Genomic DNA, 115,343 nt, shown 5'->3' on the forward strand with positions numbered 1-115,343 from the left:
GCGGCACGGAGCGGCATGGGATGCGCGGTATGGAAGCGGCATGGGGGCGCGGTACGGAAGCGCATGGGAAGCGGGACACGGGAGCGGCATAGGATCGGTCGGCCCCCGCCCGCAAGGAGTGCCCGCCCGGTGACCGCCGTCCTTCCTCCGCCCCGACCGCCCGTCGCCGGGCTCCTGCGCGTCCAGCACCTCACCCGCGTCGAGAACGGCGAGCGGCTGCACGCCCTGCTGTGGCGGGCTGGCCCCGACTGGCGGATGATCAGCAGCGCCGTCCTCGGCGGGGGGATCGGGACACGCGCGTGGGTGCTCAACGCCCAGGTGTCCCACGGGTACCGGCGCACCGACCCCGAGCGGCACCTCGCCGGACTGGCGCGGGACGCCGGTGCCCAGGGGGCGGGGGTCGGGCTGATGACGGCCGCCGACGTCCGGGCATACGGGCACGCGTGCGACGACGGCGTGGAAGCCGTCGTCACGGCCGGCCTCGGGGTGCGGGGCTGGGCCGCCGCTCCCGCCGAGAGCACGGTCGCGCCCGTACGGCCGGACACCGTCAACATGATCGTCGCACTGCCCGTGGCACTGACCGACGCGGCCCTGGTCAACGCGGTCGCCACCGCCACCGAAGCCAAGGTCCAGGCGCTGCTGGAGGAGGGCTACGACTGCTCCGGCACTCCCACCGACGCCGTGTGCGTCGCCGCGCGCACCGGGCCCGGCCGGGAGGCCCACGCCTTCTCCGGGCCCCGCTCCCTGTGGGGCTCCCGCCTGGCCCGCGCCGTGCACGGAGCCGTACGCGGCGCCGCCTCCTGCGCCCCGTGACGTTGCCGCCGGTGTGGCAGGAGGCCGCCCGGCACGGGTGCCGTCCGCTCGGTCAGCGGCGCCGCCCGCTCGCTCAGTCCGCTCCGGCGCAGGCCTCCGCCTCCGCCAGGTAACGCGCGACCGGGCCCAGGGTCAGCATGCCGCCGGCGGCGCCGGCGTGTTCCGTGCGGGCCGGGCGCAGCGCGGCGGCGGCGCGGGCCGCGATACCGCGTTCGCCGAGGCGCGCGGCGGCGCGGGCGGTCAGGCACCACAGGGCCTCCTGCATGTGGTCGCGCGGCGGCTCGGGCGCCGCGGCGAGCGCGGCACGGGCCTGTTCGTCCCGGCCCTGGGCGAGCAGGACGAGGGGGCGCGCCCAGGGCCCGTACGGACCCCAGTCGAGGCGCGGGTCGGTGGGCGCGGGCCGGTCGTGCAGCAGGCGCAGACCCAGCAGGGCGAGCGGGAACAGGCCGCGGTGCAGCCCCGGCATGCCGGCCGTGGCGAGGGCGTCCTCGGCGGCGCGGTAGCGCGCCGCGGCCGCGGCGGCGGACGGCCCGCCCGGTGCGGTGCTGCGGGCGGCCGTCTCCCTGGCCCTGAACCAGCCGGTGAGGACGGGGACCAGCGGTGCCTCCGTGGTGGCGGCGAGCTGTTCGGCGGCCTCGGCGTGCGCGGCCGCTGCGCCGAGGTCGCCGAGGGCCGAGGCGGACTGCAGGCGGACGAGCCGGCCGAGTACGGCGAAGTGCGGCAGCCCGTGCCGGGTGGCCAGGTCGAGGATCTCGGCGCCGATCCGGTCCCGTTCCGGCGCCAGCCCGGGACGGGTGAAGGTCTGCAGGAACACCCCGTTGAGGGCGAACGCCAGCAGGGCGGGGTCGGCCAGCTCCCGCGCCAGCTCCTCCGCCCGCCGTGCCGCCCGGCCGGCGTGCTCCAGCCGGGCCTCCGGCAGATCGCCGCTGCGGCTCTCGACGGCGACCGTGGCCAGGAGGCGGGCGGTCAGGTCGGCGGGGCAGTCGGGGCCGAGCGCGGCGAGGGTGCGCTCGGCGGCCGCGACGACGGCGCGGGACTGCGCCGGGTCGTCGGCCCGGCTCCACAGCGCCGGCACGTCGTAGGCGGCGATGACCCGGGCCGTGAGGCGGAGGTCTCCCGTGCGTTCCGCCGCCTCGACGGCGGTGAGACGGTCCCGCCGCGAGTGGACCAGGGCGTCACCACCCGCCAGGGCGAGCGTGCGGGCCAGGTCCACGGTGGTGCGCGGGCCCAGCCGGACCCCGGGGCCGGTCCACGACGTCCGGACGCCGGCGCCGGGCTCGGTGCCGTTGAGGAGGTCGGTCTCCAGGCGCCGCAGCTCGGGGCCGGGATCGAGCCCGAGCCGGTCGATGAGCATCGCGCGGGCCCGGCGCAGGGTGGCCAGGGCGTCGGCCCGGCGGCCCGCGCGGTGCAGCGCCCGGGCGAGCAGTCCCCAGGCCGGCTCCCGCCACGGGTGCTCGGCGACGTGGTCGCCGAGTCCGGCGACGAGATCCGCCCCGTGACCGGAGTCGAGAAGGATCCGGGCGTGCAGTTCCACCCCCTCCAGCCGCAACTCCTCCAGCCGTGTGCGCTCGCGCCGCGCCCACCCGGAGCCGGTCACATCGGCGTAGGCCGGCCCGCGCCAGGCCGCGAGGGCCGCGCCGAGGGCCGACACCGCGCCGGGGTCGCGGCGGGCCCGGGCCAGGGTGTCCTCGAAGCGGTGGACGTCCACGTCCTCGCGCGGCAGCCGCAGCGCGTAGCCGGGGCCTTCGGTGACCAGGACGCGCGGGGGGACCCGGGGCGGCCGGCCGGGTTCCAGGGCGCGGCGCAGCGCGGCGACGAACGTGCGCAGCGCGCCCACGGCCCGGGCCGGCGGGTCGGTCCACAGGTCGTCGACGAGGGTGTCGGTGGTGACCATGCGCCCCTCGGCGGCGACGAGCCGGGCGAGCACCTCACGGTGACGGGGTCCGCCCAGGGCGACCGGACCGCCGTCGTCGTGGAAGGCCCGCACGGCCCCCAGCACATCGATTCGCATGCCCCCATCCTCCGTGCCGGACCGGGGCCGCGCCGCACCGTACTGATCGGCTGCTGATCGCCGTCACCGAGGCTGATCCGGTCGCGGTCCCTCACCACTGTCACCAGAAAGACGGCCTTCCCATGACTCTCACCATTCCCGGTTTCGAACAGGTCCGGCTGCCCGGCGCGGACGGCGTGGAGATCGCCGCAGCCGTCGGCGGCAGCGGCAGCCCGGTCGTGCTGCTGCACGGTTTCCCGCAGACCCACCTGATGTGGCGGCACGTCGCCGGGCGGCTCGCCGGCGCGCACACGGTTATCTGCCCCGACCTGCGCGGCTACGGCGCCAGCGACAAGCCGGCGGCCACCGGCCCCGAGGTGTACGCCAAGCGCGCCATGGCCGCCGACGTCGTGGCCCTGGCCGCGGCACTCGGCCACGAGCGGTTCGCCCTCGTCGGCCACGACCGGGGCGCCCTGGTCGCCTTCCGGGCGGGCCTCGACCACCCGGAGACCGTCACGCACCTGGGCATCCTCGACATCGTGCCGACGCTCGACATGTGGGACGTCCTGCACGGCGTCCCGGCGGCCGTCGGCTACCACCTTTTCCTCATGGCGCAGCCGCCGGGCCTGCCGGAGGAGATGATCGCCAACAGCGCGGACGCGTTCTTCGGCTCCTTCCTCGACGCCTGGGCCGGCGACCCGGCGGCGCTGCCGCGAGAGGTGCGCGCCGAGTACCTGCGGGCGAGCGCCGCGGCCGTGCCGTCGATCGTCGCCGACTACCGGGCCTCGGCGGGCATCGACGTCACGCACGACCAGGCGGACCTGGACGCCGGCTCGCAACTGGCCATGCCCGTGACGGTCGTCCAGCAGGACTGGGGCGCGCGGCTGGGCTACGACGCCGCCGGGGTGTGGCGGGCATGGGCCCCCGACCTGGACCACCGCCTGACCCGGGCGGGGCACTTCATGGCCGAGGAGGCACCCGAGGAGATCACCTCGGCGATCCGGGACCTGCTGGCCCGCTGAACGGCCCGGTGGCCGCCCCGCCCGGGAGGGACGGCCGGGTCACCGCTGGTGCATGGTCTCCACGGCGGCGGCCAGGACGCGCGGATCACGGTGGGCCTTGTGGACCGCCGGGGGCCGCGCGTCGAGCCCGAGAAGCCCGGCCACCGCAGTCCGGGCGGTGCGCACCGAGTACTCCACGGTGAACGTCACGTCGTCGGGCACCTCGGCGAACTGTCCGATGAAGGCGAGGTTCACCGACCCCTCGGGCACGACCGCGGGCCGGTCGTCGCGGCGGCGGGCCAGCAACGGGCTGGTGACGTAGGGCATCAGGCACGGCACGACGGTGGACGTCTCCCGCACGCGGGCCGCGAGCGACGCGTCGAGGGCCAGGTGGTGCAGGACCTCCTCGAGGATCTCCCGGCCCGAGCACATCGTCATGGGCTTCGGTGTGTGATCGCCCGCGCGGCCGGGACGCAGGGCGTAGCCCCACCAGGTGACGCCCTCGGGCCGCCCGGGGCCGGCGGTGATGGTGAGGAGCCAGTTCGAGGCGGTGAAGGTCACTCGGCCGTCCTCACCGCCGGCGCACCGCTCCAGCGCCGTGCGGAAGGCCGGGTCCCCGGTCGTCACGGTGAACGACGCGAAGCGCGACTCCTTGATGTGCTTGTCGAAGACGGCCGGATCCCCGAAGTCGTCCCGGCCGCGCGCCAGACGGTGCCACAGCAGCCAGGCGTCGGAGCGGTGCGGCCGGGGCGGCGGCGCGGCGGTGTGCGAGCCGTGGCCGGCGGCGTCGGTCAGGGAGCCGAGGGTGACCAGCACCAGGTCCCCGCGGGCCACCTCGATCCGCTCGTCCCGGCCGTCGCGCGACAGGTGGATCCGCTCGACCCGCGTCCGTGCGCGGCCCGGGGCGAGCCCGAGGTCGGTGACATGGCATCCGGTGTGGAGGGTGACGCCGTGGGCGAGCAGCCAGTCGGTCAGGGGGCGCACCAGGAAGCCGTACGCGTCGCGGCGGGCCCGGTGGACGCCGGACAGCGACGGGAGTTCGGGGAACAGGTGCAGGAAACGCCGGAGGGAGCGGCGGAACTCGATGGCGCTGTGCCAGGGCTGGAACGCGAACGTCGAGGACCACAGGAACCAGAAGGTGGTGGTGAAGAAGTGCTCCCCGAAGCAGTCGCCGATCCGCCTGCCGTCCAGGTGCCGTTCCGGGGTCGCCAGGCAACGGACCAGCTCCAGGCGATCGCGTTCGGTGAATCCCATCGAACGGGTGCCGACGATCTCGCCGTCGCCGCCGACGAGCCGCACCACGTCGCCCGGGGCTGAGTCCCCGCGCCCGGCGGACATCCGCTGCGCCACCGACACGCCGGGGTCGTCGGGCGAGGGGATGGCGGAGAACAGGTCGTGGGTGCAGGGGTACTCGGCCGCGGGCATCACCCGGGCGGGCGGGCCGCCGCCGGCGTCCGCCGTGCCGTCCGTGTCCAGGCTGCCGCCGATCCGCCGCCGCTCCTCGAAGAGGTGGATGTCCTCCCCGTCGAAGCCGCCGTCGCGGATCAGGAACGCGGCCGCCGCGAGCGCCGCGACACCACCGCCCACGAGATACGCCTTCGCCATCGCCCCACTCCTCTTCTCGGCCCGCCGGACGGGGACCGCTCGGCATCAGCCTCCGCCGCGCCCGGGAGCGCCGTCAGGGGGCCATTGGTCACTCGTCCGGTCCGAACGGCCCACCGTGCGGCCGGGATCGGACCCTGCGGCCGGGATCGGACCCTGCGGCCGGGATCGGACCCTGCGGCCGGGCTCAGTCCGCGGTGCCCGGCAGCCACAGGTCGGGTCCGAACACCTCGTAGCGGATCCGCCGTGCCGGAATCCCGGCGCGCAGCAACCTGGCGCGGACGTCCCGCATGAAGGGCAGGGGGCCACACAGGAACACCGTCGCGTCCTCGGGCAGTTCGATGCCGTCCAGGCGCATCAGGCCCTCGCGCGCGTCGGGTTCCTCCGGGCCGGGCCGTTCGTACCAGAAGACCGCGCGGGCGCCCGGCAGCCGGCCGGTCAGTTCGCGTGTCTCGGCGCGCAGGGCGTGCGCGGCGGGGGAGCGGTCGGCGTGCAGGACCAGGACCGGCCGGGCCGAGCCGAGGGCGGCGAGGTGGGCCAGGATGCCCGTCATGGGAGTGCCGCCGATGCCCGCGGAGACCAGGACGACCGGCGCGGTGGCGTCCGCCGGGTCGTCGAGGAAGACGTCCCCGAACGGGGCGGACAGCGTCAGTTCGTCCCCCTCGCGGACCTTTTCGTGCAGGAGGGCGGAGACCTCGCCGTCCGGGGCGCCGGCCAGGCCGGTCACGCGCTTGACGGTGATGCGCCGCAGCTCCCCGCCGGGGCCGGAGGACAGGCTGTACTGCCGCACTTGACGGATCCCGTCGGCCATGGTGACCCGTACGCTCACGTACTGTCCGGCCCGGGCCCGCGGCGCCGGCCGGCCGTCGGCCGGGCGCAGGACGAAGGACACCACGTCCGGGGTCTCGGTGCGCCGCCCGACGACCGTCCACTGCCGCCAGATCCGGCCGGGTTCGACGCCCGCGTCCTGGTACAGGCGGGCCTCACGGCCGATCAGCGCACCGGCCATCAGCCAGTACACCTCGTCCCAGGCCGCCGCCACCTCCGGCGTGACCGCGTCGCCCAGCACCTCGGCTATCGCGCCGAACAGGTACTTGTGCACGATCGTGTACTGGTCCTCGGTGACCCCGACCGCGGCGTGCTTGTGCGCGATCCGGTCCAGCAGCGTGTCCGGGCGGATCTCCGGGTCGGCGAGCAGCGCGGTGGCGAACCCGGCGACCGAGCCGGCCAGGGCCCGGCGCTGCGCCCCGCTGGCCTGGTTGCCGCGGTTGAACATCCCGTCGAGCAGTTCCGGCCGGTCGCGGAACATCGCGCCGTAGAAGCGGGTGGTGATCTCGTCGAGCGCGCCCGCCACGGCGGGCAGCGTGGCACGGACCACGGCGGCGGATTCCTCGGACAGCATGGAGCCTCCCGGGCGGGGACGGGGTGGGAAGGGGCGCCGCACCGGCATGGGGCGGCGTCCCTTGTGTAGCAGGCGCAGGCCCGTGTTCCGGCGCTGTTCGGCCCCGCCGGGCGAACGAGGGCCGAACGGCCCGTGGATCAGGGCACATCGGCCCCTGCGGGCCGCTCCGCACCGGGGCCGGCCGGCCCGGGCACGGACTCCTGCCGGCCCTGTCCGCCGAGCCGTACGCCGCGCCGCATCCCCACAGGACCCGTCCGGGCGGGCGAGCGCGCCGCCCGCTTCCGGGGCGGTGGCGCGGGCCTCCGCCGGCCACGGCGAGCAGTCGGACGGCCGCCGTCCCCGCGGGAGCCGGCCGCCGACCCCGAATGGGGCCGGTCAGTCCCCGCAGCGGGGACCTGCGGCCTCTCCACCGTGCGGGCCCCCGCCGCCAGTCTGTGATCAGAACCCCGAACCAGGAGGTGGACATCATGTCCCGCACCATCACCGTGGGCCTCGACGGCTCGTCCGAGAGCCGCGCCGCCGCCGAGTGGGCGGCCCGCGAGGCGTCGCTGCGCGGCCTTGCGCTGCGGCTGGTGCACGTCTGGGAGCCGGTCCCCGAGCCCCTGGCCCAGGCGCCGCTCCTGGGTGCCGAGACGCAGCAGCACTGGAGCGAGCGCATCCCGCGCGAGACGGCCGAAGGGCTGCGCCTGCGCCACCCGGGCGTGGCCGTGGACATGGAGCAGATCCACGGCCGGCCGATGGACGCGCTGGCCCGAGCGGCCGGGGACGCCGAGCTGATGGTGCTGGGCTCGCGCGGCCTGAGCGGCGTCGGCGGCTTCCTCGTCGGGTCCGTGGGCATGTCCGTCATCGCCCACACCGAGACCCCCGTCGTCCTGGTGCGGGCGGGGGAGCAGGCCGCCGACGAGCACGAGCAGGACCCGGCGGGCATCCCGTCCGCCGCCACCCCGTACCGGCCCGTGGTGCTCGGCCTCGACACCGGCCACCCCCATGAGGCGGTGATCGCCTTCGCCTTCGAGGAGGCAGCCCGCCGCGGCACCTCCCTGAAGGCCGTGCACGGCTGGAGCCTGCCGCCGTACTACGCCTACGGCCTGCCCGCTGACCTGCAGTTCCACGCCGAGCTCGGCCGGCAGGAGGCCGCCGCGCTGGCCGAGGTCCTGCGCCCGTGGCGGGAGAAGTACCCGGACGTGGAGGTCGTCGAGCAGTCCCGCTCCGGCAGTCCCTCCCGTCAGGTCATCGACGCCTCCCGTGAAGCCTCCCTGGTCGTGGTCGGCCGCCGGATCCGGCGCGGCCCGTTCGGCGTCCACATCGGACCCGTCACGCACGCGGTGCTCCACCACGCCGCCGCCCCCGTCGCCGTCGTCGCGCACGACTGAAGGCATCCCCGGGAGCGGTGAAGAGGATGAACACACCGATCGAACGATCCCGCCTCGCACCCCTGGTGGTGGGCGTGGACGGTTCCGAGCCGAGCCTGCGCGCCGTCGACTGGGCGGCCGACGAGGCTGAGCTGCGCGGAGTGCCGCTGCGAGTGGTGTACGCCTGCCTGTGGCAGCGCTACGAGGGCGCCGCACTCGCCCGGGACCTCGGAGAACCGGCCGGGCGGCCGCTGCCGCAGGACATCGCCGGCGCCGCCGCCCAGCGGGCCCGCGCCCGTCACCCGCGGCTGCGGGTGACCACCGACGTGGTGTTCGAGGAGCCGGAGTACGCCCTGGTCCGGGAGGGGCGCGGCGCCGCCGCACTGGTCCTGGGCAGCCGCGGCCGCAGCGGGATCACCGAGCTGCTGCTCGGTTCCGTCAGCCTCACCGTCGCCGGCCACGCCGACTGCCCGGTGATCGTGCTGCGCGGCAGCCACGACAACCAGGCGACGCCGCCGGTGCGCGGCCGCGTGGTCGTCGGCGTGGGCGACGACGCGAAGGACTCGGCGGCCGTGCGCTTCGCCGTCGAGGAGGCGCGCCGCCGCGGGGTGGCCCTGGAGGCCGTGCGCGCCTGGCGCTGCCCGGCGCACGAGACCACCGACCATCCGCTGCTGGCCGGCGAGCCCGCCCGTCTGCACGAGGAGAAGGCGGCCGAGGAACTGGCGACGGCCGTCCAGGACGTCCCGGCGGACGTCGAGGTCCGCCGGCGCACCGTCGAGGGCCATGCCCGCGAGGTGCTGGTCGACGCCTCGCACGAAGCCGACCTGCTGGTGGTCGGCGCCCGGCGCCGCCCCGGGCACCGCGGTCCGCAGCTCGGGCGGATCGCCCACGGGGCGCTGCACCGCTCCGCCTGCCCGGTCGCCGTCGTACCGCACCGGGACCCCGGTGACTGACCGGCGTCTCAGAGGCTCGCCGCGTGATCGGGGACGTAGGTCCGCAGATCGCGCGGCGGACGCTCGTAGCCGGTGGACTCGGGGCGCTCCGGCAGTTCCAGCACCGGCGGCGGCACCTCGTGGTAAGGCACCGAGCCGAGCAGATGGGCGATCATGTTCAGCCGCGCCCGACGCTTGTCGTCGCTCTCCACGACGTTCCACGGCGCCTCGGAGATGTCGGTGTGCACCATCATCTCGTCCTTCGCCCGGGAGTACGCCTCCCAGCGCGTGAGCGACTCCAGGTCCATCGGGGACAGCTTCCAGCGCCTGAGGGGGTCCTCCAGACGGCGGCGGAAGCGTTCCTGCTGCTCCCCGTCGCTCACCGAGAACCAGTACTTGCGCAGCAGGATCCCGTCCTCGACCAGCATCCGCTCGAAGATGGGGCACTGCCGCAGGAACAGCTGGTGCTCCTCCTTGGTGCAGAAGCCCATGACGTGCTCGACACCGGCCCGGTTGTACCAGGACCGGTCGAACAGCACGATCTCCCCGGCGGCCGGCAGATGCTCCACGTACCGCTGGAAGTACCACTGGGTGCGCTGGCGCTCGGTCGGCGTGGGCAGCGCCGCGATGCGCGCCACCCGCGGGTTGAGGTGCTCGGTGACCCGCTTGATGGTGCCGCCCTTGCCGGCCGCGTCCCGGCCCTCGAACACCACGACCAGCCGGGCGCCCTCCGCACGCACCCACTCCTGCAGCTTCACCAGCTCCGTCTGCAGCCGCAGCAGTTCCGTCTCGTACACCGCGCGCGGCACCTTCGCCGCCTTCTTGCCCGACATGCGTCCCTCCGAGCCCGACCGTCCACACCGACGACCTCAACGTAATCGCTCGTGCCGCAGCCGGGGGCGGTCGTGCCCGACGCGTCCGGGCTACGGACCATCGGCGCCCTTCTGGGCCGACCGGCCCCCATGTCGCCCCCAACAGCCCCTGGGACGGCTCCGCGGTCCGCCGGATGCTCGACATGAAGAGAGTGTGGGAGGAGCCCGCCATGACGCACGACGTGACCGACCGGCCCCGCGTCCACGCCCTGCTCGCGGACGGCACCACCGTGTGCATCCGGCCCGCCGTGCCGGGCGACCACGAGCAGGTGGAGGGACTGTACGAGGAGATGTCCCCGGAGAACCTGCGCAGAAGGTTCTTCGCCGTGAGCCCCCGGTCGGCCCGCCAGGCCGCCGACCGCGCCTGCGCGCCGGCCCGCACCGGCTACCGGGCGCTGCTGGCCGAGACACGGGGCCGGCTCGTCGGCATCGCCGAGTACGGCACCGGCGACCGGAAGGACACCGCGGAGGTCTCGGTCGCCGTCGCCGACGGGCTGCACCACCGCGGCGTGGGCACCCTGCTCGTCGAGCACCTCGTCTCCGCGGCCCGCGAGGACGGCATCACCACCTTCACGGCCGACGCGCTCAGCGAGAACCACGAGGTGCTGAGGCTCTTCGCCGACCTCGGCCTGCCCACCCACCGCCGGTTCGAGGGCCCGGAGGTGCGCTGCACCATCGCCCTCGAACCCGGCGACACCTACCTCACGGCCGTCGAGGAACGCGGCCGGACCGCCGACGTCGCCAGCCTGACGCCCCTGCTGCGCCCGAAGGCCGTCGCCGTCGTCGGAGCCGGACGCTCACCGGGCTCGGTGGGACGGGCGATCCTGCACCAGCTCCACTCGGGCGGCTACACCGGACGCCTGTTCGCGGTGAACCCAGCCGCACACGCGATCCTCGGTGTGCCGTCCTACCCCACGGTCGGCGCCCTGCCCCGCACCCCGGACCTCGCCGTGCTGGCCGTGCCCGCCGCCGCGGTTCCCGGCACCGCCGAGGAGTGCGGCAGGGCGGGCGTCCGCGCCCTCATCGTCGTCACCTCGGACCTCGACGCCGGGCAGGCAGGCGCCCTGCGGGCCGCCTGCCGCGCTTTCGGCATGCGGCTCGTCGGCCCCAACTGCCTCGGCATCTCCCACACCGACCCGGAGATCAGCCTCGACGCCACCTTCGCCGCCGGCCACCCCCGACCCGGCACCGCGGGCGTGGCCGTGCAGTCCGGCGGCGTCGGCATCGCCCTGCTCGACGGGCTGTCCCGGCTCGGCATCGGCGTGTCCTCCTTCGTCTCCCTCGGTGACAAGTACGACGTCAGCGGCAACGACATGCTGCAGTGGTGGGAGAGCGACGGCCGCACCGGCCTCGCCCTGCTGCACCTGGAGTCCTTCGGCAACCCGCGGGCCTTCTCCCGCACCGCCCGCCGGGTCACCCGCCGCATGCCGGTGCTGACGGTCGACGCCGGCCGTACCGACGCGGGCCGGCGCGCCGCCCATTCGCACACCGCGGCCGCCGCCACCCCGACGATGACCCGCGCCGCGCTGTTCACCCAGGCCGGGATCACCGCGACCCGCTCCGTCGGGGAACTGCTGGAGACCGCCGCCCTGCTGCACGCGCAGCCGCTGCCCACGGGCAGCCGCGTCGCCGTCGTCACCAACGCGGGCGGCGCGGGAGTCCTGGCCGCCGACGCCTGCGCCGAGGCGGGACTCGCCCTGCCGCCGCTGCCGCCGGAGCTGGCCGCCGGCCTGCTCGCCGTCCTGCCCCACGGCGCGACGGCCGCCAACCCGGTCGACGCCACCGCCGCCGTGTCCGAGCGGCAACTCGCGGACTGCCTCGACCGGATCGTGCGGGACGGCACCGTCGACGCCGTCCTCGTGGCCCTGGTCCCCACGGCGGTCGCCGCCGCGACCGGGGACGACCTCGTGCGGGCCCTCACCGGCACCTCAGGCCGCGGGGCGGCGAAGCCGATGGCCGCGGTGCGGCTCGAACAGGGCCTGTCCGTCCGGTTGCTGCCCACCGCGGACGGCGGCACCGTACCGTCCTACGCCGAACCCCAGGCGGCGGCACGGGCGCTGGCCCACGCCGCCCGCCGCGCCGCCTGGCTGGCACGGCCCGCCGGAACCGTCCCGGGCCTCGACGGGGTCGAGACGGCACGGGCCCGCGCCGTCGTCGCGGACCACCTCGCCGCCCACCCCGACGGCGGCTGGCTCGACCCGCGCACCTGCGCCGACCTGCTGGCCTGCTACGGCATCCCGCAGCTGCCCTGGGCCTGGGCCGGGACCGAGGACGACGCCGTACTGGCCGCCGACCGGCTGCGCGGGTTGGACGGCCGGGTGGTCATGAAGGCCCACTGGCCGGGGCAGGTGCACAAGAGCCGGCAGGGTGCCGTCCTCCTCGACCTGCGCGGCGACGCCGAGATCCGGTCCGCCTTCCGTGACCTGCGGGCCCGCTTCGACGGGCTGATGACCGGCGTCGTGCTGCAACCCCTCGCCGCCCGGGGCACCGAACTCTTCGCCGGCGTCGTCCAGGACCGGGTCTTCGGCCCGCTCGTCCTGTTCGGGCTCGGCGGAACGGCCACCGAGGTGCTGGCCGACCACGCGGCCCGGCTGGCCCCGCTCACCGACCACGACGTGCACGACCTCATCACCGCACCGCGCTGCGCCCCGCTGCTGTTCGGCGCGCACGGCGACGGACCCGTCGACCTGGAAGGGCTGGAACAGGTGCTGCTGCGCCTGTCGCGGATGGCGTCCGACCTGCCGCAGCTCGCCGAGGCCGACTTCAACCCCGTACTCGCGACGCCGACCGGCGTCAGCGTTCTGGACGCGCGGATCCGGCTGGTGCCGTCCCGGCCCCACGACCCCTGTCTGCGCCGGCTCCGCTGAGAAGGAGAAGGACATGAAGCACCATGAGGTCAGCTCCGTGATGACCACGGACGTCGTCACCGTCACGTACGGCACGCCGTTCAAGGAGGTGGCCCGGCTGCTGGCCCGGCACCGGATCAGCGGACTGCCGGTGGTCGACGACGACCAGAAGGTCATCGGCGTCATCTCCGAGACGGACCTGATGCTGCGCCAGGCGGACACCCCCGACCCTCTCCGCCCCGCACGCCGCTTCCGGTGGGCCGCGCTGACCCGCGGCGCACGGCGGCAGGCGGCGAAGGCGCGCGCCCGCACGGCCGGCCTGCTCATCCCGCCCGTGCCCGGCGTGCGGAAGGTGGTGGAGCGGCTCGACGCCAGGGAGCACGTCACCTTCGGCGGCTGCCTGGAGGAGGGCGCGAAGGGCCGGGTCGCCGGGATGATCCTCCGCTCCGGCAAGGGCGGGGACTTCCGCGACTTCGCGGTGATCGAGGAATGGGCGGCCGGGATCGGCTCCGCGCTCACGGGCGCCGCCCGGGGAAGGAGCTGAGCGGGTGTCCCCGGGCATGCCGAGGGACAGGGGCCGGGTCGCCGGGGTACCGGTCCGCAGGAGGCCGTCGGCCAGGACGAGGTCACCTGCCCGGCCCTCCTGGAAGGCGTTCGCGCTGCTCCTGCCGGTCTCCGCAGCGGTCGCCTTCGCGTTCGGCGCCGTGCTCGACGCGCTGGCCCTGCGCCGGCTGCGGCGCCGCGCCGGTCCGCGCCCCGACGTGGTGACAGGCGCCGCCCCGGCACCGGGGGGGAGTCCGGCGCCCGCCCCCGGACGCCGGCGGGCACCGCCCCGCGAAGACCCGAGCGGTCCTCCTCGACCACTGAGCGTGGCGGAGGCCTCCGCAGCCGGCGCGGCCGGCCGGGCCCCGCCGGGACGGGACACCTGATCCGGCCCGCCCGCGGCTGAGGACCGTACGGAGCCGGTGGCGGGACCAACGGCCCCTCACCGCGGCCGCGGTGAGACAGCACGCTGTGGGGGGACGGCACCGCCCGTGCCGCGCCGACTCCCGAGGAGGGCATCATGCCGAGCGCAACCCTGGACGCCGTGATCCCGGAGACCTGCCTGTCGGCCGCGACCGCCGCGCCCTCGATCCACAACACCCAGCCGTGGTCCTTCCGCCTGGACCCCGGCGACGGCGCGATCCAGGTGTACGCGGTCCCGCGGCGCGGCCTGCGGCACACGGACCCCACCGGCCGGGCCCTGCACCTCTCGGTGGGCGCCTGCCTGTTCAACCTCCGGGTCGCGATCGCCCACGCGGGATGGTCACCGGTCCGGCGTCTGCTGCCCTGCCCGCAGGACCCCGGGCTGCTCGCCACCGTCCGCCCGGCCGGCGCCGCCACCCGGCGGACGGCGGGGGACCGCCCCGACCTGTACGAGGCGATCCGGCGCCGGCACAGCAGCCGCGTGCCCTTCTCGGGACGGCCACTGTCCCCGCGTCTGCGGAGCGAGCTGGCCGAAGCCGCCCGCGCGGAAGGCGCGCGACTGTGGTTCCCCGACGCCGCCGCGACGACGAGGCTGCTGCGCCTGACCGCCGAGGCCGAGCACCGCAACCGCGCCGACGCCGACCGCGCCGCCGAGAGCAACCGGTGGGTGCACCGGGATCCGCTCTCCGCCCTGGACGTGGGCCTGCCGCGGGCGGTGCTCGGCCCGCAGGACGCCCACGAGCTACTCCCCATGCGGGACTTCACCGCCCAGCGGCACACCGAGCGGCTGCCCGCCCGGCCGTTCGAGACCGGTCCGCACCTCGCCGTGCTGCTCACCGAGCACGACCGCCGCGCCGACTGGCTCCGGGCCGGGCAGGCGCTCCAGCACACCTGGCTCCTCGCCACGGCGTCCGGTCTGCGCGCCTCCCTCCTGCACCAGGCACTGGAGTGGCCGGACCTCCGGGCGTCCCTGAGCCCGGCGCCCGGGCGCACCGGACACGCGCAGGTGATCGTCCGCCTGGGCTACGGCCCCGACGGCACCGCGAGCCCGCGGCGCGCCCCGGGCCGGATCGTCGCGGAGGTCCCGGCGAGCGGCTGACCACGGCCCGGATGGGGCCCAACGGCCCGGCGGGCCAGGGACCGATGGCGGATCCCGGGTACGCCGTCAGGCCCTCACCACCGACCCCGCGGGCGACGAGCATCGAAGGTGCAGAGACGCTGCGCGTGGAGTGAGGGAGAGACCGGCGATGACGGCAACGGTGACAGCGGGAACCCGGACGACGACCGACGCCTGGCGGGGCTTCGCCGGCACACACTGGCGCGACCACGTCGACGTGCGCGACTTCATCCAGGCCACCTACACGCCCTACACGGGCGACGCCTCGTTCCTCACCGGCCCGACCGAGCGGACGCTCGCGGTCTGGGACAAGGTCGCCGCCCTGTTCCCCGAGGAGCGGCGCCGGGGCGTCCTCGACGTCGACACCGGCCTGCCCTCCACCATCACCTCGCACCGGCCCGGCTACATCGACCGCGACCGCGAGCTGATCGTCGGCCTGCAGACCGACGCGCCGCTGCGGCGGGCCATCATGCCCAACGGTGGTCTGCGCATGGTGGAGAACGGGCTCAAGGCGTACGGCTACCAGGCCGACCCCTTCGTCACCCGGGTCTTCAGCACCTACCGCAAGACCCACAACGAGGGCGTCTTCGACGCCTACACCCCGCAGATGCGCGCCGCCCGCAAGGCGGGGATCATCACCGGACTGCCGGACGCCTACGGCCGCGGCCGGATCATCGGCGACTACCGGCGCGTCGCGCTCTACGGCACCGACCGGCTGATCGAGGCCAAGCGCGCCGAACGGGCGGAGCTGGACGCGCGTCCCTCCACCCCGGACGTCATCCGGGACCGCGAGGAACTGGCCGAGCAGATCAGGGCGCTGGGCGAGCTGACCCGCATGGCCGCCTCCTACGGCTGCGACGTCGCACGCCCCGCCGCCACCGGGCACGAGGCGGTGCAGTGGCTCTACCTCGGGTTCCTGGCCGCGGTGAAGGAGCAGAACGGCGCCGCCATGTCGCTGGGCCGCACCTCCACCTTCCTGGACGTCTACCTCCAGCGGGACCTGGACGAAGGCCGTATCGACGAGACACGCGCCCAGGAGCTGATCGACGACTTCGTCATCAAGCTGCGGATCGTGCGCTTCCTGCGCACCCCCGAGTACGACGCCCTGTTCTCCGGTGACCCCACGTGGGTGACGGAGTCCATCGGCGGCATCGGCACCGACGGCCGCCCGCTGGTCACCCGCACCTCCTTCCGCTTCCTGCGGACCCTCTACAACCTCGGACCCGCCCCCGAGCCCAACCTCACCGTGCTGTGGTCGCCGAGCCTGCCCCAGGGCTTCAAGCGCTACTGCGCGCAGGTCTCCGTCGACACCAGCGCGATCCAGTACGAGTCCGACGACCTGATGCGCCCGCGCACCGGTGACGACACGGCGATCGCCTGCTGCGTCTCGGCGATGGCGGTGGGCCGGCAGATGCAGTTCTTCGGGGCCCGGGTGAACCTCGCCAAGGCGCTGCTCTACGCGATCAACGGGGGCCGGGACGAGGTGACCGGCGAGCAGATCGCCCCCGCCGTGCCCGCTCTCACCGGCGAGTACCTGGAGTACGAGGAGCTGTCGGCGGCGTACGACCGGATGCTGGACTGGCTGGCGGCCACGTACGTGGACGCGCTGAACGTCATCCACTACATGCACGACAAGTACGCCTACGAGCGCATCGAGATGGCGCTGCACGACCACCCCGTGCACCGCTTCATGGCATGCGGCATCGCCGGCCTGTCGGTGGCGGCGGACAGCCTCTCGGCCGTCAGGCACGCCCGGGTGAAGGTCCTGCGGGACGAGACCGGGCTGGCCGTCGACTACGAGATCGAGGGCGACTACCCGGCCTACGGCAACAACGACGACCGCGCCGACGCGCTCGCCGTCGACCTGGTCCGGTCGTTCATGGCGAAGGTGCGGCGCCACCCCACCTACCGCCACGCCGAGCACACCCAGTCCGTGCTGACCATCACCTCGAACGTGGTGTACGGCAAGCACACCGGCAACACGCCCGACGGCCGCCGCGCGGGAGCCCCCTTCGCGCCGGGTGCCAACCCGATGAACGGCCGCGACCGGCACGGCGTGGCCGCCTCGGCGCTGTCCGTGGCCAAGCTGCCCTACGAGCAGGCCCGGGACGGCATCTCGCTGACGACGACCATCACGCCCGAAGGGCTGGGCCACGACCCCGCCGAGCGCGCGGACCACCTGGTCGGCATCCTCGACGGCTACATGGCCGCCGGCGGGTTCCACATGAACGTCAACGTCCTGGACCGCGCGACCCTCGAGGACGCCATGGAACACCCCGAGAAGTACCCGGAACTGACCGTCCGCGTCTCCGGATACGCCGTCAACTTCGTCCGTCTGACCCGCGAGCAGCAGCTCGACGTGATCGGCCGCACCTTCCACGGAGCACTGTGAACACCGTCGTCGAGCCGGTGACGGGCCGGGTCCACTCCTGGGACCTGTCCACGGGAGTGGACGGGCCCGGGACCCGGTTCGTGCTGTTCCTCAGCGGCTGCCCTCTGCGCTGCCTGTACTGCGCCAACCCGGACACCTGGCACATGCGCGACGGGAAGCGGGCCACGGTCGACGAGGTGATGGCCGAGATCGAGAAGTACCGGCCCTTCGTCACCACCGCCGGCGGGGGAGTGACGCTCACCGGCGGCGAGGCGCTGCTGCAGCCCGCCTTCACCGCCGCGGTCCTCCGCCGCTGCAAGGAACTCGGCCTGCACACGGCCCTGGACACGTCCGGCTTCCTCGGCGCCCGTGCGAGCGACGCGCTGCTCGCCGACACCGACCTGGTCCTGCTGGACATCAAGTCCTTCGACGTCCGCACCTACCGCCGGCTGACCGGCGGGGACCTCGCCCCGACCCTGAACTTCGCCACCCGCCTGGACCGCCTCGGCGTCCCGGTGTGGATCCGCTACGTCCTCGTGCCCGGCTGGACCGACGACCCCGCGGCCGTCGACGGGCTCGGCGCGTTCCTCGCCGGGCTCGGCAACGTCGACCGGGTGGACGTCCTGCCGTTCCACAAGCTCGGCGCCCACAAGTACGACGCCCTCCGCCTGCCCTTCCCGCTGCGCGACACCCCCACCCCCGACCCGGAGCTGACCGAGCGGGTACGCGAACAGTTCAGGGAGCACGGCCTGCGGGCTCTGTGACCCACGCCACGACAGAGCGGCACCCGGTCCTGCCGGATGCCGCTCCCGTCCGACGGCGTCGCCCGAAGGGCCTACGCGCCGGCCGCCCCGGCCCGTTCGTAGTAGGCCGTGCGCATCAGCTCCTGCATGTCGTCGAGCATCGGCATCCGCGGATTGGCGGGCGCGCACTGGTCCTCGTAGGCGTTCAGGGCCTGCTGGGGCAGCGCGTCGAGGAAGGCGCGCTCGTCGACGCCGAGGGCCTGGAACGACGGCTCGATGCCGACGGCCGCGCGCAGGCGCTCCACGGCCTCGGCCAGCGAGGCCACGCCCTCCCGCGGGGTCGCGGCGGGCAGGCCGAGGGTGCGGGCGATGTCCTGGAAGCGCTCGGGGGCGCGGTAGTTCTCGTACTTGGGCCAGCCGGTCAGCTTCGTCGGGACGGTGCCGTTGTAGCGGATCACGTGCGGAAGCAGGACCGCGTTGGTGCGGCCGTGGGCGATGTGGAAGGTCGCGCCGAGGGTGTGGGACATGGCGTGCACGATGCCGAGGAAGGCGTTGCCGAACGCCATGCCCGCGATCGTGCCGGCGTTGTGCATCCGCTCTCGGGCCTCGGCCGAGCCCTCGCGGTGGTTCACGGCCGCCTCGATGTTGCCGAAGACCAGGCGGATCGCCTGCAGGGCGAGGCCGTCGGTGAAGTCGTTGGCGTAGACGGACACGTACGCCTCGATGGCGTGGGTGAGCGCGTCGAAGCCGCTGTCGGCGGCCAGGGACGGCGGCAGTTCGGTGGTCAGCAGGGGGTCGACGATGGCCACGCTGGGTGTGAGCGCGTAGTCGGCCAGGGGGTACTTCTTGCCCGTGGCCGGGTCGGAGATGACGGCGAACGGGGTGACCTCCGCGCCGGTGCCGGACGTGGTGGGGACGCAGACCAGCCGGGCGAGGGACCCGAGGACGGGGAAGCGGAAGGCGCGCTTGCGTATGTCGGAGAACTTCTGCCGCATGTCGGTGAAGTCGATGTCCGGCTGCTCGTACAGCAGCCACATGACCTTCGCCGCGTCCATGGGCGAGCCACCGCCCAGGGCGATGATCGTGTCCGGGCGGAAGTCCCGCATGAGGCCGGCGCCGTGGCGCACGGAGTCGATGCTCGGCTCGGGCTCCACGTTGTCGATGATCTGCAGGGTCACCGGCTCCGGCCGGCGCTGCAGGACGCGGCTGATGCGGTCGGTGAAGCCCAGGCGCGTCATGGTCGCGTCGGTGACGATCGTGACGCGGTGGACGTCCGGCATGGACTGCAGGTAGCGGATGGCCTGCGGCTCGAAGTAGATCTTCGGCGGGACCTTGAACCACTGGAGGTTGTTGCGGCGGGTGGAGACCCGCTTGACGTTCAGCAGCTGCGCCGCGGAGACGTTGTCGGACACCGACGTGCTGCCCCAGGACCCGCAGCCCAGCGTGAGCGAGGGCAGCAGACCGTTGTAGATGCCGCCGATCGCGCCCTGCGAGGACGGCGAGTTGACGATGACCCGCACGGTCTTCATGCGCCTGCCGTACGCCTCGGCGAGCGCCCGGTCCTCGGTGTGGATGACGGCGCTGTGCCCCTGGCCGTGGAAGGCGACCATGTCGGCCGCGAGGCCGAAGCCCTGCTCCGGAGTACCGGCGTGCAGTACCGCGAGGACGGGGCAGAGCTTCTCGCGGGTCAGCGGCTCGTCGGGGCCGACCCGCTCGGCCTCCACCAGGATGAGCGAGGTGCCGGCGGGCACGGTGAACCCGGCCTGCTCGGCGATCCAGGCCGGGCTCCGTCCCACGGCCGCGGAGTTGACCTTGGGTTCGCAGCCGCCGCCCGGCGCCCGGGCCGCGGGGAAGAGGAAGGCTTCGAGCTTCGCCTTCTCCTCGGCGCTCGCCAGGTGGGCGTGCAGCGTGCGGAACTCGGCGAGGGCGGCGTCGTAGATCCCGTCGTGCAGGATGACGGCCTGCTCGGAGGCGCAGATCATGCCGTTGTCGAAGGACTTCGACAGCACCAGGTCGTTGACCGCGCGGCGCAGCTTCGCGTCCTCGTGCACATAGGCGGGCACGTTGCCGGCGCCCACGCCCAGCGCGGGCTTGCCGGCCGAGTAGGCGGCCTTGACCATGGCGTTGCCGCCCGTGGCGAGGATGAGCGAGACACCGGGGTGGTGCATGAGCGTCCGGGTCGCCTCGACCGACGGGGTGTCGATCCACTGGACGCAGTGCTCCGGGGCGCCGGCCGCCACGGCGGCGTCGCGCACGACGCGGGCCGCCTCGGCGCTGCACCGCTGGGCGGAGGGGTGGAACGCGAAGACCACCGGGTTGCGGGTCTTCAGCGCCAACAGCGCCTTGAAGATGGTGGTGGAGGTCGGGTTGGTGACCGGGGTGATCGCGGCCACCACACCGACCGGCTCCGCGATCTCGACCATGTCCTCGATGTCGTCACGGGCGATCACCCCGACGGTCCGCACGCGGCCCATGCTGTGCGTGACGTGCTCGCAGGCGAACATGTTCTTGGCCGCCTTGTCCTCGAAGACGCCGCGCCCGGTCTCCTCCACCGCCAGGCGGGCCAGCGCGGTGTGCCGGTCCAGCGCGGCCACCGACGCCTTCTTCACGATGTGGTCGACCCGTTCCTGGTCGAGGTCCTCGTAGTCGGCGAGGGCCTTGAGCGCGTCGGTGACCAGCCGGTCGACGGCGACGGTGGTGTCGGACGGCGTCTCGGCCGGTGCGGTGGTCGCGGTGCGGTCGTCGTGCCGGGTCATGGAGTGCCTCCGTCGTCGAAAGATGCCGCCGTGCGGCCGGCGGCCCCGGAAGGCGGTGCCACGGGATCGGCGCCGCCCCACCCTCAGCCTCCCTCCGGAGCCCCGGTACGGCGCAGGACCGCGCGGTCCCCGGCCGGTGTCCGACCGGCCCCTGCCGCCGGGGCCGGACGGCCCCCGGGCCCGCCCCGGCCGGTGCGCGGCCCTGCGGCGAGCGGAACTCCCGCACGTGTGTCGTCGACACGGAACGCCAGGTCGCTGACGACACCCACCACGCCGTCCACCCGCCAGGCCAGCCGGCCGGCGAGGGGAACGTCGCTGCGCCGCTCCAGCCGCCCCCGCAGCGTGACCATGCCGTCCCGGACCGAGACGGTCACGGCGCCCGGCGGCAGGCCCAGCGCCCGGGTGAGGACGTCGTCGGCGACGTCCCGGCGGATCTCCTCGTCCGTGCGCAGGAAGACCCGCAGCAGGTCCCGCCGGGTGGCGATACCGATCAGCCGGTCCTCCTCGTCCACCACCGGCAGCCGGTCCACACGGTGGCGCTCCATGACCCGTGCCGCGTCCGCCACACGCTGTTCCGGATGGACGGTGACGGCCGGTGTCGACATCAGCTCCGCCGCGGTCGCCGCCCCGCCCGCCGCGCTGCCGCGCGGGCCCCGCCCGGCCGCTTTCGCCTGGTGGCGTACCAGGTCCGTGCCGGAGACCACGCCCACGACCTTGTCGTCGTCGTCCACCACGGGCAGGCCGCTGATGCCGTGACGGTCCAGCAGCCGCGCCAGGTCCTTGAACGACGTCTCCCGGCGGGCCCCGACGACCTCGCTTGTCATCACCTCGCCGACGATGCGGGGCATCGCACCCACTCCTTTCCGTGCCCGCCCGGGGCCGCCGGGCCGTCCGTCACCTGCTGTCGCTGGTCTCCGTCCCGGTCAGGGCGGCCCGTCCCGCCTCCAGACGGGCGACGGGTACGCGGAACGGGGAGCAGGAGACGTAGTCGAGCCCGGCGGCGTGGAAGAAGTGCACCGACGCCGGGTCACCGCCGTGCTCGCCGCAGACGCCGATCTTCAGGCCGGGCCGGACCGCGCGGCCCTCGGCCACGGCGATCCCGACCAGGCGGCCGACACCGTCACGGTCGATCGTCTCGAACGGGGACACCGTGAAGATGCCCTTGTCGAGATAGGCCGAGAAGAAGGCCGCCTCGACGTCGTCGCGGGAGAAGCCCCACGTGGTCTGGGTCAGGTCGTTGGTGCCGAAGGAGAAGAACTCCGCCTCCTCGGCGATACGGCCGGCCGTGAGGGCGGCCCGGGGCAGCTCGATCATCGTGCCGACCGGGCAGGCGACCGGCACGCCGGTTTCCGCGGACACGTCGGCGAGGACCTGCCGCACCTCCTCGCGCACCAGGCGCAGCTCCTCGACGGTGTCGACGAGCGGCACCATGATCTCCGCCCGCGGGTCCCCGCCGGCCCGCTTGCGCGCGACGACCGCCTCGGCGACCGCCCGTACCTGCATGGCGACCAGTCCCGGCGCCACCAGGCCCAGACGCACGCCGCGCAGGCCGAGCATCGGGTTCTCCTCGTGCATGCGGTTCACCGCGTCCAGCAGCTCCCGGTCGTGCGCGCCGGGCGGGGTGCCGTGCGCCTCGGCCGCGGCGAGCCGCACGGCGAGTTCGGTCCGGTCCGGCAGGAACTCGTGCAGCGGCGGATCCAGCAGGCGGATGGTGACCGGCAGGCCGTCCATCGCCTCCAGGATGCCGGTGAAGTCCTGCCGCTGCAGAGGCAGCAGCGCCTCCAGCGCACGGGCGCGCTCGGCGTCGGTACGGGCCAGGATCATCGCCTCAACCAGCTGCCGGCGGTCTCCGAGGAACATGTGCTCGGTGCGGCACAGACCGATGCCCTCGGCGCCGAACCGGCGGGCCCGGGCGGCGTCCTCGGGGGTGTCGGCGTTCGCCCGCACACCCAGCCGCCGCGTGCTGTCGGCGCGCCGCATGGCACCGGCCACCGCCTCGACCGACCCGTCCGTGACGGCGCCGGTCTCGAAGTACCGCATGACCGCGGAGTCCACGAGCGGGACCGCGCCCAGGTGGACCGCGCCCTCGGAGCCGTCCACGGAGACGACCGTGCCCTCCTCGACGGTGACCTCCCCGACGGTGAAGCGGCGCGCCCGCGGGTCCACGGAGATCTCCTCGGCCCCGCACACGCACACCTTGCCCATGCCGCGGGCGACCACGGCGGCGTGGCTGGTCTTGCCGCCGCGGCTGGTGAGGACGGCCTCGGCCGCGACCGTGCCGGGCAGGTCGTCGGGGGTGGTCTCCTGCCGCACGAGGACGACCTTCTCCCCGGCGGCGGCCCGGCGGACCGCCTCGGCCGAGTCGAACACGACGGCACCCACGGCGGCGCCCGGGGACGCCGGGAGCCCGTGGGCGAGCGCCGCGCCCGCCGTGGAGGTGTCGAACCGGGGGAACATCAGCCGGGCAAGACCGTCCCCGCTCACGCGGGCCAGGGCCTCGTCCGGGTCGATGAGTCCCTCCTCGGCCAGCTGGGCGGCGAGGACGAACGCCGCCTCGGCCGTCCGCTTGCCCACCCGGGTCTGCAGCATCCACAGCCGGCCCCGCTCGACGGTGAACTCGATGTCGCACAGATCCCGGTAGTGGGACTCCAGCGCCCGCGCGTGGTCACGGAGCTGCGCGTACGACGCCGGGTCCAGGTGCTCCAGCTCGGTCAGCGGCACGGTGTTGCGGACGCCCGCGACGACGTCCTCGCCCTGAGCGTCGGGCAGGTAGTCGCCGTACAGACCGGCCCGTCCGGTGGCCGGGTCGCGGGTGAAGGCGACGCCGCTGCCGGAGTCGGGGCCGAGATTGCCGAAGACCATGGTCTGCACGTTCACCGCGGTGCCGAGGTCGTCGGGGATGTGCTCGCGGCGCCGGTACAGGCGGGCGCGCTCGCCGTTCCAGGACTCGAAGACGGCGAGGACGGCCCGGCGCAGCTGCTCGGCCGGGGACTGCGGGAAGTGCCGGCCCGTCCGCTCGTGGATCAGCTCCTTGTACACCTCGACGAGCCCGGCCAGGTCGGCGGCCTCCAGGCCGAGGTCGTCCCGGACTCCCCGGGACGCCTTGAGCCTGGTCATCGCGTCCTCGAACAAGGCGCTGTCCACGCCCATGACGGTGCTGCCGAACATCTGCACCAGACGGCGGTAGGAGTCCCAGGCGAAGCGGTCGCTGCCGGAGGACTTCGCGAGGCCCAGGACGGAGTCGTCGTTGAGGCCGATGTCGAGGATCGTCTCCATCATGCCGGGCATGGAGAAGCGGGCCCCGGAGCGCACGGACAGCAGCAGCGGGTCGTCGGGCTGCCCCAGACGGCGCCCGGCCGCCCGCTCCAGGACGGTCAGGTGCCCGGAGATCTCGTGGGCCAGCCCCTCCGGCTCGGCGCCGGTGGCGAGGAAGGCGCGGCAGGCTTCGGTGGTGACCGTGAAGCCGGGCGGCACCGGCAGGCCCATCCGGGTCATCTCGGCCAGGTTGGCGCCCTTGCCACCGAGCAGGTCGGCCAGGTCGCGGCCACCCTCGGTGAACGCGTACACGTATCGGACCATGGCGGTGCTCTTCCTTCCGGTGCTCCAGGGGGAGGGCGGTCACATCTCGAAGACGATGCGTGCCTTGATCCGCCCGTTCAGCACGTCGGCGATCGAGTCGTTGACGGTGTCCAGGGGACGGGTCTCGTAGATGACCCTGGTGCGTCCCGCGGCGTGCAGCTGGAACACCTCGGCCAGGTCCTGCCGGGTGCCGACGATGGAGCCGATGACGGAGGTGCCGTTCAGGACGGTGTCGAAGATCGGCACCTGGATGGTGCCGCCGGCGGGCAGGGCGACCATGACCAGCTTGCCCCCGCGCCGCAGACCGCCGTGGACCGCGGCGAACGCCCGCTCGTCGACGGCCAGCGCGATCGCCGCGTGAGCGCCCCCGTGCCGCTTGAGCACCTCGGCGGGGTCCTCTTTGCGGGCGTCGATGAGGAGGTCGGCGCCGAGCTCGCGGGCGAGTTCGAGCTTGTCGTCGGTGACGTCGATCGCGGCGACGGTGGCACCGGCGATCTTCGCGTACTGCACGGCCAGGTGCCCGAGCCCGCCGATGCCGGAGACCGCCACCAGCTGGGTGGGACGCACGTCGGCGACCTTCAGCGCCTTGTACGTGGTCACGCCGGCGCAGGTCAGGGGGGCGGCGTCACGCGGGTCGATGCCGTCGGGGACGGGTGCGGCGAAGTCGGCGGGGGCGAGCATCTTCTCGGCGTAGCCGCCGTCGATGCTGTAACCGGTGTTCTGCTGCTGCTCGCACAGCGTCTCCCAGCCGGACAGGCAGTGCTCGCAGCGTCCGCAGGCCCAGCCGAGCCACGGCACGGCGACCCGCTGCCCGGTCTTCAGATGGGTCACGCCGTCGCCGAGCGCCTCGACGATGCCGACGCCCTCGTGACCGGGGACGAACGGCGGGCTGGGCTTGACGGGCCAGTCGCCGTGCGCGGCGTGGATGTCGGTGTGGCACAGCCCGGACGCCTCCAGGCGGATACGGACCTGTCCGGGCCCGGGCTCCGGGTCCGGACGGTCCTCGATCACCAGCGGCTCGCCGAAGGACCGGACGACTGCTGCCTTCATGGGGTGCTCCTCACACGCTGCCTGTGCTCTTCGGTTCCACGATCGGCGGGCGGCCGGCGCGGTGGCAGGTACCGGACGTCCTCATGGAGGGGGCTGACCGGCCCGGACTCCCGCGCAGCCCGGCCCTCCTTCCGGGAGCCCGGTGGCGGCCCGCACCCCGCGTGGTCCGTCCGCGGCCCGCTGGTGGCACGCGCCGTGACCGGGTACCCGTGCGGAGCGGGGCTCCGCCGCCGGTAGGGCCGATCGGCCCTGGCCGTTCGGCCCGGGATCGCGCAGGATCTGGGGTGGACAGGCAACGCCGGCGCCGCCCGGCGCAGGATGTGGACCGAGTCAGGACGAGGAGCATGCGATGGCGGACGGCGAGAAGCCCGGACCCGACAACCCGATCCGGGTGTTTCTGCTGGACGACCACGAGGTGGTACGGCGCGGGGTGCACGACCTGCTGAACGACGAACCGGACATCACCGTCGTCGGCGAGGCCGCCAACGCCGAGCAGGCCCTGGTGCGGGTGCCCGCGCTGCGCCCCGATGTCGCGGTGCTCGACGTCCGGCTGCCCGACGGCGACGGCGTGTCCGTGTGCCGGGAACTGCGTTCCCGGATGCCGGAGCTGTCCTGTCTGATGCTGACCTCGTTCGACGACGAGGAGGCCCTGCTGGACTCGATCATGGCCGGAGCGTCCGGTTACGTGCTCAAGCAGATCCAGGGCTCGGACCTGGTCTCGGCCGTGCGGACGGTGGCCGCCGGCCAGTCCCTGCTCGACCCAAGCGCCACGGCCAGGCTCATGGCCCGGCTGCGCCAGCCCGAGCCCGAGCCCGAGCCGGACGCGCTGCCGGGCCTGACCGACCGGGAGCGGGAGATCCTGGCCCTCATCGGGGAGGGCCTGACCAACCGCCAGATCGGCCAGCGGCTCTACCTCGCCGAGAAGACGGTCAAGAACCACATCTCACGGCTGCTGGCCAAGCTCGGCGTCGAGCGCCGCATCCAGGCCGCGGTCATCGCCACCCAGGCCCGGGACCGGCTGGAGCAGCAGGGCCGCTGACGCACCCGGCGGACCGTGGGGCCGAAGGTCCCCCCGCCCGCCCCCGTAGGGCCCAAGACCGCATCCCTCCCCGGCCGGAAGGCTGGCAGCGACGTGAGAGAGACCGACCGGGAGGGCGGCGGACATGACCGTACGCGTGGGCATCAACGGCTTCGGCCGCATCGGACGCAACTACCTGCGCCTGGTGCTGGAGCGCGCCGGGAGCGGCACCGGCACACCGGTGGAGGTGGTCGCGGTCAACGACATCACCTCGCCGGCCGCGCTGGCCCATCTGCTGGCGTTCGACTCGACGTACGGCCGCCTCGGCCGCGCGGTCGAGCACGACGACGACTCGATCACGGTGGACGGTCACCGCATCGCGGTGACCGCCGAGCGCGACCCGGCCGCCCTGGCGTGGGGTGACCTTGGCGTGGACGTGGTGATCGAGTCGACCGGCCGCTTCCGCACCCGCGAGCAGGCGGGCGCGCACCTGGCGGCGGGCGCCCGGAAGGTGCTGCTGTCCGTGCCGGGCAAGGGCGTCGACGCCACGATCGTGATGGGCGTCAACGAGGGCACCTACGACCCCGTCAGCGACCACGTCGTCTCCAACGCCTCGTGCACCACCAACTGCGTGGCCCCCATGGTGAAGGTGCTGGACGAGCACTTCGGCCTGGTCAAGGGCCTGATGACGACGATCCACGGCTACACCAACGACCAGGTGGTCCTGGACGGCCCGCACAAGGACCCGCGCCGCGGCCGCAGCGCCGCCGTCAACATCATCCCCACGTCCACCGGCGCCGCCCGCGCGGTCGGCCTCGTCCTGCCGGAGCTGGCCGGCACCCTGGACGGCATCGCCGTACGCGTGCCGGTCGAGGACGGGTCGCTGACCGACCTGAGCGTGGTGCTGGAGCGGCCCGTGACCGCGGACGAGGTCAACGCCGCGTTCCGGGAGGCCGCGGACGGGCCGCTCAAGGGCGTGCTGCGGGTGTCGGACGCGCCGATCGTCTCCCGCGACGTCGTCGGCGACCCGGCCTCCTGCGTCCTGGACGCCCCGCTGACCCAGGCGCACGGCGAGCTGGTCAAGGTCTTCGGCTGGTACGACAACGAGTGGGGCTACACCAACCGCCTCCTCGACCTCACCGAGTACGTCGCCGCCCGCCTCCCGCTCGCCTGACGGGCTTGGGCGCACCCGGCCGCCGCTACCTGTAGCGGATGTGCAGGTGGTTGTCGTGGTTGGGGTAGCTCGTGGTGAGGCCCTCCGCGATCAGCTGCGGATCGTTGAAGTAGATCAGCTCGACATGGCCCGGGGCCTTCGCGCGGATCTCCCGCACGAGCCGGCGGGTGGCCGCGCGGTCGTACGCCGGTGACTGCCAGGTGACGCGTCCGGCGGTGCACTGCGCCGCGTCGGTCCGGACCGGCCACACGTCGATGTCCAGGCCCGTCTCGTGGCTGGCGTGGCCGGGGATGTCCCCGCCGTGCTCGAAGCCGGCGTCGCCGACCGGAAGCCGTCCGGCGCCGGTCCCGGCGAAGGCGGCGGCGGCCGCTTCGAGCTGGGCGACGGCACCCGCCGTCGCCCAGTGCGCGTTCGCGTTGCCGTCGGGGCTCTGCGCGCACATCGTGCCCGGGCCGAAGTCGATGTGCTCGTAGTGCCACAGCAGGTTTCTCCACGTGGCCGGTCCGACGACGCCGTCCACGCCGATCCCGGCGTGCGCCTGGAAGGCGCGCACCGCCGTCTGCGTGGCGGGCCCGAAGACGCCGTCCGCGGTGAGACCGGCCGCTCGCTTCGCGGTGAGCAGCGCCTGGACGGCCCGCACCGCGGGCCCGTCGTCGCCCTGGCGCACGGTGACGGCGAGCGCGTCCCACGTGGCCGGTCCGACGACGCCGTCGGCGGTCAGTCCCCGGGACTGCTGGAAGGCCGTGACGGCGCTGTGGGTGCCGGAGCCGAAGACGCCGTCGACGGTCACCGGACGGCCGTGTGCGGCGAGCAGGTGCTGCAGGGCGATGACGTCGGTGCCCCGGTTGCCGTTGCTCGTGAGGGGGAACGCGGCCTGCGGAAAGGCCTGCGCGGGCAGGCCCGCTCCGAGGAGGAGGGCGGCCACCGCCGCGAACACCGCGATGACACGGCGGAGTTGTCTCATGATGCCTTTCTCACCTTCCTGATTGGAGGGCGCCCCAGGTGGCGGTGCCGACGACGCCGTCGTTCGCCAGCCCGCGGGTGGACTGGTAGTCGCGGACGGCCTGCGTGGTGCCGGGTCCGAAGACGCCGTCGATGCTCACCGTCCGGCCGAGCGCGGCGGTCAGGGCGTGCTGCAGACGGCTGACGGCCTCGCCCGTCGCACCTTCCCGCAGGGTCGGCGCGGTGCCGCGGGACAGCAGCGCGGTCCAGGTCCTGGAGCCGATCACACCGTCCGCCGTGAGTCCCACGGCGGACTGGAAGTCCCGGGCGGCGTCCGTGGTGGCGGGGCCGAAGATCCCGTCCGGGGTGCCCGGGTCGTGGCCGGCGGCCCGCAGCAGGCACTGGGCCGCCGTGACCAGGGGGCCGGTCGAGCCGCCGCGGAGGGTGCCGTAGGCGGTGAAGTCGAGGTTCGCCGTGGCGCAGCCGGGCTCCGGGGAGGTGCCGGTGCCCACGTCGAGGTAGTCGCGGTCGATCCGCATCGTGTGGCCGCCGTACGACTCGGTGACCTCACCCGCGTACTGGTGGATGCGCTGGTGACCGGACCAGTGGGTGGACGGCACCCAGGAGCCGGTGCCGGTGTCGGCGGCGCCGTTCCACCAGGCGTAGAAGATGTGGTCGACCCGGGTGTAGGCGCTGTTGCCGTACTCCTCGGCCGCGTCCCTGATGCCGGAGGCGGCACTGGAGTAGAAGCCGGACAGGTAGCCGCCGCTGTGCAGCCGCTCGGTCCAGCCGGACAAGTAGGACAGCACGGCGGCCTTGCAGGAGGCCGTCGAGGTGTACGCCTCGATGTCGCTGTAGAGCGCGCTGCCCGCCGGGATGCCGAGGTGCGCCGCGGCGGTGAGGGCGTCGGCGGCCGCGGTGACGCCCTGGGACCTGGCGGTGGCCGGGTCGGCGGACATCCTCAGCGAGTAGCCGGTGCACGGAGCTTGGCGGCCGACGTCGACGGGGATCAGGCGCCAGCCCTTGCCGGTCTGCTCGGCCACCCAGCTCGCGGTCAGGTTCGGCTGCGCACAGCCGCGGAAGGCGCCGCTGATGTAGACGCCGACCGCGCCGTACGGCGAGCCGGACCGCCAGGCGTCCATGGTGGCTTGTGAGGGCGCGGTGCAGGTGTCGAAGCCCTGGCCCAGGTAGGTGCCCGGCTGCGGTCCGGCCGCGGCCGCCGGGGCGGCGTGCCGTCGCGCGCGGGGCAGCTCGGTGCGCGCGGCGCCGGGGGCGAGTTCGGCCGAGGCGAGAACACCGCGCACGAGGGCCTCGGTCGCCGGGGTGTGGGCGGCCGTGACGAGGACACCGGCGTCCTCCACCGCGACCTGGATGGTGCCGCCGCCGGACGCGGCGGACGGAGCTGTGGCCCGGCCTCGTGGCGCCCGCGCGGTCGCCTCCGTCGCCCGGCCGGCGGAGCGTGGCGTGATCGGCTCGACGACGAGTCCTGCCGTACGCCCGACGACCCGGGCGGGGCAGTCGTTCCGGTCGCCGGGCTCGCCCAGGTAGACGGCGGGTGTGTCGAAGCGCAGGCAGGCGCGCGGGTTCTCCGCCAGGTCGACCACCCGCCAGCCGGCGGGCACCTGGACGCGGTAGCCGTGGTAGGTGACGGTCCGCAGGTCGCCGGGTGCGGGGTCGGCCGCGGCGGGGCCGGGGACGGCCGCGGCGGCGATCCCGGTCAGCAGGGCGAGCAAGGCCATGGTGGCGCGGGCGCGCCCGAGGGGGCGGGACGGCATCGAGGCACTCCTGCTCGGTGGGGGAGCGGCTGCTCGGTGGGTGGTGCGAAGGGGGTGGGGGAGCGGCGTGGCGGGCCCGTCCCCGGTCGCGGTGCGAGTCCCGGCGGTGCGGGGCGAGGCCACCGGCCGCCGGGGCACGCGCAGTCCGTCGGCGGCCGGGCACGCGGTGCCGGCCGGCACGGGGGCGCGCGGTGCCGGCCGGCGGCCGGGACGCCGGTCAGATGCCGCAGGTGGGTGCGGACCAGGACCGGCTGGTGCGCCCGTCCACGTGGGTGTGGTCGTCGTGCCCGGGGTAGCCGGGGCCGAAGATCCCGCCGAAGCCGTGGGAGCGTGCCTGCTGCGCGAGCCGGCAGAGCGTGGGGTTGCCCACCAGGTCGGCGGCGTCACCGTACAGGTGCCGGCTGTTGGAGGCGCCGCCGACCGCGCTGTTGCAGGAGTACGAGCGGAAGCCGCTGGTCACGACGAGCGGTGTGTCACCCAGAACGCGCCGCATGGCCTCCAGCTTCCACATGGTGCGCAGCGCGTTGGACTTGGCGGTCGCCGCGCTGACCGCGCCGCCGGACCATGTGGAGTTGCACTTGTTCATCTCGGCGTAGCCGAAGTGGACCGGCGTGCAGTCCGGGTCCTGGAGCGCGTAGATCCTGGAGAACGTGGCCGGCCCGGCGACCCCGTCCGCCGTGAGCCCGTAGGCCTGCTGGAACTTGGCGACCGCGGCCTTGGTCCGCGCGCCGAACGCCCCGTCGACGGAGAGGATCTCGCCGGGGTCGACATGTCCGGCCACCCGGATCTGCAGCTCGGTCACGTCGGAGCCCGACATGCCCTCGGACAGCGTGCGGTTCCAGGTGTAGCACTCGTCGGCCTGGGCCGGGCCGGCCGTGGCCAGCACACCGCCCGTCATGGCCGCCATGGTCATGACAACCGAAAGGAGTAGTCGGACCGTACGTCGCAGCATCGCGCCTCCGCCCTGGATCCCGGTCCCCGTGAGGGGGTCGAGCCGAGTGTGACGCCGCGGCGGCGACGCTGTCCACACCCTCCCCGTGTGCCACAGGACCAGACCTCCGGCGCCACGGGGAGGAACGAGCGGAAGGAAGGGAGGAGGGAACCGGCCCGAGGGCGGACCTCGTTCAGCGGCGGTCTCCCCGCAGCAGCGCGCACACCGCGTTCTCCTCGATCGTGCGCAGCCTCTCCAGCAGGGCGGGGGTGAGTGTCTTGTTCACCTGGGTGGTCAGCGAGAAGGTGAGGGACTTGCGGCCGTCGGGCGTCGCGGCGATCAGCTGGGTGTAACCGGGGAAGTTCCCGGTGTGGCCGAGGACGGTCCCGCAGCGGGTGTCGTAGCGGAAGATGCCGAGCCCCGCCCTGTTGCGCCCGGGGCCGGCCGGCTCCGAGGCCCCTTCGATCCAGCGGCGCTGCTCGCGCACGACGGCCTCGGACGTCAGCCGCCCGGCGGCGTAGCCGCGGATGAAGCGCGTCATGTCACGGGGAGTGGAGACGATCCCGCCCGAGGCCCACACCCCGGACGCGCTGAGCGCCTCACTGACGTCCTCCGGCGGCTCCGGCGGCTCGACCGAGTAGCCGTGCATGTACGGCTCCGGCATCTCGTAGCCCAGGGGAAGGCTGGTGTCGCGCAGACCCAGCGGCCGGTACACGATCCGCTCCAGCAGATCCTCGTACGGCCAGTGGGTCACGGCTTCCGCCATCAGCGCGACGGCGATGTTGTCGGAGTTGGAGTACCTGTACTGCGACCCCGGGCGAAAGCGCAGCGGTTCGTCCGCGACGAAGTCCAGCAGCCTCCGGGGGTCGAAGGTGCGCCGCGGATCCGCCAGCAGCAGTTCCACGAACTCGGGGGCCTCGGTGTAGTCGGGCAGTCCGCTGGTGTGGTTCAGCAACTGCCGCAGGGTGACCTTCCGCCAGGCCCGCGGCACCCGCGGCAGGGTACGGCCGAGGGTGCTGTCGAGGCCGAGGACGCCCTCCTGCACCAGACGCAGGGCCACGGCGCCGCTGAACGCCTTGGCCGTACTGGCGATCCGCATGTGGTCGGCCGGCTCGATCGGCCGGCCCGTCTCCAGGTCGGCGACACCGGCGCGCAGGACACGCGGCGCGCCGTCCCGCTGCAGGACGACGATCACGCCCGGCGGTCCTCCGGGCGTGTCGACCAGGTCCCGCAACTGCGCCCGCAGGGCACGCTCACCGCCTGAACCGCCGTCGGTGGCGCCCGCCACCGGGGCGTGGACCAGCCCGCCCAGGCAGGAGGCGCCGAGCAGGGCGACGAGGCACAGGCGCAGGCTGATGCGCGGACGGGCACCGGTGGGCGGGCGGGGCCGCGAACGGGGAACGGACACGAGTGGCATGAGGATCCCGGGAGACTCGGCGGTCGGACAGGGCTCCCTCAGCTTCGGCGGGACCGCACGTCCGCGCGCGGCGAACATGCCCCGTACGGCCGCACAGCCGCGCGGCACAGCTCAGAAGGCGTAGCGCACCCGCAGCCACGGGGCGTGGCGGTCGATCAGGCCGCGCAGGGTCTGTACGGCCTCGGCCTTGGCCTTGTTGCGGTAGCGCACGTTCAGGGCGCCGTTCTCGGACCGCTTGGCCTGCTGGAGCTCGGGCCGCCACAGAACCTCCTCGGCCCGCGGATGCCAGCCCAGGTTGACCTCGTGCAGCTCCTGGTTGTGGGTGAGCATGATCACCTCGGCGGCGGCCTGCTCCTTCACCCGCCGCGGCAGGACGTCGTCGAGGTGGATGAGCAGCTCGGCCCAGGCGTCCTGCCACCCGGGGCGGACGACCACCGGAGAGAGATTGAAGTGCACCTCGTACCCCGCGTCCAGGAAGTCCGCCGCGGCGCCGATCCGCTCGGCGACGGGTGAGGTGCGCACATCGAGCAGCCGGGCGTCGTCCGGCGGCATCAGCGAGAAGCGGATGCGGGTGCGGCCCCGCGGGTCCAGGGCCAGCAGGTCGGGATTGACGAACTTGGTGGCGAAGGACGCCTTGGCCGTCGGCCACTGCCGGAAGGCATGCACCAGATCCGCGGTGTTGTCGCAGATCAGTGCGTCGACCGAGCAGTCGCCGTTCTCACCGATGTCGTACACCCATGCCTCGGGATCGCACTGGTTCGGCTCGGGCTTGCGGCCCTGCCGTGCCACGTGCCGGCCCAGGTGCGCGATGATCCGCTCGATGTTGGTGAAGACGGTGATGGGGTTGGCGTACCCCTTGCGCCGGGGCACGTAGCAGTAGGCACAGGCCATGGCGCAGCCGTTCGAGAAACCGGGGGCGATCCAGTCTGCCGACCGGCCGTTGGGGCGTGTGGTGAGGGTCTTCTTCTCGCCCATGACCAGCGTCTCGCCCTTGACGCGCACCCAGCGCTCGACGTTGCCCTCGTTGCCGTGCAGCCCGGGAATGCGCCAGTGCGAGTCCACCGTGATCACCCGGGCATCGGGGAACCGGGCGGTGATCTGCCTCCCGCGCGGTGACGCGGCGGCCGCGGGCTCGGCGTAGATCTCCCGCACGGGCAGCATCCGGCGGGCCGTGGCGGAGGTACGGAAGGAGGCGTGCCCGTCGGCCGGGGCGGGCCGGGGGGTGAGGGCGTCGAGCCCGAACAGTGCGTCGGAGTCGTCGTCCGGGCTGCCGGACGCGTGGTGCATGCGTGCTCCCGTACGGAGTGGTGCGGAGCGGCGAGGGAGCGCCGCCGTTTCAACTGTACGGGGCACACATCACCGCCGCGTCCCGGCGGACCCGGCGGTGCGTGAGGGTGACCGCCCGGGGCATACGCGAGACAGCACCCCCCGGCAGGCATCACCCCACTCAAGGAGGCACCCAGTGCTGGGCATCATCGCGGCGGTCCTGTTCTTCTTCGCCTTCCTCATCAACGCGGCGGAGATCTCCACGAACGACGTGTTCACCTCGACCAACGTCATGCTGATCGGGCTCATGCTGCTCGCCCTGCACGTGGCGGGCGTCGGCAGCGGCTGGGCGGCACGGGGCCGCAGGCGCTGACCGGCCCGGGGGCAGGGGCCGGGCAGCGCCCGCGCGGTCAGGCGTCCGCGCCCTGGGGCTGCGGCTCGGCCTCGGGCTGCGGCCCGGCCTCGGCCGGGGCCGCCGCCGTCCCGGCGGGCGCGGAGTAGAAGACGGACCTGCCCTGCTTGGAACGCTCGGCCTGGCTCTTGGCCACGAGCCCTTCGAGCGTGACGCGTACGACCTTGGCGGAGACACCGCGCTCGGGATGGGCCTGGCCGAGGGCCGACGAGATCTCCGCGGCCGAGCGCGGTTCCTTCTGCTCGGCGAGATGCCGCCGGATCAGCTCGACGAGCGTGGGCTCGGCCGCCTTGGCGGTGGCCGCCTTCCCCGCCGCGGGCTTCTTGGCCGCTGCGGGCTTCTTCGCCGGCGTGCTCTTCGCTGTCGCCTTCTCCGCCGTCGTCTTCTTTGCCGGCGCGCTCTTGGCTGTCGCCTTCTCCGCCGCCGTTTCCTTCGCAGGCTCGCTCGTCGTCGTCGTGCGCTCCGCTGTCGTGCTCTCCGCTGTCGTCTTCTCCGCTGCCGTCTTCGTCGGCGTCGCCTTCTTCGCCGTCGCCTTCCTTGCCGTCGTGTTCCTCGTCGTCGTGTCCCTCGTCCTCGTCGCGGTGGCGGACTTGCGTGCCTTCTGCCTCCCGCCGGCCGCCGTGCCGGTCTTCCTCTGTCGCGGCGACGGCACCGCGGCGGTGCCGGACCCGGCCTCCGTATCGGCCTCGGTGCTTCCCGGTGCCTCGGTGATGCCGAGGGCCTGCCGCATGCTCACCAGCACGCCGTGGTCGTGCTGCAAGGACACGAGCTGCTCCTGCAGTGAGGCGATCTCCGCACTGATGCGTTCCTGCTCCTTGACGTTCGCTTCCAGGTCGCCGGTCACCTGGGCGATGTACTGCGATGCCAGTTCAGTGGTGGGAGTCGTCGTCTCGGGCATGGTGCTGACCTTTCCTCGGCGTGGGAGGCGTGCGGCGGATGAACCTGTCGCGATCGCCGCAAGACGCCTTGGTGTAGAGATGGTACGGATCGGCGGGGCCGAACGTTCCCGCCATGCTGCCTGTTTGACCTGCGCGCGGCGCGTGTCGCGCGACGAGGCAGGATGCCCGGTGTCACAGCGCAAGAGCGGCAGCACGCCAAAGCCCGTTGTCAACTTGGTCAGTTGGGCGCGCCAGATGGCTTGGGGCGCGGGAAGGACGGTGATCTCCGTGAGGTTGACGCGACGGGGATTGACGCCCAACGCGACGGGGAGGGCCGCGCTTCTCCTGGGTGTGGGACTCCCAGGAACCCGCATTCATTAGTGACGCATCAACCATTTGGTACGCTCGGAGCATGCCTGAACCGCGATGGCTCGCCCCGCACGAGGCCGGGATCTGGTCCACCTACCGCCGCCTGAGCCGTGAGCTCCAGCGCGCCCAGGACCAGCAACTGCAACGGGATTCCGGCATCTCCGCAGCCGACTACGCCCTCCTCGCCCCCTTGTCGGAGTCGCAGGGCGGTGTGCTGCGCGCCCGCGATCTCGGCGCGGAGGTCGGCTGGGAGCGGAGTCGGCTGTCCCACCAGATCAGCCGGATGGAAAAGCGCGGCCTGGTCGCACGGGAAGCGTGCGAGGACGACGCGCGCGGCGCGATGGTGCGGCTGACAGAAAAGGGCCGGGCGACCATCGAGGCGGCCGCTCCGGGGCACGCGGAAACCGTGCGGCAGCTGTTCTTCGATCCGCTGAAGGCCGATGAGGTCGGAACGCTCGGGGATTTTCTGACGCGGATCATGGCCGCCGTGGAGAAGCGCGGCGAGAGGCCTGCTCCGCAGTGACAGCCGCCGGCTCCGGGCCGACGGCGCCGACGGCGTCTCCGGCGCCCGTCCGCGGCACATGCGGTCCATGTCCTGCGCCCCGCTGACGTGACTCAGGACGCCTCCTGAGGGGACGGCAGCCGCGACCACGCGTGAGGGACAATGGCCGTCCAGGCTCCCGCGCCGCCCGGGGCGGCCGAACGCCATAGGTGACCTCACCGATGCGTGCCGCGGGCATCGCCGAGCACAGGTGCGACCGGCTACCCGTTCCCGGCGAGGGCATGGGGGCCGCCCAGGAACGGAGACCTTTCATGGCGGGAGCCACGTCCGGCGTCACCATCGTCCGCAACGACGACAGCAAACGCCTCGAAGCCCACGTGGACGGACAACTCGCGGGGATCGCCGAGTACATACCGGCCAAGCAGGTGATCGCCTTCGTCCACACCGAGGTCGAACCCGCGTTCGAGGGCCGCGGTGTGGGGTCGGCCCTCGCCAGGGCGGCCCTGGACATGGCCAGGGACGCGGACACCAAGTTCCTCGCCGTGTGCCCCTTTATCGCCGCCTGGGCCGCCCGGCACCCCGAGTACGAGCCGTGGAACTACCGTCCGACCAGCAAGGTCGTGGACTGAGCCGGCCGCCGGCCGGCTCAGTCCACGAGCGTCCGGCAGGCTGGAGGAGCCAGGGCAGGGAAGTCGGTTCCTCGCGCCGGGTGCTGGAGGCGGTGGCGCGGGTTGCGGCTCGGGGAGGAGAACCCCCGCCGGCTGTACGCCCCGGCCGAGCCGTCCGCACGCCGCCCCACGCCTCCGCCCGGGTGGAGCGCGTCGCCCCGCACCTGCGCGGCTGATCGCCAGCTGGACCGGGACACCGGTCTTCGTCATCGGGCACGCCCAGGAGATGCCGGCCGCCGACGCCCACGCGGACGCGCTGTACGCCGACTTCACCCTGCCCGGAGCGCAGGTGCGGCTGAGGGGGGCGGCCGGGAGTCCTGGTCCCTGGCAGGCCCGAGGAGAGAGCTGAGCGCGTGCCGCAGTCGGCTCGGGCGCGAGGTGCACGGCAAGGCGAACCGGCCCGGAGGCGGCGCCGTCTTCACAGGGGAACTGTCCCTGCCGCACGACGATACTGCTCCAGGAAGCGGGCCATGAACGGAGAACAGCCGTGAACGACCGATGGCCGTCTGCCTCGTCCGACTGCCCCACGGCAGGAGACCGGACGGACCCACACCGCTGACCAGGACGATAAGCCGCCGTGAGCGGCCTGCCCCGACCCCTTGATCCTTTCCCGGCACCGACTCGGCGACGACCCGGCGATCCCGTGCCGCACCACGCCCGGGGCACCACCCCACGGCCTCCCCTCCGTCGGCGGACGGCGGACGACCCGCCCGCGCCCGGGGCCCGACCATCGAGAACGGACCATGAGCGACAACACCCTGTGGAACGTCCTGCGGGAAGCCGCCCACACCGCGCCCGGGCAGGTGACCACGCACGTGCGCGGCGACGGCCACGAACACGACGTGACCTACCGGGAGTTGCTGAGCGCCGCCCTGCGGGTCGCCGGTGGGCTGCGCGCGTTCGGGGTCCGGCCCGGCACGTGCGTTCCGCTCATCGCCGACCGCAGCGAGGACTTCCAGGTGATGTTCTGGGGGCTGCTCGGCGCGGACCTGGTGCCGGTGCCGCTCGCCGCGGACGCCGGCCGGGTCCTGCCGGTCCTGGAGCACCTGGGCCGGCCGCCGGTGTTCGTGGACTCCGCGTCCGAGGACCTGGTGCGGCACCTGCCCGCCGGGGCGGCCGTGCTGCGGCTCGAGGAGGTGCGCGACGGCGACGACCAGGGCGGGCCCACCGCGTGCGAGCCCGGCGGACTGGCCTTCGTGCAGTTCTCCTCGGGCAGCACCGGCGCCCCCAAGGGCGTCGAACTCACCCATGCCGCGGTGACCGCCAACCTGCGCCAGATCACGGCCGTCTCCGGTCTCGGCCCCGACGACGTGGTCGTCAGCTGGATGCCGTACTTCCATGACATGGGCCTGGTCGGCACGCATCTCGCGCCGCTCGCCGCCCGCGCCAAGCAGGTCCGGATCGCGCCGCTGGCGTTCGCGCGGCGGCCCGGGATCTGGTTCGAGACGGCCACCGCGCACCGGGCGACGCATCTGTCGGCCGCCAACTTCGCGCTCGCACTGGCCTCGCGGCGCCTGTCCGACGAGGACATGGCCCGCTTCGACCTCACCACGGTCCGGCGGGTCGTCGTGGGCGCCGAACCGATCTCCCCCTCCGTCTGGCGGGACTTCACCCGCCGCACACGACTCGCGGGCCTGGCACCGCACGCCCTGCAACCGGTGTACGGCCTGGCCGAGGCCACCCTCGCCGTGACGTTCCCGCCGCCGGGCGAGACCGCCGCACCGCTGTCCCTGGACCGTGCCGCACTCGGCCGCGGACGGGCCGTGGACGCCCCGGCCGCCGACGGCACCGCCGTCGAACTCATGGACCTCGGGCAGCCCGTGCCGGGCTGTGCCGTCCGGATCGTCGACGACACCGGGCGCGAGCTCGGCGACCGGCGGGTGGGGCACGTGCAGGTGCGCGGTCCCCAGACGGCCCGCGGCTACCACGGCCGGCCCGAGGCCACCGCGGCGGCCTTCACCGCCGGGGGATGGCTGCGCACCGGGGACATGGGCTTCCTGCGCGACGGGCGGCTGTGCGTCACCGGCCGCCACAAGGACGTGCTGTTCCTCAACGGGGCCAAGCACCACGCCCCCGACCTGGAGGACGTCGCCTCCGCCACGCCCGGACTGCCGCCCGGCACGGCCGCGGTCGTGGGGTCCACGGACCCGGACACCGGCGGCGAGCGCGTGGTGGTCTTCGTCTCCTGGCCCCGCCCGCCGCGCTCGGCCGGCGAGGTGCTGCACCGGGTCGCCGCCCGGGTGGGCGAGGCGCTCTTCCACGACGACGTACGGGTCGTCGCCCTGCCGCCCGGCCAGTTCCCGCGCACCACCAGTGGGAAGGTGCGCCGCCACGTACTGCGGGAGCGGTTCGAGGCGGGCCGCTACTCCCGGTTCGTCGTCCGCCGTCACGAGGGCACTCCCTCCGCTCGGCCCGTCCTCCCCGCTCCGGCCGCTCCCGCCGGTCCGCAGGCTCCGGCTACCGCCGGTGTGCCGCGGTCGCGGGCGGCCGTCGAACAGGCGGTGCGCGCGGCCTGGGCCGAGGTGCTGGGCACGGACGCCACGCGGATCGACGCCCACACCTCGTTCCGCGCGCTCGGCGGCACCTCGCTGAAGGCCATGGAGCTGCTGGCCGCGCTGGAGGACGCCTTCGGCGCACCGCTTCCGACGGCGGCTCTGCGCGACGGGGCCGACACGGTGGCCGGGCTCGTCGACCACCTGCTGGCCGGGGCGGACAGCGGTGCCGGCGTCACGGACCGCGCCGGCGCGGGCGCCGGCAACCGGCGTCACGGGTGCGGGGACGTCCGCGAGCCGTCCGGCGGCGCGGGCTCCGGCGACGGGCGTCACAGGTGCGGGGACGTCCCCGAGCCGTCCGGCGGCGTGGGCACCGGCAACCGGCACCACGGGCACGTGGAGGTCCCCCAGCCGTCCCGCGGGTGCGCCCCCGGCCCGGTTTCCTCCGGGGGCCCGGCCCGGGAGGGCGACGGGATCCTCGCCGTCGTCGGTCTTGCCTGCCGGTTCCCCGGAGCCGACACACCGGAGGCGTACTGGCGGCTGCTGGCCGAGGGACGGGACCTCGTCACTCCGGTGCCACCGCACCGCTGGGAGGGCCACCGGGTGCCCGCGGCCCGCTGGGGTGCCTTCCTCCAGGACCCGGCCGCCTTCGACGCGGACCGCTTCGGGATCTCCGAGGAGGAGGCCCGCACCCTCGACCCGCAGGCCCGACTCCTGCTGGAGCTGGCCCACGAGGCACTGGAACGCGCCGGATACGCCGGCCCGCGCCGGCACGCGCACCGCGTCGGCGTCTTCACGACGACAGCGGACAGCGGCTACCGGGAACTCCTGGACCGCGCGGCCGCGGACAGCGGCACGGACCTGCCCGCCTCGGCGCTCACCGGGAACCTGCCCAACCTCCTCGCCGCACGCGTCGCCCAGCACTTCGACCTCGACGGCCCGGCCCTGGCCGTGGACACCGCCTGCTCCTCCGCCCTGGTCGCCCTGCACCTGGCCCGCCGCAGTCTCACGGCGGGCGAGTGCGACATCGCCCTGGTCGGCGGCGTCAACCTGCATCTCACCCCGGCCGCACACCGGATGCTGCACGCGGCGCAGGCCCTGTCGCCGACCGGCCGCAGCCGGGCGTTCGCCGCCGGCGCCGACGGGTTCGTGCCGGGGGAGGGCGGCGCGGTGCTCGTCCTGCGGCGGGAGAGGGACGCCCGGCGCGACGGTGACGACCTCCTCGCCCTCGTACGCGGCACCGCCGTCAACAACGACGGCACCTCGCTGAGCCTGATGGCACCCAACCCCGCCCGCCAGCGCGAGGTCATCACCGCCGCCCACACCGCGGCCGGCGTCGACCCGGCCGACGTCACGTACGTCGAGGCGCACGGCACCGGCACCGCCCTCGGCGACCCGGTCGAACTGAAGTCCCTCGCCCACGCCTTCCCGCGGCTGCCCGATACGCGTCCCCGGCTGCTGGGCTCCGCCAAGACCAATGTCGGCCACCTGCTGAACGCCGCCGCGCTGCCCGGCCTGATCAAGGTCGTGCTCGCCCTGCGCCACGGCCAGGTGCCGCCCTCACTGCACGCCGACCCGCCCTCCGCGCTCGTCGCCGAGTCCGGATTCCGGGTGCCCGACCGGCTCGTCCCCTGGCCCGCACCGCCCGCGCAGGGCCCACTGGTCGCCGGCATCAACGCCTTCGGCTTCGGCGGAACCAACGCGCACGCCGTCCTCCAGCAGGCCCCCGCACGCCCCGAGCACGCCCCCCGGCCGGACGACGGCCCTCATCTGCTGGCCCTGTCCGCCTCCACCCGGCCCGCGCTGCGCGCCCTCGTCCGCGACCTGTCGGCGCATCTGGACACGCACCCCCGGATCAGCACGGCCGACCTGTGCCTGACGGCCGGAACGTCCCGGGACGACGACCGGCACCGCCTGGCCCTCGTCTGTGACGAGGACGGCGACGTACGGGCACGGCTGGCGGCGCTGGCCGCGTCCCCGGCCGGCGAACGGCAGAGGGAGGACGAGCGCGGGACGGACCGTCCGGCGACGGAACGGGACGTGTTCACCGGGACCGTCCGCACCCGCCCCCGCCTCGTCTTCCTCTTCCCCGGACAGGGCGCCCAGCGGCCGGGCATGGCGACCCGGCTGTACGCCACCGCGCCCGTGTTCCGGGACACCCTCGACGAGGCGTCCGCGGCGCTCGGCCCGCTGCGCGGCCGCACCCTCACGGACTGGTGCACCAACCCCGGCGCCGACCCGGCCGAACTGGCCCGCACCGAGATCGCCCAGCCGGTCCTGGTCGCCTTCGGCGTGGCGCTGGCCCGCCAGCTGGATGCCTGGGGCGTCGTCCCGGACGCGGTCACCGGGCACAGCGTCGGGGAACTGACCGCGGCCTGCGTCGCGGGCCTGCTGCCGCTGTCCGGCACGGTGCGATTCGCCGTCGCACGCGGCCGCGCGATCTCCGAGCTGACCGAGCGCGGCGCGATGGCCGCCGTACTCGGCGCGGACGACGCCGCGCAGGCACTGGTCGCCGCTTCGGACGGTGCTCTGGCCGTCGCGGCCCGCAACGCCCCCGGCCGGCTGGTGCTGTCCGGCACGGCGCGGGCGGTGGACGACGCCGTGGCGGACCTCACCGCACGGGGCTTCACCGCACGCCGGCTCCGGGTCTCGCACGCCTTCCACTCCCCGCTCATGGAACCGGCCGCCCGGGCCGTGCACGACGCCGCACGCGTCCTGCCGCCCGGGACCGCCCGGATACCGCTGCTGAGCACCCTGACGGCCGACTGGCAACCCGCCCCGGACGCCGCCCACTGGCGCGAACACGCCCTGCGCCCCGTGGAGTTCGGGGCCGCGGCACGGCGGCTGGCCGAGGACGGGTACGACACCTTCGTCGAGATCGGGCCCGGCACCGACCTGCCGGCCGCCGTGCGCACCGCCCTCGACGGCCGGCCCGGTGCCCCCGTGACCGTACTCTCCGCCCTGCCCGCCGGACTTCGCGAGGACGGCGGCGGACGCGGCGAACTGCTGCGCACCGTCGCCCGGTTGTGGACGCGCGGCGTCGCCGTCGACCACGCCGCGCCGGCACGGGCGGGACGCCGCGTGCCGCTGCCCACCTACCCCTTCCAGCGACGCGCCTACTGGCCCGGACCGGACGCCGTCCGGCTGCTGCACCAGGTCATCTGGAGGCCGGCCGCCCCCGCACCGCCCGCCGCGGTCACCGCCCCTGTCACGCTCGTCACCGGGCCCGACGCCGAGTCCGTACGGGAGTTGACCGCTTGGCTGGCCGCGCGCGGCGTGCCGACGGCCGATCCGGACACCGCCTCCGTCCACACGGTCGTCCACCTGTCCCGACACGCGGGGGAGGACGTCGGCCCAGCGGCCGTGGCAGCCGACTTCCGGCACACGGCGCGGCAGTTCGACCGGGCCGGCGCGCGACGCCTGCTGGTGGTCACCGAGGACGCCCACCGCACCGGAACCGACGGCGAGGCCCGGCCCCGTCCCGGTCAGGCGCTGCTCACCGGCATGGCACTGGCGTTCCCGCAGGAGACGCGGGGCGCCGGACTGGTCTGCGCCGACCTGTCCTCCCGGGACACACCGCAGGAACGGCTGGACGCCGTCCTCGCCGAGGTGCGGGCGGCCCCCGGCGGCGGCACCCAGGTGGCCGCCTGGCGGCACGGCACCCGGCTGCTGCGCGGCGTGGAGCCGCTGCCCGCCACCGCCGTGCCGGACGGAGCGAGCCCCCTGCCCGCCGACGGCGTCTACCTCATCACCGGGGGCGCGGGCGGCCTCGGCGCGGCCCTGGCCCGGGACCTCGCCGGACGCGGCCGCCCCACCCTCGTCCTCACCGGCCGTTCCCCGCAGCCCCCCGCCGGACTGCTCGCAGAACTCGCCGAGTTCGGCGCCGACGCGCGCTACCGGCAGGCCGACGTGACGGACGAGGCGCAGGTCGACGCACTCCTCGCGGAGATTCCCGCACCGGACGTCGTCGTCCACGCGGCCGGGGTGGTCCTGCCGGGGTCGTTGCGCGGCACCGGCCCGCAGGACACGGGCCGTTCGCCGGCCGCCAAGGTGCACGGCACCCGGCTGCTGGCCCGCGCTCTCGACCGCCACGGGCACCGCCCCGGCCTGTGCGTGGCCTTCTCCTCGGTGGCCTCGGTGCTGCCCGGCACCGCGGGCGCGCTCGGCGACTACGCGGCGGCCAACGCCTTCCTCGACGCCTTCGCCGCGGCCGAACGCGCCGCCGGGCGCCGCTGGCTGGCGCTGAACCTCGGCCCCGTCGCGGGGACCGGGCTCGCCGCCGCCCTCGGAGACGGCACGCGTGTGCGCGCCGGTGGTGCGCCCCTGACCCCGGCCGAAGCGCTGCGCGCCCTGCGCGCGGCCTGCGCCGTCGACACGACCGGCCAGGTGGTCATCGCCGACCTGACGGACGCGGACGGCTCCGCCCCGGCCGGGGCACCGGCACCGGTGCGGACGGGCGGCACGAATCCGGCAACAAGCCGGGCACGAGTGCTGGACCTCGCCGAGCACCAGGCCGCGACTGCGACTGCGACTGCGACTGCGACTGCGACGGCGGCGGCTCCGGCGGCTCCGGTGGCTGCGGCGGCTTCAGCGTCACCGGTAGCTGCCGCGGCTCCGGCGGCCTCCGCTGGTCCCGCGGCCCCCGCCGCCCTCGCCGGTCCCGCCGAACCCCCTGTCTCCGCCCGTCCCACCGCCGCTCCCGGCGGCACGTCCGGCACCCGCCTCCTGGTGCGCGGTCTCCTGGCCGAGGCCCTGCATCTGCCTCCCGAAGACGTCGATCAGGACCGGGCGTTCCTCTCGCTCGGCCTCGACTCGCTCGCGGCGGTCGATCTCGTCCGGCGGCTGGAGCGGTCACTGGGCCGGGAGCTTCCGGCCACGCTGTTCTTCGAGTACCGCACGGTGCGCGAACTCGCCGCCCACCTGGACGCCGAGCCGGACGCGCCCGGCGAAACGCCCGCCGACGCGCCCCGCGAAACGTCCGGCGAAACGCCCGCCGACGCGCCCGGCCCTGTCGCCGCCCCAGCGGAAGGCGTCCCCTTCCCGCTCACCCCCGTCCAACGGGCCCTGCACACCAGCAGCGTGCTGTACCCCCGTACCCCGGCCCGCGGCTGGGTTCGGCACACCGTCCGAGGGCCCCTCGACCCCGCCCTGCTGCATCGCGCTCTCACCCTGCTGGCCGGCCGGCACGGCATGCTGCGGATGCGGATCCGGCAGGACGGCGGGGTGCCGCACCAGGTGGTGACGCCGGGCGCCGCTTCCGAGGTGTGCTTCGAGACGCGGTCGTGCCCCGAGGGCGGAACAGCGCTCCGGGCGCTGGAGACGGAGCTGGCCAACCGGCCGCTCGACCTCACCGCCGAACCTCCTTTGCGGGCCTTGCTGGTGACCGAGGACACGAAGGTGGCCCATCTGATCCTCGCCGTGCACCACGTGGCCGCCGACGGTTACAGCCTGAACGTGCTCGGCACGGAACTGTGGACGCTCTACACCGACCTCGCCCTGGGCCGCGCCCCCTCCGCGCTGCCTCCCGCTGCGGACTTCGCCTCCTACGCCACCGACGCGCGTCGGCCCGCCGCCCGGGCCGACCACCTCGCCCACTGGACGGCCCGGCTGACGGACCGCGTTCCCCTGCCCCTGCCCTACGACGGCCGCCCCGACGCCGAGGACGGCCCCGGCCCCCTCGTCGCGGTGAATCACGCCCTGGACGAGGACCTCGTCGCCGCGCTGCGGGAGAGGGCCGCCGAAGGGCACGTCTCCCTCTTCCACCTCCTGCTCGCCGTCTACGCCCGCTGCCTGGCCCGGTGGAGCGGGCACCGGGCCGTCGCGGTCAACGTCGCCCGCGCCGGCCGGGACGCCCGGCTGCCGGGACTCGACCGTCTGGTCGGCCCTCTCGCCGACACCCTGCCGTTGCTGCTCGACACGGACCCGGACGAGCCGCTGCCCCGCATCGCCGAACGCGTGCGCCTGGCCTGGCTGGAGAGCGAGCGGCACGCCACGGTGAGCAGCCTCGACCTCGCCCGGATGCTGCCCGGTGACGCCATCGGGCCGCGCGCGGTGAGCCCGGCGAGCTTCAGCTTCGCCCGCTTCCCGGCCATGCTGGACGCGGACTGCCCGGTCGACGTGCGTCCGGCCGCCGCGGGAACCGGCTCGGCCGCCACCCGGCTGAGCCTGCTGGTCTGGGAGGACGGGCCCCTGCTGCGGCTCTCCTGGAACGCCCCCGAGCGCCTCTTCACCACCGCCACCACGACCCGTCACGCGGCCGACTTCGCACGCGAACTGCGCGCGCTGCAGGGTGATGCGGGGTCTCCCGGCACGAGGAGCGGCCCCCTCGCACCTGTGCCCGCCCCCGCTCCCCGGGCGACCGTCGCCGGCCGTCTGCTGCACCGGTTCCGTACGGTTCCCGACGCGATCGCCGTCGACGACGGACGGACGGCCCTGACGTACCGGGACGTGGACGCGGCCAGCCGCTGCCTCGCCCTGCGCCTGCGCGAACAGGGCGTCGGGTGCGGGGACTTGGTGGGCATGATCGCCGCCCCGGGCCCCGGCACGGTGATCGCCGTCGCCGGGATCCTGCGGGCGGGCGCCGGATGGGTGCCGCTGGACGCGGAGCACCCGGCGGCACGCCTGGCGGAACAGACGGCCCGCTGCGGCGTCCGCGTGGTCGTCCACGACGACCGCACCCGGCAGGCCGCCCGGTCCCTCACGGCCGCGACGGCTGTGCCGGTGGTCATCACCGCGGAATCCGTCACCGCCGCCGGACCCGACGCCACCGCCCCACCGGTCTCCTTCCCACCGGTCTCCCCGCAACCGGACGGTGCGCTCGACGAGTTCGCCGTGGAGCCCGACGCGACAGCGACGGCCTACGTCATCTTCACCTCGGGCTCCACCGGCCGCCCCAAGGCCGTGCCCATCACCTTCCGCGCGATGGAGAACTACCTCGACTGGGCCGTGACCACCTTCGCCTACGGCCCCGGCGACCGGCTCGCCAACACCTCGTCCCCGTGCTTCGACGCCTCCGTGCGCCAACTGCTCGCCCCGCTGCTGACCGGCGCCACGGTCGTGACGGCCGACCGTGACCTGGTGCGCGACCCGGAGCTGCTGCTGGACCACGTGGAGCGGGCGCGGATCACCGTGTGGAGCTCGGTGCCGTCGCTGTGGGAACGGCTGCTGGCCGCGGCGGAGAACCGTCTGCGGCGCGGTGAGCGGCTGCCCGACCTGTCCGCGCTGCGGCTGGTGCACGTGGGCGGGGAGGTGTTGTGGGCGGACTGGGTGCGCCGCTGGTTCGACCTGTTCGGACCGGAGCAGCGGATCGTGAACCTCTACGGGCCGACCGAGACGACCATCAACGCGACCTGTCACATCGTCAGCGAGCGCCCCGCCGACGACGTCACGGCGCTGCCCATCGGCCGCGCCGTCGCCGGGACCGAGCTGCTCGTGACCGGCCCCGGCGGTGAACAGGCCGGTCCGGGGGGCGTCGGCGAGCTGCTGATCGGAGGCGTCGGCCTGTCCGCCGGTTACCTCGGCGAACCCGAGCTGACGCGGGCCGCGTTCGGGTGGCGGGACGGCCGCCGCTGGTACCGCAGCGGGGACCGGGTGGAAGTGCTGCCCGACGGCGCGCTGCGGTTCGTCGGGCGGATCGACGACCAGGTCAAGATACGGGGCCACCGCGTCGAGCCCGGGGAGGTCGAGGCCGTCCTGCGCGCCCGTCCGGACGTGGCACAGGCAGCCGTACTGGCCGATGAGGGAAGGCTGTCGGCCTTCGTCGCCCTCAGGGAACCCGCGGTGCGGCAGGGCGTGGACGCGGTGGCGCTGCGGCGGTATCTGGCGGACTCCTTGCCGCCCTACATGGTGCCCGGCCGGATCGTCCTCCTGGACGCCCTGCCCCTGACCGGCACCGGCAAGACCGACCGGCGGGCGCTGCTCGCGCGGGGCGAGGCGCCGCGCACGGGCACACCGCGACTGCCGGGGCCGAGGCCGGGCCGGACCGCCACGGGGCCGAGGCCGGACCGGGCCGCCACGGAGGAGCTGCTGGGGCGCATCTGGTGCGAGGTGCTCGGGGTCGACCGGGTCGGACGGCACGACGACTTCTTCGAACGCGGAGGTGACTCTCTGCTGGCCCTCCAGGTCTTCGACCTGCTGGCCCGGCGCAGGGGAGGCCCGCTGCCCCGGCCCACCGCCGTTTACCGGCACCGGACCTTGGCGGCGCTGGCCGAGGCCGTCGACGCCGCAGCCGACGCCGCGGCCACTCCCGACGCCGACACCGGCCCTTCCACCGAAGCCACCCCCGTCGCCGAAGCTGCCGTCCCGGCCGGCACGAGTGCCGCCGCCGTCGCCGCCGTAGCCGTCGAAGCCGTGGCCGTCGAAGCCGCGGGTGAGGGCAGCCCGCCCGCCCCCGCGAACGCGGCGGACCTGCTCACCCGCGACCGAAACCCGGCGGGCTCAGCGGTTCTGGCGACTCCCGCGGCCCCGGCGTTCCCGGACGCCTACCCCGTCACCCCGGGCCAGCGCGGCTTCCTGCTCGCGGACGCTCTCGCCCCGGGCACGGGTGCGTCCTGGCTGGCCCGGCTGCGCTTGACCGGCCCGCTCGACCGGGACCGTTTCCAGAGGGCCGTCGACATCCTGGTCGCCAGGCACCCGATGCTGCGCACGGTCTTTCCCGCCGGGGCGAGGCCGCCGGTGCAGCAGGAACTGCCCCCGTCGCTGCGGCTGCCGGTGACCTTCGCGACCGTGTCCGGGCCGGGGGAGCTGGCGCGGCGGGTCGAGGACGAACGCCGCCGCCGTTTCGAGCCGTGGACCTGGCCCCTGCTGCGCCTGAGCATGCTCACCCTCGACCCGAGCGAGCACGTGCTCGTCGCGCACGCCCACCACCTGATCGGCGACGGGTACAGCGCCGCCCTGCTCCTGAGGGAACTCACCGCCGTGTACGACGACTTGAGTCGTGGCGTGACCCCCGTACTGCCGGAGCTGCGGGGCACGTTCCGCCGGCACGCGGAGCGCCTCGCCGGGCCGGCCACGCACCCGCGGACGGAGGAGGACGGAGCGCGCCGGCGGCGCCGGGCCGGTCTGTGCGCGCCCTACCGCAAGCCGGTGCTGCGGGCACGCACCGGGGGAGCCGGGCAGCCGCAGCAGCAGGACGGGCCCGGTACTGCCGGCCCGGACGGTTTCCGCTCCCACGGCTTCGTCCTGGATGCCACCGCCGTCGGCGCGCTGCGCAAGATCGCCGCCGAAGCCGGCGCCACCCTGTACGCACCGCTGCTCACCGCCTACCACGAGGCGCTCGCCGCCCTCACCGGACAGCACGACCTGGTCATCGGGCTGGCCGTATCCGGCCGTGACCATCCCCTGCCCGACATCCATCGCGTCTTCGGGCCGTTCGCCACCGCCGTCGCCGTCCGCCCCTTCGGACCCGGCACCGCGGCCGTCCCGCCCGGGGACGACTTCCCGCAGCGGGTGCGCAGGGTCGTCGACGAGACGATCGCCGCCCGCGTCCACGAGGACATCGTCCCGCGGGACGCCGCCGGGCTGCCGCTGACGTCCCAGTTCTTCTTCACCTTCCTCGACTTCGGCCCGCTGGGCCCGCGCGACGGTGAGCTCCTGGCCGTGCGGTGGGACGAGGAGGAGGACACCGGCTTCGCACCACCCGCCGCCGGTACGGACGTCTTCCTCGCGGTGCGGCCGGACGGGGACCGGCTGCGGGTCACCGTGCGCGGAGCGGCGGCGGCGTTCGACTCGCCCGCGCTCGCCGCGTTCACCGACGGACTGCGCGACCGGCTGGTCACCCGGACGCCGCGCCCAGCCCGGAGCGCCACCCGCCCAGCTCGGAGCGCCACCCGCCCTGCCCGGAGCGCCCCCCGTCCCGCCCCGCACGCCACCCGCCCCGCCGCCCAGGACCTGGACGCCGCGCTCGTCGGCTACTTGCCCGCGCCCGCCCAGCTGGCGCGGCTCGCGGGCCTGCCGGAGGGCGTGACGCTCCGGGAGGACATCCGCCGCCTGCTGTTCCCGGACGGCGCTCCCCGGCTGCTGGAGACGACCACCACCCCGCTGGGCAGGTCCGGGTTCGTCGCGCTGCCGCTGTTCGCCGACGAACTCGCCGGGGACGACGCCCTGGCCGGGCGGACCGCCCGCGCCGTGGAGACGGCCTCGGCCCTGGGCGCCCGCTGCGTCTCCCTGGCCGGGATGATCCCCTCGCTCACCGGCTACGGCTTCGACGTGCTGCGCGCCTCCCGCGGCCCCGCGGCGATCACCACCGGGCACGCCGCCACGGCCGTCTCCGTGGTGCGCACGGTGCAGGCCGTGCTGCCCGGTGCCGGCCGGGACCTGGCCGGTACGGACCTGGCGGTCGTCGGACTCGGCTCCATCGGCGCCTCCTCACTGGAACTGCTGCTCACGCTGGCCGAGCGGCCACCGGCCCGACTCGTGCTGTGCGACGTGCCGGGCAGCGGCCCGCGCCTGCGCGCCCTGGCGCGGACGCTGCGGGAACGCGGCCTGGCCGCGGACGTCGCCGTGCACGTCTCGGACCCGGACCTGCCCGACGCGGTGTACGAGGCCGGGCTGATCGTCGCCGCGGTCAGCGGACACGGCGCCCTCGTCGACGTAGACCGGCTGCGTCCGGGCACGGTCCTCGTGGACGACAGCTTCCCGCACTGCTTCGACACCGGGCGCGCACTCGCCCGTATGCGGGAGCACGCTGATGTCCTGGTGCTGGGCGGCGGGCTGCTCACGGTCGGCGCCACGCGACGCACCCTGGCCGACGGACTGCCCGACCTGGTCGCCGCCAACGGGGCGGTGGCACAGTACGGGCTGCCCGGCACGCTGGCCTCGTGCCGCACGGAGTCGCTGCTGCGCGCCACCGGCGCGGACGTGCCCCTCGTGCGGGGGCTGGTGGACGGCCCGACAGCCCTCGCCCACTGGCACGCCACGGAACGGGCCGGCATCACCGCGGGCCCACCCCATCTGCTGGGCCACGTCCTGGAGCCCCTCCAGGCTGGTGTCCCTGCCCCGGCCGACGGGGCGTCCCGGCTCTCGGCGGGGCTGAGCCCGGGGACACCGGCACCCGCACGTTCCGGGCGTGGCCCGGATCACTGACATGACGCTCACCCGGCCGCCGCGCGCTCAGCCGGCGCTGCCGCGCACCTCGGCCAGGAGACGCCCCGAGTCGGTGCCGGGGAACCGGTCGAGCATCGCGCGGATCCCGGCGGCGTCGGTGTTGGCGCCGAACAGCTCGGTGCCGGGCTGCATGCGCACGCCCTCGGCCAGCGGGCCGGCGACGACCGGGTCGAAGCCCAGCGCGTCGACAAGGGCGGCGACCGCGGCGACGTCGTCCTCGCCGTCCCCGGCGATCGCGATCGCCTTGCGACCGGGGGCGCCCGCCGGGCGGGCTCCCTCCTCCAGGTCGTGGTAGCCCATGTGGTTGAACGCCTTGACCACGCGCGCGTCGGGCAGGAACGCCTGCACGATCTCGCTGGAGGAGGTGCGCGGATCGGTCAGGTCCTCCCGGACCCCGTCCACCTCCCACCAGTAGTTCATGGCGTCGATCACGAGCTTGCCGCGCAGCGCCTCCACGGGCAGCGACCGGTACTTGCCGAGCGGCAGGGCCAGTACGACGACGTCGGCGCGTGCTGCCGCCTCCGCCGCGGTCACCGCCACCGCGCCCGGTGTCACGATCTCCACGATCAGGGCGATCCGCTCCGGGTCGCCGGAGCCGGCGATCAGGACGTCGTGGCCCGCGGCGCGGGCGAGCCGGGCGAGCACGGTGCCGACCTTGCCGGCGCCCAGGATGCCGATGGTGGTCATGGTTCAGCCCGCCAGGATGTCGCGGACCATGGGTGCCACCTTCGCGCCGAACAGCTCGACGGCTCGCGTGCGCGCGGCGACCGGCTGGGGCCCGGCGCTGTAGATCATGTCGAAGCGGCCGACACCGAGCGTCTTGACCGCACCGGCGATCTTCCGTGCGACGGTCTCCGGCGAGCCGAGGTACATCGAGCCGTGCTCGACCTCGGCGTCGAACTCCTCACGCCGCAGCGGCGGCCACCCGCGCAACGCGCCGATCCGGTCCCGCATCACCTTGTACGACGGGTAGAACAGCTCCCTGGCCTCCTCGTCGGTGTCGGCCACGAACCCGGGGGAGTGCATGCCGACGGGGTGCGCGACCGTGCCGAACTTCTCGGCTGCCCGCTGGTACAGCTCGATGTAGGGGCCGAAGCGCGCGGGGGAGCCGCCGATGATCGCGAGCATGAGCGGCAGCCCGTGCCGCGCGGTGCGCACCACCGACTGGGGGGAGCCACCCACACCGACCCACGTGTCCAGCCGGCCGGACTCGGTCTTCGGGAAGACGTCGGCGTTGTCCAGGGCGGCGCGGGTGGTGCCGCTCCAGGTGACGGGCTTCTCGTCGAGCAGCTTGACGAACAGGTCGAGCTTCTCCTCGAACAGGACGTCGTAGTCGCTCAGGTCGTAGCCGAACAGGGGGAAGGACTCGGTGAACGAGCCGCGGCCCAGAATCGCCTGGGCGCGGCCGTCGGAGATGGCGTCCACGGTGGCGAACCGCTGGAAGACGCGCACGGGGTCGTCGGAGCTGAGCACGGTCACGCCGGAGGCGAGCTTGATACGCGAGGTGCGCGAGGCGATGCCGGCCAGGACGGTCTCCGGGGCGGAGATCGAGTACTCCGGGCGGTGGTGCTCGCCGACGGCGATGACGTCGACGCCGAGTTCGTCGGCGATGACCGCCTCCTCCACGACCTGCCGGACGGCGGCCGCGTGCGAGAGGGGCGCGCCGGCGGCGTCCTGCGGGACGTCACCGAAGGTGTCGAGGCCGAGTACGAGGTCTGTCATGGTGCACCCTCTCCGAGTGGTTGATGATTCAACCATCTCTCGTTTCCGTTGATGTGTCAACAACGGGGGAGGGGGGCTCATTCCAGGCCGGTTGCCGGCCTCTCGCGCGGCCCCGCCGGGGTCCGCAGCACGAGGAGGGCCACGTCGTCGTCGTTCTCCGTGGGGCGGACGCGCCGCAGCAGCTCGTCCGTGAAGGCGGCCATGGGGCGGTGGGCGAGCGCGGCCGCGTGCTGACGCAGCCGCTCCAGCCCCTCGTCCAGGGAGTGCCCGGCCGCTTCGATGAGCCCGTCGGTGTAGAGCAGCAGGGTGGACCCGGGCGGCAGCACGGTGGAGGCGTCGGGACGGGGCTTGCCGGACCCGGTGCCCAGGAGGATGCCGTGGCCGTCCTGGAGGTATCGGGTCAGGCCGTCGTGGCTGACCAGCAGGGGAGGCGGGTGCCCGGCGTTGGTCCAGCGCAGCTCCCAGTGGCCGTCGTCCGCCTCTTCGATCCGGGCGAAGACCAGGGTGGCCATGGGCACCGTGGTGATGTGCGTGACCGCCTCGTCGAGCCGCTCGACGATCCGGCTGGGAGGCTCCTGCTGCGCCCAGGCGTAGGCGCGGAGCATGTTGCGCACCTGTGCCATGCCGGCCGCCGCCTCCAGGTCGTGGCCGACTACGTCGCCGACGGCCAGGGCCGTCGCGCCGTCGGCCAGCCGGAAGGCGTCGTACCAGTCGCCACCGACCTGCGAGGCGTCGGGGGCGGGCAGATAGCGGGCGATCATCCTCAGCCCGGGCAGGCGCGGCAGCTGGGGCAGCAGGTGGTTCTGCATGGTCTCGGCGACCTTGCGCTGACGCTGGTAGAGGCGGGCGTTGTCCAGGGCGAGCGCCGCGCGGCGTGCGATGTCCTCGATCAGCGGGAGATCCGCGTCGGTGTAGTCGCCCGGTTTGTCGGCCCGGCCCAGCGTGAGGGCCCCGAGCACCTCCCGGGTGCTGCGGATGGGGACGATGGCCGCGGAGTGGATGCCGGTCGTCTTGAACAGGCGCCCCTGCTCGACCGCGATCCCCGAGTCCGGCTCCCGCTGGTAGGTCTCGGGCCCGGCGAGGGTGGACGCCACACCGCGCAGCGCTCTGGACAGGGGCATGGGGGAGGTCTCGGGCACCGGAGGCATCGGCCCCTGCAGCTCCTCGTGATGGACCAGCGTGTCGCCGTCGGCGTGCACCACGGCGCTGCGCCACACCTCGTCGCGTTCCGTGATCAGATCGACGACGGCCCAGTCTCCCAGCCGCGGCAGGACCAGCGCCACGAGCCGGCCCAGCGCCTCGTCCACATCCAGCGTGGAGGTGAGCCGTGTGGTGGTCTCCGCCAGCAGCGCCAGCCGCTCCAGCTCGGTCAGCCGCTCGGCCGCCGGCTCCTGGGGCGCCGCGGTGCCCGCCGCCTGCTGGTCACAGTGGAAGACGACGAGCGTGGCGGGTTCGGGGCCGCCGGTGTCGAAGGGGGTGATCAGCCACGAGACGGGCAGCACCGAGCCGTCACCCCGCGCGAACCACTCACCGCGGGCCTGCTCCGTGCGCCGGGCGTGGAACGCCTGCCGCATGCCGCACCGGCTGGTCGGCAGCGTCTGGCCACGGGCGTCGCGGTGCAGCAGGTCGTGCGCGTCCCGGCCGACCATGTCCTCGGCGGCCCGGCGCAGCAGCTGCTCGGCCCGCGCGTTGACCGCGACGATGCACCCCTTGTCGTCCACCACGTACGCCCCCGCGCCGATCGCGGCCAGCGCCCCGGCCCACAGGGAGTCGGCCGCCCCGGGGGTCGATGGACCGAAGCTCTCGGCCCGCTCCGGCTCTGCCACGCCTTGCCTCCTCGCCGATCGGCGGACGCACCTGTCCCATACTCCGTTCCCGAGTGCCCCGTGCGCGGGAACCTCAGCCCTGTACACGCGCCGGATGGGGGCATGCCCCGCCCCTGTGATGGAATTCGTGGGGTAATAGGACTTCCATGACGCGAAGGGCGTAGGTGCGAGGCGGCTTATGCAGCAGGCTGCTGACGACGAGGGCCGGGCGCTGCCCGAGGGGCCGATCTCCCTGTCGGCCACCTTCGAGGGCGGTGAGGCGATCGCCCGGGCGCGGGATCACGCCGGGGTCTTCCTGCGGAATCTGGAGAGGGAGCACGGGGTGCCGGTGCCCGAGCGGGTCATGAACCTCGTACAGCTGGTGGTGAGCGAGCTGGTGACCAACACCCGCAAATACGCTCCGGGGCCGTCGTCCCTGACTCTGCGGGCCCACCAGGGCGCCGTCTCGGTGACCGTGTGGGACACCGAACCGCGCCTGCCGGTGGTCCGGGGCGCCGACCCGGTCCGGGTCGGACAGCACGGACTGGAGATCGTCCTTGCGGTCTGCCGGAGCCTCGAAGTGCACCCGGAGCCGGCCGGCAAGCGCATCACGGCCACGATCGACCTCGTCTGACCCCCTCCCACGCCGCTGTGGCCGTTCGCGTCCACCGGCGGCACGCCGCCCCGTGCGCGGGGGCGACTCCCGGCAGTGCCGGCGCCGGGCCCCGCTGTCGCCGGCACATCCCCAGGACGTGCGCGACCGCGCCCCGGGACGTACCGCGGGCCGGCCCACGCCGAGGCACTGGCACCGGTGCTGGAGGAGGAACTGGCCCTTCACCCGCGCCCTGCACCGTAGAAGCGCACGTAGTCGACGGTCATCGTCGCGGGGAACGGCGTCGAGGCGTCCGGAGGGCCGGGCCAGTCGCCTCCCACGGCGACGTTGAGCAGCAGGTGCATGTCCTGCTCGAAGACCCAGTCGCGCGCCCGGGGCAGCCGCGAAGGAGTCAGGGTGAAGTACGGCTCCCCGTCGACGGACCAGGTGATGCGGTGCGGCTGCTTGTCGACGGCGTAGACGTGGTACGCCCGTGACGCGTCGGCGGGCAGCGTGGTGGAGCCGCCGATCCCGTGCTCGTTGAAGTAGGTCGGGCCGTGCGCGGTCCCGTACACCGTGCGCGGCTCCCCGCCGGCCACCTCGCAGATGTCGATCTCACCCTGCCCCGGCCACTCGATCCCGTTGTCGCCCAGCATCCACACCGCGGGCAGCAGTCCTGTGCCCGTGGGGAGTTTCGCGCGGACCTCCACGCGCCCGTGGGTGAGCGCGGCCTTGCCCTCGGTGGTGAGCCGGGCTGACGTCCACGGGCAGAAGTCCTCAGTGTGGCAGGGGAGTTCGGATCCGGCGGGGGCGGGGCGCGCGGAGATCAGGAGGTGGCCCGTGCCGTCGAGGGCGGAGTTCGCCGGGTCGTCCGTGTAGTACTGCAGTTCGTTGTTGCCCCATCCCTCGGCGTCCCGGTTGCCGGTCTCGGTGTTCCAGGACCTGCCGGCCGGGCGGCGTCCGGCTGGTCCGTCGAACTCGTCCTGCCAGAAGGGTTCTTCCCCGGCCCTGGGGGCATCCGTGTCCGTGACGGGACCGCATCCGCCCAGCAGTCCGCTCAGTGCCAGGGCGAGGGCCAGTCGGACGCGTCGGTTCATCGTGCTGCTCCTGCGGGTGGTGAAACGGACAGGGGCCCGGTCCGCCGTGGCGGACCGGGCCGGGGATGTCCTCGGTGAGGTCACGCCGGCGTGACCGTGGGGGTGGGGCTGCTGCCGGTCAGCGGGGGGCGGAGAGCCGGGCCGTGAGGAGGTGGGAGTCGAGCAGGGTGGGGTCGGCGGTGCGGGCGGCCTTCGCGTAGCCGGCGAGCATGCGTCTGGTCAGCAGCAGGGCTTCCGGGGAGCGCCGGGCGAGGGGTCTGGTCCAGGCGGTGACGGTGTCGTCCAGGGCGTCGGGCGGGACGACCTTGTGGAGCAGGCCGAGGCGATGGGCGGCGTGGGCGTCGAAGGTCTCGCACGTGAGCATGAGTTCACGGACCCGGGCGGCGCCCGCCTCCGCGATCAGCCGGCCCATGGCGCCGCCCCACGCGGGCGCGAGTCCGAGGCCGAGTTCGGGCATGCGGAACTGACAGGTGTCAGCGCCGGCCCGGAGGTCGCAGTAGGCGGCCAGGGCGAGACCGGCGCCGACGACCTTGCCGTGGAGCCGGGCGACGGTGACGGCATGGGTGTTCTCCAGTGCCTGGCACAGTCGGTGGGCCTTGTCCGCGATGCGCCGCAGCGTGCCGCCGGTCGGGTCGGTGTCCAGGGCGTCCTGGTACTCGCGGCGGTCGGCCCCCAGGCAGAAGTCACGGCCGAGGGAGGAGAGCACCAGGACGCGGACGTCGGGCTGGTCATGGAGGTCGTCGAGCACGGTGATGAGCGCGTCGAGGACCGCCGTGGTCAGGACGTCGTCCTGGGCGGCGGGGTTGAGCCAGACGTGGAGCACGGGACCGGAGCGGTCGAGGGAGAGGGGAGCGGGCGCGGGGGCGGTCTCGAACGGGTCGGCCGGTTCGGCGGCGAGGGCGGAGACGGCGGCGGGGGTGTGGGGCAGGTTCATGCCAGTGCTACATCCAGGTTCAGCAGGCGCCGGAACGCCACCCGGGGTGCCATCGCGGGGCGGCGCACCAGGGTGAGTCTCGGCAGACGGGCGATCAGGTGGCGGAGGAGGGTCTGCGCTTCGAGCCGGGCCAGGGGAGCTCCGAGGCAGTAGTGGATGCCCCAGCTGAAGGCCAGGTGGGAGGGGTTGCGCAGCATGTCGAAGGTGTCGGGGTCGGTGAACCGGGCGGGATCACGGTGGGCGGCGCCCACCATGAGGTGCACCATCTCCCCGGCCGCGACCTCGGTTCCGGCGAGGACCGTGTCCTGCCCGGCGACCCGGCTGATGACGTGCGTGGGAGGGTCGTGCCGCAGCGTCTCCTCCACGAACGCGGGCACGAGGTCCGGCTGCAGGGCGAGCCGGCTCCAGCGGCCGGGCTCCTCGACGAGCCGCAGCGTCATGGTCGCCAGCAGGGTCGCGGTGGTCTCCAGCGCGGCCAGCAGGACGAACAGGGCGAGGAAGTAGACGGCTTCGTCTGCCTTGTCCCGGTCCGGTTCGAGCTCGTCCCAGGTGCTGATCCACCGGGAGACGGGGTCGTCGCCGGGGCGTCTGCGCCGGGTGCGCACCAGGTCGAGGAAGTAGGCGCGCAGCTCGGCCATGGCGGCGTCGGAGCGGGCGAGCTGGCTGGCGTTGGGGAGCAGCTCCTGCGTGAAGACCTGCTCATGGGTGAGTTCCCGCAGCCGTGGCCAGTCCGCGCTGGGCAGTCCGAGCCAGTCGCCGACGGTGGCGACGGGAAGCTCCTCGGCCACCAGCGCCGAGAAGTCGGCCTCGCCCGAGCGCAGGCGCTCGTGCAGGGTGTCCAGGAGCCCGTCCACGATGGCGGACACCCGGCTGCCGATCCGGTCGATGGTGGTGCGGTCGAAGCTGCCGGCCGACCGGCGCACGCGCGTGTGCTCCGGGGGGTTGAGCGCCGGCAGGGTACGGCTGATCTCCCGGGACGACGGGGCACTCCAGCGGGTGCGCGCGCCTTGCTGTTCGCGCCACCGGGTGTCCGGTTCGAGCCAGACGCCGTTGCGCAGCACCTGCTCGCACGTGGCGTACCCGGTGACGAGAAACCCGCCCCAGGGCGCGGGGCTGACATCGCCACGCGCCCTGAGCTCTGCGTAGAGGGGGAAGGGGTCGGCCTGTCCGTCAGCCGTCCGGAGACGGGAGAACAGGGAAATGGTGGCCCGACGGTCCGTAGACGGAGTCGTGACACTACCCACGGTAGCGGCTCCTTTCTGCCAGCCGCTATCCGTACCCGAGCGATAATTGAGTCATACAGTAACTCAGTCGTTTCATATGGTTACTTGCGTCACTCGCCATTCATCCATGCCCGGAAACGACTGAAGAGTCCACCCTTGGGACGCGCCGCGGCATGGGCCGGCCGATGCGCCGCGGGCTGCGGGGAGACGCCGACGGGGGAGGGCCCGGCCGGAACGGCGGACGGCTGCGCCGAACGCCCGTTGGACGGCTGCGCCAGGGTGCGGGGCGTGAACCGGATCGGCACGGTGACCAGCGAGCGGCTCCACGGCGCCGCCACCCAGGCGAGTTCGCCGAAGGGAACGCGCATCTCCACGTCCGGCAGCCGGTTCAGCAGCGACTCCACCGCGGTGGCGGCGATCATGAACGCCGGGTCCTTGGCGGGGCACGCGTGCGGCCCGGCGCCGAACGCCAGGTGCGCCTTGGGGCTCAGCTGTTCGCGGTGCGCGGTGAGCTTGGGATCGGTATTGGCCGCCGCGAAGGAGATCAGGACCGGGTCGCCCGCCCGCAGGGTGCGGTCCCCCAACTCGACGTCCTGGGTGGGGTAGTGCCCCGCGTAGTTGGCGATGGGGGCGTAGTTCCACAGCGTCTTGACCACGGCGTCCTCGACCGGCAGGCCGGTCGGCCAGTCGTCGTCGAGGTACAGCGCCGTGCTGGTGCCGATCGCGGCCGTCAGCGGCGCGGTGCCGCCGGAGAGCAGGGTGACCAGCTGGTGCAGCACCTCCTCGTCGCTCAGCCGGGCCGAGTGCACCATCAGGCGCGTGGTGAGGTCCTCGCCGGGCTGCCGGCGCTTGAGGGCGATCAGCTCGCCGAGCGCGGCGCCCAGGATCTCGTCGGCACCCGGCGTGCCCTGGAAGATGCCGCTGATCCCGGCGATCACCCGGTCGCCGATCTCCGGCGGGCAGCCGAACAGGTCACCGAAGACCAGCAGCGGCAGCGGCTGCGCGTACGCGGCCATCAGCTCCGCCTGGCCGAGCGGTTCGGCACTGAAACGGCTGATCAGGTAGTCGGCCGACTGCTGGGTCAGCCGGATGAGCCGGCTCTGGTCGACGGTGGCGAGGCTCTCCGTGACCGCCTGCCGCAGCCGGGCGTGCGCCGCGCCGTCGCTGAACAGGGCGTTGGGGCGGTACCCCATCATGGGCAGTGCCGGGCTGTCCTCCGGCACCCGGCCCTCGTTCAGGGCGTTCCAGCGACGGGAGTCGCGGACGAACAGCTGCGGGTTCTGCAGGATGTACAGGCTCGCGTCATAGCTGGTCACCAACTCGACCTGGACGCCCGGCGCGATGTCCACGGGCGCGCTGTGCCCCATGGAGCGCAGCTTGTCGTACGTGCGCTCGGGGTCGGAGCCGAATTCGGGACCGTACAGGGGGATGTTGCCGTGTGCGGGGCATTCGGCGGGTGTCCCGCTCGTGCCGAGGGGCTGTTGCATGGTGATGGCTCCTAGCCGAGTGAGGACAAGAGGTGCTTCACGAGCGTGATGAGGGCCTCCATCGAGGAGTCCTGGTCGCGGACGTCGCAGTCGATGACCGGGGTGTCCTCGGAGAGGTTGAGCGCCTCGCACACCTCGGACAGCGGGAAGTGGGTCCTGCCGTCGAAGGTGTTGACCCCGACGACGTACGGCAGGCCGAAGGACTCGACCAGGTCCAGGATGGGGAAGGTCTCCTCCAGCCGCTCGGGATCGACCAGGACGAGTGCGCCCAGGGCCCCCCGGGACAGGCCCTCCCACATCTGCTTGAACCGCTCCTGCCCGGGAGTTCCGAAGATGTAGAGGACCAGGTCGTCGCTCAGGGTCAGGCGCCCGAAGTCCATCGCCACGGTCGTGGTCGTCTTGTCCGGCGTCTCGGAGAGGTCGTCGAAGCCGACGCTGGCCTCGGTGATCTCCTCTTCGGTCTGCAGCGGCTCGATCTCGGAGACACTTCCGATGTAGGTGGTCTTCCCCACCGCGAAATGGCCCACCACCAGCACTTTGACGGAGCGGGAGACCTTGGGATCCAGATACACGGGACTTACGCTCCGGTTCGTATGCGCTCCAGGCCATGGAGCACGGCGGTGAGCAGGGCGGGGTCGTGACGTTCGGCATGCGGCACCGGATTGCGCACATGGATGAGGTCGTCCTCGGCCATCTGGGCCAGCAGGATGCGCACGATACCCAGGGGCAACTGCGTGTGGGCGGCGACCTCGGCGACCGAGAGATAGCCGTCCGCGAGCAGGTCCATGACCGCACGGGCTTCCGGAGCCAGGGTGCGCACCGTGGCCGCGGCGCTGTCCTGGGCGGTGATCATGGTGGTGTGCTCGTACTCGCTCTCCCGCGGGAGTTCGCGTCCCCTGGCCATGACGAAGAACGGGACTAACGGGGCCGTCAGTTCGAGCTCGTCGGACGGGTCGTCATGCATCCCTGGCCCCTTCTCCCGGCACGGCCGCCTGTGACGCGGGCATCGCGTCACTCAGGCGTGCGGCGAACTCCTCGATGTCACAGTCGTGCTCGGCGGCCGCCGCGAGGAAGGCACCCTCGCCGGCCGCGATCAGGAAGACCCAGCCGTGCTGGAACTCGATGATCGTCTGGCTCCACTCGTCGTCCCGCTCACCGCCCGCGAAGGGCGCGGTGGCCCGGCTGTAGGCGTGGATGCCGGTCATGGCCGCCGAGATGGTGTCCGCGAGGTCCCGGTCGACCCCCGCGCTGGCGCCGCGCGGCAGACCGTCCGCGCCCAGCAGCAGAGCGTGCAGGGCGCCGGGCACCGACGCCACCGCCCGGTCCAGCCGGCCGAGCACGGCGACTGACCTGCCCGTCTCGGCCTGGTGCGCCTGCGGACCGTCCCCGGCCTGCGCCGCGTCGGCGGGGAGCACCCGCGGCGGGGCCGTGAGGTTGTTGCCCAACCGCGCGACCAGACGGTTCATGCGGAACGACAGCTGTTCCATGTCCACGTCGGGCTCCGCGGCGGCGGCCAGGTAGGCCCCCTGCCCGGCTCCGATCAGGAACACCCAGCCGTGCTGGAACTCGATGACGGTCTGGATCCACGCCCGGTCCTGGGCGGAACCGGCGAAGTGGGCGGTGGCCCGGCTGAGGGACTGCATCCCGGCCATGGCGGCGGAGACGGTCCCGACGTCCTTGGCGGTCAGGCCGTCCGTGGAACCACGCGGGATGCCGTCCGCCGACAGCACCACGGCGTGCCGTGCCTTGGGCACGTTGGTCACGATGTCCTGGACCATCCACGACAGGTCGGTCGTACTCATGCGTTGTCGGACCCTTCAGACATGGGGGTGTCGAGGGAGGCCACATCGCGCCCGGTCTGGGTGCCGCGCTGCAGCGCGCCCAGGCTGCCGGTGCCGCGGCGCCGGACGGGCCGTCTGGCCGGCTGGTCCCCCGCGGGGGAGTCGCCGACGGACGTGATGCGTGTCCCGCGCTTCGGCAGACCGTTGGCCGTGCGCTCCGGGGTGCGGGACTGCACCGGCCGGATGCTGCTCACGGGCGCCGCCTCGGGGGCCGCGGGGGTCTCCTCCATGGTCCACAGCTCCTCGGGCAGCAGGACGACGGCCCGTACGCCGCCGTACCGGGAGACACCGGTGACGTCCACCTTGAAGCCGTACTGGCGGGCGATCAGGCCGATCACGGGGAAGCCGAACTTCGGCTGGGTGCCCAGCTGGGAGAGCCGGGGGACGTCCTCGCCGGACAGCAGGGCGCTCGCCCGCAGCCGGTCCTCGTCGCTCATGCCGACACCGGCGTCGTCGATGATGATGCAGAGATTCTGCTGCACCTGGCGGAACGTGACCTCGATCGGAGCGTCCGCCTGCGAGAAGCTGGCAGCGTTGTCAAGCAGTTCCGCCACGGCCAGGGCCACCGGAGCGACGGCGGAGGCCTTGAGCGCGATGCCGCTCGGCTGCATGATCTCCACGCGCTGGAAGTTGCGGATCTGGCTCTGGGCGCTGCGCACGACGTCGTAGACGCTGGCCGCCTGGTTGCGGCGGCCCAGGGGGGCGCCGCACATGACCGCGATGCCCTGGGCCTTGCGGGCCATCTGGGCGTTGGCGTGCGTGATGTCCATCAGGTCGTTGAGGACCGGATGGCCGCCGTACTCGCGCTGGACCCCGTCCAGCAACGTCGTCTGCTCGGCCGCGAGGCTCTGCAGGAAGCGCGCGGCGCCCTTGAGGACCGCCTTGATGTTCTCCTCGGCGGCCTGTTCCGCTTCGCGGATGACGCCGTCCTGCTCGCTCCTGATCCTGGCCAACTCGGCCTGGAGGCGACCCAGTTCGTTCTGGCTGTACTGCAGCCGCGCCTGAAGCTCGTCCTCGGACTCCTTCTTCCTCCTCATCACGCCTCTGCTGCGGAGCACGAGGGCCACGACCGCGGCTGTGGCTATCACCGCGATCGCAACCAGGCACCAAAGAAGCACGTCTTGAGTCATGGAAACCTTTCCCGGCGCGTGGCATGCAGGCGTCGACAGGTACGCCTCGCAAGGATCCGCAACCCGTCCGGGGGCATTGCACAGGGGGATCGCTCAGCGCGTTCGGGTTCAGGGCCCTGAGCAAAAGTGGATCAAGGTCGCAGACGGCGGAATGCTATCACCGTCAATCCACTGCACCGGAGTTCACTCCTCCGGTGTTCACACGATCAACGCGCCCCGGGGCAAAGGGCCTTGGCGACCACGGCGGCGAGGGGGCCCCGCGCGGTCCCGGGCCGCTGGGGCGCGCTCCGTCCCCGGCGGCCGTTTCCCCTGATGGCAGCGGTGCGACCCGGCTCCGCACCCGTCAATTCGTCGACATGTCACTCCCGGTGGACGTCCCCCGGGGTGGCGGAGGGGGTCGGATCCCACCGCGCGTTCACACCGGGTGCCACCCCGGGGGTGACCCCCGCCCGCGGCGTCACCGGCGCGGTGCCCGGCGCGTTCAGCCGGAGCCGGGAGACGATGCGGTACCGGTCGCCCCGGTAGACCGAGTGGACGTACTCCACGGGCCGGCCGTGCGTGTCGCTGGTGTGGCGCTCGAAGAGCAGTGCGGGGGAGAGTTCGGGCACGCCCAGGAGTCCCGCCTCGGCCTGGCTGACGACCGTGGGCTCGATCGTCTGTGTCGCCTCGCTGACCCGCACCCCGTGCCGCTCGCGCAGATGCTCGTACAGATCGCCCGTCTCCAGTTCCCGGGCGGTGAGCGCGGGCACCAGCGCCGCCGGGATGTGCAGGTGCTCGATGGCCATCGGGGCGCCGTCGACCAGCCGCAGGCGTGCCGCGTAGACGACGTCGGCGGCGGGGGACAGGCGCAGCTTGCGGCCCACGCGGGCGCCCGCCGTGATGGTGGTGAACTCCAGCAGACGGCTCGACCAGGCGCCGGACGCCTGAGGCAGTGTCATGCCGTGGGAGTCCGCGACGAGTTCCTGGGTGATCTTCTCGGGAGCCACGAACATGCCCCGCCCGTGCTCGCGCACCAGGAGCCCGGCGGCGACCAGTTCGTCCACGGCCGCGCGAAGGGTGGGTCGGGATACCCCGAGCGTGGCGCACAGAGACCGTTCGGAGGGGATCGCGTCCCCCGGGAGCAGCGACTCGATCAGCTGAAGGATGTGGTCCCGGACCCGCTCCCGTTTCAGGACCGACCCCGACTCGCCCGCGTTCATGCCCGCCCGCTCCCGCCCCGCCGTTCGCGAAGTTGCTCGACCCGTTGGGTGGACTGTTTACCACTCCTCGCCCACTGGTCAAGCAGTGGTGCGCTCGGCGGGCTTTCGGTCCTGGGGCATGCGGCCAAAAGTCAGGTGTACGCGGGGGATTGACGCCTCTATTGGTCTATGCCATTTTCATCGACCAACGAGAGGTCACCTGTCCAGTGGCTCAACTGGTCAGGTTCCGTGGCGCCTTCCCCCCAGAGGTGAACCGTGAAGCACCGCATGCTCGCAGGTCTGTCCGCACTGGTGATCGCCTCCGGCGTCAGCGCCTGCGGCGACGGCTCCGGATCCTCCGGGGACTCCGCCGACGGCACCACGACGATCGACGTCTGGCTCATGCGCGACAGCGTCTCGGCCCAGTTCCAGAAGGAGTTCGTCGCGGGCTTCGAGTCCGCCCACCCGGACATCGACGTGCGGATCCAGATCCAGGAGTGGGACGGCATCGGGGAGAAGGTCACGGCCGCCCTCGCCAGCAACGACGCCCCGGACGTCATCGAGACCGGCAACACCCAGGTCGCCCGGTACGCCCAGAGCGGCGGCCTGCTCGACCTGAGCGACCGGGTCGCGGAACTCGGCGGTGAGGACTGGCTCAAGGGGCTGGCCGAGCCCGGCGCCTACGAGGGCAAGCAGTACGGCATCCCGTACTACGCCGCCAACCGGGTCGTGATCTACCGCACCGACCTGTTCGAGAAGGCCGGCATCGACGCCGCCTCGATCACCACGCGCGACCGGTGGATCGCGGCCACCGAGAAGCTCGACTCCGGTGGCACGCAGGGCATCTACCTGCCCGGGCAGATGTGGTACGCCCTGGCCGGATTCGTCTGGGACGAGGGCGGCGACCTGGCCACCCGGTCCGGCACGACCTGGAAGGGAGCGCTCGACACTCCGCAGGCCCTGCGCGGCATGGACTTCTACAAGAGGCTCCAGGCCCTCGGCAAGGGCCCCAAGGACTCCGACGAGGCGGAGCCCCCGCAGGCGGAGGTCATGGCCAAGGGGCAGGTGGCGCAGATCATCTCCACACCCGGGGGAGCCAACGTGGTCACCGAGACCAATCCGGAACTCAAGGGCAGACTCGGCTTCTTCCCCGTCCCGGGCAAGACCGCCGACCGTCCCGGGTCGGTCTTCATCGGCGGCTCGGACCTTGTCATCCCGGCGGCCTCGGGCAAGCAGGACGCGGCCTTCACCTTCGTCAAGGAACTCACCGGTGACACCTGGCAGCGCAAGCTCGCCGCCGCCATGAGCTACGTGCCCAACAAGACGACCCTGGCCGACGCGGTCGCCTCCGACCCCGGTGCCTCGGCCATGGCGAAGGGCGCCGCCGTCGGCAGGGCGACGCCCAACACCCCCGGCTGGGCGGCCGTCGAAGCGAAGAACCCCATCAAGGACTACATGACCGCGGTCCTCACCGGAGCCGACGCACGGGCCGAGGCGGCCCGGGCCTCCGCGGCGATCACCACCGCCATGAACGGCTCCTGATCCGCGCCCGGCCGGCCCGGCACGGCATCCGCCACCAGCCCCCGCGACGACACTCCCGAGGAGACGGCACCGTGTCGGTCATCCGCGACCCCGGCGCACCACCCCGGCCCCGCCCGCCCTCGCGGCCCCCCGCCCGGCCCGGGCACGGCAAGACCCCGCGCGCAGGACGTGAGGGCGTCTGGCCCTACCTGCTGGCCGCACCCACGGTCCTGGGCATGCTGTACCTCCTGCTGTACCCCCTGGCCCGGGCCGTGCTGATATCCCTCCAGGACTTCCGGCTGCGCCAGCTCATCGCCGGGGACGCCCCATTCGTGGGGCTGCGCAACTACCGGACGCTGCTGACGGACGAGCGCTTCTGGCAGGTCGTCCGCCGCACCTTCCTCTTCATGGCGGCGAACGTCGTGCTGATCATGTTGCTCGCCACCCTGGTCGCCCTGCTCGTCGAGCGACTGGGACGTCTGTGGCGGACGGCCGTGCTCAGCGCGCTCGTCCTGGCCTGGGCGATGCCCGTCATCGCCGCCACCACCGTCTTCCAGTGGCTGTTCCACTCCGAGTTCGGCATCGTCAACTGGACGCTCCGGCATCTCGGCCTCACCTCGTTCGACCGCTATCCCTGGTTCGCCCACGGGCCGGCCGCCTTCACCATCCTCGTGCTGCTGATCGTCTGGCAGTCGGTGCCGTTCGCCGCCATCACCCTCTACTCGGCCCTGACGACCGTCCCCGCGGAACTGTACGAGTCGGCCCGCCTCGACGGAGCGTCGGCCTCCCGGGTCTTCCGCGCCGTCACCCTGCCCCTGATCAGGCCGATCTTCCTGCTGGTCCTCTGTCTGGAAGTCATCTGGACCTTCAAGGCGTTCGTGCAGATCTGGGTGATGACCAACGGCGGGCCGGGAGACGCCACGACCGTCCTCCCCGTCTACGCCGTCCAGACCGCCCTGTCGAGCCAGCGCTACGACCTGGGTTCGGCGGCCTCCATGGTCACCGTCCTGCTGATGGCCGCCCTACTGGTCCTGTACTTCCGCCAGCTGGCCCGCCAGGAGGGGGACACCCGGTGAGCCGCGTGCGCACACCCCGCCGGCGTGCCCTGCTGAACTCGGCCGCCGTCCTGACGATCGTCCTCTGCCTGTTCCCCGTCTACTGGATGATCACGACCGCGTTCAAGCCCAGCCGGGACATCCAGTCCGACACCCCGCGGCTGCTGCCCCGCACCTGGACCCTGGAGCACTTCCGCACCGCCGTCGACGCGGACGGGTTCGCCCTGTTCTGGCGCAACAGCGTCCTCGTGACCGCCGGTGCCGTCCTGCTCGCCCTGGTCGTCGCGCTCGGCGCGTCCTTCGCCGTGGCCCGCATGCGCTGGCGCGGCAGGCGGCAGTTCATGCTGCTGGTGTTCATCGCCCAGATGGCGCCCTGGGAAGCGCTGATCATCCCCGTCTACATCATCTCCCGGGACACCGGCATGCTGGACCGGCTGCCCACCCTGACACTCGTCTACTTCATGATGACGCTGCCGTTCACCATCGTGGTGCTGCGCGGATTCATCGCTGCCATCCCGCCCGAACTGGAGGAGGCGGCCCAGGTCGACGGCTGCACCCGCCGGCACGCCTTCCGCCACATCACCTTCCCCCTCCTCGCCCCCGGGCTGATGGCCACCTCGCTGTTCGGCTACATCACCGCCTGGAACGAGTTCGCCTACGCCAACTTCCTCATCATCAAGCAGCAGAACAGCCGCACCCTGCCGGTCTGGCTGTCGTCCTTCCAGAACGTCTTCGGCACCGACTGGGGCGCCACCATGGCGGCCTCCACGCTCTTCGCGCTCCCCGCCCTCGTGGTCTTCCTCCTCCTGCAACGCCATGTGACCTCCGGCTTCGCGGCCGGAGCCGTCAAGGGCTGAACCCGCCCGCGCCCCCACCCAGACGCGACCCCCCGGAGACAGCCGTGCCCCCGTCCCCGCCCCGCACCCCGCTCCTGCCCCGCCCCACCAAGGCCCGCTTCAAGGCAGGGCAGTTCACCCTCGACAGCGACACCCGCCTGCGGGTCACCCCGGGCGCCGAACCCGCCGCCCAGCTCCTGCGCACCCTCCTCGCCCCCGCCACCGGGCTGCCCCTGCCGCCCGCCGCGGACGGACAGGTCGTCCTCGCCCTCGACACCGCCCTGACCGGCCTGGGCGGCGAGGGATACGGACTGACCATCGGGCCGCGGTCCGTGCTCCTGCGGGCCCGGACCGTCACCGGACTCCTGCGGGGCGTACAGACCGTCCGCCAACTGCTGCCCGTGCAGGCCCTGTCGGCCTCGCCCCGGCACGGTGTGCCGTGGACCCTGCCCTGCGCCGACATCACCGACGTCCCCCGCCTGCCCTGGCGCGGAGCCATGCTCGATGTCGCCCGGCACTTCCAGCCCCTGTCCTACCTGCTGCGCTACGTCGACCTGCTCGCCCTGCACAAGATCAACGTGTTCCACCTGCACCTGACCGACGACCAGGGCTGGCGGATGCCCGTCGCGGCCTACCCCAAGCTCACCGAGATCGGGGGCCACCGCAGCCGGTCCATGACCGGACCCACCGGTGACCGGTACGACGGCACACCCCACGGCGGCGCCTACACCCGGGCCGAACTCGTCCGCCTCGTCGACCACGCGGCGGCGCGCGGCATCACGGTGATGCCCGAGATCGAGATGCCCGGCCACGCCCGGGCGGCGGTGGCCGCCTACCCGCACCTGGGCAACCGGCCGGAGCGGACCCTGGACGTCTGGACGCGGTGGGGGGTGTGCGACACCACCCTCGGGGTGCACGAGGAGGTCTTCGACTTCTGCCGGACCGTGCTGGAGGAGGTCATGGACGTCTTCCCCTCGCCCTACCTCCACATCGGCGGCGACGAATGCCCCACCACGGAATGGGAGCGCAGCCCCGCGGCCCGGGCACGGGCCCGGGAGGCCGGGCTGCCCGGCCCCGCGGCCCTGCACGGATGGTTCCTCGGCCGCGTCGGCACCTTCCTCACCCGGCAGGGACGCCGCCCGGTCGGCTGGGCGGAGACCGGTACCGAACTGCCCGAGGACTTCACCGTGATGGCCTGGCGCGATCCCGCACACGCCCTGGAAGCGGCCCGGCGGGGCCACGACGTCATCAACTCCCACCACCGCGCCACCTATCTGGACTATCCCCGGAGTGCCGGCCCCGACGAGCCCCCCGGGCAGCCGGGCGGCGTCGTGGGGCTGCGGGACGTTCACGGCCACGACCCGGTCCCCGGGGCGGCGAGCCCGGAGGCCGCCGCCCGGGTGCTGGGCACCCAGGCCCACCTGTGGACCGAGTACGCCGCCACACCCGCCCGCATCGAGTACCTGACCTACCCCCGCCTGTGCGCCCTGGCCGACCGGTCCTGGAGCGGCCCCACCACCTGGACCGACTTCAGCTCCCGCCTGGCCGGGCACACCGCGCGCCTCGACGCGCTCGAGGTCAGCCGTCACCCCTGAGCCGCACCACAGCCCTGCTCGCCCGGCCCCACCGGGCAGCAGGGTCACCCGATCCCCCACCTCCGGAAAGGAACGAGCATGCATCGGCCCACCGCTCCCCGCAGATGGCGCGTCGCCGCAGCCGCCGCCGTGGCCATGGCCACCGGAACCACCGGCCTGGCCGCCCTGACCGGCACGGCCAGTGCCGCCGGCGAAGCCGTCACCGTCCAGTACCGCACCGGTGCCGGCTCCGCCACGGCCGACCAGTCCGAACCCTGGCTCAAAGTCAGGAACACCGGAACCGTCCCCGTCCAGCTCTCCACCGTCAAGGTGCGCTACTACTTCAAGGCCGACTCGGCCGGCGCCGCCTACCGCTTCGCCTGCTCCTGGGCGGTCAAGGGCTGCGCCCACATCACCGGCACCTTCGGCACCCTCGCCCGCCCCACCGCAACCGCCGACCGCTACCTCGACATCGGCTTCACCGCGGGAGCCGGCAGCCTCGCCCCCGGCGCCGACACCGGGGACATGCAACTGCGCTTCCACCGCACCGACTGGCAGCCCCTGACCCAGAGCGACGACTACTCCTTCAGCGCCTCCCGCACCACGTACGCCGACTGGCCGAAGGTCACCGCCCAGGTCGCGGGCAGCACCGTGTGGGGCACGGCCCCCGAGGGCAACGACCCGACCGATCCGCCCACCGACCCCCCGGCCGGCGGACAGAGCCTCTTCGACGACTTCGACTACACGAGCTCCGGCGACCCGAGGATCTCCGCGAACGGCTGGAGCGTCCGCTCCAACTCCGGCGGACCGGGCGTGCCCGGCGCCACCTGGGCCCCCGAGAACGTGACCTTCGCGGCCTCCGGCGGCAACTCCGTGATGAACCTGCGGACCTCGACCGCGGGGACGGCCGGGAGCACCAAGCACACCGAAGTCCTCACCAAGGCGACGAAGTTCAGGAACGGCACCTACGCCGCCCGCGTCAGGTTCTCCGACGCGCCCGTGTCCGGACCCGACGGCGACCACGTCGTCCAGACGTTCTTCACCATCAACGACCTCAAGGCCCCCATGGCCGACGACTACGCGGAGTACGACTTCGAGTACCTGCCCAACGGCGGCTGGGGCGAGCCCGCCAACATCCTCTACACGACGTCCTGGGAGACCTACAACCCCGACCCCTGGCAGGCCGTCAACCAGCACACCGAATCCCGGCAGAGCCACGCCGGCTGGCACGACCTGGTGCTCACCATCGACAACAGCGCCATCAAGTACTACGTCGACGGTCAGCTCTTCGGCACCCATGACGCGGCGTACCTGCCCGAGCGCCCCATGTCGATCAACTTCAACCAGTGGCTGATCGACCTCGCGGGCCAGACCAGCACCACCCCGCGCGCCTACGACGAGCAGATCGACTACGTCCTGCACGTCAAGGACCAGGTCCTGACCCCGGCTCAGGTCGGCGCCAAGATCAGCGCCTACCGCAGCGCCGGCACCACCTTCGAGGACACGGTGCCCGGCAGCTAGCCCGGCCGGCGGCCACACACGACCGGGGCTGCCCGTCACGCGGCGGGCAGCCCTCCGCCACGCCTCGCCGTCAGTCGCGCAGCCGGTCCACGGCCTGCTTGGCCTCCAGCAGACCGGCACCGGTGGCCTCCCGGTACTTCCTGATCGCCGGCACCTCCTGCCCGGCACGCACCAGGGCCGCCACCTCCGCCAGGACGGGGTCGTCGTCCGGTACGCCGTGATGCTCCATCAGAAGCCCCAGTCTGTGCTCCAGACGGGCCATCCGCCGGTCCAGCCGCCGGGCCCGGCTCTCGACGGCCGCCACGGTCGTCACTCCGACGAGGACGACGAGCAGCCCTACCAGGGTGTCCATGGCACCCTTCCTTTCTCTCGTATCGGGACGCGCCGCGGTCAGGACGGTCCGGGTCCGCCCGGGCGCGGGGTCACCAGCCCCGAGTCGTAGGCGAGGATCACCGCCTGCACCCGGTCGCGCAGCTGCAGCTTCTCCAGGATGTGGGCGAGGTGCGTCTTCACGGTCGTCTCGCCGATGCCCAGCTCGGCGGCGATCTCCGCGTTGGACAGGCCGCGCGCCAGGGTCCGCAGGACGTCCAGTTCACGGCCGGTGAGCACGTCCAGGCGCGGCGGGACCGGGGGAGCGGCCTCCGACGGCAGGCCGGCGAAGCGCTCCAGCAGCCGCCGGGTGACCCGGGGAGCGAGCACGGCGTCACCGGCGGCCACCGTGCGGATGGCCGCGACCAGGGAATCGGCCGGCCCGTCCTTCACGAGGAAGCTGCTCGCTCCGGCCCGCAGGGCGTCGAGCACGTGCTGGTCGAGGTCGAACGTGGTCAGGATGATGACCCGGGAGGCGAGTCCGCCGGCGGCGATCAGCCGGGTCGCCTCGACGCCGTCCATCACCGGCATGCGGATGTCCATGAGGACGACGTCCGGTGACAGCCGCCGGGTCTCCTCGACGGCCTCGCGGCCGTCGGCGGCCTCTCCCACGACCTCGATGTCCGGCTCCGCCTCCAGGATGTACCGGAAGCCGGTCCGGATCATCGGCTGATCGTCAGCCAGCAGGACGCTGATGGACCGCATGGTGGGCAGTTCCTCCGTCGTTCGCGTTGCCGTCGTCCTCGGGCAGGTCCAGGCCGGCGTGGACGCAGTAACCGCCGCCCGGCCGAGGACCGGTGTGCAGGGTGCCGCCCGTCGCGGCGACGCGCTCCCGCATGCCCAGCAGACCATGACCGGAACCGTATCCGGCCACCGGGGTCCGCGCCGCGTCCACCGCGGCGCCGCCCGGCCCGTCGTCACAGACGCGGACGTGCAGCCGCCCGGGTTCCTCGTCCCACAGCAGACGCACCCGGGTACGGGTCGCCCCCGCGTGCTTGACCGTGTTCGTGAGCGCCTCCTGCACGACGCGGTACACCGTCAGATGGAATCCCGCGGGCAGCGCCACCGCCGCGCCCGACACCTCGTAGTCGACGTCCAGCCCCGTGGCCCGTACGGCGTCGACGAGGGCGGGCAGCGCGTCGATGGTCGGCTGCGGCGGCTCCTTCGACGGCGTGTCCTCCGACTCCTCGTCGGTGCGCAGCACGTCCAGCAGGCGGCGCAGCTCGGTGACGGTGTCCCGGCCCGTCTGCTCGACGGCGGCGTGCAGTTCATGGGCCTTGTCGGGCGACCGGTCCTGGATCCGGTCGGCCGCGATGGTCTGCACCACCATCAGGCTCACGTTGTGGGCCACGATGTCGTGCAGTTCCCGGGCGATCCGCGCCCGTTCCTGCATCACCGCGGCCCGCGCGTTGGCGGCCTGCTCCCGCTCCAGCGCGGCGGCGCGCTGCATGGCCTCGTCCCGCACGGCCGTCCGGGCCCGGGACAGCCGGCCCAGAGCCCACGCCGCCAGCAGGAGCACGGCATCGGTCACCAGCGCGGCCAGCCGGTGCCCCGGCGGTGCGAGGAACGCCTCCGTCAGCGCGCTCACCGGGATGAACACGGCCGCGACGAACATGGTCACCCGTGGCGCGCCGCGCACCGCGGTCAGGAACACGGCGATGGCCACGGCCAGGTACGTGGGGCCGATCGACGTGCCCTCGGGGCCGGCGAGCTGCGGGATGTAGGACAGGCGCTGCAGGATCCCCGACGCGGCCGCCATCACCAGCAGAGCGGCCAGGGGCACCATGCGGTGCACGGCGAGGGGCAGGGTGGCCAGCGCCACCAGGACGTACCACCACTGGTCCGTCTCCCGCAGCGGAGTGCCGTCCGGCGGGATCGCCTCCGGCAGCGCCAGGCACGCCACCGCCGCCAGGACGGCCAGTGCCGCGTCCGTCACCGCGGCGGGCACCTGGCGGCCCGCGAGGGCTCCCGCTTCTCTCATGCCGTCCACCGTAGACGTCCTGCTCACGCCCTTTGCCCCTCCCAGGTCTGAGTCCCGTCACGGCGCTTCCTCCTCCCGGCCCCCTCCGAAAGGAGGAGACGCGCCGCGCACCCGGCGCCGCGGCGGCGTGCGGCCTCGTCCGGACGGCGGAAGCGGCCACCCCTCTCATCCGCCCGGTGGAGCACGCGTTTCGACGTGGCGAGGGAGGTTCCGGGCCTCGCACGCCGGTGGACTGGAAGGACTCATCAGCCACGAACGACCTCGAGGTTTCCCATGCTCGGAGCCCGCAGCCGGACCACGCCCCCCGGCGCCCCCATCGGCATCGACCCCACACGCACGGCCGTACGGCTGACCCGGGTGACCAAGCGGTACGGCCGCGGGCCGGACGCGGTCGTCGCCCTGGACGACGTCAGCACCGGCATCGCCGCCGGCGGCTTCACCGCCGTCATGGGCCCCTCCGGCTCCGGGAAGAGCACCTTCCTGCACTGCGCCGCCGGGCTCGACCGGCCGACGTCCGGAACCGTCCACCTGGGCGGCCAGGATCTCGGTGAGCTGGACGAGAAGCAGCTCACCCGGCTCCGCCGGACCCGCGTCGGCTTCGTCTTCCAGGCGTTCAACCTGCTGCCGTCGCTCACCGTCGAGCAGAACCTCACCCTGCCGCTGCGGCTGGCCGGAGCGGCGGCGGACCAGGACGCGGTGCACGGCGTCACGGCCGCCGTCGGGCTCACCGGTCTGCTCGGCCGGCGCCCCGCGGAACTCTCCGGCGGACAGCAGCAGCGGGTCGCCATCGCCCGCGCCCTCATCACCCGCCCCGAAGTGATCTTCGCGGACGAGCCGACCGGCGCGCTCGACCCGGACACGGCCGAGGAGATCCTCGCCCTGCTCCGGCAGGCCGTGACCGACCTGCACCAGACCGTCGTGATGGTCACGCACGACCCGGTCGCCGCACAGCACACCGACGAGGTCCTCTTCCTCGCCGGCGGCTGCCTGGTGCGCCGCATGGAGGCCCCGTCCGCCGCTGAGGTCAAGAGCGTCATGAGCGAACTGCGGAGGACCCACTGATGCTGCGCATCGCCCTGGCCACCCTGCGCGCCCGCGGCGGGGCCTTCGCCGCCACGTTCGCCGCCCTCCTGCTCGGCGCGGCCGTCATCAGCGCGTGCGGCGTGCTCCTGGAATCCGGACTGCGCTCCGCCCTGCCGCCCGAACGGTACGAGAAGGCCCCGGTGATCGTCGCCGGGCGGCAGTCCGTCGAGCTCGAGGTGAAGACCGCCGACGGAACCGACGACCGCAGCTCCCAGCCGCTGCTGGAACGTCCCCGGCTCGACGTCTCCCTGGCCCGCGACCTCGCGGCGGTCGAGGGGGTCGCCTCCATGGTTCCCGACCGCCGCGTCACGGTCCGCCTGCTCGACGGGGACCGCGCCGTCACCGGGGCCAACGGTGCCGTGCCGCAGGCCCACACCTGGTCCAGCCGCGTCCTGGGCGGCTTCCGCCTCACCGAAGGGCACGCCCCCCGGGGCTCCCGGCAGGTCGTCCTGGACAGCCACCTCGCGGACCGGGCCGGGCTGCGGACCGGCGACAGCGTCCGGCTCATGACCTCGTCCACCCCTCTCACCTTCGAGGTGACCGGCCTGGTCGCCCTCGACGGGGACCGCACGCCCCGGCAGTCGGTGCTCTACGTGTCCGGGGCCGCGATGCAGCGGCTGGCACCCCGCTCCGGCGCGTACGCCGACGCCTTCGGCCTGTTCCCCACGCCCGGCACGCCGCCTTCGGAGGTGGCATCCGCCGTCGAACGGACGCTGGCCGGACACCACGCCGCCGTGTACACGGGCGACGAACGCGGTGAGGCGGAGTTCACCGACATCGCGGTCGGCGCGTCCAATCTCGTGCAACTGGCCACCGCCATCGGCGGCAACGTCCTGCTCGTGGCCGTCTTCGTCCTGTGCGCCACGACCTCCCTCGCGGTACGCCACCGCCACCGCGAGCTGGCCCTGCTGCGCGCCATCGGCACCACGCCCGGACAGCTGTACCGCATGATCACCGCGGAGTCGGCGGTGGCCGGTCTGGTCGCGGGTGTCCTCGGCTGCCCCCTCGGCGTCGGTGTCGTGCACTGGCTGAGCGGGCAGTTCGCCGGGCGCGGTCTCGTCCCGCCGGACTTCCGGCCGGTCGTCGGCCCGCTCCCGTTCCTGGCGGCCGTCGGCGCCACCGTGCTGACCGCGGTGGTCGCGGCCTTCGTCGCGGCACGGCGGGCCGCGCGCGTCCATCCGACGGAGGCGCTGCGCGAGGCCTCCGCCGAGCCCGCCCGCCTCGGCCGGGGCCGCCTGATCACCGGCGGCGTCCTGCTCGCCCTCGCCGTCTCCGTGCTGGGCCTCGGCCTCGGGTACCGCACCGACTTCCTGACCCTGGTCGGACTGGCCAACTCCCTCGTCCTGCTGCTCGTCATCGCGGCGGCGGTCCTCGGTCCGCTGATCGCCCGCGCCGCCACGGACCTGCTCGCCCCGCTGCTCGGCCGGACCGGGGTCGCCGGCTGGCTGGCGGCGGTCAACTCCCGCGCCCGCGCCGCCCGGACGGCGGCCGCTGTCACTCCGCTCGTGCTCGCGGTGTCCTTCGCCGCGACGGTGGTGTTCACCCAGACCACCCAACTGAGCCGCTCAGCCGACGAGATCCGCTCCGGCACGGTCGCCGACCACGTGCTCACCGCTCCCGCCGGGGTGTCCCCCGACGTGGCGCGCCGGGCCGCCGAGCTGCCGGGCGTGGCCGCCGCCACCGGCGTGGTCCGCTCCAAGGCGATCGGCGTGGGTTCGCTGCTCGGCACGGAGGAGACCGTCTCCCTGACCGCGCAGGGCCTCAGGCCGTCGGCCCTGTCCGCCACCGTGGACCTGGACGAACGCGAAGGGGACCTCTCCGCCCTGGCCCCGGGCACGGTGGCCCTCAGCACCACGGCGGCGTCGTGGCTCGGGCTCGACGTCGGTGATCGGGCACGGCTGTACCTGGGGGACGGCACGCCCTTCACCGGCGAGGTGATCGCCGTGTACGACAGGGGACTGGGCTTCGCCGACCTCACCTTCGACCACGACCTGCTCCTCGCCCACACCACCGGCGGCGTCGACCAGTCGGTACTGATCCGGTCGGCATCCGGCGCGGCCGGCGACACCGCGCGGGAACTGTCCGCCCTGGCGCGCGACTATCCGGGCACCACCCTGAGCGGAGCGCTGGCGGCCGACGCCCAGGTCGAGGAGCAGCGGGCGACGGCGTGGGTGAACTATGTGGTGGTCGGCGTCATCATCGCCTACACCGCGCTGACCGTCGTCAACACCCAGGCGATGAACACCGCGAGCCGCCGCCGCGAGTTCGCGCTGCTGCGGCTGAGCGGCAGCACCCGTTCCCAGGTGCTGGGCATGGTACGGCGGGAGAGCTTCACGGTGGTGGCCGTCGGCACCGGCCTGGGCACCCTCCTGTCGCTCCCGCCGCTGATCCTGATCGCGCTGGCGCTGACCGGCGCACCTTGGCCGACGGTGCCCCTGCCGGCCTGGCTGACGATCGCCGGCTCTACGGCCCTGCTGACGATGGCGGGCGCGATGCTGCCCACCCGCCTGCTGCTGCGGGTCCGTCCGGTGGACGGCATCGGGACGAAGGAGTGAGGCCCGCGCGATGGCGGACGTGACCTGCTCCGGCCCGGCGTCCCGACGGCACGGGCCCGTGCGCCGGGCACGGCCCGGGTCCGTCCCGGGCCGCGGGCCGGATCAGCCCAGCCGTGGGGGAAGCCAGGCGTGGTGCCGCAGGATCATGCGAGTCGCGGCCCGGGACGGTATCAGCCGCATCGCCGTGTTCCGCAGGGCGACGGCAAGGGGGTGGGAGAGCTGCTGGCCCATCCGTCCGGCCTGCCGGGCCGCCCGCGCGACGGCCTGGCTGCGCGGGCGGCGCTCGGTGTCGTAGCGCGCGAGCGCGGCCTCGACGGTGGGCTCGCCGGCGAGCGCGGCCGCCAGGGTGATCGCGTCCTCCAGCGCCTGGCAGGCGCCCTGCCCGAGGTGAGGCGTCATCGCGTGGGCCGCGTCACCCAGCAGCACGATCCGGCCCGCCGTGAACGAGGGGAGAGGCGTGCGCAGTTCGGCGACGTCGTGGTGGAGCACGGCCGCGGGCCGGGTCGCGTCGAGGAGGGCGGGGATCGGGTCGTGCCAGGAGCGGAACGTGGCACGCAGCGCGGCCAGCGGGTCGGCGAACCGGGTGCCGGCGGGCAGGGTGAGGACGGCGTGCCACTCGGCCCGCCCGTCGCGGAAGGCGATGTGCCCGAACTCGGCCCCACGCCCCCAGGTCAGCTCGAAGTCGGTGCGGAGGCCGACCGGTTGCTCGGTGATGGCGCGCAGCACCGTCGAGCCGCTGTAGACCGGGCCCGGGTGGGCCGGGAAGAGCCGGGCGCGCACCGTGCTGCCGATGCCGTCGGCCGCGACCACCAGATCGGCGTCCAGGAACGTGTCGCCGCAGTCGACTCGCACCGTTCCGGGGCCGATCTGCTCGACCGAGCGTGCCTGACGGCCCGTCAGCAGGGCCTCTGCCGGGAGGGATCCGCGCAGCAGCCGGTGCAGGGTGGAGCGGGCGATGCCCATGATCGGTGTGCCCACCGCCTTCTCCAGCGCCGAGCCGTCCATCCGGGCCAGCCATCCGCCCCGCGGCGTGCGAGTGCCGCCGGTGTACTGGCCGCGTGAGGCGTCCCGTACCGCCCGGCCGACGCCAAGTCCGTCCAGCGCCCGCAGGCCGTTGGCCGCCAGTGAGATGCCCGCGCCCGCGTCGTGGAGCACGGACGCGCGCTCGACGACGGTCACGTCCCAGCCGATGCGACGCAGGCCTGCCGCTGCGGCGAGCCCGCCGATGCCTCCTCCGACGACCACCGCCGTGCTGCCATGCCGAGACCCCCGTTCTTCTACACCTGTAGAAGATCACTCTAACGGAGCCTCTACAGGTGTAGAAAGGGGTCATGGCTACGGATCGGCGCACCCTCCTCGCGGACGCGGCCCTCGGCGTGCTCGCCGACGAAGGGGTCCGAGGCCTCACCCACCGCGCGGTCGACCGCAGAGCGGGCCTGCCGTCCGGCACCACGTCGGCCTACTTCCGGACCCGAGCCGCGTTGCTCACCGGCCTCGTCACCCGCCTGGTCCGGCTCGACCAGGCGGAACTGCGCGCGCTGGCCGAGGAACTCGCGCCCCTGCGCACCGCCGGGGAACTGGTGGACGCCATGCTGCGGCTCACGCGGCAGCGGCTCACCGGCGAAGGCCGCAGCCGCTCCCTCGCCCGCTACGCCTGCGCCGTCGAGAGCGTGCGCGACCCCGAGCTGCGCGAGATCCTCGTCCCCCGGGAGAACGCCGGGCACCGAGCCGTCCGGGAGTTCCTCGCCGCGCACGGCGTGACGGACGTCGAGCGTCGCACGCACACCTTGCTGACCTGTGTCGACGGACTGGTCTTCGACCGGCTGGTGAGCGGCGGCGAGGTGTCGCGTGACGCCCTCGAAGGCCTGGTCGCCGCCGCCCTCCGCGAGACGCCGTGAGAGGGCGCGGGCGAGCGCTCGTCGAACGAGGTCACCGACACCCGGTCCGGTGACCCTGAACGCCGTCAGACAGGGCCGGCGCCGAGACTGAAGGTGTCGACGTCGAACAGGGCCCCGGCTCCGCCGGTGAAGCGCAGGAAGAGCGGTCCCGAGGCGGCGCCCGTCAGGGCCGTGGTGACGGTCGTGAAGGTCTCCCAGCCGCCGGTGACCGGCACCGGCACCGAGCCGAGCAGGGTGCCGCCCGCCGAACCGGAGCGGATCTCGATGGTGCCGCCCGCGCCCGCCGAGGACACCTTCGCCGTGAAGGATTTCGCTCCCGTGGTCGTGACGTGGGAGTAGCCCGCCCAGTCGCCGTGGTCGATGTAGCCCAGCGTCAGCCCGCCGCTGGCCGGCCCGTGCGCGGCTGCCTGCACGCCGGAGCCGGAACTGTACGACTCGGCCTCCACCTGCCCGTTCCCGGCCGCAGCCGAGCAGTCGGCCGGGGCCTGCCCGGCCGCGTACCGCACCCCGCCCAGCAGCAGGGAACGGAAGGCCGGGTCGGCGTAGGACTCGGCGGTGTGGCCGAGCCCGGTGTAGAAGGACCGGCCCGAACCCTGCCCGTGGCACCAGGTGATGGGGTGGTCGGCCCCCATGGAACCGCCGCTGTAGGTGCTTTCGTCCAGGGTCTGCAGCACGCGCACGCGGGGGCGGGGATTGGCGCGGTAGTCGTACCACTCGTCGGTGCGGGTCCAGGTCGCGCCCAGATGGGCGGTGGCCGGGTGCGTCCGGTCCTCGGTGCGCAGGGTGGCCCGCTGGATCGCGGGGTGGCTCCGGAACCACGCGCCGACGAGCTGTCCGTAGTAGGGCCAGTCGTACTCGGTGTCGGCGGCCGCGTGCACGCCCATGTAGCCGCCGCCGGAGTCCACGTAGGACTGGAACGCGCTCTGCTGCGTGGGGTCGAGGACGTCGCCCGTGGTGTTGAGGAACACCACGGCCTCGTAGCCCGCCAGGTCGGCGGGGGTGAAGGCCCCGGCGTTCTCGGTGGCCGTGACGGTGAAGTCGTGCTGGCCGCCGAGGGCGCGCAGCGCCTCGATGCCCGCCGGGATCGCGTCGTGCCGGAAGCCGGCCGTCTTCGAGAACACCAGGACGTCGAAGGACGCCGCGTGGGCCGTGCCGGCCGGTGTGATCAGGGCGCCCAGCAGGCCCAGGGCCAGGGCGGCGGTGCCGCGGCGCAGTCGCCGCATCAGGTGGGTCATGGTCATCGCTCCTTGCGCGCCGTGGCGGCGGATCGGGAGAGCGTGAAGGTGTCGACGTCGAACAGGGAGCCGGAGCCTCCGGTGAAGGTGAGGAACAACGGACCCGAGCCCGCGCCGTCGAGGGTGGTGCCGACCGTGGTGAAGGTGTCCCAGCCGCCGGTCACCGGGACGGTCACGGACCCCAGCAGCGGGCCGGTCGGCGAGCCCGAGCGGAACTGCAGGGTGCCGCCCGCCCCGGCCGAGGAGACCCGGGCGGACACGGAGGTGGCACCGGCGGTGGAGACGGAGGCGTATCCGGCCCAGTCGCCGTGGTCGACGTAACCCAGCGTCAGACCGCCGCCGGCCGTGCCGTGCGCCGCCGGCTGGACACCCGAGGCGGAGCTGTACGACTCCGCCTCCCACGGCGTGGTCGTGGCGGTGCCCGAGCCCAGGGTGAACGCGTCGAGGTCGAAGAGGTGGCCCTGCCCGGTGGGTCCGCGGAACACCAGGAACAGCTCGGTGCTGCCGGCGGGCGCGCCGGAGAGAGCGGCGGTGACGTCGGTGAAGGTGTCCCAGCCGCCGGTCACCGGCACGGTCGCGCTGCCGAGCAGGGTGCCGGTGGCGGAACCGGCACGCACCTGGAGGGTGCCGCCCGCGCCGCCGGACGCCACGCGCGCGGTGAACCTGGTGGCGCCCGCGAGGACGTACGGCTTGAACGAGATCCAGTCGCCGTCGTCGGTGAAGCCGACCGTCCTGCCGCCCTCGGCGGTCGCGTGGGCGGCGGTCTGGACGCCCGACTGCGCGCCGAAGTGCTCGCCCTGCCGGTGCCGCGGTTGCAGGGTGCGCGCGGAGTGCGTGGTCAGACCGCCGGTGTCGGTGTACTCGGCGTCGAAGACCCCGTAGAGGTTGGCGGCGTTGTCGTGCTCGCCGTCAGCGGGCACGGTGAGGCGGCCCTCGCAGCCGTTCGTGGAGGTGATGGCGTGGGTGTGGCTGTCATGGCCCAGGAGGTAGGTGACCTTCACCTTCGAGCAGTCGACCGCGCCGTCCTCCGGGTCGCCGGCCTGGACCCGGAACGGCACGGTGTCGCCGAACGTGAACGGCTGCCCGTCGAGGGGCAGTTGCAGGGTCACCGTCGGGGCGGTGTTGCCGGCGGTGACCACCAGGCTCGCGGTGCCGGTCAGGCCCTGCGGATCCCGGACGGTGAGGGTGGGCCGGTAGGTGCCCGCGGTGGAGTACGTGTGGCTGGGGTCGGCCTGTGTGGAGGTGGTGCCGTCGCCGAAGTTCCAGGAGTAGGTCAGTGCCCCGCCCTCGGGGTCGGCGCTGCCCCGCGAGGAGAACCGCACGGTCAGCGGCAGGGCGCCGGAGGTGCGGTCGGCGGACGCCTGGGCGACGGGGTTGCGGTTGCTGCCGGCGATGTACTCGATGCGGTACAGGGCCGAGTTGTCGCTGCCGGTGCCGTAGTCCAGGACGTACAGGGCGCCGTCGGGACCGAAGTCGGTGTCCATCACCTGGGTGCCGCTCCAGGGGACGTTCTCGATCGCGCCGGGGGAACCGTCGCTCCTCACCTCGATGGCCTTGATCCACCGGCGGCCGTACTCGGCGGCGAAGAACCGGCCGTCGAGGGAGGCGGGGAACTTCACCGTCGACGTCGAGGCGGGGTCGTAGCGGTAGACCTCACCGCCCATCGGGGACTCCGAGCCACTGCCGAACTCGGGCGGTGAACCGTCCAGTCCGTACTTGATCCAGCTGGGCTTCGCCGGGGGCAGCTGCGCCTTGCCCGTGTTGCGGAAGGAGTTGTTGGCGGGGCCGCCCGCGCAGTCGTACTTGGCGCCGGAGGGCCCGGTGGGGAAGGTGAACTCGTTGTACGTCTCGGCCGTGGTGTTGGTGCCGGTGCAGTACGGCCAGCCGTAGTTGCCGGGTGCGGTGATCCGGTCGAACTCGACCTGGCCGCCCGGTCCCCGGTTGGGGTCGGTGCCTCCCGCGTCGGGCCCGTAGTCGCCGAGGTAGACCGTGCCCGTGGGCCGGTCGACGGACATCCGGAACGGGTTGCGGAAGCCCATCGCGTAGATCTCGGGCCGGGTGCCCGCGGTGCCGGGCGCGAACAGGTTGCCCGTCGGGACGGTGTAGCCGCCGGTGGCGGTCGGCTTGATCCTGAGCACCTTGCCGCGCAGGTCGTTGGTGTTGCCGGAGCTGCGCTGGGCGTCGAACTGCGGGTTGCGATTGGTGCGTTCGTCGATCGGCGCGTATCCGGACGAGTCGAACGGGTTGGTGTCGTCGCCGGTCGTCAGATAGAGGTTCCCGGCCGCGTCGAAGTCGATGTCGCCTCCGACGTGGCAGCACTGGCCGCGGTCGTTGGGCACCTCCAGCACGACCTTCTCGCTCGCGGCGTCCAGGGTGCCGTCGCCGCGCAGCGTGAACCGCGACAGGTTGAGATGGCCCTTCCACGGTGCGAAGTCGGTGGCCGTGCCGGTCGTGGGGGCGTCTCCCGCCGGGGTGCTGAGCCGCGGGGAGTAGTAGACGTACACGTACCGGTTGGTGGCGAAGGCCGGGTCGGCGGCGATGCCTTGTAACCCTTCCTCGTCGTGCGTGTAGACGTCCAGCTTTCCGGCCTGTTTGGTGTTGCCCGCGGCGTCCGTGAGACGGATCGTGCCGTCGCGTGCGGTGTGCAGCACCGACCGGTCGGGCAGCACGGCCAGTGACATGGGCTCGCCCATCTCGGCCGCGCCACCGGCGAGCCGGACCTGCTGGTAGTCACCGGGTGGGAGATCCGCCGGGGCCGCCGGGGCGGAGGCGGCCGTCGGAGCCGCCGTGACGGCACCGGCCAGGACGAGCGTGAGCGCGGTGAGGCTTCTCAGCCCCGCGCGTGGGCGCCAGAGCATGGAGGGGTGTCCTTCCTGACGGTGAGGGATGTCAGGCAAGGCGCGCGCCGGCCGCGCTTGCCGGGTGCTGGCGCGGGGCGCGACGAGGGAGCGGTCGGGCTACCGCGGACGATCGCTGGCGCTGTGCGTGAATTGCGGTGTGCGCAGGGCGAATTGCGGGACGCCGCTGGTGTTTTGCATGCTGCTGGGCGGCGCCAGATATGTCAAGTCCCTGTCAAAATAAGCGTGGAGTGAGGCGCCTCGGTGCGCCGGCCCGCACGGAGAAGGGCGCCGGTCCGCTGCCGGAGCCGCGGACCGACGCCCTGGTGGCGTCGGGGAAAGGTGGGGTCAGGAGGCCGAAGGTGCCCTGCAGAGCGCCCAGATGATGACTGCGTCGAGCGCGATGATGGTCATGGCCCAGACCGGTGCGTAGGGCAGCCACATGAAGCTCGCGATCATGCTCAGCCCGGCGAGCCCGATGCCGACGACCCTGGCCCACGTGGAGCCCTGGAAGAGGGACACTCCCGCGAGCACGACACCGAGTCCGATCATGAGGTGGATCCACCCCCACGCGGTCAGATCGAGCTCGAAGACGTAGTTGCGGGTGGTGACGAAGACCTCGTCGTTCGCGATGGCGGCTATGCCGGACAGCATCGCCATGATGCCGTTGAAGATCATGAGTGAGGCGGCGAGTGCCACCCATCCGGTCACGGCACGGGACGAACGGGCGCCGCCGGCTCGCGTCGTGTGGTGCACTCGGCTCGTGTGGCTGGCCATGAGCATGCTCCCGGGGTTGTCCGTCCGACCCGGCATGCGGTCCCCCCACAGCCTGATCGACTTACTTCCAGCGTGCGCTCGCCCGGGGTCGATCGCACGCCGGGAGCGGTGCCTTCGCCGCGGGGGGAAACGACTCCCGGACGCCGGGGGAGATCAAGTGCCCTTCGCGGCGCGGGACGAGGGCCCGGGGCTGCCGAGGCGGTGGCGCAGGGCGGTCTCCTGGGACAGTACGGCGCCCACGCTGAGCCCGACGGCGACGGCCACACAGATGACGATCAGCCAGGACAGCAGCACGAACACCGAACCGGCCGAGCCGTAGGCCTCCAGGGCCCGGTTGAGGGCCCGGGGCATGTAGAACTGCGCGGTGACCGACAGGCCGCTGACCGCGGCCGCGGTGATCACCGCACCGGGCAGGAGGGGCGCCCAGCGGACGACACCGCCCAGCAGGAGATGCTGGGTCCACCACCACAGGACCGTCTCGACGAGCAGCGTCACCACGAAACCCAGCGCCACCCCCAGCACGCTGCCCAGCAATCCCTGTGCGACCAGCGCACCGAGCCACAGGACGATCCAGGCGAGCCACCGCCACGGGGCCACCGAGAGCCCGGCGCGCGGCAGCCGCCATGCCCTTCGGCACAGCCGCTGCACGGCACGGCTCACCGCGGTGGCCGACAGGACGACCATCAACCCGCCGACCACTCCCGTGGCCTGCTTCAGGTCCTCGGCAGGCGGCTGGAACGCCGCGTGCAGCTCGGCCTTCGCCTGCCCGGTGAGGCCGAAGACGGCACTCACCGACTCGGTGACCTGATCCCGCAGCGCCGGCGGCGCATAGGCCCCGATCACGAGAAGCAGCGGCACGGCCGTGAGGAAGCACTGCGCCGCGATGCGGGTGGCGGAGTCGAAGACGTTGACCGACACCAAGCGGTCCACCAGGGCGGTGGTCACGGGGAAACGGGACTCGACCCGCGCGTGGAGGGCCCGCAGCCGGGCGGTCCGACGCGCGGTGCGCTCACGCCACCAGGAGGCGTGCAACGCGGCGGTGGCCCGTCGCGGCGCACGGCCGGCGCGTCCCGCCGCGAGGGGCCGCCGCCGCTCGTCCGTTCCCCCGCCCCCGCTCTCGCCGGACCGCCTCAGCCGCCGGCGGATGCGTGGCCTGTGCATGAGGTCCGGGTCGCCGTGGCCGGCGGCACGCCTGCCGAAGTCTCCATCCGTCTGCTCCTTCCCGACTCCAGAGTGCGCGACCGAGCGGCGCACGGCACGCCGCCGCACGCCCACCCGGCGCCGGGCGACACCGCGCGGATGCGGCGTGCGCGGGCCCTGCATAGGCTCGACCCGTACGCGCGCCCGACGGGATCAGGCCATGGTCGTGGACCTGCTGCTCATCGCGCTCGCCATCACGCTCGATCCGCTGCCGATCATGGCGTTCGTGCTGGTGGTGGCGTCCGCCCGGGGTGCGCGCAAGGGAATGCTCTTCATTCTCGGCTGGGTGGCCTGCTTCGTGGCGGTGATCGCTCTGGTCCTGCTGCTCACGGGCGGCCGGCCACCGGAGCCGAGGTCGCCCCCGTCCACGCTCAGCCTGGTGGCGACGCTCCTCATCGGCGTCTCGCTCGTCGCGTACGGCATCCACCGGCGCCGGCGCTCCGGCCGCGCCCGGCCGCGCGGCCGGGCCCGCGCCCACAACCCGCGACCACCGGCGCCCGTACACGGCCCCGCCCCCGCCGTCCCGCAGCGAGCCGAAGGGTCCTCCTCCCTCACCTCGCGCCTGGATCGCGGTTCGGCGGGGGCGGCAGCCGGACTCGCCGTGCTCCTCCAGCCCTGGGGCCTGGTCGCCGCCGGAGCCACCACCGTGGTGGGGGCCGACACCTCGCAGGCCACGACCTGGCTGGTCCTGCTCGCGTTCTGCCTGCTCGCCAGCGCCACCCTGCTCGCCGCGGAGCTGTACGTCGTGCTCCGGCCGGCGGTGGCGCGCATCCGGCTGCTCCGGCTGCGCACCTGGATGCAGGACCACGCGGAACGGGCGATCGTCGCGGGCAGCATCGTCATCGGCCTGTGGCTGACGGGCCGGAGCATCCATGGCCTTGTGGGCTGAACCCCCGGCCCCATGTCCTGGATGTCCTGCTGCACGGCCACTCCCTCGAGATGGGTCCGGCCTCGGACACACCTCCTGGGGCGCCGGTCGCCCACGGCGCATCGGGAAGGACGGCCCCTCCAGCCATTGCAGCACTCGGTCAGGGCCCCTGCATGTCCGGACAGGGGAGATCAAGGCCGGGCTTGGACGGAGGAGTCGGCGGGCGGTGCCTCGGGAGCGTCCAGGAACTCACGGATCCCGAAGCCCACGAGTGTGATCACGGCCGTCCAGACCACGACCGCCGTGGTCGGGTAGCTCCAGGTGAACAGGACGACGGCGGCGATCACCAGGATGGCCGCCCCGATCCAGCGCTTGAAGCGGTGGACGAACCGCCCGGCCGCGCCGAGACGGAGCCCCGCCGACGTCGCCACATCGCGCAGCCCGCCGATGCCCCTGCGGCAGCCCGTGCGGGTGAGGACGGCGATCCGGGACGGCCCGGCGAAGAAAGCGCCGGCGGCGGTGAACAGGGCGACCGCGGCGAGCGCGCGCACACCCGCGCGCAGGAACCTGACCAGCGCGTCGTACACCGAGCCCGCGGCGGCCTCGGAAGCGCCCGGGGGCAGATGGTCGAGATAGACGTCGCGGGCGACGGTGAGGCCGATGCCCAGCACCAGCATGGCGACGAAGACGGCCAGCGCGGCCCCGATCAGCGCGTGGCGGCGGTTGAAGGCCACATAGATGCCCGCGGCGGCGACCAGCAGCGTGATGACGGGCAGCCAGCCGCCGAGAATCTGCAGGACGCGCACGTAGGTCTTGACGGTGCCGACGTCCTCGGAAGCGAGGACCACGAAGTCGGTCCGCACGGCCGGGATCTTCTCGGCGGCCTTGAGACCGGCATCGACCAACCGCTCCTTGACGTTCCCGACGATCGGACCGAGGTCGACGACGACCTGGTTGTCCTCCAGCTCGACCGCGCTGTCGGACCGGCCCGTCAGGGCCTTGTCCAGCGCCGCGTGCGCCCTGCGGTTGGCGTCGGCCCAGACCGTCTCGAAGGCGCTGCTGGTGACCACCCGTTCCACCGTGCTGCCGACGAGCTGCTCGAGTCCGCTCTCGATGGGGCCGTCGAGGTCGCCCAGCAACTGGGCGACCCGCGGCGGGACACCCTGCTGGGCCGCCGCGTCCGTCAATTCCTTGACCAGGGCGTCCACGTCGATCCGGGCCAGCACGACAGCGGTGACCCGGTTGGTCACCGCCTTCTGCACATCGGGATCGCTCGCCAGCGGCCCGACGGTGCCGACGTAGCGGTCCGTGTCCTGCACGACGCTGTTCGCCCACACCGCGACGACGGACAGCAGTGACAGCAGGCCGGCGAGGAGGGCGAGGAGCACCGACCCGAGCGAACGGAACGGGTGATGCCGGGCAGCACGGGAAGACCCTCCGCTCTCCAGGGCGTTGACCCGCTGCCGCAGGTCGTCCAGCTCGTCGCGCTCGCGGGCGGAGAGCTGTTCGTCACCGCTGTGGCTCATGGCCACCAGCAGATCCGCTCCGGGCGCGGTGTGCGAGCCGGGCGAACCGGGGTGGGTGAGTCCGGGGGAGGGGCGAAGGTCACAGCATCATATCGGGCGTTTCGGGCTTCGATCTTCACGGAAGGCTTACAAGTTGGCTAAGTTGGGCACCGCGTGCACGACTTCCGCCCTCAGGCAGGCGATCTCGTGCACTCCCGGACGGAAGGAGCGCGCTTGCCCATGGCGCCGGAACGAACCTCGCGCCCCGAGTTGGCCGACATGGAAGAGCCGAGCCCCGAAGAGGTCCGGCGGTATGTCGACCGCCTCTACGACCGGGCCGAGAGCGACACGGGTACCTTCAACGCGACCCGAGCCGCCGCCATCCCGCGCCAGCGGGGTACGGCCGTCCGCGGCCGGTCCCAGGAGGACAGCGAACCGGCGATCGGAACCCTGGCCCGTCAGTGGTTCGACGCCGCGCGGGCCAAGCTGGGCCCCACCTTCCCTGCCCCGCAGCCGGACAGGAGACCGCCGGTGCGCCCGGACCGCGCGCCCGAGCCGGCGCGCCCCGTACGTGCGGTGGAGCCACGCCCGGAACCCCTCGCCCTCGAAGCGCCCGAAGCGCCCACCGGTTCCCTCCCCCGACTCCCCGGGCAGCGTGTCTCGTCGGCTGTGCCGGGCGAGTCCCTCCGGGACGAGGGCGAGTGGCGCACCGGTGCGCAGCCGGTGCCCGGCGGGGAAGGCACGGCGGCATGGCCGCTGTACGAGCCCGCAGTCGCGTCTCCCCCGGAGACCGGCGCCCTGTCCGGCTCGCTCCCCGGCGTCCCGTCCGTCGCGGAGCTGCCCACCGCCCCGGACCTCGCCCCGAGCCTGGCCCCGGACCTCGCCCCGGCTCCTTACCCGGCGGATCTCCCCTCGATCGGGGCGGAGTTTCACGGGGACGGGGACGCCACCGGGGTGACCGCGCCGTATGCCGCGGCCGGCGTGCTCACCGCGACGTACGGCGCCGGTCTGCCGGACGTCTCCGCAGCCGTCCTCGAAGCTCCCGCTCCGGCGGTGCTCGCCGCACCGGCCGTCGTACCCGCCCCCGCCGCTCCCACGGTGACAGCCGGATCCTGGCCGGCCCCGGTGAGCGGCCACCGCACCCAGGCCGAACGCGTGCTCGCCTTCGCCCGCGCGCAGATCGGCCGGCCGTGCGTATGGGGCGCGGTCGGTCCGGGGTCGTACGACGCCCCCGGGCTCGCCCAGGCCGCGTGGAAGGCCGCCGGTGTCACGCTTCCCCGGAGCGCCGAGGCCCAGTGGGCCGCGGGCATGCAGGTCCCGCTCGCCGAGGTCCGGGTGGGAGACCTGGTCTTCTTCCACGACGACCTCGGTCACGTGGGCATCTGGAGTGGTCCCGGCATGATGATCCACGCGCCCGGCCCGGGAGCGCTCATCCGTGAGGAGTCGGTGTTCTTCGCCGGCCAGTCGGCGATCAGGGGTGCGGTGCGCCCGGCCTGACGGCGGGGAAGAAGTGAGACGACCGGTTCCGCCATCTCCCGGACGGATCAGGGCACTTGCGTGCTCATGACGCCGCCCAAACCCCTGAAGAACGCACTGATCGTCCTGTTGACCTATGTCTGCGTCGTGCTGATCATGCGCTACCGAAGAGACGGCATGGACTGGGGCCCGGCCCTGTTGATCGGTCTGCTCGTCACGCCCCTGGCTCTCCTGCTGTCGGCGGGCCGGGAGCGGCTCATGGCCAAGGCGACGAGGGCGGGTCGGCGGGCGCGGGCACGCCGTGGCGGCGAGGCGGCCGAGTGACGCCGGACCGGCGCCGCACCGCGGCGCCGGTGGGACGCGTGCCGCGGTGGGCGCCTGCGCCCACGCCCTCAGAGCAGTGATCTGCGCCGGGCGGCCGTCACCAGGTCCGTGACGGTGGCCAACTTGGCGCGCGGCCTGCCGTCGCGCTCTCCGCGCAGACGCTCGGTCCGGTCGATGGCCGCCATGCCGCGGGCGTCCACGAGCCGGGGCGCGCGGCGCCGCGCCAGGCGCCGGAAGGCCTTCGCCGGGTGGGCGGGCGCGGGAAGGACACCCTCGACGGCGTCGGCGAGCAGACTGGTCACGGTTTCGGCGGCACACGCCCGGTTGGCGCCGATGCCTCCCGACGATCCCCGCTTGATCCACCCCACGACGTAGACACCCGGCAGCCCGGCCACCCGTCCCTTGTCGTGGGGAACCGTTCCGGTCGCCTCGTCGAACGGCAGTCCCGGCACCGGAGTGCCCCGGTAGCCGATGGCGCGCAGCACCGTCGTGGTGGACAGAGACGTCTCGCCGCTCGCGCCCGTGACACGCACCGCCCGTACCGCCGCGTCGTCGCCCCCGACGAACTCCGTGGGCGCGGAGTGGAAGCGCAGCACGATACGGCGGCCCGCGCCGGGCGGCTGCGACCAGTCCACCTGCTCGCGCCGCACGTCCCGCAGCACGGCGGCGAGTTCGTGCGGCCCGGCGGAGTCGATGGCGCTGCCGATGAGGGGGTCGTGGTCGTCGACGACCAGCTCCACACCGGGCAGCTGGGTCAGGGCGAGGAGTTCGGGCCGGGTGCAGGCGGCGTTCTCCGGACCGCGCCGGCCCAGGACGACGACCTCGCGGACGGCGGCGTCGCGCAGGGCGCGCAGCGCGTGGTCGGCGATGTCGGTGCCGGCGAGCCGCTCCGGGTCGGTGACCAGGACGCGGGCCACGTCGAGGGCGACATTGCCGTTGCCGACCACGACGACGCGCTCGGCGGACAGGTCCACCGCGTCGGGAGCCACGTCGGGATGGGCGTTGTACCAGGCCACGAACGTCGTGGCCGGCACACTGCCCGCCAGGTCCTCACCGGGGACGCCCAGCCGCCGGTCGCCCGACGCCCCCACCGCGTACACGACGGCGTCGTGGTGCTCGGCGAGCTCATGGGCCGACACGTGCTCGCCGACCTCCAGCCCCAGCAGCATCCGCACCCGGGGATGGGAGTGGAAGCGGGCGAAGGTGTCGCCGATCTGCTTGGTCGTGGGGTGGTCGGGGGCGACGCCGTACCGCACGAGACCACCCGTCACCGGCAGCCGGTCGATGAGGGTGACGTCGGCGTTGGTGTGCAGGAGCAGGTCCTGGGCGGTGTACATGCCGGCCGGTCCGGTGCCGACGACGGCGATGCGCAGGGGACGGAAGTCGGCCGGCAGGGTCCGGTCGAACGTGGGTCTGTCCCAGGCGTGGAAGTTCGGGCTGTCCTCGGCGGGTTCGGGCGCCGGAGCGTCCGCGAAGTAGGCCGCGTTGATCTCGGCGTACACCTTCTGCGGGCCGGACAGCCGGTCCACGGGGACGATCGCGTCCACCGGGCACGCGTCGGCGCAGGCACCGCAGTCGATGCAGGCCCTGGGGTCTACATGGAGCATCTCCGTGCTGCCGAAGGCCCGTTCCTGCGGGGTGGGGTGGATGCAGTTGACCGGGCAGACGGCGACACAGGTGGCGTCGGCGCAGCAGGTCTGGGTGATGGCGTAGGTCATGGGGTCCGCTCTGCTCGGCAGCGCTGCCGGTGGGTCGGTCAGATCAGGTGGGCACGCTGGTAGAACGCCAGGGCCGGTTTGGTCAGCAGCCCGGCCGAGGCCAGGAACTCCATCAGGCCGGCGCAGCTGGAGCGCATCATCGCCTTGTGGTGCTCGTTGGCGCGTGCCTCGGCGAGCGCCCGCTTCTCGTCGAGTCCGGCGTTGGCGTACACGGACTTGTTCACCATGCTCGTCACGATGACGTAGGCGGCCACCGCGATGACGAACGCGTGGATGTGCCGGCGGACCGGCCCGGCCTTCGCCAGGTGCCGGCGCGTCTCCTCGCGGGCGAACTTCATGTGGCGGGACTCCTCGACCACATGGATGTTGTTGATGGTCCTGACGAACGGCACGACCCGCTCGTCCCGCATCCAGTCGCGCTGCATGACGTCGAGCACTTCCTCGGCGACGAGGATCGCCGCGTAGGCGGCCTCGCCGAACGCCAAGGTCTTGAAGGCCCTGCCCAGTTCGAGCGCCAGACGGCGCGGCCGGTAGGCCGGTGCCTGCAGCTTTCTGGCGCCCCGGGCGAACATGATCGAGTGCCGGCACTCGTCCGCGATCTCGGTGAGCGCCCACTGGACCGTCTCGTCGGTCGGGTCCTTGGCGTAGACGTCCCGGAGGATCAGCTGCTGCAGGATCATCTCGAACCAGATGCCGGTGCTGGCCACGGAGGCGGCTTCCTGCCGGGTCAGCTCCTTGCGCTGCGCCTCGGTGAGCTCGTTCCAGTACGAGGTGCCGTACAGGGTGCTCCACTCCGGGCTGGCGCCGTGGAAGTCCTTGTCCAGCGGTGTCTCCCAGTCGACCTCCGTCAGGGGGTCGTAGGAGAGTGTCGCGGCCGAATCGAGCAGCCGGCCGGCGACTTCACCGGCCTGAGTGCCGTGCTCGACTCGCGGCCGGGCGGTGCTGCTTGCCATGCTCCCAACTCCTCAGTCTCGAGTGACGGTCCGTCTCCGTCGTGGCGCATGCGATCGCGGTGGCTCCGGCAGCGTCCCGATGCCGGAGGGATCCTCCGTCGGTGCGCGCGGGGGCCGGGGTGTGCCGCCGGGCGTGACGGGGCCAAGGGCGGTGTGCGGTGGCGTCGCCGCGCACCTCCTTGTTAGACGGAATGTATAACAAGGGTCCAGGCCGGGCCTACCCCCCAGTAAGAAGCAGTACGCCGGATCTTCGGGAGGCGGCGTTGTCAGTGGTGGGTGCGATGCTGACGGGCATGGACTGGGCGGAGATCATGCGGGGCCGGGTGTACGGCGCCGACCACGACGATGCCGGGCCCCGGCCGGACCGTGTCTACGCAGAGCTGGTCGGGGGCCCGCTGGACGGCCTGCTGCTGGACGTCACCGGCCGACCCGAGTGGGAGCTGCGGGAGGGCGTGGCCCTGCGCACGGAGATAGGGGCCCACGGCCCGGGCGGCCGTGCGCGGTACGCGCTCCGGACGGCGGACGACCGCCACCTGGACTGGCGGGGCGACAGCCCCTGACCCGGCCTGTGCGGCGACGGCAGGAGTGCGCCCCGCCCGTCCTGACGCGACGGGCGGGGCGGGTGGGCCGGGCTCAGCTGGTCGGGAAGTCGTCAGGCGTGCGGATCTGGTCCCTGATCCACACCCCGGCCTGCTTGAGCTGTGCCGTCCCAATCCAGGGGCCGTTGGCGTCACATGTGCCGGGCTTGAACACGGCGCCGGAGCGCTCGTCGTCGGAGAAGTTCCAGTTGACCCAGCTGATCTTCTTCGCCGCCATCAGGTCGAGGTAGCGCTTGGCCATGGTGAAGTCGTTCGCACCTTCACCGGCGGAGTTCTGGGTGCCGAACTCGGTGACGAACACCGGCAGTCTGTCCGCCGCGCGCGACAGGGTGGCGAGGTACTCGTCGCGGTGCGAGGACGCGTAGAAGTGGAACGTGTACAGGATGTTGCCGGCGTTGACCGGGCTGGCGGTGATCTCGTTCTCGTCGCTGCCGTCGGAGACGCCCAGCGAGGACCAGCCGCGGGTGCCGACGAGGACGGGGGTGTCGGGATCCTGCTGCCGGATGACCGGGATCAGCTGTTCCGCGTAGGACTTGATCCTCGCCCAGCTCACGCCGTTGGGCTCGTTGGCGATCTCGTAGAGCAGGTTGGTCTTGTTCCCGTGCCGCTGGGCGATCTCCGTGAAGAACGTCCTGGCGCGGGACAGGTTGTGGTGGGGATCGCCCGGGGTGAGCTGGTGCCAGTCCACGATCACGTAGAGGCCGCGTGCGGTGGCCTGCTCGATCAGGCCGTGCACCAGGTCGGTGAAGCGCCGGGGGTCGGTCTCGTAGCCGCCTTCCTGAACATAGGTGGACACGCGCAGGACGTCGGCCCGCCAGTCCCCGGCCAGGGCGTCGAGGGAGCCGCCGGTGAGGCACTGGCTGTACCACTGCGTCCCGTGGCTGCTCATGCCGCGCAACTGCACGGGCTTCCCGTACCGGTTGCACAGCTTCGTCCCGCACACCCGCAGCTGCCCGTTGACGGCGGCGGGGGTGCCGGCGGCCGGGCCGCCGGGTGACTGCAGGGAGATGTGGTCGACGTTGGGTCCGCCGTTGGCGGTGGTGGCGGTCGCCCTGATGGTGTTCGCCCCGGCCTTGAGGTTCACGCTGAGCGTGGCGGTGGTCCAGCTGGTCCACGCCCCCGTGCCCGGGAAGGCCTTGCCGGCGGCGGCGACGGCACCGTTCACCGTGATGTCCATGGGGCGGTCGGCGGCGGTGCCGTTGGCGAAGCGCAGGGTGAGGGTGGTGGGACCGGCCTGCGGCGCGTCGACGGTCCACTGGACGTAACTGCCCTGGACGTTGTCGTAGTCGACGAAGCCGGCCCCGGTGAAGCCGGTGTGGTCGGACTCCACCGCCCCGCGCGAGACGGTGGCGGATTCCGCCTCGTACACGGCGGTGGCCCGGGGTGAGGCGACCGCGCCGGCCGGGGCGGCCGCGGTGGCGGGCAGGGCGGTGGCCGCGGCCAGCGCGATCGCCAGGGCACCGGCGGTGGCGTAGCCGTGCCGGGTGGAAGGGGACGAGCGAAGCCAACTCATGGTCAGGACTCACTCCATCGGGTGGGGGGATCCCGGCGGTCGCGGCACGGGGAGGCCGCGGTACCGCTGGACGGAAGGAAGGAAACTTTCCTAACGATTAAAGGAGTAGCGCAGCGCGGTGCGGCAGGCAAGAGTCCGGTGTGGCTGTCATGTACACAGAGGCGCGCCCGGTGCGCGGGTCGGGGATACTGGCACCCCCAGAGCTTCACTCACCGTATTGTTCTCCGTCGGCGAGAAGGGGAGGGCGTGCAGGACGTGGGTGGGGGTAGGTGCGGGGTGTGAACGGGGTAGTGAAGGTGGCCGCGATGGAACCAGTTCCCTTGGGCGAGGACGGGACCGCACCGGATGAGCGGGTCATTCAGACGGCTGTGGCGTTGGACGGCGACGGATCGGACATCGCGCAGGCCCGCCGTCTGGCAACCGACTTCCTCACCCGGGTGCAGGGCGAGCACGGTCTTCCGGTCTCGCGGCGGGCGATGGAGTCGACCCAGCTCGTGGTCAGTGAGCTGGTGACCAACGCCCGCAAGTACGCGCCCGGCCCGGTGCTGCTGGACCTGCGGATCACCGGCGACATGGTCGAGGTCATGGTGTGGGACTCCGACCCGGTGCTGCCGGTGGCGAGGGCGGCCGACGCCGGGAGGGTCGGTCAGCACGGCTTGGAGATCGTCATGGCCGTCGCCCAGGGCTTCGAGGCGCAGCGCGAGCCGGTCGGCAAGCGCATCACCGCCCGCATCGCCCTGCTCGACGACCCGTCGGGCGACGTCACCGGCCGGACGCCGCTGTAGACCGGTGACGCCCTGTCACCTCGGCGCGAGGCCGGGGGTACGAGGAGGCCTGGCGACTCGGGCGGGCCGACTCGGGCGGGCTTCAAGGGGCGCAGGTGGGCAGCACGGTGGTCAGTTGGGCCAGGTGATCGGGATGGACGCGGATGCCGGGGAGCCAGAGGCGCTCTCCGTTGCGCGCGACCTGGATCCAGATGCTGGTGTGCTTGTGGTTCTCGTCGGTCACGGTGACACCGTTGGCGATGGTGCAGTGGGCCCGGAGCAGGTCGTGGTGCCACACGCGGTCGGCTGAGTTGGTCGTGGTGTAAGGGCGGTAGGGGTTGTAGGCCAGGGACAGCGCGCAGGTGTGCGTGCGGGGTTTCTGGCAGGCCTTCTCGACGTTGTGGACGAGGACGCCGGCCGTGCCACCGGCCCGGGCCGTGGAGCCGTGCGCAGGCGGTGAACCGGCATCGTCGTCCCGCCGGGTGAGGAACAGCAGCAGGCCGGCCACGAGTGCGCCCACGGCGGCAGCGGCGACGGTCGCCGTGACGAACCGGCGGCGCGACCACCGTCCGCGCGGCGTGCCGCGGTCCTGCGAAGGGGAGAGTCCGACGGTTTCGCCGCTGCCGCTGCCGTCGTCAGTGCTGGCCCCGGTGGCGGGCGGCGCCTCGGGACGGGCCGGGCTCGCCGCCTCCCACAAGGCCCGGTACGCGGAAGGGTCCGCCCCGAGCGCCCGGCACACGTCCCGCACCACGGGCCAGCTCGGCACGATCTCTCCACGGAAGTAGCGGGAGAGGGACGAGTCGCTGATTCTGACCTGAGCCTCGAGGGCGCGCAGGGGGCGCCCGGACTGCTGCTGGAGAGTACGCAGGGCGTTTCCCAGTTCCCGTGCGGCTGCACGGGGTTCCTCACGTCGGCCGGTCATCGGTCGGAGCCCTTCCGCGAGGGGGACGACGCTGTCCCGCCGGCTGTCCCATGTCCCGGGACAGGCATGTCCCAGCAGGTCAGGACTGTATTTATCCCGACATCGGTGAAGCAACCGGGATCTGGTTGTAGGGCTGCCGTTTCCTGCGCAAACTCGGCATACCGGCCGAGCGGATCACCCCTGTGGGTGAGCGCACCGGCGTTCGTGGCCGTGCCGACGGAATCGCGCACGGACCGCTCCCACCCATCGAGAGGATCCTCATCATGCGTGCACGCACCGCACTGTCCGCCTTCGCCGCCCTCGCCGCGATCGGACTCGGCAGCCTGGGCGCCGCGGCCCCGGCGGTCGCCGCGCCCGGCGCGGCACCCCACCGGGTGTCCGCGGTCCAGGCGGCCGACAGCCTCGACATCCACCGGGGCAAGTACATGACCCTGAGCGGCTGCCAGACCGCCGGCCAGCAGGGCATCGACCGCGGTCACTGGGACCGCTACCAGTGCGCCGAGGGCACCATGTGGCCCTGGAAGTGGAACCTGTGGACCAACCGCTGAGCAGGTGACGCCGCCGGTGGCTTCCTTCCGGCCCTTGACGGGCGAGGGGGCCACCGGCGGGCGTCCGCCCGGTCGGCCGGCCCGTGACGGGAGCCCGACTCCGCGCTCCCACCGGACTCCGGTCCGCGAGCCCCACGCCCCTGTTCGAGCGTGGCCATCTCCCCACGGGCAACCGGCGGGGCCCACCTGCGTTGTGCAAGCGGCCGATAGGTGGGTACCTGCGTTCGGCGGCCCGTCGACGACAGGCGGCCGAGCGGCGAGTGTGCGGATTGGGGAGACCGAGGTGGGACTGCGCGAGCTGGGGGAGGCCCGGGCCATGCGGGGCTGCGCCCGCATCCTGGCGGGGCGTTACCGTCTGGATGAGCGGATCGGTTCGGGCGGCGCGGCCGACGTGTACCGGGGACTCGACCTGCGGCTGCGACGACCGGTCGCGGTGAAGGTCTTCCGCGCCGGGACCGGTTTCGACACGGAGGAGGCGTTCCGCAGCGAGACCGTGATCCTGGCCCGCTTGCAGCACCCCGGGCTCGTCACCGCCTTCGACGCCGGACACCACGACGGCGAGGCCTTCCTGGTCATGCAGCTGATCGACGGGCCCACGCTGAAATCCCGCATCGCCGAGGGGCCCCTGTCCTGCCGGGCCGCGACCGCGCTCGGCGCCGCGCTGGCCGACGCCCTCGCCCACGCCCACGAGGCGGGCATCGTCCACCGGGACGTCAAACCGTCCAACATCCTCCTGGACTCCTCCGGCGAGCCGCACCTGACGGACTTCGGCATCTCCCGTCTGCTGGACGCGACCACTCGCACCGCCACCGGCACCATGACCGGCACGGCGGCCTATCTCTCCCCCGAGCAGGTGCTGGGCCGGCCCGTCGGCAGGCCGGCGGACATCTACGCGCTCGGCCTGGTCCTGCTCGAAAGCGTCACCGGCCGCCTCGAGTACGAGGGTGGCCCCCTCGAGTCCGCCATCGCGCGGCTGCATCGTCCGCCCGCCCTCCCCGACTTCCTGCCCGACGGCTTCGCCGCGCTGCTGCGCGACATGACCAGCCTGGAGGAGCAGGACCGCCCCACGGCGAGCGACTGCGCCCGAACCCTGGCCGGTCTCGCCGGAACGAGCGCGGCAGGCCCTGCCGTGTCCGGTGCGCGGCCCGTCCTCGGCGTCGTACCGCCCACGGTCGCGGATCGGGCGGATGCCACACACCGCGGCTGGTCGCCCGCCGCGCGGGAACCCTGGACTCCGCAGGCGTCGACGGCGTCCCCTGAGAGGGCTTCGCGGTTCCTGTCCGCCCGTGGCCGGCTTCGCACGCGGGGCGCCGCCGCCGCGGTGGCCGCGCTCGTCGCCGCCGGTCTGATCGTCGGCGAAGGCTCGTCCCATCGCGACGCCGCCGACCGGGCAGCGCCGGAGGCAGCCCCCTCCGCCCCCGATCCGGGCACCCCTTCCGCCTCTTCGGGCACCCCGGCCCACGACAGCACGCCCCCCGCGTCGGCGCCCCCGCACTCGTCCGGTCCAACCGGCCCCACCGGTCCCTCCGGGTCCACCGAGCCGCTGAGCGAGCGTGTTCCCAGCCGCACGGAGTCCGCCACCCGTCACGGCTCGACGTCCGCCGGTTCCGGGAAGGAACCCGCCACGTCGGCACGGAAGGCCAAGGCCCCCGCCCGACCGCCGGGCGAGGCACGGAAGAACGGGGCGGGCAGGAAGCCGGCCCACGCCCGGTGAGGAGCAGTGGGCGACGGCGGCGACGGCCGCCGTCCCCGCGGCAGGTGTCGGCCGAACGGCGGAGCGGAGAGGGCCTCCGCGCGGGGCCCGGCCGGGACGTGAGGACGTGGTGGAGGGGCCCGCGCCGGGCAGGCCGGGGCAGAAGTCCGAGCGGGCCCCGGCGGCCGGTGGCGTGACCGGCCGGAGACCCGCTCGGTCGTGCCGGTCAGGCGGTGTGCAGCCTCAGCCCGTAGCGGTTGAGGATCTCGTTGACCGGCTGGTGCCAGGTCTGGCCGCCGCCGCTGCAGTTGCCCCAGCCGCCGGAGGTGACGCCCTGGGCCTGGTCGCCGCTGATGAAGGAGCCGCCGGAGTCGCCCGGCTCGGCGCAGACGCTCGTCTTGGTCATCTGGTACACCGCGCCCTGGCTGTAGTTCACCGTCTCGTTCTTCGCCAGCACGGTGCCGCAGTGCCAGCGCGTCGTGGAACCGGACCGGCAGACGGAGGCCCCGACGGGTGCCTCGGCGGAGCCGCGCACGAGCTGGTCGGGAACGGTGCCCCAGCCCAGCACCACCGGTACGGTCCACCAGCCGCTGCCCACGTTCACCCAGGCGTAGTCGTCGCCCGGGAAGGACGAGCCCTGGAAGTTGCCGATGTAGGACCGGTCCCAGCCGTACACCGCCGAGCCCGCCGAGCCGCAGTGCCCGGCGGTGACGAAGCCGCCGTGCACCGAGAACCCTATGGAGCAGCGGACGTTGCCGGTGTAGTAGGGGTCGCCGCCCACGGTGCCGGCGGCGAAGGTGCGCGGCGCGGCGGACGTCTCGCGGACGGTCACGGGTCCGGCCTGGCGGGCCCGCTTGAGGAAGGCCCGGACATCGTTGTCGTCCCGGTGTGCGGCGACGACGTTCACGACGACGGCGTTGGACTTCGGGTCGACGTGCCAACTGCCGACTCCGGCGGGCGCCGACAGGGCGTCGATGCGCTTCTTCGCCGCGTCGAGGCGCGCCGCGTCGTGGCGCACGAGGCGTACGGCCGCTCCGGTCGCGCGCACGGCGTCCGCCCGTGCGGCGCGGTTGACGGCGACGGTCAGCCGGCCGCTGCCGGCGTCGAACCATGAGCCGGCGTAGGCCGGTCCGGCGGCGCTGCGCGCTTTGCGTTCGACGGCTGTCGCGGCCTTCTCCGCGGCCAGGCGCGTCTCGGCCTGGTCCCGGGTGAGTCCCAGGTCGCGCTGCATCGCCGCCATGAGTGCGGGGGAGGCCGGGGCTTCGGCGGACGGGGTGGACGCGTCCGCCGCGGAAGCCGGCAGGGCGCTCGCGGTCGCCCAGGTGCCGAACAGCAGGAATGCGGACAGTCCGGTACGCAGGAGTGTGGTGCGTCTCAAGGGAGTGACCCTTCGTTGTTCCAGCAGGGTGGGGGTGGAACAGCAATGCTTGAGAGCGCTCTCGTGGGGGTGCGCGGCAGATCCTAGCCCGTGATCATGGATGGGTCTATACCATGTGCGGCCACACGTGCCGTACGCCGCGATCCGTGCTCTACTGCCGTCCATGCCGTTGTTGCTGGTGGATCTCGACAACACCCTCGTCGACCGCGACGCGGCCTTCCGGGCCGCCGTCACCGACTTCCTCGCCGAACACGGCCTGCCCGTCAGCGATCTCCCCTGGGTCCTGACCGTCGACGCCTCCGGCTACACCCCGCGCCGGCAGGTCGCCGCGGCCCTGACCGGCCGGTACGGCGGTGCGGTCCCGGCTGCCGCGATCCAGGCCCTTCTCGACGAAGGTGCCGCCGACCGCGTCGTCCTGGCGGACTCCTCGGCCGAGGCGCTGCGCAACGCCCGCAGGCGCGGCTGGACTTGTGTGATCGTCACCAACGGGCGCACGGTCCAGCAGGAGGCGAAGATCCGCAACACCGGGCTCGACCGGCTCGTCCAGGGCTGGGTCGTCTCCGAAGCAGTCGGCCACAAGAAGCCGGAACCGGAGATCTTCCGGGCGGCGGCCGCGACCGTCGGCGCGCCCCTCACGGACGCGTGGGTGATCGGCGATTCCCCGCACGCCGACATCGCGGGCGCCGACAGCCTGGGGCTGCGCAGCGTGTGGGTGACGGACGGGCAGCCCTGGACCCACGGCGCCTGCCGGCCCACGCACATCGCCCACGACGTCGCCTCCGCCATCGGCCACGTCATCGGAGCGAAGGAACCAACCGCGTCCTGACGAGGTGAAGTTCGGGTCTGCCGGGCCGCGGGTAGCGTGACCGCTGTGAGGGTGGGCACGGAGGAGACCCGGCTGATCGTGCTGCGCGGCAACAGCGCCTCGGGCAAGTCGTCCGTGGCGGCCGGACTGCGCGAGCGCTTCGGGCGCGGACTCGCGATCGTCGCGCAGGACAACCTCCGCCGCGTCGTGCTCCGCGAGCGGGACCGTCCCGGTGCGGCGAACATCGGCCTGATCGGCCTGACCGCCCGCCATGCCCTGGACGCCGGCTTCCACGTGGTGGTCGAAGGCATCCTCCACGCCGACCGCTACGGCGAGATGCTCGCGGCCCTGCGCGCCGACCACCGGGGCCCGACGTACGGCTACTACCTGGATGTGCCGTTCGCCGAGACCCTCATCCGGCACGCCACCAAGCCGATCGCCGAGGACGTCGGTGAGGCGCAGCTGCGCGACTGGTACCGGCCGCGCGACCTGCTGCCCGGCGGCGCCGAGGCCGTCATCGGCGCCGACAGCACCCTGCACCGGACCGTCGACCGCATCATGCGCGACACCGGCCTGGCCCGTCTGCCCCCGTCGGACCGCTGACCCCGGTCGGCGGTCACGCCCACCGGGGCCGGACGCCCGTCAGCGCCGCCTCGGCCGCCCGTGGCGCCCGGGCGGCCCTGCCGCACGCGTCCGCACGCTCAGCCGACGGGAGCGAGGAACTCGGCCGGAGACAAAGGGCGTCCGACGATGCGGGTGTCACCCATCCAGCCGTAGAAGCCCTGCCCGAACTTCTCGTCGAACTGCGTGGCGCCGAGCACGAAGGGTTTGCCGAGCGTGGCGATGCCGGTGGACGGCTGGGAGGGATTGCGGGCGATCTTCGAACCGTCCACGTACACGACGGTCCGGCGCGCGTCGTTGACCACGGCGATGTGCGTCCACCGCCCGACCGGGATCGCGTGGCTCCACGAGGTCGGGTCCGCGTCCTGGCGCTCCGGGTAGACCACGAACTGCAGGAAGCGCTCCGGGGAGACGTTGAGGCTGCACGTCGGTTCCAGCGGGGACCAGCCCGTGGTCTTGCCGGCGTCACCGTTGCGGCCCTGCCAGCTGAGGATGCCCATCCACGCGTGGTCGCCCTCGAACGGCTCGGGCAGCCGCACGAACGTCTCGATGGTGTAGCCGCGCAGGAACTTCTCGCTGTTCAGGCGGGCGCGCGGACCGGTGGTGAGGACGGCGGCGCGGTCGGGGTCCTTGCCGCCGTCGAAGCGGAGACTGGCGTGCGCGGGCTGCCCGGGGTGGTGGTCGGCGGAGACGGTCAGCAACTCGGCGTCACCGCCGGGCAGCCGGCTCACGGTGAGGTCGTTGCCGTTGCCGGACAGGTCCCGTACGACGGTCCCGTCCGGGACGGGGGCGCCCGCCGCCGGCAGTGCCGCTCCGGAGGAGTCGAACCGCCAGTAGGCGAGCGTGCCGCGCGGCATCACGGCGGAGGCCGGGCGCGGCTTCGGCGCGACGGGGGGAGCGAACCGCCGGAACCGGTCGGCGAAGTCGATCTCCAGGCTGAACCGGTCGACGGGGCCGGTCAGTTCGAGGGTCTCGGCCTCCAGCGGGGCGCGGTCGGCCGCGTCGCGGGCCAGGAACCACGGGGAGAACGTCTCCACGTCGATGACACCCCGAGCGAGGTCGAAGGCGTAGAGGCGGATCATCCCCGCGCCACCGTAGTAGCGGTCCTGGTAGTTGGTGATGTGCAGGTGGACATCGTTGTCGAAGTCGTTGGCCAGCACGGTGCGGCCGGGCGGCCAGTAGTGCCCGCCGAGCGCGAGGAAGATCTGGTCGTTGCGGCGGATCAGCTTGTCCCACATGCGGGTGCCGTGGTCCGACAGGTGGGCCGTGCCGTCGTCCCCGGCCCACACCAGGTCGTGCGTCGTCAGGACGGCGGGCAGGGTGTGGTGCCGGTCGAGGACGCTCTGGGCCCAGCGCAGACCGGCGTCGGAGACCCGCCAGTCCAGAGCGAGGACCAGCCACTCGCGGCCGGCCGCGCGCAGTACGTGGTAGCTGTTGTAGCCGTCGGGGGAGGCACCGCGGAAGGTGGGCGCCGACGCGAAGCGGTGGGGTCCGAAGGCGTCGAGGTAGGGCGTGTCGCCTCGCTGGTCGTCGCCGGAGGCGATGTCGTGGTTCCCGGCCAGGACGCTGTACGGCAGGCGACCGTCCAGCAGGCGGAAGGTGCGTGCGGCGAGGTCGATCTCCTCGCGTGTGCCGTGCTCGGTGATGTCGCCGAGATGCGTCATGAAGGCCACGTTGGCGTCCGCGCGCCGGTCCACCAGGTAGCGGAACGTGGCGCGCAGCGGTTCGGGGTCGGCGCTGTCGGCGTCGAACAGGTACTGCGTGTCGGGCAGTACGGCGAGCCCGAACCGCGGGGAGGCGGGGTCGAAGCGCCCCGGGCGGGCCGCGGACGGGGCGGCGTGCGCGGGACGGACACCGGCGGCCGCCGCGGCGGCGCTCACGGCGCCGACGGCGGGGATCGCCGCGGCCGCCTGCAACAGGCCGCGTCTGCCGGGCTGGGAGGAATCGGCGGAGGTCATACCCGCTCCTTGTCGCAGAGGGGAAGGGAGTGAGGGGTGACTGGCTGAGCTGCGGGTCACTGTCTCCGGCCGCCGTGACCACGCCGGGACGATCGACTGAACAGCGCTCGAACACGGACGGCCGGAAACCGCCGCCGACTTCGGGCGGCGGCAGGGCCGGCGAGCCCGCCGCAGGCCGGAGCGAAGCTGGACAGGCCCCTCCACCGCGCCTAGGATCGCTGTCCAGATCTGGAATCCGAGTCCAAGAATGGTGGGCGGGCCTTCTCCCCACCGGCGGCCGCCGGCAACGGCAGAGAAGGGAGGGACGTGAACCGCACCACCGACGCCGGCAAGCCGGTCGACGCCGACGAACACCTCATCCGGGAGACGGAGAAGATCGTCGTCGCGCTCGGCCGGATGTTCCCCGGTCTGTGCGAGGTGGTCCTGCACGACCTGCGCGATCCCCGGCACGCCGTACGCGCCATCGAGAACAACCTGTCCGGCCGCGAGATCGGCGACCCGGCCACCGAGCTCGGGCTGCGCCGCGTCGAAGACCCGCAGTACCCGGACGTGATCCAGAACTACCCCAACCGTTTCCCCGACGGCCGCCCGGCCAAGAGCACCTCCATCGGCATCAAGAACGCCGACGGCCGCTACATCGCGGCATTGTGCGTGAACCTCGACGTGTCCGTGCTGTCACCGGTCACACTCGCCCTGTCCCAGCTCGTCGCCACCGGCACGGAGCACGGCGACCAGCCACTGGAGACCCTGCGCGACCGCGGCACGCGCGAGTTGCGGGAGGCGGTGGAGGCATGGTCCGCGCAGCGCGCTGCCGCCCCCAGGTCCCTGTGCCGCGCCGACAAGCAGGCGCTCGTACGGCAGTTGCACGCGGACGGCTGGTTCGACCAGCGCGACGCCGCCCGGACGATCGCCGGCCTGCTCGGCGTGTCCCGGGCGACCGTCTACAACTACGTCCGGTGAAGGAGCAGCCGTGAGCACCAACGGCCCGCCCGCCGAGCCCCCGCGAGCCGCCCGCCCCGCTCCGCCCGTTCAGCGGGACAGGGACAGCACGGACCCGGCACCCCGGGTGGGCCACTCCTCCCGCAGCGCCGCGGTGGAGGTCCGGGCCGTCGCGGACGCCGGCTGACCGGCCGGTGCGGCACGGCCGCCCGCGCGCCGACGACCGCCACCGCCGACGCCACCGCCGACGACGCGCCACCCTGGACGACCCGCCACCGTCGACAGCCGTCCGGCGTCTGGCGTCCGGCGTCCGGACCCGCCCCCCCGGGACACCCACTCCGTCCGACCCCGACCGGCTCATCCACGCCCGTACGCACGCTCTTCCAGAACAGGGAACCCATCCGCGTGAACACCCACCCGCGGGCCGCGGCCCGCACCCTGGCCGATCCCGACACTCCCTTCGCGGTCGTCGACCGGCACAAGGTCCTGCGCAACGCCGCACGGCTCGCCGCCCGGGCCGAGCGCCTCGGCGTCACCCTGCGCCCGCACGTCAAGACGGCCAAGAGCCTCGACGTCGCCGCCCTCCTCCACGGCGGCGCACCCTGCCCCGTCACCGTCTCCACCCTGGCCGAGGCCGAGGCCTTCGCCGACGGCGGCTACACCGACATCACCTACGCCGTCGGCATCGCCCCTCACAAACTGCCCCGCGTCGTGGACCTGCTGCGCCGCGGTGTCGTCCTGCGGGTGCTGCTGGACAGCCCCGAGCAGGCCGAGGCCGTCGCCGAGGCCGCCCGCGCGGCGGGCACCGCCATCCCCGCGCAGATCGAGATCGACTGCGACGGCCACCGGGGCGGCCTGCGCCCCGGCGACCCCGCCCTGGTCACCGTCGGACGGATCCTGCACGAGGCCGCCTGCCTCGACGGTGTCCTCACCCACGCGGGCGAGTCCTACTTCGCCTACGGTGCCGAGGCGCAGCGCGCGGCCGCCGACGCGGAACGGGACGCGGCCGTCGCCGCGGCGGACCGTCTGCGCGCGGCGGGCCTGCCCGTCGACGTCGTCAGCGTCGGCTCCACCCCCACCGCTCACGCCGCCGAGGGCCTCGGCGGCGTCACCGAACTGCGCGCCGGCAACTACGTGTTCTTCGACCTGGTCATGGCCGGCCTCGGCGTCTGCGACCTGGACGACCTCGCCCTCTCGGTCGTCGTCACGGTCATCGGCCACCGCCCCGAACACGGCTGGATCATGACCGACGGCGGATGGATGGCGATGTCCCGCGACCGCGGCACCGCCGCCCAGCCGCTGGACCAGGGGTACGGCCTGGTCACCGATCTGGCCGGAACACCGATCCCCGACCTCGTCATGACCGCGGCCAGCCAGGAGCACGGCACCCTGACCACCCGCGACGGCGCTCCGCTGCCCGACCTGCCGCTCGGCACCCGGCTGCGGGTCCTGCCCAACCACGCCTGCGCCACCGCCGCGCAGCACCGCGGATACCTCGTCGTCGACGGCCCCTCCGCGGCCGGCGGGGAGGCGCCGGCCGTGGTCGACGAGTGGCACCGCGTCACCGGCTGGTGAGGGCGGGCCGACGCCCCCGCTGAGCCGGCCGCGTACCCGTGCTTCGTCACGGACGGGGCCCGGCGGCAGCCGCGGGAGCCGGACCCGCGGCTGCCGTGCGCCGACGTTCGGGAGCGCTCAGGCGAGCCGCCGCTGCACGTACGGCACCAGACGCACCGGCCCGCTCAGGCCGAACGCCTGGCGCGCGACGGCGCCGAAGACGGACGGCTGGACGACGCGCAACCGGTTGATGAGCGGCGTCGCCACCTCCACCTCGATGACGTTGCCGCCGGGGCGCAGGTGCCCGCCGAGGTCGACGACCGGGTCCAGCCGGTCGGCGGGGGCCAGCCGCGTGCCGTTGACGGTGACCCGGAACGTGTCGCTCACCACGCCCAGTTCGAGGTGGGCGCCGTGCGCGGAGGTCCAGTCGGCGGGCAGCTCGACCGTGGTCCGGTAGCGGCCGACGCCGGCGGAGTCGGCCAGTTCCGGGATCTGCGACCAGGGCAGCAGGGTGTCCAGGCGCAGGGTGCGCCGGACGATGTCGGTGCTGGTCGCGTCGGCGCCGGGACGGAAGTCCTCCACGTCGAGCCGCCACTGGGACGGGGTGACGGGCGGGGGCACGGCGGCCACGGTGGTGGTCACCGTGCCGCCGTCGGAGAGGCGGGTGGTGTACGTCCCCGCGCGGGAGGCGCGCACGGCCAGGCCATGGTCGGTGAACAGCACGCGGTCGGCGTCGCTGTCCACGGCGTGCGGGCGCTTGCCGTTGCGGTCACCGAAGAGTCCCGGCCTGCCGAGCGCGACGACGGCGGCCTGCCCCGGTTCCAGGGTGACGCGCACGGTGACGGCGTCGCCCTCCTCGGTGTAGCGGCCGATGCGTCCGGCCCGGCCGGTCCACGGGTCCAGCAGGTACGGGACGGTGGCGCCGCGCCGGGTGCGGCGCAGCGTGACGTCGTGGTCGACGGCGGTGACGGGCGGCTTGACGGTTTCGGCGTGCTTGCCGTTGCAGAGGTAGTAGAAGTCGGTGTCGCCGCTCACCCGGTGGAAGTTGAGGAGGGTCGAGGCGGTGGCGTAGCGGGCGTCGGGGCGGACCCCGAGGCCGGCGAGCGCGTCACCGACGGCGGCCCTGTCGGTGACGCGCCGGACGTTCGGCAGGGCCAGCAGACGCGCCAGCACCTCCCGCAGCCGCTCGGTCTCGCCCTCGCCGGGCACGCCCGGCGTGGGCGCCTGGTCGAAGGCGCCGAGCAGGACGACGGGCAGTCCCGCCCGGGCCAGTCCCAGCAGCTTCCGCGCGTCGTCCAGGGCGAGTGTCGGGGCGGAGCCGTAGAAGAAGTCGCCCTCGACGAACAGCGCCTTGTAGGCGGGGCCGTCCGGCGCGAGTCGCCCGTTCTCCACCCGGGCGGAGGGCAGGTCGAGCAGCGGGCCGCTGAGGAACTGGTGGGTCCAGCCCAGCGGTACGCCGGTCGCGGTGAACCAGGAGGCGCCGATGCCCGTGGCGGTGTAACCGGTCTGCCGGAAGACGGCCACGTCGACGCGCGGAGCGCCGGTCCGCAGGACCTGGTGGACACGGCCGAGGTAGCCGGCGATGTCCGCCGCGTGGCGCCAGGTGGGCTGCCGGGGACCCCAGGACTCCCCGTAGCCGGACGCCCCGTTGTAGGGGCTGAAGGCGGCGAAGCCCGGCCAGGCGACGCCGGGGGCGGTGGCGTAGGAGAAACCGTGCACGACCGTCTGGTTGACACCCGCCGCGTAGGCGCCGCCCATGGTGCGCAGGAACCGGTCCCAGGTGGTGCCGTAGGCGGAGCCGTTGTAGGCGCCCGACTCGCAGGACAGGACCGTGTGCCCGGCCATGTCACGGCCGCCGGCCAGGCAGCGGTAGTCGTCGAGGTTCTTGAAGCCGAGCGACTCGCCCTCAGGGACGTCGAGGATCGCGGCGGAGGCGATGGAGTCGGTCTGCAGGCCGTAGGGCTGCGCGCGCATCTCCATGCCCAGGGAGTGCGCCCAGTCGCGCAGGGCGGTGACGTGGTGGGTGTTGAACAGGTGCGAGACGGTGGCCCAGAAGTCGTGCCGGATCTGCCGGGTGAGCTGAGCCTCGAAGGCGAAGACCTGGTTGCTGTTGTCGAGGACGAGCACGGGCAGACAGGGCAGCAGGGGGCGGCCGGTGCGCTTCTCGAACGCCGCGGGCAGGACGGAGGTCCACACCAGCGCGTCCGTCTCCAGCTCGATGGAGTCCTCGAAGAAGGCGCCGCCCGCGGCCCTGAGCAGGCGGCGCACCGTGTCCGTCAGGAGGCCGCGCTCCCAGAACCCGGTGACGGCCTCGGTGCCGGCGGGACTGAAGTGGTCGACGACGTAGGCGGCGGGGGAGGAGTGCGGGCCGGACTCCGGCTGCTGGCCGCTGCCGCGCTGCCAGTAGGAGACGAGCACCCAGTCCCCGTCGGCCGGGGCGGTCCAGGTCAGGGCGCCGTCGCGGACGGTGGAGGTGAGGTCGCGCACGCTCGACGGGTCGAGGCCGGTCTCCTTGCGGGTGGCGTTGGCCGGCTCGACGCGGGCGGCCTGGACGGCGAGCAGGGTGCGGCGGGTGACGCCGGGGGCGGCCGCGTGGACGGGCTCGGGCACCGGGCCCCGGTACGTGGTGCCGGCGGCCACGGACGCACGGCCGTGGGCGAGTTCCTGGGCGGCCGCCTCGTCGTCGGGGGTGACGCCCGGGACGGCGGCGGGCCAGCTGGGGCCGAGGGTGAGGTCGACGGTCAGGCCCCGCCGGGCGGCCTGGCGCAGGGCCGCCTCGACGCCGTCGCGCCAGGGAGCGCTGCCCCAGCCGTGGTGCGCGGTGTCGAGGACGGACTTGTCCTTGATGCTGTGGTGGACCGCCGCGATCTCGGCACCGCCGAAGCCGGCGTCGGCGATCTGGTCGATCTCGCGGGCGATCTCCACCGGATCGACCAGCCCGTCCGGCCACCACCAGCGGAACCTGGGCCGTACGGAGCGCGGGGTGGTCGCGAACCAGTCCCCGGACAGGTTCTGAGGACCGCTCAGGGCGGCGGCGGATGCCGTCGCGCCCGCCGCGGTCAGTGCGGTGGCGGAGGCGGCGGCCAGGGAAGCGGCCAGCACCGCGCGCCGGGACATCCCGTCACGCCGAGGTATGGGCTTGTGCATGTTTCGCCCCAGGTTCTGGTTCGGTCCAAGGAGTTGAATCGTTTCAATCCGTTGTGAACGCCGGAACGGTAAGCCTGGGATCAACGGGGGGTCAAGGGTGGTGCGCCGAAGTCCCCCGAAGCGCCGCTGTCTTCGCCACACTCGGCAGTGCGCGGGGCCGGGAAGCCGCCGCGCGAGGCCGTTGCGACGGTGCACGGGTCCCCGGTGGCGCAGCGCGTCGACACCGCGCTCGCCGGGCCCGGAGACGGCGTCGGCCGCAGGCGCACGGGTGAACACGTAGAACAGTCGATGCAGCCGGGCGGACGAGGAAGCCCGAGCGGCTCACCGGACCGGCCCTGTCGGAGCCCCGGCCTGCCGGGAGCGCACGCCGGATCGCCGGTAGGCTGCGGCGGTGCGCACGGTCGAACTCCTGGTGGACGAGGCGGCAGAGCGAGCGGTGCGGGAGGCCTGGCAGCGGCTCGCGGACGCGGGCCTGCCCAGTCAGGCGCGCCACCGCTCACCGACCAACAGCCCGCACATCACCCTGGCCGCGTGCCCGGAGCTGACCGCTCCCATCCGCTGGGAGCTCGCCGAGGTGGCCGCCGCTCTGCCGCTGCGGGTCCGGTGCACCGGCGTGGTCCGTTTCGAACGTCCCACCTCGGTCCTGGCCTGGGCGCTGGACCCGGACACCGCGCTGGCCGGACTGCACCGCCGCGTATGGGAGGCGGTGGCCTCGGACAGCCCGCCGGGCACCCTCAACCCCTTCCACGAACCGGGACGCTGGTTCCCGCACATCACCCTCGGCCGGACCCGCCGGGCCGGTGCCTTCACCGACCGGCGCATCCCCGAGGTGCTGCCGGCGCCACCGATGTCGGTCCGGGTCACCACCCTGCGCAGCTACGACACGGAGACCGGCGCCCTGGAAGTGCTGCGGCCCCGCTCCTGACGTTACCCACAGAAACCCTTCCCGGGCGGGCTCACTTCCTCCACTATGAGCCGTCATACCCGCCGGTAGGTCATGTCTTCGCGCGGGTCGCAGGGCTGCGATGAGGGGGCGGGATGGCTCGGGCCGACGACAAGGACCATGGCGAGGCGCGGCCCGGTCACGCGATCCACGCGGGCTCGTCCGACGCCCGGCTCACCGAGCTGCTGCGCGCCGACACGGCCACGGCGTACCCGGCCCTCCAGGAACTGCGAGTCCGTCACCATCCGCACGTCCTCACCTACGCCCGCCTGTGCGCCCCGAGCGAGTCCATGGCGAGGCAACTGGCTGCCCAGGCCTTCATGCTGGCAGCCCGTCAGACCGCCCGCGGCATCGACTCGGGACTGCCCTGGCGCCACCAGCTCCTCCTCCTCGTCGCACGGTCCGCCGGATCCTGGGCCGAGGACGGACGGGCGGCCTGCCTGGACGCGGCGCTGCTGCTCGTCCTGAACACGGCCGGCCCCTCCGGCCCGCAGCCCCCGATGCTCCCGGCGTTCCGGTCCCTGCCTCCGCGCGCGCAAGGACTGATCTGGTACGGCATCGTGGAACGGGAGCCGGCGCCGAGCACGGCCGCCCTTCTCGGCCTGAGCCGGGAAGACGTCACCTACGGCACGGACCCGGCGCTCCACCAGCTGGCCCGGGCCTGCCTGCGCACCCGCCTCGCCGCCTCGGAGGACCCCGACTGCCCCGACTTCGGCCGCCTCATCGAGGAGTCCACACGGCCGGACAGCCCTCGCGAGAGCGCCGATCTGCACGCGCATATGGCGCGTTGCCCGCAGTGCACGACGGCGCACTCCGAACTGTCGGCCCTGCGGGACGCGCCGCACACGGCGCTGGCGGAAGGACTGCTGCCGTGGGGCGGTACCGCGTACGCGGCGGGGCGTGCGGATCACCCGGGTCACGCGGATCACGCGGATCACGCGGGGCGTCCCCGTCGCGCAGGTCGTGCCGGCCAGGCGAGCCAGGCGAGCCACGCAGGCCAGGCGGGCGATGCGGATCGCGCGGGCGGCGCCCGTCACGCGGACGGCGGGGGCGACGCCGACGACCTGGGCGGGCGGACGGCCGGTGGCAGCTCCGGGAGGCGGATGCGGTCCTTCCTGGCACAGCCCGGGCGGGCTCTCGAAGAGCCGGGAGGCGCACCGGACCGGCGGCGTACCGTCCTGGTGTCGGCGCTGCTCGGGGCGGCCTTGCTGCCGCTGGCGGTGTTCTTGACGGTCCAGAGCGGGGCCCCGCCGCGGGATCGGGTGGGCCCGGAAGGCGTTCGGACGAGTGTGCCGCCGGTGGCGGTGACGGTGACGGCCACCGTTGCGGCGACCCCTTCGACGGCGGCACCCTCACCCTCGCGCTCGTCCTCACCTTCGGCGTCACGGAGCGCGAAGCCGCCCTCTACGACGAGGAGTCCGTCGCCGACGAGGACGGCCGGCCCGAAGCCGCCGCCCGTGGCCTCCACGCGCCCACCCTCGGATGCGTTCGCCCAGGTCGTGAACGCCCGCTCGGGGCTGTGCCTGGACGTGGCGGGCGCCTATGCCGACGGGACCGATGTGATCACCGCCCCCTGCTCCTCGTCGCCCACGCAGCGCTGGCGCGTCGACGATCACCGCCGGGTGCTGCAATCGGCCGCCGATCCCGACTTCTGTCTGGACAGCCGGGGAGCGACGCACCGGGGCGTCGGCATCTGGAGCTGTGACTCGGTGGAGGGCCGTAACGGCCGGAACTTGATGTTCTTCGTGGGCGAGGACGGGCTGATCCGCCCTGCCATCGCCTACGGGACGGCCGTCACCGCGGACGGCGGTGCCGGGGACGGGCTGTCGCTGGAGTCCGCCGACGGGGACGCCGGGCAACGCTGGCGGGCGGGGGCCGCCTGAGCGGGCCTCGCGCTCGGGGGGCCGTGCCGGACGTGCGGGCCTCGCGCACGCCGGGCCGTGCCGGCCGTGCGGGTGTCTGTCATGTCTGCCACGACCCGCCTCAGCAGACGGCCGACACCGTTGCCCAGCGCGCCGCCCCGCGCACCGACACCGCCCCGTCCGGCAGGTGAGCGGGAGGACCGTCCGCGCGGTCAGGTACTCCCACCTGGGGCCGAACCGGAAGGGGCAGCCCCGGGCGGCGCGTCACGGCTGAGTTCCGCGAGACGGGCGTCCAGCGGCTGCAATCCCCAGGCCAGGGCAGGGGAGCGTCCCGCGGCGGCTCGTCCTCCGTCCCGGTGAGGAAGGAGACCAAGACGTTGCCCCGGTCGTCGAAGACCGGCGGAGCAGAGGCGGGAACAGCCACCGGGCCATGATGCCCGCCCGGTCCGGACCGGGCGTGGTGCATCATGTGTCGACCTTTCGTTGCGTTCCTCCTCCCGCGTTCCCCGCAGGTGAAAGAAGCCCATGGTGACTGCAATATCGGTGCGGCGTGCTCGCACAGCGGCGGCGGCCGCTGCGACCGCCGCCATGCTCCTCGTCGTGTCGACCGGGTGTGGCTCGGGTACCGGCGATACCGGCGAGGCGGAAGGCGGCAGCCCGGGAGGCAGCCGGCCCGCCGGGAGCACGTCCTCGGAGCGCGGCGCCCGGGCTGCCGAACTGATCGGTGAAGCCCTCGACGCCACTTTCGCCCACCGTTACCTGCAGTCGGAGCGACGCACGAAGACCGAGGGGACGACCGTCCTGCGCAGCGCGGTTCATGAGGGGAGGGCGGAGTGCGAGGCACGCTCCCGGAAAGGGGACGCGTCCCTGGAGTTCGTCGTCACCGCTTCGGCCCTCTACTCGCGGGGAAGCAAGGAAGCGCTGGAACTGTCACCCGAGGCCCGGACCGACCCGGCGCGCGTGGCGGTCATGGCTGACCGGTGGGTGCAGCGGAACGCGGCCGCCGCCGAGGCCATGCGGGAGATGTGTACGGCCACGGCCCAGCGGACCTGGCTGGAGGAGCGCATCCCCTCCCTGGACGCACTAGCCGGGCAGACCCCGGTTCAGGAACCGGCCGAGCTGGAAGGGCAGTCCACCACGCGGATCACCTACCGGCGGCAGGACGGCCCACTGCGCTTCCACATCGCCGCGCAGGGCACTCCGTTGCTGCTGCGGGTGACCTACCCGGCGACTGACCTCGACGAGTCGTTCGGCGCGTTCGGCAAGCCCTTCCGGGTGGCCGCGCCCACGGGAGCCGTCTCGGAGCTGCGCATCGCGCAGGAGGTACTCGCGGCGCGGTGACGGCCGGGACCTTGCGGGCCGTGAGACGACCCATGACTGCGACGTCCCCTGCGCCGGTCCCGTGCCGCGCTCTGCGGCCCGCCCACTCCGAGCGGCGCATGTGAGGGCTGCCCCGGATCGCTCCGGGGCAGCCCTCACATCCGGCCCTGTTCCCCGTCTGCTACCAGACCCCGCTGCGCACGTACGGGTTGACGGCGTTGAGGCTGAGGTCGTAGCTGGCCCTGAAGACGTAGTTCGGGTCCGACTGGGTGAGCCACCCGGAGGTGTGCGCGTAGCCCGTGCCGTCCGACAGGTAGGTGCCGTCGGCGAAGGACCAGGTCCTGCCGCCGTCCCTGCTGATGTCGAGCCAGATCCAGCCACGCGCGTCCCAGCCGGAGCCGACGAGCCGTCCCCAGCCGTACTGGTATCCGTTGTAGTAGCCGGAGCGGAGTTCGATGCCGATGGTTCCGCGCTGGTTCGGGGCATGCGTCACGCGGTTGGTGGTCTGCATCACCTGGTCGGTGTTGATCGTTCCGGCCGGTGCCGCGTGCGCGGGCGTGGAGAGCGCCGCAACACCCAGCGCGCCCAGCGATCCCGCCAACGCCGCGGACCCGGCCGACCTGAACAGCATCCGGCGGTCCATGGAGCGACTCATCCGTCCCCCTCGTCTCGAAAGTCGAAGCGCCGAGCTGTGGCCGACGCCGTGGACCGACCGTAGCCACGGAGCCGCAGATGGGCTCCTGACACATGTCAGGGAGACCGCCGGTCTCCGCCTCCCGGAGGGGCAGGGGGCACGCGCCCGTACCGGGTGAACCACGGGAGAAATCGCGGCACACTCCGGGGCAACCAACCTGACATGCCGTGAGTCGAACAGGCTGTGCGAAGAGGATCTTGGTCCTGCGTACCCGTCGTTGCCCGTTCGGATTCCGGAGTGGATGTGCCCCAGCTTCCCGCGCCCCGTCTGCGGCGCACTGTCGTGGTCGCGCTCGCCCTGCTCGCCACCGGTACGGCCACAGGACTGACCCCGGGCCAGGCGGTGGACGCCGCAGCCATTGCGAAGACCGCGACCACCGCGGAGACCGCAACCACCGCGGAGACCGGGGAAGCCGTGCACGCGGCGGACGCGATGGACGCGGCGGACGCGGCGGAGACGCGGCAGGACTTCAACGGCGACGGATACGAGGACGTGGCGATCGGCGCGCCGGACGCCATGGTGGGCGGTGCGGCGAAGGCCGGCTACGTGGCCGTGCTGTACGGGGCTCCGGAGGGGTTCGGCGCCGGCAAGAAGGTGTTCAGCCAGGTCTCCCCGGGCGTGCCCGGCACCCCCGAGGCGAACGACCGCTTCGGCGCGTCCCTGGCCACCGCCGACCTGGACCACGACGGCTACACCGACCTCGTGGTCGAGTCGGCCGGGGAGCGGTGGGAGTCCGGAGGCGCGCCCCGCAGTGGCAACCGGACGGTGCTCTGGGGCGGTCCGAGCGGATTCGCTTCCGGCAAGGTCCTGCCCGCCGACGGCAACTCCGCCCATCAGGCCGGGCGGACGGTCTCCGGGGACTTCGACGGCGACGGCCACCAGGACCTGGTCCACCGGACGCGCGTGGCGTTCGGTCCGCTCGACCGGGCCGGCGTCCCGGCCAGGGTCCAGCACATCACCCCCGTCGAGGGCGACATGCTCCTGGCGGCGATGGCGGCCGGTGATCCGAACGGCGACGGCATCACCGACCTCGTCACCGTCGCCCGCGGCTACGACCCCGACGACGAGGGCGACTACGGCCACCAACTTCATCTCCTGCGCGGCACCGGCGAGGGACTCGCCGCGCCGCGGACCCTGCGCAACGCCCAGGGCCACCCGGTGCAGCCCGTGGGCGACGTCTCCGCCGTGGCCCTGGGCGACGTCGACGGCGACGGACGGGACGACATCGTCACCGGCGGCGAGACGCTCACCGTGCTGCCCGGGACATCCGGCGGTCCGGCGGTGCCCGACCCGCGGGTCATCACCCAGAACAGCCCCGGCGTGCCCGGCACGCAGGAGGCGGGCGACGGGTTCGGCCGCGGCCTGGCGATCGACGACGTCGACGGCGACGGGTACGACGACATCCTGGCGGGTGTTCGGCTGGAGGACTTCTCCGGCCTGACCGGGGCGGGCACCTTCGCCGTCGTGCCCGGCGCGGCCCAGGGGCCGACCGGCGCGGGGACCAGGGTGATCAGCCAGAACACCGCAGGAGTGCCCGGCACAGCGGAGTCGTCCGACCGGTTCGGGGAGCGCGTGGCGCTCGTCGACAGCGACGCCGACGGCCGCTCCGAACCGGTCGTGGCGGCAGTCGGCGAGGACCGCGACGCCGGTGCCGTGTGGGTGTTCCGGGCGTCCTCCACCGGAGTCGCCACCAGCGGCTCGTTCTCCTTCGGCGCGCAGACCCTCGGCACGGTCAAGGCGGGCGCGGCGCTGGGCAGTTCGCTGACGTCCTGACGCCCGTCCCGGTCCGCCACCGGCCTGAGCCCTCCATTGACGTGTCAACGCATCAACGCATTGACGTGCCGGCATACCGGCATACCGGCATACCGACGTACTGACGTACCGACGTACCGGCATATCGACAGGAACGACATGACCTCTCCCACCCACCGCCGCCGTCCCCGCTCCCGGCGCACCCTGCTGGTGCTCGCCACCGGCGTCGCGCTCGTCGCGGGCGCCGTGACGGTGTCGGCGGTCGGCGCCGCGACCCCGGGCGCGGCCACCACACCCAGCAGCAAGCGGCTGCACGACGATTTCAACGGCGACGGCCATCCGGACCTGGCGATCGGCGCTCCCGACAGCACAGTGGGCACACAGGCCAAGGCGGGCGCGATCAGCGTGCTGTACGGCGCCTCCACCGGCCTGGCCACCTCCCGCAAGCAGGTGCTGACCTGGCCCGACCGCTCGACCTCGCCGGGGCGGGCCTGGTACGGCAGCGCCCTGCAGAGCGCCGACCTCGACCGGGACGGCTACGCCGATCTGCTCTCACTCGTGGACACCTCCGCGGACACCTCCAGCACGCGCCACCTGGTGGTCAACTGGGGCGGCCCGAACGGTCTGTCAGCAGCTCCCACCCTGCTGAAGGACGCGCCGATCGAGTACAGCGGCGCCTTCGCGGTCGCCGACTTCGACGGGGACCGCAACCCGGACATCGTCACGGCGACCGACGAGGACCCGGAGTCGCTGGGAGGCGGCACGCTGGTGCGCGGCCCGTTCACCCGGGACGGCGCGGGGGCGGGCACGGCGACGTTCGGCGTCATCCCGCAAGAGCCCTGGAGGGCCACGGGCTTCGCGGCCGGCGACGTCACCGGCGACGGCGTCGCCGACCTCGCCGTCGACGCGGAGTTCCTCGACGGCGACATCGGCACCGGCGGCACCGCCCTGCTCGTCGGCGGCTCCGCCGGCTTCACCTACAAGGGGTTCCTCAAGGACGCGCAGGGACGGTACCTCAGGGGCGAGGACATCGAGGCCGGCGACCTGAACAAGGACGGCCACGCCGACATCGTCGTGGGCCGGACCTTCGACGACGAGGAAGCCGACCTGCCGGCCAAGGGCGGCGCCGTCATCGTCGTCTACGGCGGCCCCGGCGGTGCGTCCACCACCCGCAAGCCGGTCTGGATCAACCAGGACACCGCGGGCGTGCCCGGCGCGGGGGAGTGGCGGGACGGCATGGGTTCGGCCCTGTCCATCGGCGACACGAACGGCGACGGTTACCAGGACGTGGTCACGGGGCTGCCCGGCGAAGACTTGGAGGGCCTCACCGACGCGGGCAGCGTGCTGGTGCTGCGCGGCAGCGCCAACGGACTGACCGGCACCGGCGCCAGGGCGTTCACTCAGAACACCGCCGGGGTGCCCGGCACCGTCGAACAGGGCGACCGTTTCGGCGCGGAGACCGCGCTGCTCGACCCCGACCAGAACAAGCGGCACAGCCTCGTCGTCGGCGACCCGGCGGAGAACGCGCACAACGGCTCCGTCTGGCACTTCCCGGCCCCGACCGGCGGCATCACCGCGAGCGGTTCCACCTCGTTCGGCGCGGCCACGCTGGGCGCGCCGTCGACCCGCTCCCGCTTCGGGGCGTCGCTGGCCGACTGACGGTCCGCCGCACGCACGGCGGACGGGGGCGCGGGCCG

Annotated in this window: 84 protein-coding genes and 1 pseudogene; 42 read left to right on the top strand and 43 right to left on the bottom strand. The window is 73.6% G+C overall.

What is annotated here, in order from left to right; translation table 11 throughout:
• Positions 1-129: 129 nt before the first annotated feature.
• Positions 130-813, top strand: coding sequence for an adenosylcobinamide amidohydrolase (locus ACF07N_RS03960; RefSeq protein WP_392107967.1), 684 nt, complete (start codon positions 130-132; stop codon positions 811-813).
• A 73-nt stretch (positions 814-886) separates the two neighbouring features.
• Here the strand turns inward: ACF07N_RS03960 and ACF07N_RS03965 are convergent, their stop codons facing one another.
• On the bottom strand, positions 887-2,824 hold the full coding sequence (locus ACF07N_RS03965) for a BTAD domain-containing putative transcriptional regulator (protein WP_392107970.1): 1,938 nt from the start codon (positions 2,822-2,824) through the stop codon (positions 887-889).
• A 122-nt stretch (positions 2,825-2,946) separates the two neighbouring features.
• On the opposite strand from ACF07N_RS03965, the gene ACF07N_RS03970 reads away from it, so the two are divergent.
• The gene (locus tag ACF07N_RS03970; RefSeq protein WP_383584173.1) at positions 2,947-3,825 is read left to right on the top strand and encodes an alpha/beta fold hydrolase; all 879 of its coding nucleotides are present in this window, start codon (positions 2,947-2,949) and stop codon (positions 3,823-3,825) included.
• A 39-nt stretch (positions 3,826-3,864) separates the two neighbouring features.
• Here the strand turns inward: ACF07N_RS03970 and ACF07N_RS03975 are convergent, their stop codons facing one another.
• The gene (locus tag ACF07N_RS03975) at positions 3,865-5,409 is read right to left on the bottom strand and encodes an oleate hydratase (protein ID WP_392107974.1); all 1,545 of its coding nucleotides are present in this window, start codon (positions 5,407-5,409) and stop codon (positions 3,865-3,867) included.
• Between the two features lie 184 nt (positions 5,410-5,593).
• Positions 5,594-6,808, bottom strand: coding sequence for a globin domain-containing protein (locus ACF07N_RS03980; protein WP_392107977.1), 1,215 nt, complete (start codon positions 6,806-6,808; stop codon positions 5,594-5,596).
• A gap of 467 nt (positions 6,809-7,275) precedes the next feature.
• Here ACF07N_RS03980 and ACF07N_RS03985 point away from each other — a divergent pair, with 467 nt between their 5' ends.
• The gene (locus tag ACF07N_RS03985; RefSeq protein ID WP_392107980.1) at positions 7,276-8,181 is read left to right on the top strand and encodes a universal stress protein; all 906 of its coding nucleotides are present in this window, start codon (positions 7,276-7,278) and stop codon (positions 8,179-8,181) included.
• A gap of 26 nt (positions 8,182-8,207) precedes the next feature.
• Complete coding sequence (locus ACF07N_RS03990; protein WP_392107983.1) at positions 8,208-9,113, top strand: universal stress protein; 906 nt, start codon at positions 8,208-8,210, stop codon at positions 9,111-9,113.
• 8 nt (positions 9,114-9,121) lie between these two features.
• On the opposite strand, the gene ppk2 is transcribed toward ACF07N_RS03990, so the two are convergent.
• Positions 9,122-9,925: a polyphosphate kinase 2 gene (gene ppk2 / locus ACF07N_RS03995; RefSeq protein ID WP_392107986.1), complete on the bottom strand. Its 804-nt coding sequence runs from the start codon at positions 9,923-9,925 to the stop codon at positions 9,122-9,124.
• A gap of 209 nt (positions 9,926-10,134) precedes the next feature.
• Between ppk2 and ACF07N_RS04000 the strand changes: the two genes are divergently transcribed.
• The 5 genes from ACF07N_RS04000 (at position 10,135) to pflA (ending at position 18,028) form a co-directional block, all read left to right on the top strand.
• On the top strand, positions 10,135-12,831 hold the full coding sequence (locus ACF07N_RS04000) for a GNAT family N-acetyltransferase (protein ID WP_392107989.1): 2,697 nt from the start codon (positions 10,135-10,137) through the stop codon (positions 12,829-12,831).
• A 13-nt stretch (positions 12,832-12,844) separates the two neighbouring features.
• Positions 12,845-13,354 (top strand): CBS domain-containing protein, encoded by a 510-nt coding sequence (locus ACF07N_RS04005; RefSeq protein ID WP_392107992.1) that lies wholly within the window; start codon positions 12,845-12,847, stop codon positions 13,352-13,354.
• 519 nt (positions 13,355-13,873) lie between these two features.
• The gene (locus tag ACF07N_RS04010) at positions 13,874-14,875 is read left to right on the top strand and encodes an Acg family FMN-binding oxidoreductase (RefSeq protein ID WP_392107995.1); all 1,002 of its coding nucleotides are present in this window, start codon (positions 13,874-13,876) and stop codon (positions 14,873-14,875) included.
• 148 nt (positions 14,876-15,023) lie between these two features.
• Positions 15,024-17,285: a formate C-acetyltransferase gene (pflB, locus tag ACF07N_RS04015; RefSeq protein ID WP_392107998.1), complete on the top strand. Its 2,262-nt coding sequence runs from the start codon at positions 15,024-15,026 to the stop codon at positions 17,283-17,285.
• Positions 17,282-18,028 carry a pyruvate formate-lyase-activating protein gene (gene pflA, locus ACF07N_RS04020; RefSeq protein WP_392108001.1) on the top strand — a complete coding sequence of 249 codons (747 nt, stop codon included), beginning with the start codon at positions 17,282-17,284 and terminating at the stop codon, positions 18,026-18,028. Before pflB ends, pflA begins: the two co-directional genes overlap by 4 nt.
• A gap of 71 nt (positions 18,029-18,099) precedes the next feature.
• On the opposite strand, the gene adhE is transcribed toward pflA, so the two are convergent.
• From adhE to adhP, 4 genes are all read right to left on the bottom strand, one after another.
• Entirely contained in the window at positions 18,100-20,763 is a 2,664-nt protein-coding gene (adhE, locus tag ACF07N_RS04025; protein WP_392108004.1) for a bifunctional acetaldehyde-CoA/alcohol dehydrogenase, read from the bottom strand.
• 83 nt (positions 20,764-20,846) lie between these two features.
• Positions 20,847-21,611, bottom strand: coding sequence for a CBS domain-containing protein (locus tag ACF07N_RS04030; RefSeq protein WP_392108007.1), 765 nt, complete (start codon positions 21,609-21,611; stop codon positions 20,847-20,849).
• 46 nt (positions 21,612-21,657) lie between these two features.
• Positions 21,658-24,342, bottom strand: a complete 2,685-nt coding sequence (ppdK, locus tag ACF07N_RS04035; protein ID WP_392108010.1) for a pyruvate, phosphate dikinase — start codon at positions 24,340-24,342, stop codon at positions 21,658-21,660.
• 39 nt (positions 24,343-24,381) lie between these two features.
• On the bottom strand, positions 24,382-25,392 hold the full coding sequence (gene adhP, locus ACF07N_RS04040) for an alcohol dehydrogenase AdhP (protein WP_392108013.1): 1,011 nt from the start codon (positions 25,390-25,392) through the stop codon (positions 24,382-24,384).
• Positions 25,393-25,741: 349 nt separating this feature from the next.
• Here adhP and ACF07N_RS04045 point away from each other — a divergent pair, with 349 nt between their 5' ends.
• Together ACF07N_RS04045 and gap are read left to right on the top strand one after the other, a co-directional pair.
• The gene (locus tag ACF07N_RS04045) at positions 25,742-26,431 is read left to right on the top strand and encodes a response regulator (protein ID WP_392108016.1); all 690 of its coding nucleotides are present in this window, start codon (positions 25,742-25,744) and stop codon (positions 26,429-26,431) included.
• A gap of 124 nt (positions 26,432-26,555) precedes the next feature.
• The gene (gap, locus tag ACF07N_RS04050; protein ID WP_383333557.1) at positions 26,556-27,584 is read left to right on the top strand and encodes a type I glyceraldehyde-3-phosphate dehydrogenase; all 1,029 of its coding nucleotides are present in this window, start codon (positions 26,556-26,558) and stop codon (positions 27,582-27,584) included.
• A 25-nt stretch (positions 27,585-27,609) separates the two neighbouring features.
• Here the strand turns inward: gap and ACF07N_RS04055 are convergent, their stop codons facing one another.
• The 5 genes from ACF07N_RS04055 to ACF07N_RS04075 all read right to left on the bottom strand — a co-directional run bounded on the left by ACF07N_RS04055 (position 27,610) and on the right by ACF07N_RS04075 (position 33,936).
• Positions 27,610-28,548, bottom strand: a complete 939-nt coding sequence (locus tag ACF07N_RS04055; RefSeq protein ID WP_392108019.1) for a penicillin-insensitive murein endopeptidase — start codon at positions 28,546-28,548, stop codon at positions 27,610-27,612.
• A 10-nt stretch (positions 28,549-28,558) separates the two neighbouring features.
• On the bottom strand, positions 28,559-30,301 hold the full coding sequence (locus tag ACF07N_RS04060; RefSeq protein ID WP_392108022.1) for a glycoside hydrolase domain-containing protein: 1,743 nt from the start codon (positions 30,299-30,301) through the stop codon (positions 28,559-28,561).
• Between the two features lie 217 nt (positions 30,302-30,518).
• Complete coding sequence (locus ACF07N_RS04065) at positions 30,519-31,253, bottom strand: D-Ala-D-Ala carboxypeptidase family metallohydrolase (protein WP_392108025.1); 735 nt, start codon at positions 31,251-31,253, stop codon at positions 30,519-30,521.
• 172 nt (positions 31,254-31,425) lie between these two features.
• Positions 31,426-32,649, bottom strand: a complete 1,224-nt coding sequence (locus ACF07N_RS04070; protein ID WP_392108028.1) for a serine hydrolase domain-containing protein — start codon at positions 32,647-32,649, stop codon at positions 31,426-31,428.
• A 111-nt stretch (positions 32,650-32,760) separates the two neighbouring features.
• A complete protein-coding gene (locus tag ACF07N_RS04075) occupies positions 32,761-33,936 on the bottom strand; it encodes a spore photoproduct lyase family protein (protein ID WP_392108030.1) in 1,176 nt (391 codons plus the stop codon).
• Between the two features lie 175 nt (positions 33,937-34,111).
• Here ACF07N_RS04075 and ACF07N_RS04080 point away from each other — a divergent pair, with 175 nt between their 5' ends.
• Positions 34,112-34,288 carry a hypothetical protein gene (locus ACF07N_RS04080; protein WP_383333545.1) on the top strand — a complete coding sequence of 59 codons (177 nt, stop codon included), beginning with the start codon at positions 34,112-34,114 and terminating at the stop codon, positions 34,286-34,288.
• A gap of 37 nt (positions 34,289-34,325) precedes the next feature.
• On the opposite strand, the gene ACF07N_RS04085 is transcribed toward ACF07N_RS04080, so the two are convergent.
• Positions 34,326-35,225: a hypothetical protein gene (locus ACF07N_RS04085; protein WP_392108033.1), complete on the bottom strand. Its 900-nt coding sequence runs from the start codon at positions 35,223-35,225 to the stop codon at positions 34,326-34,328.
• Positions 35,226-35,617: 392 nt separating this feature from the next.
• Here ACF07N_RS04085 and ACF07N_RS04090 point away from each other — a divergent pair, with 392 nt between their 5' ends.
• The 4 genes from ACF07N_RS04090 to ACF07N_RS04105 all read left to right on the top strand — a co-directional run bounded on the left by ACF07N_RS04090 (position 35,618) and on the right by ACF07N_RS04105 (position 50,318).
• The gene (locus ACF07N_RS04090) at positions 35,618-36,097 is read left to right on the top strand and encodes a MarR family winged helix-turn-helix transcriptional regulator (protein ID WP_392108036.1); all 480 of its coding nucleotides are present in this window, start codon (positions 35,618-35,620) and stop codon (positions 36,095-36,097) included.
• Between the two features lie 290 nt (positions 36,098-36,387).
• Positions 36,388-36,705 (top strand): GNAT family N-acetyltransferase, encoded by a 318-nt coding sequence (locus ACF07N_RS04095; protein ID WP_392108039.1) that lies wholly within the window; start codon positions 36,388-36,390, stop codon positions 36,703-36,705.
• A 265-nt stretch (positions 36,706-36,970) separates the two neighbouring features.
• Entirely contained in the window at positions 36,971-37,093 is a 123-nt protein-coding gene (locus ACF07N_RS04100; protein ID WP_392108042.1) for a hypothetical protein, read from the top strand.
• A gap of 394 nt (positions 37,094-37,487) precedes the next feature.
• Positions 37,488-50,318, top strand: coding sequence for an amino acid adenylation domain-containing protein (locus ACF07N_RS04105; protein WP_392108045.1), 12,831 nt, complete (start codon positions 37,488-37,490; stop codon positions 50,316-50,318).
• Positions 50,319-50,345: 27 nt separating this feature from the next.
• Here the strand turns inward: ACF07N_RS04105 and ACF07N_RS04110 are convergent, their stop codons facing one another.
• The 3 genes from ACF07N_RS04110 to ACF07N_RS04120 form a co-directional block, all read right to left on the bottom strand.
• Positions 50,346-51,026, bottom strand: coding sequence for an NADPH-dependent F420 reductase (locus tag ACF07N_RS04110; RefSeq protein ID WP_392108048.1), 681 nt, complete (start codon positions 51,024-51,026; stop codon positions 50,346-50,348).
• A 3-nt stretch (positions 51,027-51,029) separates the two neighbouring features.
• Positions 51,030-52,061 carry an LLM class flavin-dependent oxidoreductase gene (locus ACF07N_RS04115; protein WP_392108051.1) on the bottom strand — a complete coding sequence of 344 codons (1,032 nt, stop codon included), beginning with the start codon at positions 52,059-52,061 and terminating at the stop codon, positions 51,030-51,032.
• 77 nt (positions 52,062-52,138) lie between these two features.
• Positions 52,139-53,887 (bottom strand): SpoIIE family protein phosphatase, encoded by a 1,749-nt coding sequence (locus ACF07N_RS04120; RefSeq protein WP_392108054.1) that lies wholly within the window; start codon positions 53,885-53,887, stop codon positions 52,139-52,141.
• A 178-nt stretch (positions 53,888-54,065) separates the two neighbouring features.
• Here ACF07N_RS04120 and ACF07N_RS04125 point away from each other — a divergent pair, with 178 nt between their 5' ends.
• A complete protein-coding gene (locus ACF07N_RS04125; RefSeq protein ID WP_392108057.1) occupies positions 54,066-54,500 on the top strand; it encodes an ATP-binding protein in 435 nt (144 codons plus the stop codon).
• A 200-nt stretch (positions 54,501-54,700) separates the two neighbouring features.
• Here ACF07N_RS04125 and ACF07N_RS04130 read toward each other — a convergent pair whose 3' ends face one another.
• From ACF07N_RS04130 to ACF07N_RS04170, 9 genes are all read right to left on the bottom strand, one after another.
• Positions 54,701-55,555, bottom strand: coding sequence for a family 16 glycosylhydrolase (locus tag ACF07N_RS04130; RefSeq protein WP_392108060.1), 855 nt, complete (start codon positions 55,553-55,555; stop codon positions 54,701-54,703).
• Positions 55,556-55,673: 118 nt separating this feature from the next.
• On the bottom strand, positions 55,674-56,489 hold the full coding sequence (locus tag ACF07N_RS04135) for an enoyl-CoA hydratase/isomerase family protein (RefSeq protein ID WP_392108063.1): 816 nt from the start codon (positions 56,487-56,489) through the stop codon (positions 55,674-55,676).
• Positions 56,486-57,733, bottom strand: a complete 1,248-nt coding sequence (locus ACF07N_RS04140) for a cytochrome P450 (protein WP_392108066.1) — start codon at positions 57,731-57,733, stop codon at positions 56,486-56,488. The genes ACF07N_RS04135 and ACF07N_RS04140 overlap by 4 nt, the downstream gene beginning before the upstream one ends.
• 89 nt (positions 57,734-57,822) lie before the next feature.
• The gene (locus tag ACF07N_RS04145; RefSeq protein ID WP_392108069.1) at positions 57,823-59,199 is read right to left on the bottom strand and encodes a cytochrome P450; all 1,377 of its coding nucleotides are present in this window, start codon (positions 59,197-59,199) and stop codon (positions 57,823-57,825) included.
• Positions 59,200-59,210: 11 nt separating this feature from the next.
• Positions 59,211-59,771: an ATP/GTP-binding protein gene (locus tag ACF07N_RS04150; protein WP_383333476.1), complete on the bottom strand. Its 561-nt coding sequence runs from the start codon at positions 59,769-59,771 to the stop codon at positions 59,211-59,213.
• A 5-nt stretch (positions 59,772-59,776) separates the two neighbouring features.
• Positions 59,777-60,163 carry a DUF742 domain-containing protein gene (locus ACF07N_RS04155; protein ID WP_392108072.1) on the bottom strand — a complete coding sequence of 129 codons (387 nt, stop codon included), beginning with the start codon at positions 60,161-60,163 and terminating at the stop codon, positions 59,777-59,779.
• On the bottom strand, positions 60,156-60,977 hold the full coding sequence (locus tag ACF07N_RS04160; protein ID WP_392108787.1) for a roadblock/LC7 domain-containing protein: 822 nt from the start codon (positions 60,975-60,977) through the stop codon (positions 60,156-60,158). The genes ACF07N_RS04155 and ACF07N_RS04160 overlap by 8 nt, the downstream gene beginning before the upstream one ends.
• Before the next feature lie 20 nt (positions 60,978-60,997).
• On the bottom strand, positions 60,998-62,077 hold the full coding sequence (locus ACF07N_RS04165) for an ATP-binding protein (protein WP_392108075.1): 1,080 nt from the start codon (positions 62,075-62,077) through the stop codon (positions 60,998-61,000).
• 452 nt (positions 62,078-62,529) lie between these two features.
• The gene (locus ACF07N_RS04170; protein WP_392108078.1) at positions 62,530-63,369 is read right to left on the bottom strand and encodes a GntR family transcriptional regulator; all 840 of its coding nucleotides are present in this window, start codon (positions 63,367-63,369) and stop codon (positions 62,530-62,532) included.
• A 267-nt stretch (positions 63,370-63,636) separates the two neighbouring features.
• On the opposite strand from ACF07N_RS04170, the gene ACF07N_RS04175 reads away from it, so the two are divergent.
• The 5 genes from ACF07N_RS04175 to ACF07N_RS04195 all read left to right on the top strand — a co-directional run bounded on the left by ACF07N_RS04175 (position 63,637) and on the right by ACF07N_RS04195 (position 69,855).
• Complete coding sequence (locus ACF07N_RS04175; RefSeq protein ID WP_392108081.1) at positions 63,637-64,890, top strand: extracellular solute-binding protein; 1,254 nt, start codon at positions 63,637-63,639, stop codon at positions 64,888-64,890.
• 71 nt (positions 64,891-64,961) lie between these two features.
• Positions 64,962-65,945 (top strand): carbohydrate ABC transporter permease, encoded by a 984-nt coding sequence (locus ACF07N_RS04180; protein ID WP_383343980.1) that lies wholly within the window; start codon positions 64,962-64,964, stop codon positions 65,943-65,945.
• Positions 65,942-66,781 (top strand): carbohydrate ABC transporter permease, encoded by an 840-nt coding sequence (locus ACF07N_RS04185; protein ID WP_392108085.1) that lies wholly within the window; start codon positions 65,942-65,944, stop codon positions 66,779-66,781. Before ACF07N_RS04180 ends, ACF07N_RS04185 begins: the two co-directional genes overlap by 4 nt.
• Positions 66,782-66,825: 44 nt before the next feature.
• Positions 66,826-68,355: a beta-N-acetylhexosaminidase gene (locus ACF07N_RS04190; protein ID WP_392108088.1), complete on the top strand. Its 1,530-nt coding sequence runs from the start codon at positions 66,826-66,828 to the stop codon at positions 68,353-68,355.
• A 78-nt stretch (positions 68,356-68,433) separates the two neighbouring features.
• Positions 68,434-69,855, top strand: coding sequence for a cellulose binding domain-containing protein (locus ACF07N_RS04195; protein ID WP_392108091.1), 1,422 nt, complete (start codon positions 68,434-68,436; stop codon positions 69,853-69,855).
• A 70-nt stretch (positions 69,856-69,925) separates the two neighbouring features.
• On the opposite strand, the gene ACF07N_RS04200 is transcribed toward ACF07N_RS04195, so the two are convergent.
• Genes ACF07N_RS04200 through ACF07N_RS04210 form a run of 3 tightly spaced genes read right to left on the bottom strand, consistent with a single transcriptional unit; the run spans position 69,926 to position 72,205 of the window.
• Positions 69,926-70,207, bottom strand: coding sequence for a hypothetical protein (locus ACF07N_RS04200; RefSeq protein WP_383333464.1), 282 nt, complete (start codon positions 70,205-70,207; stop codon positions 69,926-69,928).
• 38 nt (positions 70,208-70,245) lie between these two features.
• Positions 70,246-70,929: a response regulator gene (locus tag ACF07N_RS04205; protein ID WP_383343992.1), complete on the bottom strand. Its 684-nt coding sequence runs from the start codon at positions 70,927-70,929 to the stop codon at positions 70,246-70,248.
• On the bottom strand, positions 70,901-72,205 hold the full coding sequence (locus ACF07N_RS04210) for a sensor histidine kinase (protein WP_392108095.1): 1,305 nt from the start codon (positions 72,203-72,205) through the stop codon (positions 70,901-70,903). The genes ACF07N_RS04205 and ACF07N_RS04210 overlap by 29 nt, the downstream gene beginning before the upstream one ends.
• 273 nt (positions 72,206-72,478) lie before the next feature.
• On the opposite strand from ACF07N_RS04210, the gene ACF07N_RS04215 reads away from it, so the two are divergent.
• Entirely contained in the window at positions 72,479-73,267 is a 789-nt protein-coding gene (locus ACF07N_RS04215; RefSeq protein WP_392108098.1) for an ABC transporter ATP-binding protein, read from the top strand.
• Complete coding sequence (locus tag ACF07N_RS04220) at positions 73,267-75,843, top strand: FtsX-like permease family protein (RefSeq protein WP_392108101.1); 2,577 nt, start codon at positions 73,267-73,269, stop codon at positions 75,841-75,843. The genes ACF07N_RS04215 and ACF07N_RS04220 overlap by 1 nt, the downstream gene beginning before the upstream one ends.
• 102 nt (positions 75,844-75,945) lie before the next feature.
• Here the strand turns inward: ACF07N_RS04220 and ACF07N_RS04225 are convergent, their stop codons facing one another.
• Entirely contained in the window at positions 75,946-77,088 is a 1,143-nt protein-coding gene (locus ACF07N_RS04225; protein WP_392108104.1) for an FAD-dependent monooxygenase, read from the bottom strand.
• An 86-nt stretch (positions 77,089-77,174) separates the two neighbouring features.
• On the opposite strand from ACF07N_RS04225, the gene ACF07N_RS04230 reads away from it, so the two are divergent.
• Positions 77,175-77,741, top strand: coding sequence for a TetR/AcrR family transcriptional regulator (locus tag ACF07N_RS04230; protein ID WP_392108107.1), 567 nt, complete (start codon positions 77,175-77,177; stop codon positions 77,739-77,741).
• A 71-nt stretch (positions 77,742-77,812) separates the two neighbouring features.
• On the opposite strand, the pseudogene ACF07N_RS04235 reads toward ACF07N_RS04230, so the two are convergent.
• The 4 genes and pseudogenes from ACF07N_RS04235 to ACF07N_RS04250 all read right to left on the bottom strand — a co-directional run.
• Positions 77,813-78,976 (bottom strand): annotated as a pseudogene (locus ACF07N_RS04235) (ThuA domain-containing protein); the annotation flags it as partial.
• 2 nt (positions 78,977-78,978) lie between these two features.
• The gene (locus tag ACF07N_RS04240; RefSeq protein ID WP_392108110.1) at positions 78,979-81,834 is read right to left on the bottom strand and encodes a carbohydrate-binding protein; all 2,856 of its coding nucleotides are present in this window, start codon (positions 81,832-81,834) and stop codon (positions 78,979-78,981) included.
• Between the two features lie 327 nt (positions 81,835-82,161).
• Positions 82,162-82,590, bottom strand: coding sequence for a hypothetical protein (locus ACF07N_RS04245; RefSeq protein WP_383333449.1), 429 nt, complete (start codon positions 82,588-82,590; stop codon positions 82,162-82,164).
• A gap of 153 nt (positions 82,591-82,743) precedes the next feature.
• Positions 82,744-83,535: a YhjD/YihY/BrkB family envelope integrity protein gene (locus ACF07N_RS04250; RefSeq protein ID WP_392108114.1), complete on the bottom strand. Its 792-nt coding sequence runs from the start codon at positions 83,533-83,535 to the stop codon at positions 82,744-82,746.
• 415 nt (positions 83,536-83,950) lie between these two features.
• Between ACF07N_RS04250 and ACF07N_RS04255 the strand changes: the two genes are divergently transcribed.
• On the top strand, positions 83,951-84,679 hold the full coding sequence (locus ACF07N_RS04255) for a GAP family protein (protein ID WP_392108117.1): 729 nt from the start codon (positions 83,951-83,953) through the stop codon (positions 84,677-84,679).
• 170 nt (positions 84,680-84,849) lie between these two features.
• Here the strand turns inward: ACF07N_RS04255 and ACF07N_RS04260 are convergent, their stop codons facing one another.
• Entirely contained in the window at positions 84,850-86,184 is a 1,335-nt protein-coding gene (locus ACF07N_RS04260; protein ID WP_392108120.1) for a hypothetical protein, read from the bottom strand.
• Positions 86,185-86,403: 219 nt separating this feature from the next.
• On the opposite strand from ACF07N_RS04260, the gene ACF07N_RS04265 reads away from it, so the two are divergent.
• Both ACF07N_RS04265 and ACF07N_RS04270 read left to right on the top strand, forming a co-directional pair.
• Entirely contained in the window at positions 86,404-87,660 is a 1,257-nt protein-coding gene (locus ACF07N_RS04265; protein ID WP_392108122.1) for an NlpC/P60 family protein, read from the top strand.
• 66 nt (positions 87,661-87,726) lie between these two features.
• On the top strand, positions 87,727-87,963 hold the full coding sequence (locus tag ACF07N_RS04270) for a hypothetical protein (protein WP_392108125.1): 237 nt from the start codon (positions 87,727-87,729) through the stop codon (positions 87,961-87,963).
• Positions 87,964-88,031: 68 nt separating this feature from the next.
• On the opposite strand, the gene ACF07N_RS04275 is transcribed toward ACF07N_RS04270, so the two are convergent.
• Positions 88,032-89,681, bottom strand: a complete 1,650-nt coding sequence (locus ACF07N_RS04275; protein WP_392108128.1) for an FAD-dependent oxidoreductase — start codon at positions 89,679-89,681, stop codon at positions 88,032-88,034.
• A 38-nt stretch (positions 89,682-89,719) separates the two neighbouring features.
• Complete coding sequence (locus tag ACF07N_RS04280) at positions 89,720-90,634, bottom strand: diiron oxygenase (protein WP_392108131.1); 915 nt, start codon at positions 90,632-90,634, stop codon at positions 89,720-89,722.
• A 293-nt stretch (positions 90,635-90,927) separates the two neighbouring features.
• Between ACF07N_RS04280 and ACF07N_RS04285 the strand changes: the two genes are divergently transcribed.
• Positions 90,928-91,194, top strand: coding sequence for a hypothetical protein (locus tag ACF07N_RS04285; RefSeq protein ID WP_392108790.1), 267 nt, complete (start codon positions 90,928-90,930; stop codon positions 91,192-91,194).
• 73 nt (positions 91,195-91,267) lie between these two features.
• On the opposite strand, the gene ACF07N_RS04290 is transcribed toward ACF07N_RS04285, so the two are convergent.
• Entirely contained in the window at positions 91,268-92,746 is a 1,479-nt protein-coding gene (locus ACF07N_RS04290) for a cellulase family glycosylhydrolase (protein WP_392108134.1), read from the bottom strand.
• A 305-nt stretch (positions 92,747-93,051) separates the two neighbouring features.
• Here ACF07N_RS04290 and ACF07N_RS04295 point away from each other — a divergent pair, with 305 nt between their 5' ends.
• Positions 93,052-93,531 (top strand): ATP-binding protein, encoded by a 480-nt coding sequence (locus tag ACF07N_RS04295; RefSeq protein WP_383333430.1) that lies wholly within the window; start codon positions 93,052-93,054, stop codon positions 93,529-93,531.
• Positions 93,532-93,613: 82 nt separating this feature from the next.
• Here ACF07N_RS04295 and ACF07N_RS04300 read toward each other — a convergent pair whose 3' ends face one another.
• Positions 93,614-94,432, bottom strand: coding sequence for a helix-turn-helix domain-containing protein (locus ACF07N_RS04300; RefSeq protein ID WP_392108137.1), 819 nt, complete (start codon positions 94,430-94,432; stop codon positions 93,614-93,616).
• 263 nt (positions 94,433-94,695) lie between these two features.
• Here ACF07N_RS04300 and ACF07N_RS04305 point away from each other — a divergent pair, with 263 nt between their 5' ends.
• Positions 94,696-94,980, top strand: coding sequence for a hypothetical protein (locus ACF07N_RS04305; RefSeq protein WP_392108140.1), 285 nt, complete (start codon positions 94,696-94,698; stop codon positions 94,978-94,980).
• A gap of 283 nt (positions 94,981-95,263) precedes the next feature.
• Positions 95,264-96,694, top strand: coding sequence for a serine/threonine-protein kinase (locus ACF07N_RS04310; protein ID WP_392108143.1), 1,431 nt, complete (start codon positions 95,264-95,266; stop codon positions 96,692-96,694).
• 205 nt (positions 96,695-96,899) lie between these two features.
• On the opposite strand, the gene ACF07N_RS04315 is transcribed toward ACF07N_RS04310, so the two are convergent.
• Positions 96,900-98,051, bottom strand: coding sequence for a S1 family peptidase (locus ACF07N_RS04315; RefSeq protein WP_392108146.1), 1,152 nt, complete (start codon positions 98,049-98,051; stop codon positions 96,900-96,902).
• A gap of 163 nt (positions 98,052-98,214) precedes the next feature.
• Between ACF07N_RS04315 and ACF07N_RS04320 the strand changes: the two genes are divergently transcribed.
• Both ACF07N_RS04320 and ACF07N_RS04325 read left to right on the top strand, forming a co-directional pair.
• A complete protein-coding gene (locus ACF07N_RS04320) occupies positions 98,215-98,877 on the top strand; it encodes an HAD family hydrolase (protein WP_392108149.1) in 663 nt (220 codons plus the stop codon).
• A gap of 36 nt (positions 98,878-98,913) precedes the next feature.
• Positions 98,914-99,459: an AAA family ATPase gene (locus ACF07N_RS04325; RefSeq protein WP_392108152.1), complete on the top strand. Its 546-nt coding sequence runs from the start codon at positions 98,914-98,916 to the stop codon at positions 99,457-99,459.
• Between the two features lie 98 nt (positions 99,460-99,557).
• On the opposite strand, the gene ACF07N_RS04330 is transcribed toward ACF07N_RS04325, so the two are convergent.
• Positions 99,558-101,435, bottom strand: coding sequence for a LamG-like jellyroll fold domain-containing protein (locus tag ACF07N_RS04330; protein WP_392108155.1), 1,878 nt, complete (start codon positions 101,433-101,435; stop codon positions 99,558-99,560).
• Positions 101,436-101,741: 306 nt separating this feature from the next.
• On the opposite strand from ACF07N_RS04330, the gene ACF07N_RS04335 reads away from it, so the two are divergent.
• The 3 genes from ACF07N_RS04335 to ACF07N_RS04345 all read left to right on the top strand — a co-directional run bounded on the left by ACF07N_RS04335 (position 101,742) and on the right by ACF07N_RS04345 (position 103,949).
• On the top strand, positions 101,742-102,395 hold the full coding sequence (locus ACF07N_RS04335) for a transcriptional regulator (protein ID WP_392108158.1): 654 nt from the start codon (positions 101,742-101,744) through the stop codon (positions 102,393-102,395).
• Between the two features lie 10 nt (positions 102,396-102,405).
• Positions 102,406-102,561, top strand: a complete 156-nt coding sequence (locus ACF07N_RS04340) for a hypothetical protein (protein ID WP_392108161.1) — start codon at positions 102,406-102,408, stop codon at positions 102,559-102,561.
• Positions 102,562-102,779: 218 nt separating this feature from the next.
• A complete protein-coding gene (locus tag ACF07N_RS04345; protein ID WP_392108164.1) occupies positions 102,780-103,949 on the top strand; it encodes an alanine racemase in 1,170 nt (389 codons plus the stop codon).
• Between the two features lie 117 nt (positions 103,950-104,066).
• Here the strand turns inward: ACF07N_RS04345 and ACF07N_RS04350 are convergent, their stop codons facing one another.
• Positions 104,067-107,075, bottom strand: coding sequence for a glycosyl hydrolase (locus tag ACF07N_RS04350; RefSeq protein WP_392108167.1), 3,009 nt, complete (start codon positions 107,073-107,075; stop codon positions 104,067-104,069).
• Between the two features lie 391 nt (positions 107,076-107,466).
• Between ACF07N_RS04350 and ACF07N_RS04355 the strand changes: the two genes are divergently transcribed.
• The 3 genes from ACF07N_RS04355 (at position 107,467) to ACF07N_RS04365 (ending at position 111,221) form a co-directional block, all read left to right on the top strand.
• Positions 107,467-108,000, top strand: coding sequence for a 2'-5' RNA ligase family protein (locus ACF07N_RS04355; RefSeq protein ID WP_383344051.1), 534 nt, complete (start codon positions 107,467-107,469; stop codon positions 107,998-108,000).
• 113 nt (positions 108,001-108,113) lie between these two features.
• Positions 108,114-109,901, top strand: coding sequence for a ricin-type beta-trefoil lectin domain protein (locus ACF07N_RS04360; RefSeq protein WP_392108170.1), 1,788 nt, complete (start codon positions 108,114-108,116; stop codon positions 109,899-109,901).
• A 504-nt stretch (positions 109,902-110,405) separates the two neighbouring features.
• A complete protein-coding gene (locus tag ACF07N_RS04365; protein ID WP_392108173.1) occupies positions 110,406-111,221 on the top strand; it encodes a hypothetical protein in 816 nt (271 codons plus the stop codon).
• 160 nt (positions 111,222-111,381) lie between these two features.
• Here the strand turns inward: ACF07N_RS04365 and ACF07N_RS04370 are convergent, their stop codons facing one another.
• Complete coding sequence (locus tag ACF07N_RS04370) at positions 111,382-111,855, bottom strand: hypothetical protein (protein ID WP_383333400.1); 474 nt, start codon at positions 111,853-111,855, stop codon at positions 111,382-111,384.
• 282 nt (positions 111,856-112,137) lie between these two features.
• Here ACF07N_RS04370 and ACF07N_RS04375 point away from each other — a divergent pair, with 282 nt between their 5' ends.
• Both ACF07N_RS04375 and ACF07N_RS04380 read left to right on the top strand, forming a co-directional pair.
• Positions 112,138-113,667, top strand: a complete 1,530-nt coding sequence (locus tag ACF07N_RS04375) for an FG-GAP repeat domain-containing protein (protein WP_392108176.1) — start codon at positions 112,138-112,140, stop codon at positions 113,665-113,667.
• Positions 113,668-113,805: 138 nt separating this feature from the next.
• A complete protein-coding gene (locus ACF07N_RS04380; RefSeq protein WP_392108179.1) occupies positions 113,806-115,305 on the top strand; it encodes an FG-GAP-like repeat-containing protein in 1,500 nt (499 codons plus the stop codon).
• Positions 115,306-115,343: the final 38 nt, after the last annotated feature.

Origin of the sequence: Streptomyces sp. NPDC015242, assembly GCF_043079125.1 — a bacterium.
In the GTDB taxonomy this organism is placed as follows: Bacteria; Actinomycetota; Actinomycetes; order Streptomycetales; family Streptomycetaceae; genus Streptomyces.

Bases quoted from the DNA above. Each gene is read 5' to 3' on its own strand.
- ACF07N_RS03965 (WP_392107970.1), bottom strand. From the start codon at position 2,824: ATGCGAATCGATGTGCTGGGGGCCGTGCGGGCCTTCCACGACGACGGC.
- ACF07N_RS03970 (WP_383584173.1), top strand. From the start codon at position 2,947: ATGACTCTCACCATTCCCGGTTTCGAACAGGTCCGGCTGCCCGGCGCG.
- ACF07N_RS03975 (WP_392107974.1), bottom strand. From the start codon at position 5,409: ATGGCGAAGGCGTATCTCGTGGGCGGTGGTGTCGCGGCGCTCGCGGCG.
- ACF07N_RS03980 (WP_392107977.1), bottom strand. From the start codon at position 6,808: ATGCTGTCCGAGGAATCCGCCGCCGTGGTCCGTGCCACGCTGCCCGCC.
- ACF07N_RS03985 (WP_392107980.1), top strand. From the start codon at position 7,276: ATGTCCCGCACCATCACCGTGGGCCTCGACGGCTCGTCCGAGAGCCGC.
- ACF07N_RS03990 (WP_392107983.1), top strand. From the start codon at position 8,208: ATGAACACACCGATCGAACGATCCCGCCTCGCACCCCTGGTGGTGGGC.
- ppk2 (WP_392107986.1), bottom strand. From the start codon at position 9,925: ATGTCGGGCAAGAAGGCGGCGAAGGTGCCGCGCGCGGTGTACGAGACG.
- ACF07N_RS04000 (WP_392107989.1), top strand. From the start codon at position 10,135: ATGACGCACGACGTGACCGACCGGCCCCGCGTCCACGCCCTGCTCGCG.
- ACF07N_RS04005 (WP_392107992.1), top strand. From the start codon at position 12,845: ATGAAGCACCATGAGGTCAGCTCCGTGATGACCACGGACGTCGTCACC.
- ACF07N_RS04010 (WP_392107995.1), top strand. From the start codon at position 13,874: ATGCCGAGCGCAACCCTGGACGCCGTGATCCCGGAGACCTGCCTGTCG.
- pflB (WP_392107998.1), top strand. From the start codon at position 15,024: ATGACGGCAACGGTGACAGCGGGAACCCGGACGACGACCGACGCCTGG.
- adhE (WP_392108004.1), bottom strand. From the start codon at position 20,763: ATGACCCGGCACGACGACCGCACCGCGACCACCGCACCGGCCGAGACG.
- ACF07N_RS04030 (WP_392108007.1), bottom strand. From the start codon at position 21,611: ATGCCCCGCATCGTCGGCGAGGTGATGACAAGCGAGGTCGTCGGGGCC.
- ppdK (WP_392108010.1), bottom strand. From the start codon at position 24,342: ATGGTCCGATACGTGTACGCGTTCACCGAGGGTGGCCGCGACCTGGCC.
- adhP (WP_392108013.1), bottom strand. From the start codon at position 25,392: ATGAAGGCAGCAGTCGTCCGGTCCTTCGGCGAGCCGCTGGTGATCGAG.
- ACF07N_RS04045 (WP_392108016.1), top strand. From the start codon at position 25,742: ATGGCGGACGGCGAGAAGCCCGGACCCGACAACCCGATCCGGGTGTTT.
- gap (WP_383333557.1), top strand. From the start codon at position 26,556: ATGACCGTACGCGTGGGCATCAACGGCTTCGGCCGCATCGGACGCAAC.
- ACF07N_RS04055 (WP_392108019.1), bottom strand. From the start codon at position 28,548: ATGAGACAACTCCGCCGTGTCATCGCGGTGTTCGCGGCGGTGGCCGCC.
- ACF07N_RS04060 (WP_392108022.1), bottom strand. From the start codon at position 30,301: ATGCCGTCCCGCCCCCTCGGGCGCGCCCGCGCCACCATGGCCTTGCTC.
- ACF07N_RS04065 (WP_392108025.1), bottom strand. From the start codon at position 31,253: ATGCTGCGACGTACGGTCCGACTACTCCTTTCGGTTGTCATGACCATG.
- ACF07N_RS04070 (WP_392108028.1), bottom strand. From the start codon at position 32,649: ATGCCACTCGTGTCCGTTCCCCGTTCGCGGCCCCGCCCGCCCACCGGT.
- ACF07N_RS04075 (WP_392108030.1), bottom strand. From the start codon at position 33,936: ATGCACCACGCGTCCGGCAGCCCGGACGACGACTCCGACGCACTGTTC.
- ACF07N_RS04085 (WP_392108033.1), bottom strand. From the start codon at position 35,225: ATGCCCGAGACGACGACTCCCACCACTGAACTGGCATCGCAGTACATC.
- ACF07N_RS04090 (WP_392108036.1), top strand. From the start codon at position 35,618: ATGCCTGAACCGCGATGGCTCGCCCCGCACGAGGCCGGGATCTGGTCC.
- ACF07N_RS04095 (WP_392108039.1), top strand. From the start codon at position 36,388: ATGGCGGGAGCCACGTCCGGCGTCACCATCGTCCGCAACGACGACAGC.
- ACF07N_RS04100 (WP_392108042.1), top strand. From the start codon at position 36,971: ATGCCGGCCGCCGACGCCCACGCGGACGCGCTGTACGCCGACTTCACC.
- ACF07N_RS04105 (WP_392108045.1), top strand. From the start codon at position 37,488: ATGAGCGACAACACCCTGTGGAACGTCCTGCGGGAAGCCGCCCACACC.
- ACF07N_RS04110 (WP_392108048.1), bottom strand. From the start codon at position 51,026: ATGACCACCATCGGCATCCTGGGCGCCGGCAAGGTCGGCACCGTGCTC.
- ACF07N_RS04115 (WP_392108051.1), bottom strand. From the start codon at position 52,061: ATGACAGACCTCGTACTCGGCCTCGACACCTTCGGTGACGTCCCGCAG.
- ACF07N_RS04125 (WP_392108057.1), top strand. From the start codon at position 54,066: ATGCAGCAGGCTGCTGACGACGAGGGCCGGGCGCTGCCCGAGGGGCCG.
- ACF07N_RS04130 (WP_392108060.1), bottom strand. From the start codon at position 55,555: ATGAACCGACGCGTCCGACTGGCCCTCGCCCTGGCACTGAGCGGACTG.
- ACF07N_RS04135 (WP_392108063.1), bottom strand. From the start codon at position 56,489: ATGAACCTGCCCCACACCCCCGCCGCCGTCTCCGCCCTCGCCGCCGAA.
- ACF07N_RS04145 (WP_392108069.1), bottom strand. From the start codon at position 59,199: ATGCAACAGCCCCTCGGCACGAGCGGGACACCCGCCGAATGCCCCGCA.
- ACF07N_RS04155 (WP_392108072.1), bottom strand. From the start codon at position 60,163: ATGCATGACGACCCGTCCGACGAGCTCGAACTGACGGCCCCGTTAGTC.
- ACF07N_RS04160 (WP_392108787.1), bottom strand. From the start codon at position 60,977: ATGGTCCAGGACATCGTGACCAACGTGCCCAAGGCACGGCACGCCGTG.
- ACF07N_RS04165 (WP_392108075.1), bottom strand. From the start codon at position 62,077: ATGAGGAGGAAGAAGGAGTCCGAGGACGAGCTTCAGGCGCGGCTGCAG.
- ACF07N_RS04170 (WP_392108078.1), bottom strand. From the start codon at position 63,369: ATGAACGCGGGCGAGTCGGGGTCGGTCCTGAAACGGGAGCGGGTCCGG.
- ACF07N_RS04175 (WP_392108081.1), top strand. From the start codon at position 63,637: ATGCTCGCAGGTCTGTCCGCACTGGTGATCGCCTCCGGCGTCAGCGCC.
- ACF07N_RS04195 (WP_392108091.1), top strand. From the start codon at position 68,434: ATGCATCGGCCCACCGCTCCCCGCAGATGGCGCGTCGCCGCAGCCGCC.
- ACF07N_RS04200 (WP_383333464.1), bottom strand. From the start codon at position 70,207: ATGGACACCCTGGTAGGGCTGCTCGTCGTCCTCGTCGGAGTGACGACC.
- ACF07N_RS04205 (WP_383343992.1), bottom strand. From the start codon at position 70,929: ATGCGGTCCATCAGCGTCCTGCTGGCTGACGATCAGCCGATGATCCGG.
- ACF07N_RS04210 (WP_392108095.1), bottom strand. From the start codon at position 72,205: ATGAGAGAAGCGGGAGCCCTCGCGGGCCGCCAGGTGCCCGCCGCGGTG.
- ACF07N_RS04215 (WP_392108098.1), top strand. From the start codon at position 72,479: ATGCTCGGAGCCCGCAGCCGGACCACGCCCCCCGGCGCCCCCATCGGC.
- ACF07N_RS04220 (WP_392108101.1), top strand. From the start codon at position 73,267: ATGCTGCGCATCGCCCTGGCCACCCTGCGCGCCCGCGGCGGGGCCTTC.
- ACF07N_RS04230 (WP_392108107.1), top strand. From the start codon at position 77,175: ATGGCTACGGATCGGCGCACCCTCCTCGCGGACGCGGCCCTCGGCGTG.
- ACF07N_RS04240 (WP_392108110.1), bottom strand. From the start codon at position 81,834: ATGCTCTGGCGCCCACGCGCGGGGCTGAGAAGCCTCACCGCGCTCACG.
- ACF07N_RS04245 (WP_383333449.1), bottom strand. From the start codon at position 82,590: ATGGCCAGCCACACGAGCCGAGTGCACCACACGACGCGAGCCGGCGGC.
- ACF07N_RS04255 (WP_392108117.1), top strand. From the start codon at position 83,951: ATGGTCGTGGACCTGCTGCTCATCGCGCTCGCCATCACGCTCGATCCG.
- ACF07N_RS04260 (WP_392108120.1), bottom strand. From the start codon at position 86,184: ATGAGCCACAGCGGTGACGAACAGCTCTCCGCCCGCGAGCGCGACGAG.
- ACF07N_RS04265 (WP_392108122.1), top strand. From the start codon at position 86,404: ATGGCGCCGGAACGAACCTCGCGCCCCGAGTTGGCCGACATGGAAGAG.
- ACF07N_RS04270 (WP_392108125.1), top strand. From the start codon at position 87,727: ATGACGCCGCCCAAACCCCTGAAGAACGCACTGATCGTCCTGTTGACC.
- ACF07N_RS04275 (WP_392108128.1), bottom strand. From the start codon at position 89,681: ATGACCTACGCCATCACCCAGACCTGCTGCGCCGACGCCACCTGTGTC.
- ACF07N_RS04280 (WP_392108131.1), bottom strand. From the start codon at position 90,634: ATGGCAAGCAGCACCGCCCGGCCGCGAGTCGAGCACGGCACTCAGGCC.
- ACF07N_RS04285 (WP_392108790.1), top strand. From the start codon at position 90,928: ATGGACTGGGCGGAGATCATGCGGGGCCGGGTGTACGGCGCCGACCAC.
- ACF07N_RS04290 (WP_392108134.1), bottom strand. From the start codon at position 92,746: ATGAGTTGGCTTCGCTCGTCCCCTTCCACCCGGCACGGCTACGCCACC.
- ACF07N_RS04295 (WP_383333430.1), top strand. From the start codon at position 93,052: ATGGAACCAGTTCCCTTGGGCGAGGACGGGACCGCACCGGATGAGCGG.
- ACF07N_RS04300 (WP_392108137.1), bottom strand. From the start codon at position 94,432: ATGACCGGCCGACGTGAGGAACCCCGTGCAGCCGCACGGGAACTGGGA.
- ACF07N_RS04305 (WP_392108140.1), top strand. From the start codon at position 94,696: ATGCGTGCACGCACCGCACTGTCCGCCTTCGCCGCCCTCGCCGCGATC.
- ACF07N_RS04320 (WP_392108149.1), top strand. From the start codon at position 98,215: ATGCCGTTGTTGCTGGTGGATCTCGACAACACCCTCGTCGACCGCGAC.
- ACF07N_RS04330 (WP_392108155.1), bottom strand. From the start codon at position 101,435: ATGACCTCCGCCGATTCCTCCCAGCCCGGCAGACGCGGCCTGTTGCAG.
- ACF07N_RS04350 (WP_392108167.1), bottom strand. From the start codon at position 107,075: ATGCACAAGCCCATACCTCGGCGTGACGGGATGTCCCGGCGCGCGGTG.
- ACF07N_RS04360 (WP_392108170.1), top strand. From the start codon at position 108,114: ATGGCTCGGGCCGACGACAAGGACCATGGCGAGGCGCGGCCCGGTCAC.
- ACF07N_RS04365 (WP_392108173.1), top strand. From the start codon at position 110,406: ATGGTGACTGCAATATCGGTGCGGCGTGCTCGCACAGCGGCGGCGGCC.
- ACF07N_RS04370 (WP_383333400.1), bottom strand. From the start codon at position 111,855: ATGAGTCGCTCCATGGACCGCCGGATGCTGTTCAGGTCGGCCGGGTCC.
- ACF07N_RS04380 (WP_392108179.1), top strand. From the start codon at position 113,806: ATGACCTCTCCCACCCACCGCCGCCGTCCCCGCTCCCGGCGCACCCTG.